The 112,194-nt window shown below is 69.4% G+C and carries 110 protein-coding genes, 2 tRNA genes and 1 pseudogene (1 of these 113 only partly in view); 63 read left to right on the plus strand and 50 right to left on the minus strand.

Features of this window, described 5'->3' with window-relative positions:
• Positions 1–87: 87 nt before the first annotated feature.
• Positions 88–660 carry a recombinase family protein gene (locus ACIGJI_RS00005; RefSeq protein ID WP_366243583.1) on the minus strand — a complete coding sequence of 191 codons (573 nt, stop codon included), beginning with the start codon at positions 658–660 and terminating at the stop codon, positions 88–90.
• A 493-nt stretch (positions 661–1,153) separates the two neighbouring features.
• Here ACIGJI_RS00005 and ACIGJI_RS00010 point away from each other — a divergent pair, with 493 nt between their 5' ends.
• The 4 genes and pseudogenes from ACIGJI_RS00010 to holA all read left to right on the plus strand — a co-directional run bounded on the left by ACIGJI_RS00010 (position 1,154) and on the right by holA (position 6,715).
• Positions 1,154–3,895, plus strand: coding sequence for a TrlF family AAA-like ATPase (locus ACIGJI_RS00010; protein ID WP_363447529.1), 2,742 nt, complete (start codon positions 1,154–1,156; stop codon positions 3,893–3,895).
• Between the two features lie 104 nt (positions 3,896–3,999).
• A pseudogene (locus ACIGJI_RS00015) lies at positions 4,000–4,680 on the plus strand (ComEC/Rec2 family competence protein); the annotation flags it as partial.
• 237 nt (positions 4,681–4,917) lie between these two features.
• Positions 4,918–5,643: an MBL fold metallo-hydrolase gene (locus ACIGJI_RS00020; RefSeq protein WP_366243930.1), complete on the plus strand. Its 726-nt coding sequence runs from the start codon at positions 4,918–4,920 to the stop codon at positions 5,641–5,643.
• Positions 5,644–5,677: 34 nt separating this feature from the next.
• Positions 5,678–6,715 (plus strand): DNA polymerase III subunit delta, encoded by a 1,038-nt coding sequence (gene holA / locus ACIGJI_RS00025; RefSeq protein WP_025103705.1) that lies wholly within the window; start codon positions 5,678–5,680, stop codon positions 6,713–6,715.
• 62 nt (positions 6,716–6,777) lie between these two features.
• On the opposite strand, the gene rpsT is transcribed toward holA, so the two are convergent.
• Positions 6,778–7,038, minus strand: a complete 261-nt coding sequence (gene rpsT / locus ACIGJI_RS00030) for a 30S ribosomal protein S20 (protein ID WP_187661676.1) — start codon at positions 7,036–7,038, stop codon at positions 6,778–6,780.
• Positions 7,039–7,258: 220 nt separating this feature from the next.
• Here rpsT and ACIGJI_RS00035 point away from each other — a divergent pair, with 220 nt between their 5' ends.
• The gene (locus ACIGJI_RS00035; protein WP_363447527.1) at positions 7,259–8,632 is read left to right on the plus strand and encodes a family 1 glycosylhydrolase; all 1,374 of its coding nucleotides are present in this window, start codon (positions 7,259–7,261) and stop codon (positions 8,630–8,632) included.
• A complete protein-coding gene (locus ACIGJI_RS00040; RefSeq protein ID WP_363447525.1) occupies positions 8,629–9,867 on the plus strand; it encodes an MFS transporter in 1,239 nt (412 codons plus the stop codon). The genes ACIGJI_RS00035 and ACIGJI_RS00040 overlap by 4 nt, the downstream gene beginning before the upstream one ends.
• Here ACIGJI_RS00040 and ACIGJI_RS00045 read toward each other — a convergent pair.
• The 5 genes from ACIGJI_RS00045 to ACIGJI_RS00065 all read right to left on the minus strand — a co-directional run bounded on the left by ACIGJI_RS00045 (position 9,859) and on the right by ACIGJI_RS00065 (position 16,357).
• Positions 9,859–10,590, minus strand: coding sequence for an alpha/beta hydrolase (locus tag ACIGJI_RS00045; protein ID WP_363447523.1), 732 nt, complete (start codon positions 10,588–10,590; stop codon positions 9,859–9,861). The genes ACIGJI_RS00040 and ACIGJI_RS00045 overlap by 9 nt on opposite strands.
• A gap of 74 nt (positions 10,591–10,664) precedes the next feature.
• Positions 10,665–12,377 (minus strand): ABC transporter family substrate-binding protein, encoded by a 1,713-nt coding sequence (locus ACIGJI_RS00050; protein WP_187661673.1) that lies wholly within the window; start codon positions 12,375–12,377, stop codon positions 10,665–10,667.
• Between the two features lie 131 nt (positions 12,378–12,508).
• Positions 12,509–14,437 (minus strand): ABC transporter ATP-binding protein, encoded by a 1,929-nt coding sequence (locus tag ACIGJI_RS00055; protein WP_187661672.1) that lies wholly within the window; start codon positions 14,435–14,437, stop codon positions 12,509–12,511.
• Positions 14,434–15,372, minus strand: a complete 939-nt coding sequence (locus ACIGJI_RS00060) for an ABC transporter permease (RefSeq protein ID WP_062766635.1) — start codon at positions 15,370–15,372, stop codon at positions 14,434–14,436. Before ACIGJI_RS00060 ends, ACIGJI_RS00055 begins: the two co-directional genes overlap by 4 nt.
• Before the next feature lies 1 nt (position 15,373).
• Positions 15,374–16,357: an ABC transporter permease gene (locus ACIGJI_RS00065; RefSeq protein ID WP_101845332.1), complete on the minus strand. Its 984-nt coding sequence runs from the start codon at positions 16,355–16,357 to the stop codon at positions 15,374–15,376.
• Positions 16,358–16,599: 242 nt separating this feature from the next.
• Between ACIGJI_RS00065 and lepA the strand changes: the two genes are divergently transcribed.
• A complete protein-coding gene (gene lepA / locus ACIGJI_RS00070) occupies positions 16,600–18,468 on the plus strand; it encodes a translation elongation factor 4 (protein ID WP_363447520.1) in 1,869 nt (622 codons plus the stop codon).
• Between the two features lie 107 nt (positions 18,469–18,575).
• Here lepA and ACIGJI_RS00075 read toward each other — a convergent pair whose 3' ends face one another.
• Entirely contained in the window at positions 18,576–18,902 is a 327-nt protein-coding gene (locus tag ACIGJI_RS00075; protein ID WP_363447518.1) for a GIY-YIG nuclease family protein, read from the minus strand.
• Between the two features lie 208 nt (positions 18,903–19,110).
• Between ACIGJI_RS00075 and ACIGJI_RS00080 the strand changes: the two genes are divergently transcribed.
• From ACIGJI_RS00080 to ACIGJI_RS00145, 14 genes are all read left to right on the plus strand, one after another.
• Positions 19,111–19,764 (plus strand): DUF1990 family protein, encoded by a 654-nt coding sequence (locus ACIGJI_RS00080; protein WP_187661669.1) that lies wholly within the window; start codon positions 19,111–19,113, stop codon positions 19,762–19,764.
• Positions 19,764–20,981: a radical SAM family heme chaperone HemW gene (gene hemW / locus ACIGJI_RS00085; RefSeq protein ID WP_187661668.1), complete on the plus strand. Its 1,218-nt coding sequence runs from the start codon at positions 19,764–19,766 to the stop codon at positions 20,979–20,981. The genes ACIGJI_RS00080 and hemW overlap by 1 nt, the downstream gene beginning before the upstream one ends.
• Positions 20,982–21,090: 109 nt before the next feature.
• Entirely contained in the window at positions 21,091–22,122 is a 1,032-nt protein-coding gene (hrcA, locus tag ACIGJI_RS00090) for a heat-inducible transcriptional repressor HrcA (protein ID WP_363447514.1), read from the plus strand.
• 36 nt (positions 22,123–22,158) lie between these two features.
• On the plus strand, positions 22,159–23,271 hold the full coding sequence (gene dnaJ, locus ACIGJI_RS00095; protein ID WP_363447512.1) for a molecular chaperone DnaJ: 1,113 nt from the start codon (positions 22,159–22,161) through the stop codon (positions 23,269–23,271).
• A gap of 2 nt (positions 23,272–23,273) precedes the next feature.
• Positions 23,274–24,002 (plus strand): 16S rRNA (uracil(1498)-N(3))-methyltransferase, encoded by a 729-nt coding sequence (locus ACIGJI_RS00100; RefSeq protein WP_363447510.1) that lies wholly within the window; start codon positions 23,274–23,276, stop codon positions 24,000–24,002.
• Between the two features lie 37 nt (positions 24,003–24,039).
• Entirely contained in the window at positions 24,040–24,387 is a 348-nt protein-coding gene (locus ACIGJI_RS00105) for an HIT domain-containing protein (protein ID WP_101845350.1), read from the plus strand.
• Between the two features lie 46 nt (positions 24,388–24,433).
• Positions 24,434–25,459, plus strand: coding sequence for a PhoH family protein (locus ACIGJI_RS00110; protein WP_232089241.1), 1,026 nt, complete (start codon positions 24,434–24,436; stop codon positions 25,457–25,459).
• Positions 25,456–25,917, plus strand: a complete 462-nt coding sequence (gene ybeY / locus ACIGJI_RS00115) for an rRNA maturation RNase YbeY (protein WP_025103688.1) — start codon at positions 25,456–25,458, stop codon at positions 25,915–25,917. The genes ACIGJI_RS00110 and ybeY overlap by 4 nt, the downstream gene beginning before the upstream one ends.
• Entirely contained in the window at positions 25,914–27,206 is a 1,293-nt protein-coding gene (locus tag ACIGJI_RS00120) for a hemolysin family protein (protein ID WP_259952213.1), read from the plus strand. The genes ybeY and ACIGJI_RS00120 overlap by 4 nt, the downstream gene beginning before the upstream one ends.
• Positions 27,199–28,095 (plus strand): GTPase Era, encoded by an 897-nt coding sequence (era, locus tag ACIGJI_RS00125; protein ID WP_363447508.1) that lies wholly within the window; start codon positions 27,199–27,201, stop codon positions 28,093–28,095. The genes ACIGJI_RS00120 and era overlap by 8 nt, the downstream gene beginning before the upstream one ends.
• A gap of 54 nt (positions 28,096–28,149) precedes the next feature.
• Positions 28,150–28,671: a sigma-70 family RNA polymerase sigma factor gene (locus ACIGJI_RS00130; protein ID WP_363447506.1), complete on the plus strand. Its 522-nt coding sequence runs from the start codon at positions 28,150–28,152 to the stop codon at positions 28,669–28,671.
• The gene (locus ACIGJI_RS00135; protein ID WP_268776202.1) at positions 28,671–29,651 is read left to right on the plus strand and encodes a hypothetical protein; all 981 of its coding nucleotides are present in this window, start codon (positions 28,671–28,673) and stop codon (positions 29,649–29,651) included. The genes ACIGJI_RS00130 and ACIGJI_RS00135 overlap by 1 nt, the downstream gene beginning before the upstream one ends.
• A complete protein-coding gene (locus ACIGJI_RS00140; protein ID WP_363447503.1) occupies positions 29,648–30,124 on the plus strand; it encodes a hypothetical protein in 477 nt (158 codons plus the stop codon). Before ACIGJI_RS00135 ends, ACIGJI_RS00140 begins: the two co-directional genes overlap by 4 nt.
• A gap of 17 nt (positions 30,125–30,141) precedes the next feature.
• Complete coding sequence (locus tag ACIGJI_RS00145) at positions 30,142–31,083, plus strand: NADP-dependent oxidoreductase (RefSeq protein ID WP_363447501.1); 942 nt, start codon at positions 30,142–30,144, stop codon at positions 31,081–31,083.
• On the opposite strand, the gene ACIGJI_RS00150 is transcribed toward ACIGJI_RS00145, so the two are convergent.
• The gene (locus tag ACIGJI_RS00150) at positions 31,080–31,724 is read right to left on the minus strand and encodes a hypothetical protein (protein WP_366243593.1); all 645 of its coding nucleotides are present in this window, start codon (positions 31,722–31,724) and stop codon (positions 31,080–31,082) included. The two genes, ACIGJI_RS00145 and ACIGJI_RS00150, sit on opposite strands and share 4 nt — an antisense overlap.
• A gap of 192 nt (positions 31,725–31,916) precedes the next feature.
• Here ACIGJI_RS00150 and leuA point away from each other — a divergent pair, with 192 nt between their 5' ends.
• Entirely contained in the window at positions 31,917–33,671 is a 1,755-nt protein-coding gene (gene leuA, locus ACIGJI_RS00155; protein ID WP_187661657.1) for a 2-isopropylmalate synthase, read from the plus strand.
• Between the two features lie 73 nt (positions 33,672–33,744).
• Here leuA and ACIGJI_RS00160 read toward each other — a convergent pair whose 3' ends face one another.
• Positions 33,745–34,125 (minus strand): VOC family protein, encoded by a 381-nt coding sequence (locus tag ACIGJI_RS00160; protein ID WP_366243595.1) that lies wholly within the window; start codon positions 34,123–34,125, stop codon positions 33,745–33,747.
• 66 nt (positions 34,126–34,191) lie between these two features.
• On the opposite strand from ACIGJI_RS00160, the gene ACIGJI_RS00165 reads away from it, so the two are divergent.
• Positions 34,192–34,905, plus strand: a complete 714-nt coding sequence (locus ACIGJI_RS00165) for a TetR/AcrR family transcriptional regulator C-terminal domain-containing protein (protein ID WP_363447496.1) — start codon at positions 34,192–34,194, stop codon at positions 34,903–34,905.
• 66 nt (positions 34,906–34,971) lie between these two features.
• Here ACIGJI_RS00165 and ACIGJI_RS00170 read toward each other — a convergent pair whose 3' ends face one another.
• Positions 34,972–35,664 (minus strand): trimeric intracellular cation channel family protein, encoded by a 693-nt coding sequence (locus tag ACIGJI_RS00170; RefSeq protein ID WP_101845374.1) that lies wholly within the window; start codon positions 35,662–35,664, stop codon positions 34,972–34,974.
• A gap of 34 nt (positions 35,665–35,698) precedes the next feature.
• Between ACIGJI_RS00170 and recO the strand changes: the two genes are divergently transcribed.
• Together recO and ACIGJI_RS00180 are read left to right on the plus strand one after the other, a co-directional pair.
• Positions 35,699–36,442, plus strand: a complete 744-nt coding sequence (gene recO / locus ACIGJI_RS00175; RefSeq protein ID WP_187661653.1) for a DNA repair protein RecO — start codon at positions 35,699–35,701, stop codon at positions 36,440–36,442.
• A complete protein-coding gene (locus ACIGJI_RS00180; RefSeq protein WP_259952224.1) occupies positions 36,439–37,239 on the plus strand; it encodes an isoprenyl transferase in 801 nt (266 codons plus the stop codon). Before recO ends, ACIGJI_RS00180 begins: the two co-directional genes overlap by 4 nt.
• On the opposite strand, the gene ACIGJI_RS00185 is transcribed toward ACIGJI_RS00180, so the two are convergent.
• Positions 37,182–37,790 (minus strand): AAA family ATPase, encoded by a 609-nt coding sequence (locus ACIGJI_RS00185; RefSeq protein ID WP_363447494.1) that lies wholly within the window; start codon positions 37,788–37,790, stop codon positions 37,182–37,184. The two genes, ACIGJI_RS00180 and ACIGJI_RS00185, sit on opposite strands and share 58 nt — an antisense overlap.
• Before the next feature lie 52 nt (positions 37,791–37,842).
• On the opposite strand from ACIGJI_RS00185, the gene ACIGJI_RS00190 reads away from it, so the two are divergent.
• Complete coding sequence (locus tag ACIGJI_RS00190; protein ID WP_259952229.1) at positions 37,843–38,517, plus strand: DsbA family protein; 675 nt, start codon at positions 37,843–37,845, stop codon at positions 38,515–38,517.
• Positions 38,518–38,581: 64 nt separating this feature from the next.
• Here the strand turns inward: ACIGJI_RS00190 and ACIGJI_RS00195 are convergent, their stop codons facing one another.
• Both ACIGJI_RS00195 and ACIGJI_RS00200 read right to left on the minus strand, forming a co-directional pair.
• Entirely contained in the window at positions 38,582–39,778 is a 1,197-nt protein-coding gene (locus tag ACIGJI_RS00195) for a metallophosphoesterase family protein (RefSeq protein ID WP_363447492.1), read from the minus strand.
• Positions 39,779–39,925: 147 nt separating this feature from the next.
• Positions 39,926–40,420 (minus strand): glutathione peroxidase, encoded by a 495-nt coding sequence (locus ACIGJI_RS00200; protein WP_187661649.1) that lies wholly within the window; start codon positions 40,418–40,420, stop codon positions 39,926–39,928.
• 59 nt (positions 40,421–40,479) lie between these two features.
• On the opposite strand from ACIGJI_RS00200, the gene dusB reads away from it, so the two are divergent.
• The 5 genes from dusB to ACIGJI_RS00225 all read left to right on the plus strand — a co-directional run bounded on the left by dusB (position 40,480) and on the right by ACIGJI_RS00225 (position 45,860).
• Positions 40,480–41,634 (plus strand): tRNA dihydrouridine synthase DusB, encoded by a 1,155-nt coding sequence (dusB, locus tag ACIGJI_RS00205; protein ID WP_187661648.1) that lies wholly within the window; start codon positions 40,480–40,482, stop codon positions 41,632–41,634.
• The gene (locus ACIGJI_RS00210; RefSeq protein ID WP_187661647.1) at positions 41,624–43,009 is read left to right on the plus strand and encodes a deoxyguanosinetriphosphate triphosphohydrolase; all 1,386 of its coding nucleotides are present in this window, start codon (positions 41,624–41,626) and stop codon (positions 43,007–43,009) included. Before dusB ends, ACIGJI_RS00210 begins: the two co-directional genes overlap by 11 nt.
• The gene (gene dnaG, locus ACIGJI_RS00215; protein WP_187661646.1) at positions 43,009–44,877 is read left to right on the plus strand and encodes a DNA primase; all 1,869 of its coding nucleotides are present in this window, start codon (positions 43,009–43,011) and stop codon (positions 44,875–44,877) included. The genes ACIGJI_RS00210 and dnaG overlap by 1 nt, the downstream gene beginning before the upstream one ends.
• A gap of 36 nt (positions 44,878–44,913) precedes the next feature.
• On the plus strand, positions 44,914–45,687 hold the full coding sequence (locus ACIGJI_RS00220) for an ATP-binding cassette domain-containing protein (protein WP_187661645.1): 774 nt from the start codon (positions 44,914–44,916) through the stop codon (positions 45,685–45,687).
• Positions 45,688–45,784: 97 nt separating this feature from the next.
• A tRNA-Asn gene (locus ACIGJI_RS00225) sits at positions 45,785–45,860 on the plus strand.
• A gap of 117 nt (positions 45,861–45,977) precedes the next feature.
• Here ACIGJI_RS00225 and ACIGJI_RS00230 read toward each other — a convergent pair.
• Both ACIGJI_RS00230 and ACIGJI_RS00235 read right to left on the minus strand, forming a co-directional pair.
• The gene (locus ACIGJI_RS00230) at positions 45,978–47,414 is read right to left on the minus strand and encodes an APC family permease (protein WP_315637671.1); all 1,437 of its coding nucleotides are present in this window, start codon (positions 47,412–47,414) and stop codon (positions 45,978–45,980) included.
• Between the two features lie 44 nt (positions 47,415–47,458).
• On the minus strand, positions 47,459–48,556 hold the full coding sequence (locus tag ACIGJI_RS00235; protein ID WP_363443642.1) for a Zn-dependent alcohol dehydrogenase: 1,098 nt from the start codon (positions 48,554–48,556) through the stop codon (positions 47,459–47,461).
• A gap of 114 nt (positions 48,557–48,670) precedes the next feature.
• Here ACIGJI_RS00235 and ACIGJI_RS00240 point away from each other — a divergent pair, with 114 nt between their 5' ends.
• Positions 48,671–50,083, plus strand: coding sequence for a helix-turn-helix domain-containing protein (locus ACIGJI_RS00240; RefSeq protein WP_363443645.1), 1,413 nt, complete (start codon positions 48,671–48,673; stop codon positions 50,081–50,083).
• 64 nt (positions 50,084–50,147) lie between these two features.
• On the opposite strand, the gene ACIGJI_RS00245 is transcribed toward ACIGJI_RS00240, so the two are convergent.
• Together ACIGJI_RS00245 and def are read right to left on the minus strand one after the other, a co-directional pair.
• A complete protein-coding gene (locus ACIGJI_RS00245) occupies positions 50,148–50,663 on the minus strand; it encodes a hypothetical protein (RefSeq protein ID WP_071329492.1) in 516 nt (171 codons plus the stop codon).
• A gap of 116 nt (positions 50,664–50,779) precedes the next feature.
• A complete protein-coding gene (def, locus tag ACIGJI_RS00250; protein ID WP_025103662.1) occupies positions 50,780–51,346 on the minus strand; it encodes a peptide deformylase in 567 nt (188 codons plus the stop codon).
• 61 nt (positions 51,347–51,407) lie between these two features.
• Between def and ACIGJI_RS00255 the strand changes: the two genes are divergently transcribed.
• The gene (locus tag ACIGJI_RS00255; RefSeq protein ID WP_363444563.1) at positions 51,408–52,448 is read left to right on the plus strand and encodes a DMT family transporter; all 1,041 of its coding nucleotides are present in this window, start codon (positions 51,408–51,410) and stop codon (positions 52,446–52,448) included.
• On the opposite strand, the gene pgl is transcribed toward ACIGJI_RS00255, so the two are convergent.
• From pgl to tkt, 6 genes are read right to left on the minus strand one after another with little or no spacing between them, the layout of a single operon-like run.
• Positions 52,442–53,221 (minus strand): 6-phosphogluconolactonase, encoded by a 780-nt coding sequence (gene pgl / locus ACIGJI_RS00260; RefSeq protein WP_187661640.1) that lies wholly within the window; start codon positions 53,219–53,221, stop codon positions 52,442–52,444. The two genes, ACIGJI_RS00255 and pgl, sit on opposite strands and share 7 nt — an antisense overlap.
• 5 nt (positions 53,222–53,226) lie before the next feature.
• On the minus strand, positions 53,227–54,162 hold the full coding sequence (locus tag ACIGJI_RS00265) for a glucose-6-phosphate dehydrogenase assembly protein OpcA (RefSeq protein ID WP_187661639.1): 936 nt from the start codon (positions 54,160–54,162) through the stop codon (positions 53,227–53,229).
• Positions 54,159–55,709: a glucose-6-phosphate dehydrogenase gene (gene zwf, locus ACIGJI_RS00270; protein WP_187661638.1), complete on the minus strand. Its 1,551-nt coding sequence runs from the start codon at positions 55,707–55,709 to the stop codon at positions 54,159–54,161. The genes ACIGJI_RS00265 and zwf overlap by 4 nt, the downstream gene beginning before the upstream one ends.
• 20 nt (positions 55,710–55,729) lie before the next feature.
• The gene (locus ACIGJI_RS00275; RefSeq protein WP_363443648.1) at positions 55,730–57,337 is read right to left on the minus strand and encodes a glucose-6-phosphate isomerase; all 1,608 of its coding nucleotides are present in this window, start codon (positions 57,335–57,337) and stop codon (positions 55,730–55,732) included.
• Complete coding sequence (gene tal, locus ACIGJI_RS00280) at positions 57,334–58,446, minus strand: transaldolase (RefSeq protein ID WP_187661636.1); 1,113 nt, start codon at positions 58,444–58,446, stop codon at positions 57,334–57,336. The genes ACIGJI_RS00275 and tal overlap by 4 nt, the downstream gene beginning before the upstream one ends.
• On the minus strand, positions 58,443–60,539 hold the full coding sequence (tkt, locus tag ACIGJI_RS00285) for a transketolase (RefSeq protein WP_363444566.1): 2,097 nt from the start codon (positions 60,537–60,539) through the stop codon (positions 58,443–58,445). The genes tal and tkt overlap by 4 nt, the downstream gene beginning before the upstream one ends.
• Before the next feature lie 248 nt (positions 60,540–60,787).
• Here tkt and ACIGJI_RS00290 point away from each other — a divergent pair, with 248 nt between their 5' ends.
• Positions 60,788–61,693, plus strand: coding sequence for a heme o synthase (locus tag ACIGJI_RS00290; RefSeq protein WP_187661634.1), 906 nt, complete (start codon positions 60,788–60,790; stop codon positions 61,691–61,693).
• Here the strand turns inward: ACIGJI_RS00290 and ACIGJI_RS00295 are convergent.
• Together ACIGJI_RS00295 and ACIGJI_RS00300 are read right to left on the minus strand one after the other, a co-directional pair.
• Positions 61,639–62,124 (minus strand): hypothetical protein, encoded by a 486-nt coding sequence (locus ACIGJI_RS00295; protein WP_363443651.1) that lies wholly within the window; start codon positions 62,122–62,124, stop codon positions 61,639–61,641. The two genes, ACIGJI_RS00290 and ACIGJI_RS00295, sit on opposite strands and share 55 nt — an antisense overlap.
• Positions 62,125–62,192: 68 nt before the next feature.
• Positions 62,193–63,314, minus strand: coding sequence for a COX15/CtaA family protein (locus ACIGJI_RS00300; RefSeq protein WP_363443654.1), 1,122 nt, complete (start codon positions 63,312–63,314; stop codon positions 62,193–62,195).
• 231 nt (positions 63,315–63,545) lie between these two features.
• Between ACIGJI_RS00300 and sufB the strand changes: the two genes are divergently transcribed.
• The 7 genes from sufB (at position 63,546) to ACIGJI_RS00335 (ending at position 70,222) form a co-directional block, all read left to right on the plus strand.
• Complete coding sequence (gene sufB, locus ACIGJI_RS00305) at positions 63,546–64,964, plus strand: Fe-S cluster assembly protein SufB (RefSeq protein ID WP_136052486.1); 1,419 nt, start codon at positions 63,546–63,548, stop codon at positions 64,962–64,964.
• Positions 64,965–66,170, plus strand: a complete 1,206-nt coding sequence (gene sufD / locus ACIGJI_RS00310; protein WP_363443657.1) for a Fe-S cluster assembly protein SufD — start codon at positions 64,965–64,967, stop codon at positions 66,168–66,170.
• On the plus strand, positions 66,167–66,493 hold the full coding sequence (locus tag ACIGJI_RS00315; protein ID WP_025103649.1) for a non-heme iron oxygenase ferredoxin subunit: 327 nt from the start codon (positions 66,167–66,169) through the stop codon (positions 66,491–66,493). The genes sufD and ACIGJI_RS00315 overlap by 4 nt, the downstream gene beginning before the upstream one ends.
• Positions 66,494–66,496: 3 nt before the next feature.
• Positions 66,497–67,267: a Fe-S cluster assembly ATPase SufC gene (sufC, locus tag ACIGJI_RS00320; RefSeq protein WP_025103648.1), complete on the plus strand. Its 771-nt coding sequence runs from the start codon at positions 66,497–66,499 to the stop codon at positions 67,265–67,267.
• Positions 67,268–67,276: 9 nt separating this feature from the next.
• Positions 67,277–67,606, plus strand: a complete 330-nt coding sequence (locus ACIGJI_RS00325; RefSeq protein ID WP_017202280.1) for a metal-sulfur cluster assembly factor — start codon at positions 67,277–67,279, stop codon at positions 67,604–67,606.
• 94 nt (positions 67,607–67,700) lie between these two features.
• The gene (locus ACIGJI_RS00330) at positions 67,701–68,855 is read left to right on the plus strand and encodes a MalY/PatB family protein (RefSeq protein ID WP_268776214.1); all 1,155 of its coding nucleotides are present in this window, start codon (positions 67,701–67,703) and stop codon (positions 68,853–68,855) included.
• Positions 68,852–70,222 carry an MFS transporter gene (locus ACIGJI_RS00335; RefSeq protein ID WP_363443660.1) on the plus strand — a complete coding sequence of 457 codons (1,371 nt, stop codon included), beginning with the start codon at positions 68,852–68,854 and terminating at the stop codon, positions 70,220–70,222. Before ACIGJI_RS00330 ends, ACIGJI_RS00335 begins: the two co-directional genes overlap by 4 nt.
• Here the strand turns inward: ACIGJI_RS00335 and ACIGJI_RS00340 are convergent.
• Positions 70,185–70,769, minus strand: coding sequence for a TetR family transcriptional regulator (locus ACIGJI_RS00340; RefSeq protein ID WP_363443663.1), 585 nt, complete (start codon positions 70,767–70,769; stop codon positions 70,185–70,187). The genes ACIGJI_RS00335 and ACIGJI_RS00340 overlap by 38 nt on opposite strands.
• Positions 70,770–70,819: 50 nt before the next feature.
• On the opposite strand from ACIGJI_RS00340, the gene ACIGJI_RS00345 reads away from it, so the two are divergent.
• Positions 70,820–71,536: an ABC transporter ATP-binding protein gene (locus tag ACIGJI_RS00345; protein ID WP_363443666.1), complete on the plus strand. Its 717-nt coding sequence runs from the start codon at positions 70,820–70,822 to the stop codon at positions 71,534–71,536.
• Between the two features lie 38 nt (positions 71,537–71,574).
• Positions 71,575–72,126, plus strand: a complete 552-nt coding sequence (locus ACIGJI_RS00350) for a CbiQ family ECF transporter T component (RefSeq protein ID WP_363443669.1) — start codon at positions 71,575–71,577, stop codon at positions 72,124–72,126.
• Between the two features lie 3 nt (positions 72,127–72,129).
• Here the strand turns inward: ACIGJI_RS00350 and ACIGJI_RS00355 are convergent, their stop codons facing one another.
• The 4 genes from ACIGJI_RS00355 to ACIGJI_RS00370 form a co-directional block, all read right to left on the minus strand.
• Positions 72,130–73,440, minus strand: a complete 1,311-nt coding sequence (locus ACIGJI_RS00355) for an acyltransferase (protein ID WP_363443672.1) — start codon at positions 73,438–73,440, stop codon at positions 72,130–72,132.
• A 96-nt stretch (positions 73,441–73,536) separates the two neighbouring features.
• Positions 73,537–74,208: a response regulator transcription factor gene (locus ACIGJI_RS00360; RefSeq protein WP_062634324.1), complete on the minus strand. Its 672-nt coding sequence runs from the start codon at positions 74,206–74,208 to the stop codon at positions 73,537–73,539.
• Positions 74,205–75,473: a sensor histidine kinase gene (locus ACIGJI_RS00365; RefSeq protein WP_363443675.1), complete on the minus strand. Its 1,269-nt coding sequence runs from the start codon at positions 75,471–75,473 to the stop codon at positions 74,205–74,207. The genes ACIGJI_RS00360 and ACIGJI_RS00365 overlap by 4 nt, the downstream gene beginning before the upstream one ends.
• Before the next feature lie 5 nt (positions 75,474–75,478).
• On the minus strand, positions 75,479–76,096 hold the full coding sequence (locus ACIGJI_RS00370; RefSeq protein ID WP_187664168.1) for a DedA family protein: 618 nt from the start codon (positions 76,094–76,096) through the stop codon (positions 75,479–75,481).
• Between the two features lie 164 nt (positions 76,097–76,260).
• Here ACIGJI_RS00370 and ACIGJI_RS00375 point away from each other — a divergent pair, with 164 nt between their 5' ends.
• The 4 genes from ACIGJI_RS00375 (at position 76,261) to ACIGJI_RS00390 (ending at position 81,920) form a co-directional block, all read left to right on the plus strand.
• The gene (locus ACIGJI_RS00375) at positions 76,261–77,859 is read left to right on the plus strand and encodes an ABC-F family ATP-binding cassette domain-containing protein (protein WP_210677646.1); all 1,599 of its coding nucleotides are present in this window, start codon (positions 76,261–76,263) and stop codon (positions 77,857–77,859) included.
• 22 nt (positions 77,860–77,881) lie between these two features.
• Complete coding sequence (locus tag ACIGJI_RS00380) at positions 77,882–78,484, plus strand: pyridoxamine 5'-phosphate oxidase family protein (protein WP_363443681.1); 603 nt, start codon at positions 77,882–77,884, stop codon at positions 78,482–78,484.
• Between the two features lie 284 nt (positions 78,485–78,768).
• Positions 78,769–79,869, plus strand: a complete 1,101-nt coding sequence (locus ACIGJI_RS00385) for an InlB B-repeat-containing protein (protein WP_363443684.1) — start codon at positions 78,769–78,771, stop codon at positions 79,867–79,869.
• Positions 79,824–81,920 (plus strand): InlB B-repeat-containing protein, encoded by a 2,097-nt coding sequence (locus ACIGJI_RS00390; protein ID WP_363443687.1) that lies wholly within the window; start codon positions 79,824–79,826, stop codon positions 81,918–81,920. The genes ACIGJI_RS00385 and ACIGJI_RS00390 overlap by 46 nt, the downstream gene beginning before the upstream one ends.
• 14 nt (positions 81,921–81,934) lie before the next feature.
• Here ACIGJI_RS00390 and ACIGJI_RS00395 read toward each other — a convergent pair whose 3' ends face one another.
• The 4 genes from ACIGJI_RS00395 to ACIGJI_RS00410 are packed head-to-tail and all read right to left on the minus strand — an operon-like array spanning position 81,935 to position 83,850.
• Positions 81,935–82,744, minus strand: a complete 810-nt coding sequence (locus ACIGJI_RS00395; protein ID WP_187661620.1) for an SURF1 family protein — start codon at positions 82,742–82,744, stop codon at positions 81,935–81,937.
• Positions 82,741–82,935 (minus strand): hypothetical protein, encoded by a 195-nt coding sequence (locus ACIGJI_RS00400; RefSeq protein WP_363443690.1) that lies wholly within the window; start codon positions 82,933–82,935, stop codon positions 82,741–82,743. Before ACIGJI_RS00400 ends, ACIGJI_RS00395 begins: the two co-directional genes overlap by 4 nt.
• Positions 82,932–83,279, minus strand: a complete 348-nt coding sequence (locus ACIGJI_RS00405; protein WP_187661618.1) for a DUF3099 domain-containing protein — start codon at positions 83,277–83,279, stop codon at positions 82,932–82,934. Before ACIGJI_RS00405 ends, ACIGJI_RS00400 begins: the two co-directional genes overlap by 4 nt.
• A gap of 52 nt (positions 83,280–83,331) precedes the next feature.
• Positions 83,332–83,850, minus strand: a complete 519-nt coding sequence (locus ACIGJI_RS00410) for a DUF4190 domain-containing protein (RefSeq protein ID WP_363443693.1) — start codon at positions 83,848–83,850, stop codon at positions 83,332–83,334.
• Between the two features lie 139 nt (positions 83,851–83,989).
• Here ACIGJI_RS00410 and ACIGJI_RS00415 point away from each other — a divergent pair, with 139 nt between their 5' ends.
• Positions 83,990–84,700, plus strand: coding sequence for a beta-ketoacyl-ACP reductase (locus tag ACIGJI_RS00415; RefSeq protein WP_187661617.1), 711 nt, complete (start codon positions 83,990–83,992; stop codon positions 84,698–84,700).
• A gap of 15 nt (positions 84,701–84,715) precedes the next feature.
• Here ACIGJI_RS00415 and ACIGJI_RS00420 read toward each other — a convergent pair whose 3' ends face one another.
• Genes ACIGJI_RS00420 through ACIGJI_RS00430 form a run of 3 tightly spaced genes read right to left on the minus strand, consistent with a single transcriptional unit; the run spans position 84,716 to position 87,376 of the window.
• Entirely contained in the window at positions 84,716–85,411 is a 696-nt protein-coding gene (locus ACIGJI_RS00420; RefSeq protein ID WP_187661616.1) for an alpha/beta fold hydrolase, read from the minus strand.
• A gap of 38 nt (positions 85,412–85,449) precedes the next feature.
• Positions 85,450–86,085: a phosphoserine phosphatase SerB gene (gene serB, locus ACIGJI_RS00425; protein WP_187661615.1), complete on the minus strand. Its 636-nt coding sequence runs from the start codon at positions 86,083–86,085 to the stop codon at positions 85,450–85,452.
• Positions 86,086–86,134: 49 nt separating this feature from the next.
• Entirely contained in the window at positions 86,135–87,376 is a 1,242-nt protein-coding gene (locus ACIGJI_RS00430) for a glucose-1-phosphate adenylyltransferase (protein ID WP_062634342.1), read from the minus strand.
• A 69-nt stretch (positions 87,377–87,445) separates the two neighbouring features.
• Here ACIGJI_RS00430 and glgA point away from each other — a divergent pair, with 69 nt between their 5' ends.
• The 3 genes from glgA to ACIGJI_RS00445 all read left to right on the plus strand — a co-directional run bounded on the left by glgA (position 87,446) and on the right by ACIGJI_RS00445 (position 89,831).
• On the plus strand, positions 87,446–88,630 hold the full coding sequence (gene glgA / locus ACIGJI_RS00435; protein WP_363443697.1) for a glycogen synthase: 1,185 nt from the start codon (positions 87,446–87,448) through the stop codon (positions 88,628–88,630).
• A 17-nt stretch (positions 88,631–88,647) separates the two neighbouring features.
• Positions 88,648–89,433, plus strand: a complete 786-nt coding sequence (locus tag ACIGJI_RS00440; RefSeq protein ID WP_187661612.1) for an ABC transporter ATP-binding protein — start codon at positions 88,648–88,650, stop codon at positions 89,431–89,433.
• A 143-nt stretch (positions 89,434–89,576) separates the two neighbouring features.
• Positions 89,577–89,831, plus strand: coding sequence for a type B 50S ribosomal protein L31 (locus tag ACIGJI_RS00445; RefSeq protein ID WP_187661611.1), 255 nt, complete (start codon positions 89,577–89,579; stop codon positions 89,829–89,831).
• 65 nt (positions 89,832–89,896) lie between these two features.
• On the opposite strand, the gene ACIGJI_RS00450 is transcribed toward ACIGJI_RS00445, so the two are convergent.
• From ACIGJI_RS00450 to ACIGJI_RS00460, 3 genes are read right to left on the minus strand one after another with little or no spacing between them, the layout of a single operon-like run.
• Positions 89,897–90,181 (minus strand): hypothetical protein, encoded by a 285-nt coding sequence (locus tag ACIGJI_RS00450; RefSeq protein ID WP_268776228.1) that lies wholly within the window; start codon positions 90,179–90,181, stop codon positions 89,897–89,899.
• Positions 90,182–90,234: 53 nt separating this feature from the next.
• Positions 90,235–91,491: an alpha/beta fold hydrolase gene (locus ACIGJI_RS00455; RefSeq protein ID WP_363443700.1), complete on the minus strand. Its 1,257-nt coding sequence runs from the start codon at positions 91,489–91,491 to the stop codon at positions 90,235–90,237.
• Positions 91,488–93,491 (minus strand): DUF262 domain-containing protein, encoded by a 2,004-nt coding sequence (locus ACIGJI_RS00460; protein WP_363443704.1) that lies wholly within the window; start codon positions 93,489–93,491, stop codon positions 91,488–91,490. The genes ACIGJI_RS00455 and ACIGJI_RS00460 overlap by 4 nt, the downstream gene beginning before the upstream one ends.
• A gap of 176 nt (positions 93,492–93,667) precedes the next feature.
• Between ACIGJI_RS00460 and ACIGJI_RS00465 the strand changes: the two genes are divergently transcribed.
• Entirely contained in the window at positions 93,668–94,441 is a 774-nt protein-coding gene (locus tag ACIGJI_RS00465) for a hypothetical protein (protein WP_025103622.1), read from the plus strand.
• A 238-nt stretch (positions 94,442–94,679) separates the two neighbouring features.
• A complete protein-coding gene (locus tag ACIGJI_RS00470) occupies positions 94,680–95,183 on the plus strand; it encodes a DUF3145 domain-containing protein (protein WP_187661607.1) in 504 nt (167 codons plus the stop codon).
• A gap of 139 nt (positions 95,184–95,322) precedes the next feature.
• Here ACIGJI_RS00470 and ACIGJI_RS00475 read toward each other — a convergent pair whose 3' ends face one another.
• Positions 95,323–96,726: a PLP-dependent aminotransferase family protein gene (locus tag ACIGJI_RS00475; protein ID WP_363443707.1), complete on the minus strand. Its 1,404-nt coding sequence runs from the start codon at positions 96,724–96,726 to the stop codon at positions 95,323–95,325.
• 94 nt (positions 96,727–96,820) lie between these two features.
• On the opposite strand from ACIGJI_RS00475, the gene ACIGJI_RS00480 reads away from it, so the two are divergent.
• Positions 96,821–97,498 carry a hypothetical protein gene (locus ACIGJI_RS00480; RefSeq protein WP_363443710.1) on the plus strand — a complete coding sequence of 226 codons (678 nt, stop codon included), beginning with the start codon at positions 96,821–96,823 and terminating at the stop codon, positions 97,496–97,498.
• Positions 97,499–97,584: 86 nt separating this feature from the next.
• On the opposite strand, the gene ACIGJI_RS00485 is transcribed toward ACIGJI_RS00480, so the two are convergent.
• The 6 genes from ACIGJI_RS00485 to aceE form a co-directional block, all read right to left on the minus strand.
• Complete coding sequence (locus tag ACIGJI_RS00485; protein ID WP_363443713.1) at positions 97,585–98,823, minus strand: beta-ketoacyl-[acyl-carrier-protein] synthase II; 1,239 nt, start codon at positions 98,821–98,823, stop codon at positions 97,585–97,587.
• A gap of 97 nt (positions 98,824–98,920) precedes the next feature.
• Positions 98,921–99,169 (minus strand): acyl carrier protein, encoded by a 249-nt coding sequence (locus tag ACIGJI_RS00490; RefSeq protein ID WP_017202249.1) that lies wholly within the window; start codon positions 99,167–99,169, stop codon positions 98,921–98,923.
• A 69-nt stretch (positions 99,170–99,238) separates the two neighbouring features.
• Positions 99,239–100,240, minus strand: a complete 1,002-nt coding sequence (locus ACIGJI_RS00495) for a beta-ketoacyl-ACP synthase III (RefSeq protein ID WP_363443716.1) — start codon at positions 100,238–100,240, stop codon at positions 99,239–99,241.
• Positions 100,237–101,157: an ACP S-malonyltransferase gene (locus ACIGJI_RS00500; protein WP_363443719.1), complete on the minus strand. Its 921-nt coding sequence runs from the start codon at positions 101,155–101,157 to the stop codon at positions 100,237–100,239. Before ACIGJI_RS00500 ends, ACIGJI_RS00495 begins: the two co-directional genes overlap by 4 nt.
• A 96-nt stretch (positions 101,158–101,253) precedes the next feature.
• Positions 101,254–102,450, minus strand: a complete 1,197-nt coding sequence (locus tag ACIGJI_RS00505; RefSeq protein WP_187664166.1) for a CdaR family transcriptional regulator — start codon at positions 102,448–102,450, stop codon at positions 101,254–101,256.
• Positions 102,451–102,481: 31 nt separating this feature from the next.
• Complete coding sequence (aceE, locus tag ACIGJI_RS00510) at positions 102,482–105,208, minus strand: pyruvate dehydrogenase (acetyl-transferring), homodimeric type (protein ID WP_363443722.1); 2,727 nt, start codon at positions 105,206–105,208, stop codon at positions 102,482–102,484.
• Between the two features lie 153 nt (positions 105,209–105,361).
• Between aceE and ACIGJI_RS00515 the strand changes: the two genes are divergently transcribed.
• From ACIGJI_RS00515 to ACIGJI_RS00525, 3 genes are all read left to right on the plus strand, one after another.
• Positions 105,362–105,434 (plus strand) — tRNA-Val (locus ACIGJI_RS00515).
• Between the two features lie 28 nt (positions 105,435–105,462).
• Entirely contained in the window at positions 105,463–106,350 is an 888-nt protein-coding gene (locus ACIGJI_RS00520; RefSeq protein WP_315637698.1) for a TIGR01777 family oxidoreductase, read from the plus strand.
• A 64-nt stretch (positions 106,351–106,414) separates the two neighbouring features.
• Positions 106,415–107,368 (plus strand): L-lactate dehydrogenase, encoded by a 954-nt coding sequence (locus tag ACIGJI_RS00525; RefSeq protein WP_363443728.1) that lies wholly within the window; start codon positions 106,415–106,417, stop codon positions 107,366–107,368.
• 31 nt (positions 107,369–107,399) lie between these two features.
• Here ACIGJI_RS00525 and ACIGJI_RS00530 read toward each other — a convergent pair whose 3' ends face one another.
• Positions 107,400–108,164, minus strand: coding sequence for an SDR family NAD(P)-dependent oxidoreductase (locus ACIGJI_RS00530; RefSeq protein ID WP_363443731.1), 765 nt, complete (start codon positions 108,162–108,164; stop codon positions 107,400–107,402).
• A 100-nt stretch (positions 108,165–108,264) separates the two neighbouring features.
• On the opposite strand from ACIGJI_RS00530, the gene ACIGJI_RS00535 reads away from it, so the two are divergent.
• A complete protein-coding gene (locus ACIGJI_RS00535; protein ID WP_187661597.1) occupies positions 108,265–109,101 on the plus strand; it encodes a helix-turn-helix transcriptional regulator in 837 nt (278 codons plus the stop codon).
• Between the two features lie 11 nt (positions 109,102–109,112).
• Here ACIGJI_RS00535 and ACIGJI_RS00540 read toward each other — a convergent pair whose 3' ends face one another.
• Positions 109,113–109,952, minus strand: coding sequence for an aldo/keto reductase (locus tag ACIGJI_RS00540; protein WP_363443734.1), 840 nt, complete (start codon positions 109,950–109,952; stop codon positions 109,113–109,115).
• Between the two features lie 72 nt (positions 109,953–110,024).
• Here ACIGJI_RS00540 and ACIGJI_RS00545 point away from each other — a divergent pair, with 72 nt between their 5' ends.
• The 5 genes in view from ACIGJI_RS00545 to ACIGJI_RS00565 are tightly spaced (at most 37 nt apart) and all read left to right on the plus strand, a layout consistent with a single transcriptional unit that may run on beyond the window.
• Positions 110,025–110,549 (plus strand): helix-turn-helix transcriptional regulator, encoded by a 525-nt coding sequence (locus ACIGJI_RS00545; protein WP_363443737.1) that lies wholly within the window; start codon positions 110,025–110,027, stop codon positions 110,547–110,549.
• A gap of 25 nt (positions 110,550–110,574) precedes the next feature.
• On the plus strand, positions 110,575–110,952 hold the full coding sequence (locus tag ACIGJI_RS00550) for a hypothetical protein (protein ID WP_363443740.1): 378 nt from the start codon (positions 110,575–110,577) through the stop codon (positions 110,950–110,952).
• Entirely contained in the window at positions 110,949–111,332 is a 384-nt protein-coding gene (locus ACIGJI_RS00555) for a YchJ family metal-binding protein (protein ID WP_363443743.1), read from the plus strand. Before ACIGJI_RS00550 ends, ACIGJI_RS00555 begins: the two co-directional genes overlap by 4 nt.
• A gap of 37 nt (positions 111,333–111,369) precedes the next feature.
• Positions 111,370–112,107, plus strand: coding sequence for a zinc ribbon domain-containing protein (locus ACIGJI_RS00560; protein WP_259952445.1), 738 nt, complete (start codon positions 111,370–111,372; stop codon positions 112,105–112,107).
• 22 nt (positions 112,108–112,129) lie between these two features.
• Positions 112,130–112,194: the start of a bifunctional 3'-5' exonuclease/DNA polymerase gene (locus ACIGJI_RS00565; RefSeq protein ID WP_363443746.1), read on the plus strand. 1,636 nt of this gene lie beyond the right edge of the window; only the first 65 of its 1,701 coding nucleotides appear in the window; the start codon lies at positions 112,130–112,132; its stop codon lies beyond the right edge, outside the window.

The following is a 112,194-nucleotide window of genomic DNA, read 5'->3' on the forward strand; positions in this document are numbered from 1 at the left end:
AACTCTCTGGGATAGGGACCAGGCATGATGACATCCTCCCCGCCAGCGCCTCCCGACACTAACGATCAGTTGTCACCGATTCGTTCCTCACGCCCTCTTGTCCAACACCTTGGTGCCGTTTGAGGTCACAGAGTAGACCCGTTGATAGCCGTAAACGTTCTTACCGTGAGGGCGACCGCGCTTCGCCGCCGCACGCATATCACGTCTCAGCCTTTCGCTGGTCTTATCGGACTCGTACTCGGCGTCAGAGGCGTCTTCACGGAGGCTGCGGCGATCCCGAGCGTTCGCTGGGTCGTAGACGCGGTTATGGGTCAGGACCCAGATGCTGACGCCGCGTTCACGGCAGAGGTCCACGAGGTCAATCCACTCACCAGTGCGGCGGGAACCGCGGCTCGACTCCCATATCGCGAGGAGATCAGCGTCGAAGGTGTCGTCCTCAAGATCTGAAATCAGCTGGGCGAATCCCTCACGCTGCCGTCGCGCGTAACGGCTGGCACTTCGGTTGTCATCACGGTAGGGGGAGGAGTGGACCTGCCATCCGCGTCCCTGGGCCTCAGCGACTATTTCATCGTGCTGCTGATCAGGACTCTTGCCGGTCCCTGAACGATCGAGCGAGACGCGAAGATACTCACGCACACGTTTGGCTGAGTCGAGAGGCATCGCGTCGAGCTTACCGCTGGGCACTCGCACGACATGCGCTCGCAGCTCGCGGTCGGCGATCAGATCGATCGGGTTCTCCGGCGCTGATCGGCTTCGTTTATCGTCGCTACGTTTGCATCATGATTCACCGTCCCTCTCCACTGGTCGTGTGTCGCGAACGCCTCGCCGGGAAGAGCGAGGCGATCTTGCGGACGTGCCCCGTTGCGAAGGTGTTGTCGTCGCCGGTGGCTGCCCGGATATCGAGCAATAGTTCGCGACCGTAGATTTGTTGGGCCAGGCGGGGGAGAGCGAGGTCTGAGCTTCTCCATCAAACCGGGCGTGCATGCCAGAGTTCTCGGCTGACTTGTGCCCTCGTGAAGAGCCAACCTTTGTCGAATCCATGTCCATGCGGGGTTATAGCGCGAGCGCCGCACGCTCGAACTGGTTTTGTGGATCATCGTCCACTCGTGCCCGTCGGGCGGTTCCGGGGCCGATCCTCATGCCACGATGAAGCATGGAAAACTCAGAGGGTGAACCCCCCGCAGAGGGCGCAGCGCCTCAAACAGGCTATGTTGGCGCGAGATGGTGGAGTTTGGATATCCATGCTCACTCGCCGGCATCGTTCGATTACGGTGGGTTGGAGGGGGAGGCAGCGACCAATCCGCGGCCTTCGTTTGAGACTTGGGTCCGTGCATACATCGATGCTGGCGTCGACGGGATCGTAGTAACTGACCATAACTCGCATGAAGGGATTGACGCGGCGCGAGCCGCGCTCAGAAAACTTCAGGACGCAGATCCCGATTTGCCGCCACTTGTAATTTTTCCAGGAGTCGAGCTGACTCTCGCTGGAGGGTTTCATGCGCTTGCCGTGTTCGAGCACACGTGTGATGCCTCCATCGTCATCCGGGTGCTCGCGCGGTGCAAGTTCGACGGAACGCCAGGACGAAGCGATGAAGTCGCCGACATGACTGTGAACGCGGCCGCTGAAGTGGTTCGCGACTTGGGTGGCATGCTAATCCCGGCCCACATCGACCAGCGCGCTGGCATCCTCGGTCTGGATCCCCGCGAACTAGAGACCCTTGCCGCCAGCGGTCATGTCATCGCGGCTGAAGTTGCTGATGACGGCAAGGTGGGCGAGGCAAGCAAACGTGGGTGGGTGCCTCTTCTCGGGTCCGACGCGCATCACCTAACCACGGATGGTGCTCCGGATCCGGCTGCAGCAAAAGCTCCGGGCACTCACCTGACGATGGTCAAAGCTGAGACACTCACTATGGAGGGCCTTCGATTGGCGCTGGCCGAGCCGTCAGAGTCGATCCGTCGTTTTCGACGAGGTGATCACGACCTGAATGATGTGAAGCACGACCATATCAAAGCGATCATGGTGAGGCACAGGGGCGGGCATCGTGAGTTTACGTTCGGCCCATGGATGAACTGCCTGATCGGCGGTCGTGGCGTCGGGAAGTCAACGCTCGTTGAGCTCCTTCGCCTGGCGCATGGGCGGGTAGATGAGCTGCCTGCCAATCTCGCGGCTGATCTGGCTCGATTTGCGCCAACGACAGATGCGAGCGAGCGATGGTGGAATGACGAGACTGAGATTGAGGTGATTTACGCACGAGGCGGACAGCTGCTGAGGATCAGGTGGGTCGGTGCTTCACCTTCACATTCGAGCCTCGCGCTTTGGGATGGTTCGGCGTGGGAGCAGCAATCGGGACGAGTAGTCGATCGTGCGCCTGTGCGAGTCTTCAGCCAGAAACAGATCTATGAAATGGCGACCAAGCCGCAAAGCTTCCTCCAGCTTGTCGACGACATGCCGGAGATTCGAAAAGCCGAGTGGGAGGAGCAATACGAGGAACTCCGGCTCAGATTCAAGACCGAGCGAAACAAGCTCCGACAGCTCCTTGCAGAGTCGGAGAAGGCTGACCGCCTGAAAGGACAGCTCCAAGAGGTGCAAGCGCGACTACGCCACCTCGAAGATCTTCGTGTTAGCCCCGAGTACGCGAGGCTGTCTCAGCTCGAGACGAAGACCCGGACTGTCGACTCGGCGAACTTGATGAGCAGCGAGATCGAAGCGATCATCGCTCAGCAGGCCGCCTCGCTTCGCACCCTGCCCATGGACGCCGATGAAAGCACCGAGTATTTGGACTACGTGGCTTCTTACGAGAGCGCGGCCATACTCCTCGATCAAGCCGCCGCAGTTGTCCGCTCCGCTCGTCAGGCTTGGATAGCTACAGGCACAGCGAAGTACTGGACCGAAGAGGCTGCGCGGCTGGGTGCGTGGATGAACGAACAGGGTGGTGTATCCGCTACGTCTGCCGATCAGACCAGTCACGACCGAAAACTCGAAGCAGAGCTGACGGCCGAACTCAAACAGCTTGAGAACGCGGAGGCTAGACGCAGCGCGCAAGAAGGGGTGATAGACGAGGTAATGCGGAGTATCCGTGCGAAGCGGGCTGAGCTTTTCACCCGCAGGCGGGACTATACGAAGAGTCTCAACGCTACGCAGGGAACTCGCACGAAGCTGGAGGTCTTCGAACAGGGAAGCGTTGCAGGCCTCGGTGACGAGTTGCGCACGCTGTTGCGGACACCTGATTCGTTCGAAGGAGCCTTCGCTCAGGACGGGATTCCGTTGTTAGTGAGCGATAAGGTGCCGCAAGACTCGCGATTCGCGCAGGACGTTTCGGGCTTCAAGGGCAAGTTGATTCAGCTCGTTGAGGCCGGAATTGAATCGGAGATTGCCAGCGCGGTGAAGATCGATGGTCGGTTTTACTCCAGGCTGGCTACCTCTGACAGCTTCGATCTGGTCACCGACATCATGCTTTGGTTCCCTGACGACCTCATTCGTGTGATGTACCAGGCGAACGGGCAGGCAGACTTCGTGGCCGTCGATCGAGGATCGCCTGGTCAAAAAACTGCAGCCCTTCTCGCTGTGATCCTCCAGATGGGGGACGAGCCCCTCTTGCTCGACCAGCCTGAGGACGACCTTGAGAACAAGCTGATCAGGTACCTCGCTGTGGAAACCCTCAAGAAGATCAAGCAGAACCGGCAACTGATCGTGTCCACACATAACGCCAATGTGGTTGTGACCTCCGGGGCCGAGAACATCCTGGTGCTCGAACACGACGCGGCGTTGCCTGCTATCGAAGCTTCTGGAACACTGCAGCACCCCGACGTCAAGGACAGCGTTCGCGAGATCCTCGAAGGCGGAGAGGACGCAATCCGCACGCGCTTCATGCGATTGGTCGGCGTGCCTAGCTAGGTAGCTGATCGCGCTGCTCCTGTGTCGCCCATCATCCCTGTGCGGCCCAGGGGTAGCGTCATTCGGTTAGCTACCCACCTCTTAATCAAACTGTATCTGGGGCGAACTGCGCGATCGTCGTCGCTGCGGTCTTCGGGATCGTCGCGTTGTGCGGAGGGGCGCGGGCGCTGCGGGTCGTGCTCGCAGCCCTCGCGCTGGCGGCGTTCGTCGTGCTCGTGACGCCGGAGCCGAGCGTCATCCGGGCCGCCACGATGGCCGCGGCGGGCATGCTGTCGATCCTCGTCGGGCGTCCGAGCGCTGGGGCCGGCATCCTGGCCCTGTGCGTGGCCGCTCTCCTCGTGGCCGACCCCTGGCTCGCATCGACGCCGGGATTCGCGCTGTCCGCCGTGGCCTCCGGGGCCCTCATCCTCCTCGCCCCGGCGCTGGCGGACGGGATCGCGCGCTGGCTGCCCCGTCCGCTCGCCCTCGCGATCGCGGTGCCTCTGGCGGCGCAGCTCGCGTGCGCGCCCGTGATCGCGCTGTTCGCGGAGCAGCAGTCGCTCGTCTCGGTCGTCGCGAACCTCCTTGCCGAGCCGGCCGCGCCGCTCGCGACGGTGATCGGGCTCCTCGCCTGTCTCGCTGCCCCTGTCCCCGTCGTCGCGGATCTGCTCGCCGCGTCCGCCTGGTTGCCGTCGGCGTGGATCGCGACGGTCGCGCGGGTCACCGCCGGGCTCCCGGGTGCTCAGGTGCTCCTCCCTGCCGGCCTCGGCAGCGCTGCGGTGGTCACGCTGGTGAGCGTCGCGATCGCCGTCGTGTGCTTCCGCGGAGGGCCGCGCGTCCGGGAAGTCGCGCGAACCGACGTCGTGACGGCGTCGGTTCGCGCGGGACGGGCCTGGACGCCCGGCGCTGTGCTCCCCGCCGCTCGACGCGTGGCGGCCGGCGTTCTCATCGTCGTCGCGTCCGTCGGCGCCTCCCGTGCGTTGATCGACGGTCCGCTCGCCTCGCTCGTGACGCCCCACGGGTGGGCGATCGCTGCGTGCGACGTGGGCCAGGGCGATGCGGTCCTGGTGCGTTCGCAGGACGCCGTGGCCCTCATCGACACGGGACCGGACCCGACGGCGCTCGACGCCTGTCTGCGCTCGCTGAGCATCGACCACATCGACCTCCTCGTGCTCACACACTTCGACGCGGACCACATCGGAGGCGCGACGGCACTCGAAGGCAAAGTGGGCACGGTGCTGCATGGACCACCTGCCGATGCCGCCGATGCGCGTGCGCTCGACGGCCTGGCCCGAGCGGGCGGAGCCCTCCGGCCGGTCGACGCCGGGGACCGGGGCGCGCTGGGCGGAGCGGCATGGCGGGTGCTCTGGCCGTTGCCGCACAGTGCCGCCTTCCCGCCAGGGAACGACGCGAGCGTCGTCACCGAATTCGTCGGGGGAGGAGTGCCCCGAGTGCTCTTCCTGGGTGACCTCTCCGCTGCCCCGCAGCGCGCGCTGCTCCGGAGCACGCCGCTGACGGGATACGACGTGGTGAAGGTCGCCCACCACGGCAGCGCCGACCAGGAACCCGCCCTCTACGACGCTGTGCAGCCGAGGGTCGCGCTCATCACGGTCGGCGCCGACAATGACTACGGGCACCCGCGTCGGGAGACCCTGGATCTCCTGTCGGCTCTCGGGACGCAGGTCTACCGCACCGATCGCGACGGCCGCACCCTGCTCGGCATCGAGGACGACGCCCTCCGCGTCTGGACCGACGTCGCGCCGCCCTGAGTCGGGTGTCCGACACCGCCGGTAGGCTGGTCCCATGGCAGCCTCCCGTCCTCCCTCCCGTGGCGGCGCGAAGGCCACGAAGATCCCGCAGGTGTCCTGGCGGGAGCCGCATCCCGCGCCGCTGGTGCTCGTCTCGGGCCCGGAGGAGGTCTGCGCCGAGCGCGCGATCGCCGGGGTGCGCGACTACCTCCGTGCCGAGGACCCGGCACTCGAGGTCAGCGACGTCCGTGCCGACGACTACGCTCCCGGCACACTGCTCTCCCTCACCTCACCGTCCCTGTTCGGTGAGCCGCGACTGGTCCGCGTATCCGGCGTGGAGAAGTGCTCCGACGCCTTCCTTCAGGAGGCCATCGGGTACCTGGAGAACCCGCAGGAGGGTGCGACGGTCGTGCTCCGGCACACGGGCGCCAGTGTCCGCGGGAAGAAGCTCCTCGACGCCCTCCGCGCGGGGACCGGCGGTGGGATCGAGATCGCCTGCCCCGCCATCAAGCGCGACGGCGACCGGGTCGACTTCGCGGCGGGGGAGTTCAAGGCGGCGAAGAAGCGCATCGCTCCACCTGCGCTCCGGGCGCTCGTCTCGGCCTTCGCCGACGACCTCACCGAGCTCGCGGCCGCCTGCCAGCAGCTGATCGGCGACGTCGAGGGCGACATCACGGAAGAGGTCGTCACCAAGTACTACGGCGGCCGGGTCGAGGTGTCGGCGTTCGTCGTCGCCGACACCGCCATCGCCGGTCGCTACGGCGAGGCTCTCGTGGCGCTCCGCCATGCGCTGTCCTCCGGTGCCGACCCCGTGCCGATGGTCGCCGCGTTCGCGATGAAGCTGCGCACGATGGCACGCGTCGCCGGCAACCGTGAACCCAGCAGGCAGCTCGCCCAGCGCCTCGGGATGAAGGACTGGCAGGTCGACCGCGCGCGTCGCGACCTGGCGGGCTGGAACGAGCGCTCCCTCGGGATGGCGATCCAGGCCACCGCGCGTGCCGACGCCGAGGTCAAGGGTGCGGCGCGTGACCCCATCTTCGCGCTCGAGCGGATGGTGACGGTCATCGCCACCCGCGAGCCGTTCGGGGGATAAGCCCCTGCGCGAAAGCAGAAAGCCCGCCTCACGAGGAGACGGGCTTTCCGGAAGTCAGAAGCTCAGAGAGCGGAGACCTGCTTGGCGATCGCCGACTTGCGGTTCGACGCCTGGTTCTTGTGCAGGACGCCCTTGCTGACGGCCTTGTCGAGCTTGACCGAGGCCTTCTTCAGGTTCTTCTCGGCGGCGGCCTTGTCGCCGGCGGCGACGGCCGCGCGGGTCTGGCGGACGAGAGTCTTCAGCTCGCTCTTCACGGCCTTGTTGCGCTCGTGAGCCTTCTCGTTGGTCTTGTTGCGCTTGATCTGCGACTTGATGTTTGCCACGTGTGGACGCTTTCTGTACAGGAGTTATTCGGAGTGCCGGCAGCAGAAGAGGGCTGCTGCACGGCGGTCGTGAGGGAAGAACCCACACGCAAGCCAAGAGTCGAGTCTACCAGTACCGGGTGGGATCGTGCGAAACGACATCGCCCAGGCGAGACGCCGTCGCGCGGAAGGCGGGACCGGGTGCAGAATCATCCACAACGACGACGACGTCAGGAGCCCGATGACCCCCCTCAGCACCGACCCGACCGCGCGTGCGCGGCTGCGCTGGTCCGCCGCCACCTCGTCCGTCCAGATCGAGGGTTCCCGTCGTGCCGACGGTGCGGGACGGTCGATCTGGGACGACGAGATCGCCAAGCCCGGACGCATCCGGGACGGCTCGACCGCGGAACCGGCGTGCGACAGCTATCGCCGTGTGGAGGATGACGTCGCCCTGGCAGCCGGACTCGGGCTCGATCGCTACCGGTTCTCGATCCCGTGGGCGCGCGTGCAGCCGGACGGTCACGGACCCGGGAACGTCGCGGCGCTGGACCACTACGCCCGCGTCGTCGATGGTCTGCTAGCGGCCGATGTCACCCCGTCCCCGACCCTCTATCACTGGGAGCTGCCGAGCGCGGTCGAGGCCGACGGTGGCTGGCTCGCCCGCGACACCGCCGAGCGCTTCGGCGAGTACGCCGCCCTCGTCGCCGCCCGTCTCGGTGACCGGGTGTCCTCGTGGTACACGCTGAACGAGCCCGCCATGACGACGCTGCAGGGCTACGCGGTCGGGGCACTCGCGCCGGGGAGACAGCTCCTCTTCGGTGCGCTTCCGACCGTGCACCACCAGCTGCTCGCCCATTCCCGAGCCGCCGAGGCGCTGCATGCCCGAGGCGCGGCGAGCGTCGGTCTCGTCAACAACCACACCTGGGTCCTGCCGCTGCGGGACACCGAGGAGGATCGCACCGCTGCCGCGGTGTACGACCTCCTGCACAACCGGTTGTTCAGCGAGCCTCTGCTGTCCGGGACGACACCGCACCTGGAGGCACTCGGACTCCCGCCGCTGCCCATCCTCGGCGACGACCTCGCCCGCATCGCGGGATCGATCGACTTCTACGGGGTGAACTTCTACAACCCGACGACCGTCACCGCCGGTGCTCCGGATGCCGACATCCCGTTCGAGATCGTGCCCACGCCCGGAGTCCCCGTCACCGGGTTCGGACCGCAGTGGCCGATCATGCCGTCCGCCCTGCGCGACCTCCTCATCGATCTGCACCGACGACACCCGGACATGCCACCGATCATCATCGGGGAGAACGGAGCGTCCTTCCCCGAACCCGACGTCGCCGGTGCCGTCGAGGATGCCGACCGGATCGCCTACCTCTCCGCGCACATCGACGCGGTGGGCGAGGCCCTCGATGCCGGCGTCCCGGTCGAGGAGTACACGGTCTGGTCCCTGCTCGACAACTGGGAATGGACGGACGGCTACACTCAGCGGTTCGGTCTCGTGCACGTGGACTTCTCGTCGGGGGAGCGCACTCCGAAGGCTTCCTACGGGTGGTACCGCGACCTCGTCGCCGGCGCTCGTGAGGCCAGGGACGCCGCGGCGGCACGGGCATGACCGGTACTCCGGGCCTCATCGCCCGCCGCGCCGGTCTTCGCTGGATGTCGCTGTTCACGCTCGCCTGGCTCGCCATCTGGACCGTCCAGCTCACCCCGGTCCAGCTCCTTCTCCCGCTGCAGCTCGACACTCCGGAGGACGACTGGATCCGCGGCGTCGTCTCCTCCGGGATCGTGCTCGGAGTGGGGGGTCTCGCCGGCGTCGTCGCCGGGCCGCTCGCCGGGGCGCTCTCGGATCGAGCCCGCGCCGGCGCGCACCGGCGGCGGCCATGGGCTCTGGGAGGGGTCGCGCTCACGGCCGTCTGTCTCGTCCTCACCGGGTTCGCCGAGGGCCCATGGCCAGTCGGCGTCGGCTGGGTCGGCGTCTCGATTGGCGTCGCCGTCTCCTCCGCCGCGTTCACCGCGCTCATCGCCGACCAGCTCCCGACGACGCAGCGCGGTGCCGCGTCCGCCGCGGTCGGGTCGAGCCAGGCGGTCGGGATCGTGCTGGGGGTCGGGCTCGTCGTGCTGCTGGGCCTCGACATCGTCGCCGGGTATCTGCTCCTCGCCGGCATCATCGCGGTGGTCGGGGTCGCGGCGGCGCTGCTGCTGCCGGACCCGCCGAGCACGGAGGCGCTGCGTCCTCAGCGCATCGGGCGGCCCCGCCTGGCGTCGCTCCGCGACCGCGACTTCGCCTGGATGCTCTCCGGACGACTCGTCACCAACATCGGCAACGCCCTCGGCACGGCGCTGTTCCTCTTCTTCCTCCTCCACGGCCTCGGACAGGAGAGCACGACCGCACAGGACAACCTCCTCCTGCTGATCGTCGTCTACACGGTCTTCGTGGTGCTCGCCTCCGTGATCACCGGAATCGTCTCCGACCGCACCGGGGAGCGGCGCCGGCTCGCCGTGGGGGCCACGGTCGTGCAGGCGGCGTCGGGTGTGGTGATCGTGGCCGCACCGACCTTCGAGATGACGATGGTGGCCGCCGCGCTCATGGGCGTCGGCTACGGCGCCTTCTCTACGGTGGGCCTCGCGTTCGCCGCCGATCTGCTCCCGGATGAGCAGGATCACGCGCGCGATCTCGGAATCGTGAACGTGACCGCCGCCCTCGGACAGCTCATCGGGCCCGTGCTCGGCGCAGGACTCGTCGCCCTGGCCGGCGGGTTCTGGCTCGTCTTCCTGGGGGCGGCCATCCTGTCGCTCGTCGGGGGAGCGCTCACCGCTGCCGCGCGGCCGCGGGTGTCCTCAGCGTGACGCCGCGCGCTCCTGGATCGTCGCGATCGCGAGGGCGAGGACGGCGTTGAACACCCGCGGACGCATGGCGGTGAGCAGGTGCGTGGTCCGCGGCACGACGATGAGTTCCGCCTGCGGGGCCAGGCGCCGGAACAGGGGCTCGTTCAGCCGGAGCTGATCGTACTGGCCGTTCACGAACCAGAGCGGCATCTGGATGCGGGGGACGGCGGCGGCGACATCCAGGGCGGCGAGGCTGCGGAGCGTTTCGTCCTGGATGTCCAGCGCGTATCCTCCGGCGGAGAAGTCGCCGCGGTTGTCCTCGGGGATCGTCGCGGCGAGCATCCGCTGCGTCAGCCACATGCCGCGGTCCGGCAGGGAGTCGACGGCCCGGGCGAACAGCCGATAGGCACGTAGCCCGGGGCCGCGGGGGAGCGACGTGCACGCGGCGGCGACGAGTCCGTCGACAGGGGGAGGCTCGGCCCCGCCGGTGTACGCGAGGGAGAGCAGCCCGCCCATCGAGTGGCCGACCAGCAGGACGGGGCCCTTCTCCGCGGCGGCGCGGGCGGCCGCGTCGATCGTGTGCAGCGCCTCGTGAAGGGTGAAGTCCTCGTCCATCCGGCTGCCGTGGCCGGGGAGGTCGACGGCGGTGACGGGGTGCCCGTGCGCCTCCAGGTACTCGACCTGCGACCGCCACATGGTGGCGGACGTGCGGATGCCGTGCACGAGGACGGTCTGGACGGTCACGCCTTCAGCATAAGGAAGCGGGGCCGGTGGATGGACCACCGACCCCGCTTCGACACGAGATGTGTCAGAGAGTGTTACTTCTCCCAGCCGACGTTCTCGACCGGCGTGACACCGAACAGGTCGAGACCGACGTAGGGCTCCGGCGTGAGGTTCGCCAGGCCGTTCTTGACCACGTAGATCGAGGGGCCGCTGTACAGCGGGATGAGGCCCCACGTCTGCTCGATGATCTTCGGCTCGAGGTCCATCGCCGCGGTGGTCCAGGACTCCGCGTCCTTCTGGCTCTCGACCTCGTCGGCGATCTGCTTGTCGATCTCCTCCGTGCCGGTCGCCGACAGGTTCAGACCGCTGTCCGAGCAGTAGAGCTGGCAGAACCAGGCCGGGCCGAACGGGTCGGAGTCGGTGAAGCGGAGCGAGACGACGTCCCAGTTCTTCGTGGTGAAGTCGCTGGAGAAGTCGGCGGAGGCGCGGACATCGATCTTGAGGTCGATGCCGATCTCCTTCTGCTGCGCCTGCAGCGACTTCGCGAGGGCCTCGATGGTCGGGTCCTCACCGAAGATCGGGAACGTGACGGAGAGCTTCTCGCCATCCTTCTCGCGGATGCCGTCCTCGCCCTCGGTCCAGCCGGCGTCGTCGAGGAGCTTCTTGGCGCCCTCGACGTCGTGCTTCAGACCGGCTTCGGCGAACGAGTCCTTGTAGCCGTCCTGGAACGAGTACAGGTTGAGCGAACCGGCGACCGGCTCCTCGTAGCCGAGGCCGTTCCACGCGATCTGCTTCTGCTGGTCGACGTTCACGCCGAGGAAGAACGCCTTGCGCACGTCGATGTCCTCGAACTGCGGCTTGTCGGCGTCGACGAGCAGGACCGTCTTGGCGGTCTGCTGCGCACGGCGGACGACGGTGTCGTCCACTTCCTGGACCTGCTTCAGGCGGTCGTTGGTGTTGGCGCCCACCATGTCGATCTCGCCGTTCTTGAAGGCGTTGATCGAGGCGTCGGGCTCCATGGCCGTGAAGGTGACCGTGTCGAGCAGCGGCGCGTTGCCCCACCACTCGGGGTTCGGCTTGAACGAGACGAAGCCGCCGTTCGCGTCGAACGTGTCGACGGTGTACGGGCCGGCGCCCCACTCGGGGTGCATGTTGCCGATGAAGGCCTCGTTGAACACGGCCGGGTCGGCGATGTCCGGGTGCAGGACGCCACCCGTGAGGAACGCCATGGACGGCCAGGCGTAGATGCCGTCGAACGTCACGACGGCGGTCTTCGCGGTGTCACCCTGCTCGACGGTCTTGATCTGCTTGTAGCCGTCGGTCGCGTTCGGGTTGAAGCCCTCGTCGTAGGACCGGTTGGCCTTCCACGTGGCGTCGATGGACGTCCAGTCCATGTCGGTGCCGTCGTTGAAGTGCGCCTCGTCCTTGAACGTGAAGGTGATGGTCGTGTTGCCATCCTCCTCGCCGATCTCGTACGCATCGAGGTAGGCGTCGTTCTTCGTGACCTCGCCCTCCGGCGAGACCAGGAGGATCTGCGGCATGTACCACGACCACAGGCGAGCGGTGTCAGCACTGGCATCGCTGTTGAAGCCGTTCAGCTGCTCCGGGATCTCGTTGATGGGGAAGTTGACCTCGCCACCTTCCTGGAGGTTGCTGCGGTCCTGCGGGTTGTAGTCGGCGGTCTTGGTCTCGACCTTCTCGCCGTTGTCCCCGCCACCGGTGTTCCCGGAACCGCTCGCGCAGCCCGCGAGGGCGAGTGCGAGGGCGCCGCCGATCGCGACCGCCCCCAGCAACTTCTTGTTCTTCATGGTGCTCCTTTCGCCTTTCGGCGTTTCATAAAGGGAAGACTAGTTCGAGCTTTATCCCGGTACACCGCACTGCGGTGAATGCCGCCTAACCGTTATCGGACGGTGACCAGGAACGGGCGCATGGTTTCGGGTCAGACCGTCGCGGGCTTCGTCGACATCGTCTCGGCGTCGAAGACCACCCGCTCGCGGGTGCGCTCGATGTCGGGATCCGGCACGGGGATCGCCGACAGCAGCGCCTTCGTGTACGGGTGCTGCGGGTCGTCGAAGACCTGGTCGACGTCGCCGTGCTCCACGAACTCGCCGAGGTACATCACGGCCACGCGGTCGGCGATGTGACGCACCACCGAGAGGTCGTGCGCGACGAAGAGGTACGAGAGCCCGAGCTTGGTCTTGAGTTCGTCGAGCAGGTTGATGACGCCGGCTTGGATCGAGACGTCGAGCGCGGACACCGGCTCGTCGAGCACGACGATCTTGGGGTTCGTCGACAGGGCCCGGGCGATGCCGATGCGCTGCCGCTGACCGCCCGAGAACGCCTGCGGGAAGCGGTCGCTGTGCGCGGGGTTGAGCCCGACGAGGTCCATGAGCTCGTCCACCCGCCGGTGCGCCTCCTCCTTGGGAGTGCCGATCGCGAAGAGCGGCTCCGAGATGATGTCGGCCACCGTCATGCGCGGGTCGAGGGCTCCCATCGGGTCCTGGAAGACGATCTGGATGTCGCGGCGCAGGGCGCGCTCGACCTTGCGGCTGTGGATGTCGTTGACACTGGTGCCGGCGATGACGATGTCGCCCTCGGTCTGCTTGACCATGTCCATGATCTGCAGCAGCGTCGTCGTCTTGCCCGAGCCCGACTCGCCGACGATGGCCATCGTCTCGCCCTCGCGCACGTCGAAGCTGATGCCCTTGATCGCCTGGACCTCGCCGACCTTGCGCTTCAGGAACGCGCCCTTGACCAACGGGAACGTCTTGCGGAGGTTCTTCACCTCGAGCGTGATCGGCCGCTCCTCGCGCGGCGTCCGTGTGAGGTCGCTCTCAGGGACGGGGCGGACGGGGTAGACGGGCAGGCCACCGAGGAGGCCGCCGTCCTCGATCTCGTGCGCGCGGATGCAAGCGGCCTGGTGCAGGTCGCCCGAGCCCGTCGGCACGGGGAGCAGTTCCGGCTCCTTGGCGCGGCAGGCGTCCATGACGATCGGGCAGCGGTCGGCGAACGGGCAGGCGTCCGGGAGGTTGATGAGCAGCGGCGGGTTCCCCTTGATGGGGGTCAGCGGCTCCTTCTCGGCCTTGTCCACGCGCGGGATGGCGCCGAGCAGACCGATCGAGTACGGCATGCGGGTCTTGTGGAACAGCTCGCGCACGGGCGCGTGCTCCACGGGCTTGCCGGCGTACATCACGAGCACGTCGTCGGCGGTGCGGGCGACCACGCCCATGTCGTGCGTGATCATGATCACCGCGGCGCCGGTCTCGTCCTGCGCCTTCTCGATGAGGTCGAGGATCTGCGCCTGGATGGTGACGTCGAGGGCCGTGGTGGGCTCGTCGCAGATGATGAGCTTCGGATCGTTGGCCATCGCGATGGCGATGACGACACGCTGCCGCATGCCTCCGGAGAACTCGTGCGGGAAGGACTTCATCCGCCGCTCGGGCTCGGTGATGCCGACGAGCTTGAGCAGCTCGACGGAGCGGTCCCAGGCGTCCTTCTTGGACAGGCCGCGGTGGACCGTGAGGGCCTCGATGAGCTGATCGCCGACCGTGTAGACCGGCGTGAGCGAGGTCAGCGGGTCCTGGAAGACCATCGACATGCCGTTGCCGCGGATGACCGACAGCTGCTTGTCGCTCATGCCGACGAGTTCCTTCCCGTCATACATGATCGAGCCGGTGACCTTGGCGTTCTCGTCGAGGAGACCCATGATCGCGAGCGAGGTCACGGACTTGCCGGAGCCGGATTCGCCGACGATGCCGAGGGTCTTGCCGGCTTCGAGGTCGAAGGAGACGCCGCGGACGGCGTCGACGCGGCCGGCCTCGGACGCGAAGCTGACCTTGAGGTCGCGGACGGAGAGGACGTTGGTCATGCGCGGCCTCCAGCAGCCGAGGTGGGATCGAGGGCGTCGCGCAGGCCGTCGGCGATGAGCGCCATCGACACGGTGAGCAGGGTCAGCGCCGCCGCCGGGAAGTAGAACAGCCAGGGCGCCGTGGTCAACGAGCTCGAGCCGGCGCCGATGAGGGCACCGAGCGACACGTCGGGGATCTTGACGCCGAAGCCCAGGAAGGACAGGCCCGTCTCCGTCACCACGGCGTTGACGACGCCGAGGGTGAAGTTGATGACGAGGAGAGAGCCGATGTTGGGCAGGAGGTGGCGGAGCACGATGCGCATGCCGCCGACGCCCATGTACCGGGAGGCACTGACGTACTCGCGCTCGCGGAGCGACAGGGCCATCGTCCAGATGACGCGGGCGGGGAAGTACCACCCGATCACGAAGATCATGATGAGGGCGATGACGCGCCAGTCGCCGCCGGCCTTGTTCGAGATCATCGCGAGGATGAGGAAGCTCGGGATCACCATCATGAAGTGGATGACCAGGAGCGAGATGCGCTCCGTCCAGCCGCCGAAGTAGGCCGCGGCCGTGCCGACGAGCGCGGACACGATCGTGACGCCGACGGAGACGGTGATGGCGATCATGAGCGACCGCTGCAGGCCGACGGCGACCTGGGCGAAGAGGTCGTTTCCGGCGTTGTTCGTGCCGAACCAGTGTTCCGCGGACGGGGGAGTGCTGAGGTTCAGGAAGTCGAGTTCGATGTGGTCGTACCGGGCGATGAAGGGCCCGAGGATGGCGAACAGCACGAGGACGACGAAGATCACGAGGCCGATGAGGGCTCCGCGGTTCCGGGAGAACCGTCGCCAGTACAGCGTCCACTTCGACAGCCGCTTGGTGGCGACGCGGGTGGTCTCGGGGCCGGCGGTCTCCGGCTCCGGGTGGATGGTCGGGTCGAGCATGTCGGTGCTCATGTCAGCTCACTCTCACGCGCGGGTCGAGGACGACGACGGCGATGTCGGCGAGGATGGCGCCGATCGCCGTGAGGACCGCACCGAAGGCGGCGATCGCGACGGTTCCGTGGATGTCGTTCTTGGTGATGGTCTCGATGAAGTACCGGCCCATGCCGTTCCACGCGAAGATCGTCTCGGTCAGCACCGCTCCGGTGAAGATCGCGGGGATCGTGAAGGCGACCTGCGTGGCGACGGGGATGAGCGACGTCCGAAGTGCGTGCTTCCGGATGGCCTGCTGCTTGGTCAGGCCCTTCGCGCGGGCCGTGCGGACGTAGTCGGCGTTGATGTTGTCCAGGAGGAGCGATCGCTGCAGGAAGTGGATGCTGGCGTAGCCGGTGAGCACCAGCGCGATCGTCGGCAGCGTCAGGTGTTGCAACACGTCTATGAGCGTGGGGAAGAAACCCTCGACGCCTTGGCTCGCGTTGCCGGTCACGTAGAAGATGCGGGTGCCGGTGGCGTTGTTCAGGCCGATCGCGAGGAGGACGATCGCGAAGGCCGCGACGACGATCGGGATGTTGAGCGTGATGATGCTCGTGGCCTGGCCGATGCGGTCGGCGAGCTTGTACTGCCGAGACGCGGTGTAGACGCCGAGCGCGATGCCGAGGACCGTCGTGAGGATCGTCGCCCCGAGGACGAGCTCTGCGCTGACCCACATGCGGTAGGCGACCTGCTCGTTGACGGAACCCCCGGTCGGGCTCACGCCCCAGTCCCAGCGGAGGAGGATGCCGGTGAACCAGGTCCACCACCGCTCGATGAGCGGGACGGTGTCGCTCAGGTTGCGGGGAGCGAGGGTGTTCACGATCTGCTCTTCGGTGAGCGGAGGGCGACGACCCACATAGTTGCTGCGCGGATCGAGGAAGCCCCACGCGAGGAAGTAGGTGAGGTTCGTCGCGACCACGATCATGAGCAGCCAGCCGAGGGCACGGCGCGCGAGGTACTTGATCAAGGGGGATTTGTCTTTCTCTTCTCCAGACGCGCTCGGGGTCTGCCGACGCAACGCTGAGCCGGGCGGATGATCGGGTGTCATCCGCCGTTCCGCGCGACGCGACAGCCCTCACGGAGTCTGTGACGGAGTCGTATCGCTTACGGGATCCGGTGTCACGGATTGATCCCGGGCAACTTCGGGAGACTATCACCGATACGCCCGAATGGGGATTATGAGAGCCCTCACCGTACAATCGACGGGACATGTCCCCACGCGCTCTCACCCCTCTTCAGCCTGCCGCGACGCCGGCTGCGCAGATCCGCAATTTCTGCATCATCGCCCACATCGACCACGGCAAGTCGACCCTGGCCGACCGCATGCTCCAGATCACCGGCGTGGTCGCGGAGCGGGACATGCGTGCCCAGTACCTCGACCGCATGGACATCGAGCGTGAGCGCGGCATCACGATCAAGAGCCAGGCGGTGCGGATGCCCTGGGCGCTCGCCCAGGCGCAGGGGGTCGACGAGGTCTTCGCGCTCAACATGATCGACACACCGGGTCACGTGGACTTCACGTATGAGGTGTCCCGGTCGCTGGCGGCATGCGAGGGCGCCATCCTCCTCGTCGACGCCGCGCAGGGCATCGAGGCCCAGACGCTGGCCAACCTCTACCTCGCGCTGGAGAACGACCTCCACATCATCCCCGTCCTCAACAAGATCGACCTCCCGGCCGCCGATCCCGAGAAGTACGCGAAGGAGCTCGCCTCGCTCATCGGCGGCAAGCCCGAGGACGTGCTGCGGGTCTCGGGGAAGACCGGCATGGGGGTCGAGGATCTGCTCGACCGGATCGTTGAGGAGATCCCGGCTCCGGTCGGGGACGCGGACGCACCGGCGCGCGCCATGATCTTCGATTCCGTGTACGACGCCTACCGCGGTGTCGTCACCTACGTGCGGATGGTCGACGGCAGCCTCTCGCCCCGCGAGCGCATCCAGATGATGTCCACGGGCGCGAACCACGAGGCTCTCGAGGTCGGCGTGTCGAGCCCGGAGCCCACTCCCACCAAGGGTCTCGGCGTCGGCGAGGTGGGCTACCTCATCACCGGCGTGAAGGACGTGCGTCAGTCGAAGGTCGGCGACACGATCACGAACGCCCGCAAACCCGCGGCGGAAGCTCTTCCCGGCTACACGGACCCCAAGCCGATGGTCTTCTCGGGTATCTACCCGATCGACGGCAGCGACTACGCGGAACTGCGCGAGGCGCTCGACAAGCTGAAGCTCTCCGATGCCTCGCTGCAGTACGAGCCGGAGACCTCTGTGGCTCTCGGGTTCGGATTCCGCTGCGGCTTCCTCGGCCTGCTGCACCTGGAGATCGTGACCGAGCGCCTCGCGCGGGAGTTCGGCCTCGACCTCATCACCACCGCGCCGAGCGTGATCTACGAGGTGCTCACGAGCGACACCGGCGAGACCGTCACCGTCACGAACCCGAGCGAGTACCCCGACGGGCGCATCGGCTCGGTGTCGGAGCCCATGGTCAAGGCAGCCATCCTGTTGCCCAAGGACTACGTCGGCACCGTCATGGAGCTGTGCCAGTCGCGTCGTGGCACGTTGCTCGGCATGGAGTACTTCTCCGAGGAGCGCGTCGAGCTGCGCTACAACATGCCGCTCGGCGAGATCGTGTTCGACTTCTTCGACCAGCTCAAGTCCAAGACGCAGGGCTACGCCTCCCTGGATTACGAGCCCTCGGGGCAGCAGGAGGCCGACCTCGTCAAGGTCGACATCCTGCTCCAGGGCGAGAAGGTCGACGCGTTCAGCTCGATCGTGCACCGTGACAAGGCGTACGCCTACGGCACGATGATGGCGGAGCGGCTGCGCAAGCTCATCCCTCGCCAGCAGTTCGAGGTGCCGATCCAGGCCGCGATCGGTGCCCGCATCATCGCTCGCGAGACGATCCGCGCGATCCGCAAGGACGTGCTCGCGAAGTGCTACGGCGGTGACATCACCCGTAAGCGCAAACTCCTCGAGAAGCAGAAGGAGGGGAAGAAGCGTATGAAGATGGTGGGCCGCGTCGAGGTCCCCCAGGAGGCGTTCATCGCCGCTCTCTCCGGCGACGTCGAGACCAAGGACAAGAAATAGCCTCGGTTCTTCCGGGCTGCCCCCGCTGGGTCGCTGAGCCTGTCGAAGCGCGCGGTTCTCAGGGGCGGTCCACGCTGGGTCGCTGAGCTTGTCGAAGCGTGCCGTCCTCAGGGGCTGCCCGCGCTGGGTCGCTGAGCTTGTCGAAGCGCACTGTACGAGGTCGACAACGACGGAAGGTCCTCCCACCCGCCCTCGATCAGCGCCATCTTCTTCCGACGGCTCCACCCCTGGATCTGCTTCTCCCGGAAGAAGGCAGCGTCGACGGTGTCGAAGTGCTCCGCGTACACCAGCGCCGCGGGTCTCCGGTTACGAGTGAAGTTGGCGGAGAAGGCGTCGTCGTGGTTGTGCTCCCAGACGCGGGCTTCGAGGTCGCCGTTCGTGCTGCCCGTGTGGAAACTGCCGTCTGCGCATTCGAGGATGTAGGTCCATGGCATCGGGCCATCATGGCGGAGGTGCGTGCGGCTTGGCCGGGGCGTGCGGAGATCCCTTCGACAAGCTCAGGGACCCAGCATTGTGGAGGACGTCTTCGGCCGAGTGTTGTGGGCCCTTCGACAGGCTCAGGGACCCAGCATCATCCGGGGGATGTGATGGCGTGCGGCGCGGGGGGTGTTCGCTCAGGGAACCCGAAGTAGGCTGGAACTCATGCGGCGCGGGACTTTCCGAGACGACACGGTGGACTATGCGGCCGTGGGTGCGACCCACGCCCCGGATCTGATGCAGTACCCGCCGGAGCGCAGCATCCCGGCGGAGGAATCCTGGCGCATCGGCAGCGGTGAGGAGCGTTTCCAGACGGCCGGTGAGGCCCTGCTGTCGTGGACGGCGCAGCGCGCCGCCGGGCTCTCCGTGGAAGATGTCCGTCCTGCTCCCGGTCCGGCGTACGCGGGCGTGAGCTTCGACGCCGAAGGGAACCCGATCGCGCCGAGCAAGCGCGACGTGGAGCCGCGGTACGACGCGGAGGGGATGCCCTTCGTGGGCGCGGGAATGACGCTCCACCTGCGCGGCCGTGTCGGTGGCATGCGCGCCGATTCGGAGCTGCGCGTGATCTCCGTCACCGAGGAGACCCGCCGGATCGGCTTCGTGCTGGGCACGGTGGGCGGATCCGTGGTCCGCGGCGAGGAGTCGTTCGATGTGGACTGGCGTGAGGACAACGACGAGGTGTGGTTCACCGTCCGCGCCTTCGACGCCCCGAACACGCTGCTCTATCGCCTCGTCCCCGCCCTCATGAAGCGCCGCCGTCGCGAGCTCTTCGCGCGCTACCTCCGCGCGATCTCCCCGCTCTACGCGACCCCGGTGTGATGGCGGGACCGCTTCCGCTCGGGGATCCCGCGCCGCCGGACGGGCGACTCCCTGCCGACCTCCCGATCTCCGCGGAGACGCCGTTCTCCGCCTACCTCCACATCCCGTTCTGCCGGGTGCGCTGCGGCTACTGCGACTTCAACACCTACACGTCCAGCGAGCTCCGCGGGGCGAAGCAGGAGGACTACGCGTCCACCCTCATCGGCGAGATCGCCCTCGCCCGCACCGTGCTGGAGGACGCCGGAGCGCTGCGGCCGATGGACACGGTGTTCTTCGGTGGCGGCACACCCACGCTGCTGCCGGCAGGCGATCTGGCGCGGATGCTGGGAGCGGCCACCGCCGCGTTCGGGCTCGCTCCGGGTGCCGAGGTGACGGTCGAGGCCAATCCCGACACGGTGACGCCGGAGGTCGCGCGCATCCTCGCAGAGGCGGGGGTCACGAGACTCTCCGTCGGCATGCAGTCGGCCGTCCCGCACGTGCTCGCCGCCCTCGATCGGACGCATCGGCCCGAGAACGTGCGCACCGCGGTCGCCGCCGCGAAGGACGCGGGCCTCGCCGTCAGCGTCGACCTCATCTACGGCGCGCCGGGGGAATCGCTCGCGGATTGGGAAGCATCCCTCGACGCCGCGCTCGCCCTGGAGTCCGACCACATCTCCGCGTACGCGCTCATCATCGAAGACGGCACGAAGCTCGCGCGGCAGATCCGTCGTGGCGAGGTGCCGACGCCGGACGACGACCTGCAGGCGGACATGTACGAGATGGCGGACGAGCGCCTCGCCGCGGCCGGGTTCGAGTGGTACGAGGTCAGCAACTGGGCCCGCAGCGAAGGGCAGCGGTCGCGGCACAACCTCGCATACTGGCGGGGGAGCGACTGGTGGGGCTTCGGCCCCGGGGCGCACAGCCACGTGGCCGGGCTCCGGTGGTGGAACGTCAAGCACCCGGCGGCCTACGCACAGCGGCTGGCCGCCTCATCCTCGCCGGCGGCAGGTCGCGAACGTCCCGACCAGGAGGCGCAGACGCTCGAGCGCATCCTCCTCCTCAGCCGCATCCGCGAAGGGATCGCGGTGACGGACGTCCCGGAGCGGAACAGGGACCGCGTCGCCGGGCTCATCGCCGACGGCCTGATCGATGCGCCGGCGGCGATCCGCGGTCGCGTGCAGCTCACGCTGCGCGGTCGCCTCCTCGCCGACGCGGTGGTGCGTGAGCTGACGGACTGAGCGACGCCGCCCGGGCCGTCCTACCTTCGGAGAACTCCCGATCGCAGGAGGTAGGATTGGCACTCAGGGCGGCAGAGTGCCAGCATCCGGTCGGCGGGAAGGGGAACCCATGGTCACAGAGCGAGGGCTGCAGGTTCTCCGCGCGATCGTGCAGGACTACGTCGAGACGCACGAGCCCGTGGGCAGCCGTTCCATCGTCGACCGCCATTCCTTCGGCGTCTCGGCCGCGACGATCCGCAACGACATGGCGCAGCTGGAGGACGAAGAGCTGATCACGGCTCCGCACACGTCGTCCGGGCGCGTCCCCACGGACAAGGGCTACCGGGTGTTCGTGAATCACCTCGCCCAGCTCCGACCGCTCTCCCCCGCGCAGCGCTCGGCCATCGAGTCGTTCCTCGCCGATCCGGCCGACCTCGACGATCTGATGGTTCGTACGGTCCGCGTGCTCACGCAACTCACCGGACAGGTCGCGCTGGCCCAGTACCCGTCGTTCGCGCGGGCCCACGTGACGCACGTCGAACTCGTGACGCTCGCTCCCAACCGGCTCCTCACGGTCCTGGTCACGGATGCCGGCGGGGTATCACAGCGGATCACCGCGCTGCCGGACACGATCGACGAAGCGGACCTCGCGGTGCTGCGCGCTCGACTGTCCGCCCTCATCACCGGGCAGGCGATCGCGGCGGCTTCCGACCGCCTGCAGGCACTCCTCGCCACGGAGGAGACCCCCCAGGACCGCGTTCTCCGCGCCGTCGCCGGAGTCGTGATCGACGAGCTCGGCGGCTTCCGGCAGGAGCGGCTCGTGATGGCGGGCGCGGCGACCCTGGCGCGACGGGAACAGGACTTCCGCGGCAGCATCCACCCCCTGCTCGAGGCCATCGAGGAGCAGGTCACGCTGCTGCGGCTGATGAGCGAGATGGTGCCGGACGAGCACGGCCTCGCGGCGAGCATCGGCACCGAGAACGCCTCCTTCGGGCTCGGCGAGGCGTCGATCGTGGCCAGCAACTACGCGGCACCCTCGGGGACCGCGCGGGTCGGTGTCATGGGACCGACCCGGATGGACTATCCGAGCAACCTCGCAGCGGCACGGGCGGTCGCCCGCTACCTGTCGCGGATGCTCGACGACGACGAGGCCGGCCGCTGAGGCGGCCCCACGGAAAACACGCGCAGAAAGGCGATTGTGGCGGACCACTACGAGGTTCTCGGGGTGTCCCGGGACGCTTCCACCGACGAGATCAAGAAGGCGTATCGGCGCCTGGCACGGCAGCTCCACCCGGACGTGAACCCGGGCGAGGAGGCCGCAGAGAAGTTCAAGCTGGTCACGCACGCCTACGACGTGCTCAGCGACGAGGAGTCGCGCCGCCGCTACGATATGGGCGGCGGTGACGGCGCGAACAACTTCGGCGGCTTCGGCGGCTTCGGCGACATCTTCGAGACGTTCTTCGGCGCGTCCCAGGGCGGCGGGCGCGGCGCTCGTCCCCGGTCACGACGGGAGCGCGGGCAGGATGCCCTCGTCCGGGTCACACTCGACCTGGGAGACGTGGTCTTCGGTGCGCACCGCGACATCGAGGTGGACACGGCTGTGCTCTGCGAGACCTGTCAGGGCTCGTGCTGCCAGGAGGGCACGTCACCCGTCACCTGCGACATCTGCGGTGGCACCGGCCACGTGCAGCGTCAGGTGCGCAGCCTGCTCGGCAACGTCGTCACCTCTCAGCCCTGCGGCACCTGCGAGGGCTACGGCACGACCATCCCGTACCCCTGTGGCACCTGCGGCGGTCAGGGACGCGTCCGGTCGCGCCGCACGGTGTCCCTCGACATCCCGGCGGGCGTCGAGACCGGCCTGCGGCTGCAGCTCCCGGGTTCCGGCGAGGTCGGACGCGCCGGTGGCCCGAACGGCGACCTGTACGTCGAGGTGACGGTCAACCCGCACCCCGCGTTCAGCCGGGACGGCGACGACCTGCTCGCCACGCTCGAGGTGTCCATGACCGACGCCATCCTTGGCACCGAGACCTCGATCGAGGGGCTCGACGGGGAGGTCGACCTGGAGATCCGTCCCGGCGTGCAGTCCGGCGACGTGCTGACCATCAAGGGGCGGGGCATCACGCCGCTGCGCGGCACGCAGCGTGGCGATCTCCGCGTCGGTGTGCAGGTGGTCACCCCCACCAAGCTCGATTCCGCGCAGCGCAAGCTGATCGAGGACTTCGCGAAGAAGAACAAGGCGCCGGGCCCGCAGCTCGCGCAGTTCCAGCAGGGCCTGTTCTCCAAGCTGCGCGACCGGTTCCGTACCCACTGATCGTGGCGCTGCACTTCCTCGTCGAGTCCGCAGGCGACGCCGCGGTGGGCGGTCTCGTGTCGCTGACGGGCGCCGAGGCCAAGCATGCGGCCGTCGTCCGGCGGCTGCGCGTCGGCGAGACGGTCACCATCGGTGACGGTCGAGGGGTCTGGCTGACCGGCGTCGCCGAGGAGGTGTCACCGTCGCGCGTCGATGTGCGGATCGCCGAGCGCGTCGAGCACGAGCCGGCGACTCCGCGTCTCGTGCTCGTGCAGGCGCTGGCGAAGGGCGACCGCGACGAGCTCGCGGTGCAGGCGGCATGTGAACTGGGCGTCGACGAGATCGTGCCGTGGCAGGCGAGCCGGAGTGTGTCGCGCTGGGAGGGTCCGAAGGCGGTGAAGGGACGCGAGCGCTGGGCGACGATCGTCCGCGAGGCGGCCAAGCAGGCGCACCGGACCTGGGTGCCCGAGGTGGCCGCCCCCGAGTCGACCGCACAGCTCGCGGCGCGCGCGGCGACGCAGCGGGTGCTGCTGCTCGACCCGACCGCTCCCGCCCGGCTCTCCACACTCGTTCCCGACGACCGTGACCTCGTGCTCGTGGTGGGTCCGGAGGGCGGGATCGCTCCGGAGGAGCTCGAGAAGCTCGCGGCGGCCGGCGCTGAGCGCGTCCTGCTCGGCGACACCGTGTTGCGCACCTCCACTGCGGGACCTGCCGCCATCGCCGTGCTCTCGGTGGCCCTCGGCCGCTGGTGACCGGCCGCGGCCCGCGTCCCCCCAGTAAGCTGAGAGCATGAGCGAACCCTCGATCTTCACGCGCATCCTCACCGGGGACATCCCGGGGGAGATCCTGCTCGACACCGGTCGCGTCTTCGCGATCCGCGACATCGATCCGCAGGCGCCGCTCCATGTACTCGTCATCCCGAAGACCGAGGAGTACCGCGACGTGACCGCACTCGCAGCCGGGGACCCCGAGCTGCTGGCGGAGATGGTCGCCGCCGCCAAGCGCATCGCCGAGGAGCATGCCAACGGCGAGTACCGCCTCATCTTCAACAACGGCGCGAGTGTCGCGCAGTCCGTCTTCCACGTGCACGCCCATGTGCTCGGCAACCTCGAGGAGAACAAGCTCGTTGGCTTCTGACGATCAGGAAACCGTCACCGAAAGGCTCTACGCCGACGGTGTCGCGATGGTGCAGCTGCTCGGTCCCCAGGACCGGCTGCTGCGGATGCTGGAGCGGGAGCACCGCGACGTGCAGGTGCTCGTCCGCGGCAACGAGATCACGCTCACGGGTGAGCGCGAGGCCGTCGCCAAGGCCAAGAACCTCGTCGACGAGCTGCTCGCGATGACCAAGGCCGGGCACGACCTCGCCCCGAGCGACGTGTCCAGCTCTGCGCGCATGCTCCGCCAGGAGGGTGGCCCGCGTCCCAGCGAGGTGCTGGGCGAGGCGATCCTGTCCACGCGCGGCAAGGTCATCCGGCCGAAGACGCTCGGCCAGAAGGAGTACGTCGACGCGATCGAGGAGAACACGATCGTGTTCGGCATCGGTCCGGCGGGAACGGGCAAGACCTACCTGGCGATGGCGAAGGCCGTCCAGGCGCTGCAGCGCAAGGAGGTCACGCGCATCATCCTCACGCGTCCGGCGGTCGAAGCGGGGGAGCGCCTCGGGTTCCTCCCCGGCACACTCACCGACAAGATCGATCCGTACCTGCGGCCGCTCTACGACGCGCTCAACGAGATGATGGACCCGGAGATCGTGCCGCGCCTGATGGCGACCGGGACCATCGAGGTCGCGCCGCTGGCGTACATGCGGGGGCGCACGCTCAACGACTCCTTCGTCGTGCTGGACGAGGCGCAGAACACCACGCCCGAGCAGATGAAGATGTTCCTCACCCGTCTCGGGTTCGGGACGAAGATGGTCGTCACCGGCGACATCACCCAGGTCGACCTCCCGCAGGGAGCCTCCGGTCTCCGCCTGGTCACCCGCGTGCTCGACGGCATCGACGACATCCACTTCTCCCGCCTGACCAGCGACGACGTGGTGCGGCACTCGCTGGTCGGTCGCATCGTCGACGCGTACAGCGAGTACGACGAGCGGCGCGTGGCGCAGCGCACCGAGCGCGAACAGGCGCACGAGTTCGCCAACCGTGCCGAGCGACGCGGTGCCCAGCGACCAGGACCGCGCGATCGCATGCCGAAACGAGGGCTCTCATGATCGAGATCAACAACGAGTCGGCGATCGATGTCGACGAGACCGTGCTGCAGCGGCTGACCGACTTCAACCTCGCGCAGCTCCACGTCAGCGCGGACGCCGAGGTCGCCATCGTGCTCGTCGACGAGGGGGCGATGGAAGCGCTGCACGTGCAGTGGATGGACGAACCGGGCCCGACCGACGTCCTCAGCTTCCCGATGGACGAGCTCCGCCCCGGTACCGAGGACCGGCCGACGCCCCCCGGGCTGCTCGGCGACATCGTCCTCTGCCCGCAGGTCGCGGAGACGCAGGCGCAGGCCGCCGGCCACACGCTGATGGACGAGCTCATCCTGCTCACCACGCACGGACTGCTGCACCTTCTCGGCTTCGATCACGCGGAGCCGGATGAGGAGCGGGAGATGTTCGGTCTGCAGAAGCAGCTCATCCAGGGCTTCGCCGCGTCCGAGCGTCGCCGGCGATGACGGAGCTGCTGCTGCTCGTCGCCGCCGTGCTGCTGGTGGCGTTCGGCGGCCTCATGGCCGCGATCGACGCGGCATACGGCGTGACCTCCCGTGCCGGCCTGGCCGACATGGCGACCGAGGGCCGCCGCGCGAAGGCGCTGGAGCGGATCGCCGGCGACCTCGACGCGCACGTCAACGCGGTCGCCTTCATCCGCGTCCTCGCGGAGGTGACGGCTGCCGTGCTCGTCACCGTGGCGTTCACGATCGTCTTCGAGAACATCTGGTGGGCGATGCTCGCCGCCGCCATCCTGATGACCGGCATCACCTTCGTCCTCGTCGGGGCGAGTCCGCGGACCTTCGGGCATCAGCACGCCGAGAGCATGATCCGGGGGAGTGCGAACGTCGTCCGGGGATTGCGCATCATTCTCGGGCCGATCGCCCAGGGCCTCGTCGTCTTGGGCAACCGCGTCACCCCGGGGACCGGACGCAGCTCGTTCTCGAGCGAGGACCAGCTGCTGAGCATGGTCGACGAGGCCGCCTCGAACGACCTCATCGAGGAGGACGACCGCGACCTCATCCACTCGGTGTTCGACTTCACCGACCAGTTCGTCCGCGCGGTGATGGTGCCGCGGACCGAGATGGTCACCGTGGGCGCGGAGGCGACGACCGACGAGGCCATGTCGCTCTTCCTGCACCGCGGCGTGTCCCGGATGCCGGTCGTCGACGATGAGGCCGACGATGTCGTCGGGGTGCTCTACCTCAAGGACCTCGTGCAGTTCGCCTACCGCGACGACAGCGCCTGGCGCGCCGCCTCGATCCGTCCGATCGCTCGGCCTGCCACGTTCGTTCCCGAGTCGATGCGTGCGGAGACGCTGCTGCAGCAGATGAAGCGCGACGCGGTGCACGTGTGTCTCGTGATCGACGAGCACGGCGGCATCTCCGGCCTGGTGACGCTGGAGGACCTCATCGAGGAGCTCGTGGGGGAGATCTCGGACGAGTACGATCAGGTATCCGCCGAGTTCGTCGACCTGGGCGACGGCCGCTATCGCGTGAGCTCCCGGCTCTCGCTGGAGGACGTGGGCGATCTGTTCGGCCTGGAGCTCGAGGACGAGGACGTCGACTCCATCGGCGGTCTGCTCGGCAAGACGCTCGGCCAGGTGCCGCAGCCCGGTGCGACGGCCACCGTCCACGGCCTCGTGCTCACCGGCGGGGCTTCCCGCGGGCGGGGCCGAGGGATCGCGACGGTGTTCGTGGAGCGGGCAGCAGAGCCCGAAGATGTGCAGGATGAAGGAGAACGGCGCGATGACTGAAGACACCCGGAGCGGCTTCGTGACCTTCGTCGGACGGCCGAACGTGGGCAAGTCGACGCTCACCAACGCCCTCGTCGGCGAGAAGATCGCCATCACGAGCGAGAAGCCGCAGACCACGCGTCGAGCGATCCGCGGCATCCTCAACCGCCCGGACGGACAGCTCGTCATCGTCGACACCCCCGGCATCCACAAGCCGCGCACGCTCCTGGGCGAGCGGCTGAACGACCTCGTCGAGCAGGTGCTGGGCGACGTCGACGTGATCGGCTTCTGCGTGCCCGCGACCGAGAAGGTCGGTCCCGGCGATCGCCGCATCGCCGCTTCGCTGGACGGCTACCCGCGCGCGCAGAAGATCGCCATCGTCACGAAGACCGACGCGGCCGGGCGCGATGAGATCACCGAGCGGCTGATGGAGGTGGACTCCCTCCGCGAGGACTGGGCCGCCGTGATCCCGCTGTCGGCGCTGACGCGCGATCAGCTCGAGGTGCTGGCGGACGAGATCCTGCAGCTCATGCCCGAGGGGCCCGCGCTCTACCCCGAGGGGGTCACCACGGACGAGTCGACGGAGGATCGCATCGCCGAGATCATCCGCGAGGCCACCCTCGACGGCGTGCGCGATGAGCTCCCGCATTCGATCGCCGTCGTGGTCGACGACATCGCCCCGCGCGAGGACAGCGACCTCACCGACGTGCACGCCTCCATCGTGGTCGAGCGGGACAGCCAGAAGGCCATCATCATCGGCCACAAGGGCAAGCGCCTCCGCGACGTGGGTGCCCGCTCCCGCGCGGGGATCGAGGAGCTGCTCGGGACCCGCGTGTTCCTCGGGCTCCACGTCAAGGTCGCGAAGGAGTGGCAGCGCGATCCCAAGCAGCTCGGCCGGCTCGGGTTCTGACATGCAGGCCCGCAGGACGTCGGAGGCGGCGGGCAGACCGCCGACCCCACCGACATGATCGGCCGCGGCGGAGACCCGAGCTCGCTGCGGGACCAGATCTTCACACGAGTGTTCGACGAGCACTGGGCGACGGTGCGCCACCATATCGAGGGCGTCGTCCCCGACGACGACGAGGTGAGCGAGATCGTGTCGGAGGTCTTCCTCGCGGCGTGGTCGCGACTCCGACCGACGCGGCCCCCGGGGAGGGTCTGGCTGCTCCGTGAGACCGACCGTCGGTTGCGCGCGCGGTCCCGGCGCTCATCCACCGCCCACGGGGCGATCGACGCCGTGCACTCAGGGCTCTCCGGCGACCCCGAGACCCTCGGCGGATTCGGACGCAGCGAAGTGCTCAGGGCTTTGGGTGTCCTCACTCCGCTGCAACGGCGTATCATCATGCTCACGTACTGGGATGGACTCGCGGTGGGGGAGATCGCGGAGCTGCTGCGCACTTCTGAGTCCCGGGTACGGAAGACGTTGGCTCGTGCCGAGGATCGGCTGCGAGAGACGCTGGGACTGGAGGGGACGGGGAATGCGTGATGAGTGACAATGCTCTGCTCGAGCGCGTGCTCGTCGAGGCCGATCCCGCGCGCACCCCGCGGGACGCCCCTCCGGACGCGCGCGCCATCGCCGCGCGTGATCGCATCATCCGATCTGCTCGTGCGCCGCGACGACGGCGTGCCAGGACGATCGGCTGGGCAGCGGGCCTCACGGCCGTCGCGGCGTCCGCCGCGGTGGCTTTCGGCGTCCTCCTCCCGCAAGGAGCCGCCGTCGCGGGAGCGCCGTCTCCGCTCGTGTTCGAGGCGGCCGGCTCGCTGAGCGATACGGTGGCCGCGGCGGAGGCGGACCTCGAGGTCTTCAGTCCACCGGCGGAACCCGAGCGCTCGACGCGCACGGCGTTCTGGTCGTACAACGTCGAGGTCGACACCGAACGGGCCGAGGTCGTTCCGCAGTTCGCGACCTTCACCTGGGAGGAAGACCTCTCGGGAGAGGCCGTCGCCATCAACGGTGAGCCGTATGCGCCGACGGATGCGGTGGCGAACGGACAGGCCGAGGTGAAGAGCACGGGCGAGGTGGCATCCCGCGTCGTCCTCGCTCCGGGCGAGTTCGTCACTCCTGTCGTCGACGTCCCGGGCGATTCCGCCGCGGACGTGCGGGCGCTGCTGGTCGCCTTCGACATGCCCGAGCAGCCGACCGCGTTCGAGGCGGTCACGGCGATCACCTCCGTCTTCGGGCAGTGGACGCTGACGAACGCGCAGCACGCCGAGTTGCTGACCCTGATCGAGGAGTCCGGGGGCGCGGAGGCTCTGGGGACGACGAACGATCGCCTCGGCCGCCCGGTCGCCGGGATCCGTGTCATCTCCGCGGACGGCGTCGTCCGTGACGACGTGCTCGTATCGCTCGACACCGGCCGCATCGTGGGTCTCGAACGGACGGTGCTCAAGGACGACGGGGTGTTCCCCGCAGGGGCGATCGTCGACTACCGGATGTGGGACATCGACGAGGAGATGCTGCGATGACACGGCTGCGCATCGCCGTCGTGGTCGGACTGGCGCTGGTGCTGACCGGAGCAGGCGGTCCCGTCGCCGCGGCCACCGCTGAGGAGCCGACGCTCGACCCGTTGATGGTGCGCATCCTCGACGAGGTGCCCGGTGGCGTGGTGATCGACGCCGGCAGCGCCGTCTGGCCGAAGCTCGACATGGCGTACACCTCGAACACCGGGACCGTCCGCACGATGGCGCGTGCGGTCGGGAACTGTGCGACCGGTCGCATCTGCGCGTACCGGGAGCTCAATCGCGTCGGCGCCATGCTGAGCTGGGGAAGCTGCACGACCATCGCGATCCCGTCGTCCTTCGCAACGAAGTCGGCGGCGAACGCCCGCACCTCCGGTTACATGCAGGTCCGGAACGGGAGCACGGTCCTGGCGACGGTCTCCGCCAATGCGTGGAGCAACGTCTCCGGCTCCGCGACCAACATCCGCTGCTTCCTCTGACGGCAGGACGGCTGACCATGGCGACGCACTGGGTGGCGACGGCGGCGGGGTCTCCCGAGTCGTGGGAGTTCGGGGAGTATGAGCCCGCGGCGCCGGGAAAGGGCGAGGTCACGATCCGCATCCGGGCCGCCGGTGTGAATCCGGCCGACGCGAAGCATGTCGCGGCCCCCCGACCGGGGCTCGAGTTCCCCGTGCCCGTCGGATACGAGGTCTCGGGTGAGCTCGCGGCGATCGGCCCTGCGACCCGCATCGGCTCCGGTGAGGCCGAGGTCGGCGATGAGGTCGTGGCGTTCCGCGTGCGGGGTGGTTACGCGACCGAGGTCACGGTGCCCGCGGCGAAGGTGTTCGCGAAGCCGTCCACGCTCACCCACCCGGAAGCGGCCAACCTTCTGCTCGTCGGCACGACGGCCGCGGAGATGCTCGCCGTCACCGGGGCGTCGCCGGGGGAGACGGTTTTGCTGCACGGGGCGTCGGGCGCGGTCGGTGTCAGCGTGCTGCAGCAAGCGCGGCTCCGGGACGTCCGGGTCATCGGCACCGCCAGCCCCGAACCCTTCGACGAGGTGCGGCGTTTCGGCGGGGTCCCGGTGGCCTACGGGCGGGGCCTCGCTGATCGGGTACGAGCGCTGGCCGACGGACCGATCGCCGCGGCTCTGGATGCGGTGGGCACCGACGAGGCGATCGACGTGTCCCTCGCCCTGGTGTCCGATCGCCGCCGCATCGTCACGATCGCGAACTTCGCGCGGGCATCGGCCGACGGGTTCCTCGCGATCGCGGGGTCGATGCCGGACAGTGCACGATTCCGCGACGAGGTGCGCAGCGAACTTGTCGCCCTGGCGCAGAACGGCGACCTGGTGGTTCCGCTCGCGCGCACGTTCCCGCTCGCCGAGGCGCCGGCCGCGCACCGGCTCCTCGCCACAGGGCACCCGGGCGGCAAGCTCGCGCTGGTCACCGACGCCTAGTCGATCTCGCGGAGCGCGGACGTGACGATGACCACGTCCTCGCCGTACTCGGCGTCGACCGCGTCCTGCAGCGTCCCGTCATCCCAGACGACCTGGAGCCACACGTAGCCGCGGTCCGTCGACACGGCGAGCGCGTCCGCGCCGAGGCGTCCGGCGATGTCGTTCTGCACGCGGTCGAGCTCATCCGCCGTGCTCGCGCCGTCCGCGCCGTCGGTCGGATCCTCCGGAGCCATCGGATCGTAGAGCGCGAGGAGGGCGGGCGGTGCGGTCACCGTGAATCGCTCGCCGTCCCAGGTGCCGGTGACCGCGTACGCCCCCCAGCGCGTCTCCCCGGACGCCTCGCTGCCGTCCACACCGTCCCAGCTCCACTCGTCGAGCGCGACTCCGTCGCACTGCGGCGGATACGACTCGCGGATCGCACCGAGACACAGCCGGACCTCCCCGGATTCGTCGAGGACCGTTCCCGTGGCGACCACGGTCCCCTCCGGCGGCGCGGGCTCCGCCTCTTCCAGGCGGGAGTCCGGGACCGTCGTGCTGGTCGGCGGCGACGATGCTCCTGGGCTCGCGGTGCAGCCGGCCAGCAGCAACAGCGCCGACACGACGCCGACGGCGAGGAGGGGACGGTCGCGGAAGGTGCTCATACCGACCAGTGTCGCGCGCACTCGCATCGTCTCGGGGCGTCGAAACACCTGCGGCTTCCCTGCTAGCATGACCACATGCCTTTCGGCGGTCTGCTTCTTCTTAGCTGCCGCGACGAGTCCTAAAGCTAGGGCCTTCCTCGTCGCGGCGCTTGTGTTGGCCCGTTCATCTTGACGAAGAGAAGAAGCCCCATCATGCAGAACACTCAGCGCCCGTCCGCGATGCCAATCCACAAGTACCGGCCGTTCCACGAGCAGATCACCGTCCACTTGCCTGATCGCACGTGGCCCGACGCCCGCATCACCGAGGCCCCCCGCTGGTGCGCGGTCGACCTCCGCGACGGCAACCAGGCCCTCATCGATCCGATGTCGCCCGAGCGCAAGCGCGTCATGTTCGAGCTGCTCGTGAGCATGGGCTACAAGGAGATCGAGGTCGGCTTCCCGTCGGCGAGCCAGACCGACTTCGACTTCGTGCGCCAGCTCATCGAGGAGAACGTCATCCCGGACGACGTCACGATCCAGGTCCTGACGCAAGCGCGCGAGCACCTGATCGCTCGCACCTACGAGGCGATCGCGGGAGCCAAGCAGGCCATCGTGCACCTCTACAACTCCACGAGCGTGTTGCAGCGCGAGGTGGTCTTCCGCACAGACAAGCAGGGCATCATCGACATCGCGCTCGAGGGCGCTCGGCTGTGCCGCCGGTTCGAGAAGACCATCCCCGACACGCAGGTGTACTACGAGTACTCCCCGGAGAGCTACACCGGCACCGAGCTGGAGTTCGCGGTCGACGTCTGCAACCAGGTCATCGAGATCTTCGAGCCCACGCCGGACCGCAAGGTGATCATCAACCTCCCCGCGACGGTGGAGATGGCGACGCCGAACATCTACGCCGACTCGATCGAGTGGATGAGCCGTCACCTCGCCCACCGCGAGAACGTCATCCTGTCGCTGCACCCGCACAACGACCGCGGCACCGCGATCGCTGCGGCAGAGCTGGGCTACATGGCCGGCGCCGACCGTATCGAGGGCTGCCTGTTCGGCAACGGCGAGCGCACCGGCAACGTCGACCTCGTCGCGCTGGGCATCAACATGTTCACTCAGGGCATCGACCCGCAGATCGACTTCAGCGATATCGATCAGGTCAAGCGGACGGTCGAGTACTGCAACCAGCTGCCGGTGCCGGAGCGCAGCCCGTGGGCCGGCGACCTCGTCTTCACCGCGTTCAGCGGTTCGCACCAGGACGCCATCAAGAAGGGCTTCGAGGCCATGGCCGCCAAGGCCGAGGCGCAGGGCGTGACGGTCGACGAGATCGAGTGGGCCGTGCCGTACCTGCCCGTCGACCCGAAGGACCTCGGCCGCTCGTACGAGGCCGTCATCCGCGTGAACTCCCAGTCGGGCAAGGGCGGGGTCGCGTACCTGCTCAAGTCCGATCACGCGATCGACCTGCCGCGCAAGCTCCAGATCGAGTTCTCCGGGGTCGTGCAGGCCAAGACGGATGCCGAGGGCGGAGAGGTCACCAGCGAGCAGATCTGGTCGATCTTCACGGACGAATACCTGCCCGCCGCCGACACCGAGGCCAAGTGGGGGCGGTTCGAGCTGCTCGCCACGCAGACCAGGAGCGACATGTCCGGTGACGTGGTGCTCGATGTCGTGCTGCGGGACGACGACCAGGAGGTCTCGGTGTCTGGCAACGGCAACGGTCCGGTAGCGGCGTTCGTCGAGGTGCTCCGGGGCCAGGGCTTCGACATCACGGTCTACGACTACGTCGAGCACGCTCTCAGCGCCGGCGGCGACGCGCAGGCCGCGGCCTACGTCGAGCTGCAGGTCGGCGACCAGCGCCTGTGGGGAGTCGGCATCGACGGCGACATCTCGACCGCGTCGCTCAAGGCGATCGTGTCCGGCGTGAACCGCTCGATCCGCAGCCGTCAGCAGGAGCTGGCTGCCGTCTGATCTTCCTTCGAATCGCGCGATTGGTCGTATCCGGCCGCCGGATGGGACCAATCGCGCGATTCGAAGTAGGGGGTCAGTCCACCCACTGCACCAGCTGCCAGATGAGGCCGTTGGGATCGGCGAACTGGCAGTAGCGTTCGCCCCATGGCTCGGTCTCGGGAGCGGTGACCACCCGCGCACCCGCGGCGGCGATGCGGGCGAACTCCCGGACGATCTCGTCGACGACGAAGACGATCAGGGTGCCTTGACCGGCGGATCCGGCGATCTCCTCCGGACGGAACGTCGTGAGCCCGGTCTCGAGGAAGATGACGTTCGGGACGGGTCCCGGGTGCTGCAACGAGACGAAGCCCTCCGCGGACATCGCCTCCTCGAAGCCGAAATGCGTCATGGCGAAGGCGGCGGAGGCCGCCACGTCGGGGACGTTGAGCGAGAGGGCGGTCTGAGTGATGTTCACGATGCTCCATTCCAAAAGCCTGTACAGCGTACAGGCTTAAGTCCGGAGCGGTCTAGGCTATTCCCGATGACCAGGAATCTCGTCGATCTGCTCTGGCGGCACAGCCCCGCGGCTCCCGTGACTCGGCAGCGCGGTCCGAAGGCGCGCCACTCGACGGATGACGTCGTGGATCGTGCCGTGGCGCTGGCTGACGCAGAGGGCCTCGGCGCGGTGACGATCCGGTCTCTCGCGCAGTGTCTCGAGCTGACTCCGATGTCGATCTACACGCACGTCAACAGCCGCGCCGACCTGCTCGTCCTGATGGCGGATGCGATGCACGCCAGGATGCCCACCGAGCCTGCGCAGGCGTCCGGGTGGCGCGCGGAGGTCCGGGCGGTCGCCGAGGACAACCTGCGCCTCCTCCGGGCTCACCCCTGGCTCATCGACATCCACGACCCGCGGGTCGCGCTCGGCCCTGGAACCATCGCCAAGTACGACCGGGAACTCCACGCCTTCGACGGCCGCGGCTTCACCGCCGTGGATCGTGATGCGGCGCTGAGCTTCGTGCTCGACTTCACTCTCTCCGCGGCAGCACGCATGCGGGAGGAGGAGAGCGCGGATTCGTTCGCGGCCTCGTGGGCAGAGGCCGCACCGCGTCTGGCGGCCTATCTCGGTGACGGGATGCCGCTCGCCCGGTCAGTGGGTCAGGCTGCCGGGGAGTCGATGGGCGCCCCCTACGACGCTCGAGCAGCCTGGGACTTCGGTCTCGCGCGCGTGATCGAAGGGCTCGCCGGCACCTGACCCTCCTTCGAATCGCGCGATTGGTCGTATCCGGCTGCGGGATGGAGCCAATCGCGCGACTCGAAGTCAGTCCTGGGGCTTCACGATCGCGATGGCGCCGGTCTCCGCGGCGACCTTGCGGCGGTACAGACGGCGCTGCTCCGGAAGCGAGACGTCGAACGTCACGGCGAGGATGCGGATCACAGCCGTCACGACGATGCCGATGACCGCCGCGAGCGGGATCGGCATGCCGACCGCGTTCGCGACGACGATGAACGTGCAGCCGGCCGCGGCGGCCACCGCGTACAGGGAGCCGACGTGCATGATGGCGGTCGGCAGCCCCATGAGCATGTCGCGGAGGACGCTCCCGCCGACCGCGGCGCACACGCCGATGAAGACCGCGGGTACTTCGGGGATGCCGAAGGCGAGGGCCTTGCTCGTTCCGAAGGCGCCGAACATGCCGATCACCACGGCGTCGAGCACGACGATCGCGGTGTTGAGTCGCGTGAAGAGTCCGGCCAGCAGCATGCCGAGCAGCGCGGCACCCGCGGCCGTGACCAGATACCACTGGTTCTGCAGCGTCGCGGGAGTCTGTCCGAGCAGGATGTCGCGGATGAGACCGCCACCCATGCCGATCATGATCCCGATGATCGCGACGCCCAGCCAGTCGAGCCGACGCTGCCCTTGGAACCCGGCGGCGAACATCGCGCCCTGCACTCCGCCGAGGCCGACGCCGAGGAGGTCCGCCCACAGCGGAATGGTGAAGAGCGGTTCGGTCACGCGTCCATCGTCGCGCACGGAGGATAATCGAAGGGTGCCCACCTACCGAGACGAAGCGGTGATCCTGCGCACCCACAAACTGGGGGAGGCGGATCGCATCGTCACGATGCTGTCCCGGCGGCACGGAAAGGTGCGCGCGGTCGCGAAGGGTGTGCGTCGCACCTCGTCGAAGTTCGGCTCCCGCCTCGAGCCGTTCATGGTCGCGGACGTGCAGCTCTACGAAGGCCGCTCGCTCGACATCGTGCAGCAGGCCGAGTCGCTCGGGGCTTATGGCACGGACATCGCCGCCCATTACGACCGGTTCACCGCCGCGAACGCCATGGTCGAGACGGCGGATCGGCTCAGCGACGCCGAGGCCACCCCGGAGCAGTACCTCCTGCTCGTCGGCGGGCTGCGGGCGCTGTCCCGCGGCGAGCACGCCCCGCGCAGCATCCTCGACTCGTACCTGCTGCGGGTCATGTCCCTCTCCGGGTGGGCGCCGTCCCTCGAGGACTGCGCGCGCTGTGGAGCCCCGGGGCCGCACTCCGTCTTCGTCGCGCAGCTCGGCGGCCTGGTCTGCCGTGCCGACGCGCCCGCCGGGAGCCCCCGGATCGCCGAGAAGACCCTGACGCTGCTGCGCGCGCTGATCCGCGGGGACTGGGACCTCATCGACGCCGCCCCGCACGCCGACACGGCGGCTGCATCCGGCCTCGTCGCGGCGTATGCCCAGTGGCACCTGGAGCGCGGCATCCGCTCGCTCGCGCACGTCTCGTCCACCCCCGGAGAAGGAGCACGGTGAGCCCGAAGCCCTACACGCACAAGGACGCGGTGCCCTACCGGCCGATCGACTGGACGGGCGTGTATCCGCCCGCGTTCCCCGCCGTCCCGGAGCACGTCGCCATCGTCATGGATGGCAACGGCCGCTGGGCGAACCGCCGGGGGCTCAACCGCATCGAGGGGCACAAGGCAGGGGAGGAGGTGCTGCTGGACGTCGTCGCCGGCGCGATCCAGGCCGGCGTGAAGCACCTCTCCGTCTATGCGTTCTCCACCGAGAACTGGGCTCGTTCGCCGGAGGAGGTCCGCTTCCTCATGGGCTACAACCGCGATGTGCTGCACCGCCGTCGCGATCAGCTCAACGAGTGGGGCGTGCGGGTCCGGTGGGCCGGGCGCAAGCCGCGCCTGTGGGGCAGCGTCATCAAGGAGCTGCAGTATGCCGAGCAGCTCACCCGCGACAACGACGTGCTCACCCTCACCATGTGCGTCAACTACGGCGGACGGATCGAGCTCGTCGACGCGATGCGGGCGATCGCGGCCGATGTCGCGGCCGGGCGGGTGAAGCCGAACGCGATCAGCGAGAAGATGATCCGCCGGCACCTGTACGTGCCGGACATGCCGGACGTGGACCTGTTCCTGCGCAGCTCGGGGGAGCAGCGCACCTCGAACTTCCTGCTGTGGCAGTCGGCCTACGCCGAGATGGTGTTCCTCGACACGCTGTGGCCGGACTTCTCCCGCGAGGAGCTCTGGCGTGCGATCGGGGTCTACCTCTCCCGCGACCGTCGCTTCGGCGGCGCGGTGGACACCCCGACGTCGGCCTGAGCCCGCAGCCAGCGCTCCGTCTCGCGCGGATGCGTCAGCCGCACGATCGTGAGATGCGGGAAGCGCTCCTCCACCAGGGGGAAGCGCTCGGTCCATTTGTGGAGCGTCGCGGTCTGCCACGCCAGGATGCTCTCCTCCGGCGTGCTCCCCACCATCCGCCAGATCGGCTTTTCGACGTTCCCGTTCCACATCCGGGTGCGGAGGATGCTGCGGCTGAGGGTGCGTCGGAGCAGACGCGACCGCACCACGCGGTACGGGTAGTCGAGCCAGACCGCGAGCTGCGCCCTCGGAGTCAGGATCTCGTCGGTGCCCTTGCTCGTGTACTGCCACTCGGTCACCCAGCGCTCGTCCGCCGCGAAGGCGCGCACGTCGTCGAGGAACTCCGCCCGCGGGGTCCACTCCGGACCGTGGAACAGGCCGTCGATCTCCACGTGCCGCAGCTCCCAGAGCGCGGCGAGTCGCCGGGAGAGTGTCGTCTTCCCCGAGCCGGTGACACCGGCGACGAGCACGCGCTCGGGCCGGAAGGGAAGCGGATCATCGGCGGAGAGCATCCGAGGATTCTACTGACGGAATACGTCGGACGCGCGGGCGGTTGATGATCGTGTGACTGAACCCATCTCCATCGACATCTGGTCCGACATCGCCTGCCCCTGGTGCTACATCGGCAAGCGCAACCTCGAGAAGGGTCTCGAAGCCGTCGCGGCCGATGACGATGCTCCGCAGGTCACCGTCACCTTCCACTCGTTCGAGCTCTCGCCCGACACCCCCGTCGACTTCGACGGCGACGAGATCGACTTCCTCTCCGGTCACAAGGGCATGCCGCGCACGCAGGTCGAGCAGATGCTGGCCAACGTCACGAACGTCGCCGCGAACGCGGGCCTGCAGTACCGGTTCGACCTGCTGCAGCACACGAACACCGTGAAGGCGCACGAGCTGCTGCACTTCGCGAAGGCCGAGGGGCGCCAGCACGAGATGGAGGAGCGGCTCATGTCCGCGTACTTCACCGAGGGCAAGCATGTGGGGCGCATCGACGACCTCGTGGCCCTCGCGGCCGAGGTCGGCCTCGATGCCGATCGCGCCCGCGCCGCGCTCGAGAGCGAGCAGTACCTCGCCGATGTCCGCCAGGACCAGGCGCAGGCTCGCGCGTACGGGATCCAGGGCGTGCCGTTCTTCGTGGTCGACGGTCAGTACGGCATCAGCGGCGCGCAGCCGCCTGCGGCGTTCGAGAACGTCATCCGCGACCTCTGGGCGCAGCGGAGCGCTGCCGTCGAGGCCTGACCCGCTCCGGCAGGCGACGGCGGGGACCCCGGGTCGGGGGTCCCCGCCGTTTCGCTGCCTGGCCTCAGATGCGCTGCTGGCGGGGGCCGAGGGGCAGCGGCTTCATCGGCTGATCGTTCGCGGTCAGGTCGATGCCCAGGTCCCTGGCGTAGACGACCCTTGTGGTGATCGCGACGTCCTCGCCGGTCTCCTTCAGCTCGAAGACCCGGCCCCCACGCATGCGGTTGCGCTCGGCGCCGGAGAGGCCGTACGCGCCGAAGCCGGTTCCCGGGGCGTATCCGAGCATCACGCCGTAGTAGTCGCCGACGTAGTCGTTGATGTGATCGTGTCCGACGAACACGCCCTTCACGTCGCCGCGCTCGAGGATCGCGTTGAACATCCCCGAGTTGAACGGACCGGGGCATTCGTCCTCGTTGCGCTCCCCGACGATGCCGTGACGGGCCTTGCCGCGCGCGGCGTCGGCCGCCGTGCGGGTGTCGACGCCACCCCACCACATGAAGCGGTGCTCCCACAGCGCGATGTGCAGGAACATGAGCCCGGGGACCTTGCGGCCGCGGCGCTGCTCCAGACGCTGTGACTGCTCGCGGTACCACGCCACCTGGTCCATGCGCAGCCAATCCCACGCGGGGTAGCCGGCGAAGTCCTGGCCGTCGATGGCATCCGGCGCGTACCGGCCCGAGTCCATCAGCCAGAGCGCGAACGCCTCCCGGTTCTTCTTCGCAGCGGAGCCGATCGTGACGATCGTGTTGCTCGTGCCCGTCACGCCGCGGGTGTTCTCGGCGTTCACGTTGTACTCGTACGAGCGGTAGACCTTCAGCATCCCCGCTTCATCGACACCGGACTGCGGCAGCGAGTCCTCGTCGTGGTTGCCATAGGTCACCGCCCATGGGATGCGGCGGGACTCCATCGGCATGACGACGTTGTTGATCGCCTGCTTCACGGCCAGCCGCGTCTCGCACCCGCCGGTGATCACGTCGCCGTTGATGACCACGAAGTCCGGCTTCTCCTGGTCGAGCACCTTCTCCATCAGCTCGACGGTGCGGCGGTCGGTGAGCTCGTCGTCCTGCGTGTCGTTGAACTGCACGACCTTGAAGGTGCCGTCGGCGCGGAACCGCAGGTTCCGCCGCTGTCCGGTGCCGGGCGAGGCGGGAACCGTCGCCGCTGCGGCGTGCGCGGTGCCGAGGGGGAGGGTGGTGCCGAGTGCACCGAGTGCTCCCGCGGTGAGGACGGTTCGCCGGCTGATCGGCAGTCGGTCGGGCATGCGTGGTCTCCTTCGTCTTCGGGCGGATATCGCCGCGGCGAGACTAGGGACATCAGATGTCGACGGGGAGGCCGGAAGGTGAACGCGGCCCGTCTCCGTGGCGCCGCGGGAGCGGTGCCCACGTGACGTGGAGGTGAACGACCGGACTCAGCGGGGGAGAGCGGCCTCGATCGCCTCGACGATCTCCGGCGCATCGGGCTTCTGCTTGGGACGGAAGCGCAGCACGTCGCCGTCCGGCAGCACGAGGAACTTCTCGAAGTTCCACTCGACGCGGCCGGCCTTGCCACCCGCGTCCGGCGTCTCCTTGAGTGCCTTGTAGAGCTCCGCGGCGTTCTTGCCGTTGACCTTGACCTTGTCGTTCACCGGGAAGGAGACGCCGTAGGTCGTGGAGCAGAACTCGAGGATCTCGTCGACCGAACCGGGCTCCTGACCGAAGAACTGGTTGCAGGGGAACCCCACCACCGTGAAGCCGCGGTCGCCGAATCGGCGCTGCAGCTCCTCCAGCTGCTCGTACTGCGGGGTGAGGCCGCACTTGGAGGCCACGTTCACCACGAGCACCACATCGGCACCCAGATCGTCCAGAGTCTTCTCCTGCCCCTGGGCGTCGGTGAAGGGGATGGAACGGAGCGCGGAATCGGTCATATGCACAGCTTAGGTCGCCGCATCCCCACCGGCTCCGGGTCTGGGAGAATGGACACGCCATGACTGTCGCCACCGCCCCCGCCCGCCCGCTCCGCATCGGCCCGATCGACCTCGACGTGCCGGTCGTCCTCGCGCCGATGGCCGGGATCACGAACACGGCGTTCCGGCGCCTGTGCCGGGAGTACGGGGCCGGCCTGTACGTCAGCGAGATGATCACGTCGCGCGCCCTCGTCGAGCGCAACGAGACCACCATGCGGCTGATCCGGCACCACGAGTCGGAGACGCCGCGCTCGATCCAGCTCTACGGCGTCGACCCGAAGACCATCGCCGAGGCCGTCCGAATCATCGTCGCGGAAGACCACGCCGACCACATCGACCTCAACTTCGGCTGCCCGGTCCCCAAGGTGACCAGGAAGGGCGGCGGGGCGGCCCTGCCGTGGAAGTCGAAGCTCTTCGCGGACATCGTCGATCAGGCGGTGAAGGCCGCCGGCGACATCCCGCTCACGGTGAAGATGCGCAAGGGCATCGACCGCGACCACCTCACCTTCCTCGACGCCGGCCGCGCCGCAGAGGATGCGGGAGCCGCAGCCGTCGCCCTGCACGCGCGCACCGCGAGCGAGTTCTACTCCGGACACGCCGACTGGAGTGCGATCGGCGAGCTCAAGCAGGCGGTGACCAGCATCCCCGTGCTCGGCAACGGCGACATCTGGTCGGCCGAGGACGCCGTGCGGATGATGGCGGAGACCGACTGCGACGGCGTGGTCGTCGGCCGCGGATGCCTCGGACGGCCGTGGCTGTTCGGGCAGCTCGCCCTCGCCTTCGGCGGAGAGGGCAAGACGGTCGATGCGACCCTCGGCTTCGTCGCCGACGCCTTCCGCCGGCACGCGGAGCTGCTCGTCGAGTTCTTCGAGGACGAGGACCGCGGCTGCCGCGACATCCGCAAGCACGTCTCCTGGTACTTCAAGGGCTACCCGGTCGGCGGCGACATCCGGACGGGGCTGGCGACTGCGTCGAGCCTGCAGGAGATCGACGACCTCCTCGGACGGCTCGACCGTGCGGCACCGTACCCTGGTGCGGACGCCGAAGGGCAGCGCGGACGCGCGGGGCACCCGAAGAGGACCGCTCTTCCGGAGAAGTGGCTGGAGTCGCGCGAGCTCGCCTCGTCGGCCTCGGAGATGATGCGTGGAGCGGAGATCGAGAACAGTGGCGGATGACCCCCGGGTCGGCGCACGCGCCGACGGCTATGACGCGCGCGACGCGGAGCGCTTCTTCGCGGAGACCCATCGCTCGGAGCGGGACGATTTCGCCCGCGACCGTGCCAGGGTGCTGCACTCGGCCGCGCTGCGACGGCTCGCCGCGAAGACCCAGGTGCTCAGCCCCGCCAGCACGGCCGACTTCGCCCGCAACCGCCTGACGCACTCGCTCGAGGTCGCCCAGGTCGGCCGGGAGCTCGCCGCCGCCCTCGGGGTCTCGGCGGATGTGGTCGACACCGCGTGCCTGAGCCACGACCTCGGTCACCCGCCGTTCGGTCACAACGGCGAGCGGGCGCTGAACGAATGGGCTGAGGCCATCGGCGGCTTCGAGGGCAACGCCCAATCGCTGCGCATCCTCACGCGTCTGGAGGCGAAGGTGCTCGACGGGGGCGGCTCCTCCGTCGGTCTGAACCTCACGCGGGCGACGCTCGACGCGACCTGCAAGTACCCGTGGACGGTCGACAGTCCCGTCCCCGACCCGGGGGGCCGGCTCAAGTTCGGCGTGTACCCGGAGGACGAGGCCGTGTTCCGCTGGATGCGGGACGGAGCGCCGGGGCGGCTGCGCTGCATCGAGGCCGAGATCATGGACCTCTCCGACGACATCGCCTATTCGGTGCACGACTTCGAGGACGCGATCGTCAACGGCTACGTCGACGTCGCGCAGCTCGCCGATCCCGCTGCCCACGAGGCCCTGCTCAGCCGGATCCAGCAGTGGGTCGGTTACGACTTCACGCGTGATGAGCTCGCCGATGCGCTCTACCGGCTCGCCTCGCAGCCGATGTGGCTGGCGTCCTTCGACCGCTCCCGACAGGATCTCGCGCGGCTCAAGAACCTCACCAGCGACCTCATCGGCCGGTTCGCACGGGCGGCGGTCTCCGCCACGCGCGAGGCGTTCGGAGGCACGCGGCTGGTCCGCTACAACGCGCATGTCATCGTGCCGCGCGTGGTCGAGGTCGAGATCGCGGTGCTCAAGGGGATCATGGGTCAGGCGATCGTCACGATCGACGCCAGGAAGGGTGTCTACAAGGAGCAGCGGCGGGTCCTCAAGCGGCTGGCCGACGCCCTGTGGTCCACCGACACCCTGTGGTCTGCCGGCGCCGACGTGCTGGAGCCGGCGTTCGCTGCCGACTTCGTCGCGGCGGAGAGCGATGCGGAGCGGGCGCGGGTGGTCGTCGATCAGATCGCGAGCCTGACCGATCAGAGCGCGATCGACTGGCACAACCGGCTGGTCGGGGAGATCGACCCGGCGGAGGTCGGCATCTGGACGCCGCGTCATGCACGCCCCGGCGCGCGCACGCCCGTCGAGAGGCGGCCCGTCGCAGAAGGCGCGCGCTGATGCCCCGCATCCGCCAGGCCGACGTCGACGAGGTCAAGGCCCGCACCAACATCGCCGACATCGTGGGGGAGCGGGTCGCGCTCAAGTCCGCGGGCGTCGGCTCCCTCAAGGGCCTGTGCCCGTTCCACGACGAGAAGAGCCCCAGCTTCCACGTCCGGCAGCAGGTCGGCTACTACCACTGCTTCGGGTGCGGGGAGTCGGGCGACGTCTACTCCTTCCTTCGAGCGATGGATCACGTCAGCTTCACGGAGGCGGTCGAGCGGCTCGCGGGCCGCATCGGCTACACACTGCACTATGAGGACGGGGGTGCGGCGCCGGAGACGAGCGGCCGCAGCCGGCTCTACGCGGCGAACACGGCCGCCGCGGAGTTCTTCCGCTCCCAGCTGCTGTCGCCCGATGCCGAGGCCGCCCGCCGATTCCTCGGGGAGCGCGGTTTCGACGCGGGCGCGGCGGCGCACTTCGGCGTCGGCTTCGCCCCGCGGGGCTGGGACGGCATGCTCAAGGCGCTGACCTCCCAGGGATTCACGCGGGAGGAGCTGAGCACCGCGGGCCTCGTCTCGACGGGACAGCGCGGCGTCTACGACCGGTTCCGGGGGCGCCTGGTGTGGCCGATCCGGGATGTGTCGGGGCAGACGATCGGCTTCGGCGCCCGCAAGCTCTTCGACGACGATCAGGGCCCCAAGTACCTCAACACCCCCGAGACACCGATCTACAAGAAGGCCCAGGTCCTCTACGGGCTCGACCTCGCCAAGCGCGACATCGCGCGCGGCGACCCCCGTCGGGTCGTCGTCGTCGAGGGGTACACCGACGTGATGGCCTGTCACCTCGCGGGCCTGACGACCGCGGTCGCGACCTGTGGGACGGCGTTCGGCGCCGAGCACATCAAGGTGCTCCGGCGGGTGATGGGCGATGACAACGCGTCCGGTGAGGTCGTGTTCACGTTCGACGGCGACGAGGCGGGACAGAAGGCCGCACTGCGGGCGTTCACGGAAGACGACAAGTTCAACGCCCAGACCTTCGTCGCGGTCGCGCCCGACGGCCTCGATCCGTGCGACCTCCGGCTGCAGCGCGGCGACGCGGCGGTGCGCGGCCTCATGGACGCGAAGCAGCCCATGTTCGAGTTCGCGATCGACCGCAAGCTCGCCGGCTTCGATCTCGCCACCGTCGAGGGCAGGGTCGGTGCTCTCCGTGCCGCGGCCCCCATCGTCGCGGAGATCCGCGACCGGCTGCTGCGCCCCGGGTACGAGCGGGTGCTGGCGCGCCGGCTCGGCATGGATCCGACCGAGGTGCACGGGGAGGTGGAGCGTGCCGCCCGTGGGGCGCAGTCCGCCGCGCCCCAGACGCGCCGAGAGAGCACGCCGCGGGTCGACCCGTCCACGGGCGCTCCCGTGGTCGCTGCGGTCACACTGGCCAGCCTGCCCCGCTCACCCGACGTCGCCGTGGAGCGCGACGCGCTCATGGGGGCTCTGCAGTACGGACACCAGGTCGATGCGGCGCTGCTGACCCGGGCTCTCGCCGAGCCGTTCCGCACACCCGGCCTCGACGCGGTGCGCGAGGCGGTCGCGGCCGCGCCCGACCGCAGCCGCCCCGGATGGGTGACGGACGCGGTGAACAGTGTGCGCGAGCCCTACCGCTCCCTCGCCGGGGAGCTGCTGATGACGCCGTTCCCGGCACGGGATGAGGCCGGAGCGGTGGCCTCCGCGACCGATCTCGCGCGACGCCTGGTGCTGCGGCAGCTCGAGCACGAGAAGCAGGAGCTGCTGGGCGCGGTCCAGCGCGTCCCTGCGGACTCCGACGGCGGGCGCGCGCTGCGGGTGCGGCTGCGGGACATCGACGTGGAGCGCCAACGCTTCTTCGCCGAGTCGTAACCGGAACGGTCCCGGACGAGACGGCAGGATGGACATATGCCCCGCACGCCCGAATCCTCGAACGCGATCGAGTGCTCCGATCTGGTCATCGACCGGATCGGTCACGGCGCGCCCAATCGCGCGGTCGACGGCGTGACGTTCTCGCTCGCTCCCGGGGGGCTGATCTGCGTCGCGGGACCGACCGGCTCGGGCAAGTCGACCCTCGTCGCCGCGCTCGCGGGCTCGACCGATCCCTCGGTGCGCGTCGTCGGCGGCCGGGCACAGGTCTGCGGCATCGACATCCGCCGCCCAGGCCGCAAGCACCGCATCCTCACCTACCGCACGGGCTTCGTGCCCCAGGGCGCCGGGGCGGACCTGCCGCCGCAGCTGACGGTCAACGAGGTCATCGCCGAGCCGATCCTCATCCGGGAGAAGCGCGTCAACACCCGCGCGCTCTCGATCCGCGTGGCGACGCTCCTCGATGAGCTCCACCTGCCGCTCGGGACCGCGGCGAAGTTCCCGTACGAGCTCAGCGCGGGGATGCGGCAGCGCGTCGCGATCGCCCGCTCGTTCGTGCTGGAGCCGCGCGTGCTCATCGCCGACGAGATCCTCGCGAACCTCGATCTGGAGGTGCGACCGGTCGTCTTCGACGCCATCACCCGGCGTCGCAAGGAGGAGGGGATGGCTGCGCTCCTGGTCACCAACGACGCGGACTTCATCCGGGAACTCAACGCCGAGACGCTCATGCTGCGTGGGGGCCATGTCGTCGCGCGCGGCGTCGGGAAGGATCTGCTGTGGGTGCCCAATGCGGAGTCGGATTCACGCCGCTGAGCGCGACACGCCCGACGGCCGCGGAAGGTGCCCCAGTGTCACGAACCGCGTCCGGAGTTTGCTAAGCTTGACGAGTTGCCCGCACAGCGGCGCACATTCCTCGGTAGCTCAATTGGCAGAGCAGCCGGCTGTTAACCGGCAGGTTCTTGGTTCGAGTCCAAGCCGGGGAGCCAACGAGAGAAGCCCCCTCCACGGAGGGGGCTTCTCTCGTATCCGGACCGCACGATCGCGCCGGACGGAGAGGAAGAGCCCCTCCACGCGGAGGGGCTCTTCTCGGCGGGGAGCGTCGTTCAGCCGACGCCCTCCATGGCGCTCGTCTCGGTGTTGCCGATCCGGGCGATCACATCAGGCCGGCGACGGGCGAGGTAGGCGTACCGGGTCAGCGCAAGGGCGACCGTCACGAGGAATACGTACGGGATCACGTTGTACGGGAAGGCCGGGACGGGCCACACGTTCGCGAAGAACACGTACGCCATCGTCACGACGGCGACCGTCGCGCAGACCTTCACGAGACCGTTCCGCATCTTCGCCCGCTGGGTGTAGACCACGCACGCGATGGCGACGAGGGCGTAGGCGACCATGTAGCCGTAGGTGCCCCAGGTGTTGACCCAGACGAGGATGTCGCCCGTCGCGGCTCCCGCGACCAGCAGCACGATGTCGACCGTGATCGCCGCAGCACCGGCGAGGATGAGCACGCGGTGCGGCGTGAGGTGCTGCTCGTGCGTGCGGCCGAAGCGCTCGGCGACGACGCCTTCCTTGCCCATCACGTAGACGATGCGGCCGATCACGTTGAGCGGGGCGACGACCACGGCGAAGAACGACGCGGACACGCCGAAGGTGAGCACGGCCGCGAACCAGCCCGGCATGCCGATGAGGGCGGACATGCTCTCCAGCGGGCTCGCGGCGGTGGCGAGGTCGTCGCCGAGCACCGCGATCTGCGTGTAGGCGGCGAAGACGTAGAGCACGCCGACACCGAGGGCGCTCCACATGATCGCGCGGGGGATCGCCTTGTACGGCTCCTTGGCCTCGCGCCCCAGGGCGTCCGCGGAGGAGAAGCCCACGAAGCCCAGGATGCCGAGCACCATGCCGGACGCGATGCCCTGGAACGAGGAGCCGGTCGCGAGCACCTGCGCGGGGTCCCAGGCGGAGGGCCCCGCCCACGCGAGCGCCGCGATCAGCAGCACGAGGATGATGCCCACCGACAGGAGCTCGAGGACGAGCGAGACCCGGGCGGAGAGCCGGATGCCGCGGATCGTGAAGAGGGTCGCCAGGCCACCGAGCAGGATCGCCAGGCCGACATCCCACCCCAGGCCCTGCGCGGGCAGGCCCAGCATGCTCAGGAACTGGCCCATGTAGCTGACCGAGCCGCTGAGGGAGGCGGCCGCGATGCCGAAGCAGCCGATCAGCAGCGTCACGCCGGCGAGGAAGGCGCCGAACGGCCCGAGACCCTTGGAGACGTAGGTGTAGAGCGAGCCGGCGGAGGCGTGCTTGCGGGCGAACACCACCACGCAATAGCCGACGCACAGGATCACGACCGTGGCCAGGGCGAAGGCGTAGATGGTGCCGTTCCCGGCGCCGAGGAAGATGGCGGCGGCCGTGAAGGCGATGACGGCGCTGGGGGCGATGTTGGCGATGGCCTGGGCGGCGAGCTCGGGTCCGCTCATGACGCCGGTGCGGAGCCCGGCATCCTGCGGGGCGCCGGGCGGGGCGACGACGGTGTCTGACATGGTTCTCCTGGATTCGGGTTTCAGGGATGGGCCGCGCGCGGCGGTCAGGGGATGAGGAGGGTGCGGAGGGCCGAGCCGCCGTCGAGGTCGTCCAGCGCGGCGGCGGCCTCGGACAGCGGTCGGCGGCCCGAGATCAGAGGGTCGATCTTCAGCTGCCCGTCCATGTAGCGGTCCACGAGTGCGGGGACGTCGATCGACGGTCGCACCGAGCCGTAGTTCGAGCCGAGGATGCGCTGGTCGGCCTCGGCGAGGACGAGCGGCTCGAACGAGGCACGCGCCCCTGTGGGCGGCAGGCCGACGATCACGGCGGCGCCGCCGAGTCCGAGCATCTGGATGGACTGCTCGGTCGTGGAGGTGCGCCCGATCGCGTCGAAGGCGTAGTCGACGCCGTCCGGGATGAGCTCGCGCAACTGGGCCACCGCGTCGCCCTGGGAGGCGTCGATGCGATCCGTGGCGCCGAACTGCAGCGCCATCTGCGTCTTCTCCGGGCGCACGTCGATCGCGACGATACGCTCGGCGCCGGCGAGACGGGCTCCCTGGACGACGTTGAGGCCGACGCCGCCGCAGCCGATGACGGCGACGGTCGACCCCGGCTCGACGGCGGCGGTGTTGAGAACGGCGCCGACACCGGTCGCGACGGCGCAGCCGACGACGGCGATGACGTCGAGGGGCGCGTCGTCGCGGACCTTCACGGCTCCGGACGCGGGGACGACGACCTCTTCCGCGAACGACGAGACACCGAGGTAGTGGTGCAGCAGCTCGCCGTCGAGGCTCAGCCGGGAGGTGCCGTCGAAGAGGACGCCCAGCGGCGCGACCACGGTCGCGACCTTCTGGCACCGCGCCTCGTGGCCGGCGCGGCAGTACCGGCACTCGCCGCACGGCGGCACCCAGCTCAGCACGACGTGGTCGCCGACAGCGAGGGTGGTGACGCCTTCGCCGAGCTCGGTGACGACGCCGGAGCCCTCATGGCCCATGACCAGGGGAGCGGCCGCATCCCACTCGCCGCGCTTGACGTGCAGGTCGGAGTGGCAGACGCCGGCAGCGGCGATGCGCACGCGCACCTCACCGGCGCGGGGCGGGGCGAGGTCGACGTCGACGAACTCGATGGGCGACTGGGGGTCGCGGAAGACAACAGCTTTCATGACATCCTTCGGGAAGTGGGGATGCGCACGATGCTAGGAGAGAGCGGAAGGCCTCGGCATCCGACAGAAGCGTGAAGAGAACGGCTGCTCTTCGACAATCTGTATGATCGGAGGGTGGCTCGTGACGTCGCCTCGGTGGCCCGATATCTCCGCGCGGAGCTGCTGCCCGGCGCCGTTCCCGGTGCGCGGCCCGTCAACGCGGTCGTGCCCCTCGACGACTTCGGTCCACCGGTGGATCCGCTCCATGCGACGCTCGTCGTGGCCGAAGAGACCGCGCTCTTCGGCGTCGCCGGCGACCGGCGCGCCGCGCTGGGGGAGGCCGTGGCGGTCACGAGCGACGACAGCCCCCGTCTTCGCGAAGCCGTGCGGGACGCGGGGATCACGGCGATCGTCGGGGTGCCGATGCCGCCGTCGCTGCTGGTCCCGACGCTGACCTCGCTCCTCGCGGTCGATCAGGCGGCGGAGGCCCGAGCGATCACATCGGCGATGCGGGTGCTCACACTGGCGGCGCGACGCAGCGGCATCACCGGCGTCATCGCCGAGCTCGCGCACCGCATCGACGGGTGGGCGGTGCTGCTGGACCGGCACGGTGAGGTCATCACGACGGCGGGTGCCGGAAGCCTGCACATCGACGACGCGATCGCGGTCGCCGTCGGCAGGCCGGTGCGGGTGCGGCATCGCGCCCTCCAGGTGCACCCGGTCGGTCCCGGTCAGGACATCAGCGCGCAGCTCGTGACCGCTCCGCGTAACGACAGCTCCGGCCGCGGTCGGGAACTGAGCTCGCAGGCCGCGGCGCTGCTCGATCTGCTCATGCGCACGAGGGACAGCAGTCAGCTGGAGCGCCTCGGCCGCTCGATGATGTTCGAGACCGTGCGCGAGGGAGGGGAGGAGGCCACTCGTCTGCTCCGCCGCTGGGGCGTGCACGAGCGCGTGCTGGTGGGGTTCGCCCTCGCCTCCCGTACCAGCGGTGTCGACGTCGAGCATCTGCTCGGCCTCTGGCTCGACGAGCTGGGCGCGGAGCACGTCTTCACGTCGCAGCGGGGAATCGTCCAGGGCGTCGTGCGCGAGGACCATGCCGACCAGATCGCGCATCGCGCCAGGGCGTTCGCCTCGACCCTCTATCTCGGTCTCGGCCGACCGGCGGGCACCGATGCTCTCGCGCGCAGCATCGACGAGGCGCGGCACGCCTGCGAAGCCGCGCGCACCGGGGGCGAACGCGTGGTCCGCTACGAGGCCATCCCGACGGTGTCGTTCGTGCTCGGGGCGCTGGACAGCGATCAGACCGGCCGCCTCGCCCGACTGCTCGATCCGCTGCGCGCCGCCGAGAGGTCGGCGGAGCTGCTGGACACCCTCCGAGTGTTCCTCGCGACGAACGGAGCCTGGAGCGAGAGTGCGGCGCGACTCCGCATCCACCGGCAGACGCTGACGACCCGCATCAGACGGATCGAGGATCTGATCGGACTCTCCCTGAGCGATCCGGATGACCGCGTCGCGGCGTGGCTCGCGCTGCGCGCCTCCGACGACTGACCCACGACCCGGACGACGAAGGGCCCCGCCTGATGGCGGAGCCCTTCGTGGAGATGCCGTCGGATCAGCGTGCGGCGCCCTTGAGCGATCCCTCGACCTGGCCGGCCGGGTCGATGATGATGCACTGGATCACGCGGTCGTTGGCCTGCTCCCACGAGTCCTTGCTGGGGGTGAGCGTGGTCACGTCCAGGGCGGACTCCTGGTAGGAGACGCCGACGAAGGAGGTGTACGCGTCGCCGATGCAGCCCTCGGAGGCGGCGCTGATGGCGTCCTCCGAGTAGTCGCCGTCGTCCATCTTGATCTCGTAGAAGACCTCTTCGTCGTGGGGCTCGGAGCACGGCACGACGTTCGCGTCGGTGAGCATTCCGGAGCCGGTCTCGAGCATGCAGTCGCCGAGCTTCACCGAGAAGACGTCGATGTTCGCGCTCTCGGTGACCTGGCCGGTCTCCTCGTCGCGGTCGGCGTCGGCGCGACCGCCGCCGAGGATGCTGTTGATCGCGCTGCAACCGGTGAGGGCGAGCGAGACGGCGACGGCCGAACCGGTGAGCACGAGTGCGCGACGGGTGCGCGACTTCATCATGGATTTCCCCTTCAGAGCGTGACGCGGGGCATGCTGAATATCCCCGCCGCGAACACGCTATAGTGCCCGGAGTCTATGACGCAACTTGAAGGATGCTGTGCGTGGGCTGAATGCGATCAGCCCTCGAGGTCGTCGACGCCGGGGAGCCAGCTGGCACCCGGTCGCCCCCAGCCGCGCTTGCGGGCGATCTTCTGCGTGGTCTTCCAGTCGGAGTCCGAGAGGCGGTCGATGTAGAGCACGCCGTCGAGGTGGTCGAACTCGTGCTGCATGATGCGGGCGCGCCAGCCGTCCACCTCGAGCGTGACGGGGCCACCGTCCAGGTCCGTCGCCGTCACGCGCACGCGGTCGGACCGGCGCAACGGGAACCGCTCACCGGGGAAGGACAGGCAGCCCTCGGACTCCAGCTCGGGGTCGGGAGCGCCCGGCTCCGGAGGCGTCATCCACAGTTCCGGATTGATGAGGACACCGCGCCAGGGCTGGTCGTCGTCGTCGACGTACGAGTACGTGTAGATCCGCAGAGGCACCCCGACCTGCGGAGCGGCGAGGCCGACGCCGGGCGCGGCGTCCATGGTCTCGAACATGTCCGCGACGAGGGTGCGGATCTCGTCGGTGATGGCCTCGACGGGGGAGGCGGGGGAGTGCAGGACGGGATCGCCCATGATGCGAATCGGAAGGACAGCCACGTCACAACCCTAGTCGGCGGCACTCTCCGGGTAGGGTCGTACTGTGAGCGCAGGGGTGTGGATGGGGACGGTCGAGGACGTCGGCGACCAGCTGGTCGGAGCGTTCCAGAACCCCGGCCTGCTCCTGGGCATCCCGCTGGCCCTCGCCGGCGCGGTGTTCATGTCGCTCGGGGCGCAGTACCAGCACCGGGGCGTGGAGAAGGTCGAGCGGCTCAGTGGCTCCGACGGCGCCGCCGGCCTCAGCTTCGATCAGCTCAAGCGGCTCTTCACGCGACCATCGTGGGTGGTCGGGACGCTCATGCTGGGTCTCGCGATCGTCTGCCAGCTCGCCGCCCTCGTCAAGGCGCCGCTGATCGTGGTGCAGCCGCTCGGTGCCATCGCGCTGGTCATCACGACGCTGCTGAACGCCCGCATCACCGGTCACGCTCCCACGCGGCAATCCCTCACGGCGATCATCGCCTGTGTCGGCGGCATCTTCCTGTTCGTGTTCTTCGCCGCGATCTACGCCACGGAGAAGGAGGTCACGGACCGCGAGCTCTTCGTCATCCTCGCGATCCTGCTCGTCGTGATCATCGTGCTCGGGGCATGCTGGCTGATCCTCCGGTACCGGATGCGGGCGCTGTTCTACATCATCGGCGCCGGCATCCTCTACGGTTTCGTCGCCACCCTCGCGAAGGTCATCATCAAGCGGATCGAGGCGGGCCAGTTCGAGTGGATCACCGCGGTCTGCCTGCTCGCGCTGCTCTCGGCGGGCGCGGTGGGTGCGTACTTCGTGCAGACCGCCTACAGCTCCGGTCCCCCTGACCTCGTCATCGCGGGCCTGACGGTCGTCGACCCCATGGTCGCCGTGCTCATCGGCATGCTCGTGCTCGGCGAGGCCGCGGCGGCGCCGTGGTGGGTCTTTATCATCTTCGGAGTCGCCGGCGGCATCGCCGTCTGGGGTGTCGTCGGGCTCGCCCGGTTCCATCCGCAGGTCCTCAGCGAGAGCCAGGACCTCGGCATCACCCGGGGGAGTGATCCCGTGGCCCCGCCTGCGGCGCCGTCATCGGGCGCGCCGGAGCAGCCGGACCCGCGCGAGACGCGCGACCCCGACGCTCAGTAGGCCTGGTCGATGAGGTCGGGCGAGACCTCGGATGCCGCCGCCTCGTCGACGAAGAACACCGTCCGCTTGCGCCCCTTCGCCCCGGCTGCCGGAACGCTCGTGTAACTGGCGCCGGCGAGAGCGAGGCCCAGCGCGGAGGCCTTGTCGGCACCGGTCAGGACCAGCCACACGCGCTTGGAGGCATTCAGCACAGGGCGGGTGAGGGTCACCCGCTCGGGCGGAGGCTTGGGGGAGTCCCGCACCGGGAGCGCAGCGGCGTCGGTCACGGTGACCTCCTCGCGGTCCGGGAAGAGCGAGGCGATGTGACCGTCGGGACCGACTCCGAGGAAGCACACCGCGAACGACGGCCACGGGTGCTCCTCGGTGCCGAAACGGGCGAGCTCGGCGGCATACGCGGCGGCGGCTTGATCGAGGTCGAGTCCGCTGTCGGAGCCGGCGACCTCGTGCACGTTCTCCGCCGGGACGTCGATGTGGTCGAGCAGCGCCTCTCGGGACTGGAGCGCGTTCCGGTCCGCGTCATCCCGAGGGACGTACCGCTCGTCGCCCCACCAGAAGTGGACGAGGGACCAGTCGATCTCGGCGGCTCGCGGATTTTCCCGTACAGCGCGCAGCACGGCGCCGCCCATCGACCCGCCCGTCAGGGCGATGTGAGCCAGCCGGCCGTTCCGCGTGCGCGCGCGGACGCGGGTGAGGAAGCGATCGGCGACCCGGAGGGCGAGGGTGGTCGGGGTGGATTCGACCACGACCCGCTTCTCTGCGGACGATCCCGGCATCGAGGTCACTCTCCTGTCTCGGGCGGACCGAGTTTCTCCCAGCCCTCCGTGATCACTCGACCGTACAGGACGTCGGGGTCGAGCCGGCGCAGCTCCTCGGCAAGGCACTCGCGCAGCGTGCGCCGCGGCAGGTGGAGGTCGTGATCGGGCTGGTCGGGCTGGGTGAGCACGGCCACACCCGGCGACGGCCGCTCGAGCAGGATGTCGCCGGACTCGCGCGTGAGGCGCACCGACTTGATACCCTCCTGCCAGTGCTCCGGGTCCTCGTACGACCACCGGACCGGGACGTCGAGTGCCATCTGCAGCCAGGCGGCGAGCAGCGCCGTGGACGGCGAGGCGCTCGCCCCGCGGACCTCGACGGCGGTGATGGTCTCGTACGGCGGCTGGTCCAGCACCGCGGCCAGCTGCTCGCGCCAGTGCGTCAGGCGCGTCCAGGCCAGGTCGGTGTCGCCCGGGGCATGCGTGCGCCCGAGGAGCGCGAGCCGGTCGCGGACGTCGGGGGACGTCGCGGCGTCGGTGATCCGGCGCTGGGCGATCCGGCCGAGAGGCGACGTCGCCGGAGCGGTGGGAGCCTCATCCGGCCACCATGCCACCACCGGCGCGTCGGGGAGGAGCAGACCGGTGAGGAGGCTCTCCTCGTTGCTCGCGGCGTCGCCGTGCGCATGCAGCACGACGACCTCGCTCGCACCGGCGTCGCCGCCCACGCGGATCTGCGCGTCCAGTCGGGACTCGCCGTCGCCGGTGGTCAGCACGATCACGCGCATCGGGTGCTCGCGCGACGCATCGTTCGCGGCATCGATGGCGGCCTCAGCGACCCCCTTGCGGGCCGAGATGACGAGGGTGAGGACGCGGCCGAGGGCGACGGCGCCGCCCTCCTCGCGCACCTTGACGAGCTGCTTCGCGACCTGGCTGACGGTCGTGTCGGGAAGGTCGATGATCACGGGCGTCTCCAGACTCGTCCGTCGCGGGCCAGCAGGTCGTCGGCCGAGGCCGGTCCCCACGAGCCGGGCGCGTACTGCTCCACCGGGCCGCCCTGGGCGGCCCAGTACTTCTCCACCGGGTCGAGGATCTTCCAGGAGAGCTCGACCTCCTCGTGCCGCGGGAAGAGCGGCGGGTCGCCCAGGAGGACGTCGAGGATCAGACGCTCGTACGCCTCCGGGCTCGCCTCCGTGAACGCGTGGCCGTAGCCGAAGTCCATCGTCACGTCGCGGACGTTCGTCCCGTTGCCCGGCACCTTCGAGCCGAAGCGGATCGTGACGCCTTCGTCGGGCTGCACGCGGATCACGAGCGCGTTCTGACCGAGCTCCGAGGCGTTGCCGCGGCCGAACAGGTGCTGCGGCGCGCGGTTGAACACCACCGCGATCTCGGTCACGCGTCGGCCCAGGCGCTTGCCCGTCCGCAGGTAGAACGGCACGCCGGCCCAGCGCCGGGTGTCGATCTCCAGCTTGATCGCCGCGTAGGTCTCGGTCGTCGACTCGGGGTCCATCCCGTCCTCGTCGAGGAAGCCGGTGACCTTCTCGCCGCCCTGCCAGCCGCCGGCGTACTGTCCGCGCGCGGTGGCGAGGGAGAGATCCTCCGGCACGTGCACCGCGGCGAGGACCTTCTCCTTCTCTGCTCGCAGATGCTCGGCGGAGAGGCTGATGGGCTCCTCCATCGCCGTGAGCGCGAGGAGCTGGAGCAGGTGGTTCTGGATGACGTCGCGTGCGGCGCCGATCCCGTCGTAGTACCCCGCGCGACCGCCGACGCCGATGTCCTCGGCCATCGTGATCTGCACGTGGTCGACGTAGTTGCGGTTCCAGATCGGCTCGTACAGCTCGTTGGCGAAGCGCAGCGCGAGGATGTTCTGCACCGTCTCCTTGCCGAGGTAGTGGTCGATGCGGAAGATCGAGTCCGCAGGGAACGCGACCTCGAGGGCGGCGTTGAGAGCGCGGGCCGACTCGAGGTCGTGCCCGAACGGCTTCTCGATGACGACGCGCCGCCAGCGCTCGTCGTCGTCCGCGTCCTCGCCCACGAGGCCCGAGTCCTTGAGCTGCTTCGCGACGAGCGGGAAGTCCTTCGGCGGGATCGAGAGGTAGTAGGCGTGGTTGCCCATGGTCCCGCGCTCCACGTCGAGCTTCTCGACGGTCTCCCGCAGCTTGCGGAAGGAGTCGGGGTTGTCGAACTCGCCGGAGACGAACCGGATGCCCTGGAGCAGCTGCGTCCAGGTCTCCTCGCGGAACGGCGTGCGGGCATGCTGCTTCACCGCGTCGTAGACGACCTGGGCGAAGTCCTGGTCCTCCCAGTCGCGGCGGGCGAAGCCCACGAGCGCGAAGCCGGGCGGCAGCAGCCCTCGGTTCGCGAGATCGTAGACCGCCGGCATGAGCTTCTTGCGGGACAGATCACCCGTCACGCCGAAGATCACGAGGGCGCTGGGCCCCGCGATCCTGTTGAGACGACGATCGTCGGGGTCGCGCAGCGGGTTGTGCCCGCGCGAGATGGGTACAGACATCGGTGGGGGCTCTCCTGCGATTACTTCTGTGCGGCTTCGAAGAGGGCGAGCACGTCGTCCGAGGACTCGGTGATCGTCAGCGAGACGACGGGCCGTCCGTGCTCCGCGAGCACACCCGCGTCGCCGGCTGCCTGCGCCTGGATGAGCTGCCCGAACGTGAACGGGCGGTCGGGGATCTCGAGATCCACGTCCGTGCGCTCCAGGATCTGCAGGAACACGCCCTGGGCGGGGCCGCCCTTGTGGTACTGCCCCGTGGAGTGCAGGAAGCGCGGTCCCCAGCCGAACGTCGTCGGGCGCCCGGAATCGGCGGCGACGAGCTCGCGCAGGCCCTGGAGCTGCGGCACCTCGAGGCGGTTGACGTACGCCTGGATGGACACGTAGCCGTCGGCGGGGAGCTGCGCCCAGAGAGCGTCCAGCACGCCTTCGACCGTTCCCGACGCGGCGAGGGCGGGGTCGGAGACCCGGACCTCGACACCGTTCTCGACGAAAGCGGGAGCCGTCGGCTCCGGGCGCGCGTCGAGCAGACCTCGGGCGGCGACCTTGGCCGACTCGACGTCGGGCTGGTCGAACGGATTGATCCCGAGGAGGTGCCCGGCGATCGCCGTGGCGTACTCCCAGACGATGAACTGCGCGCCGAGCGTGCCGCTGACGAGGATCTCGCCCTCGTGCCGCTCGTGCAGGTGGAACTCGTTGGCGTCGTCGACGAGACGCACGATCTGGAGGTCGGCGGGGACCGGGTCGAGCTCCGGCGAGACCGGGAGCAGGACGACCGGGAGGATGCCCGTGCCCTCCTTGCCCGTGGACTCGGCGATCAGCTGCTCGATCCAGTCCGGCAGCCCCTTGATGTGCGTGCCGTCGGTGATCAGACCCAGCTTGTCGCGGCGGGGGCTCGTGGCGGCGATCGCGGCTCCGAGACGGAGTGCGGGGTTGTCGGCGGAGTCCACGGCCACCTCCAGCATCGAGGCCTCGGCCTCGTCCAGGAGCTCGTCGATGTCGACGCCGGCGAGTCCCGAGGGGACGAGGCCGAAGGCGGTCAGCGCCGAGTAGCGGCCGCCCACGTTCGGGTCGGCGTTGAAGACCCGGTAGCCGGCCTCGCGTGCCGAGGCGTCGAGCGGGGAGCCGGGGTCCGTGACCACGACGATCCGCTCGGTGGGATCGATACCGAGGTCGCGGAAGGCGGCCTCGAAGGTCCGGCGCTGCGAGTCGGTCTCGACCGTGGAGCCCGACTTCGACGACACGACGAGGACCGTCTCGGCGAGACCCTCGTCGAGGGCGGCGAGCACCTGACCCGGGGCGGTGGAGTCGAGGATGGTGAGCGGGACGCCGGAGGTCTGCGCGATGACCTCGGGGGCGAGCGAGGAGCCGCCCATCCCGGCGAGGACCACGCGGGTGACGCCCTTCGACGCGAGCTCCTCGCGCAGCGCGACGATCTCGGCGACGAGCGGGCGGGAGACCGAGACGGCCTCGACCCAGCCGAGGCGGACCGACGCCTCGGCCTCGGCGGCCGGGCCCCAGAGCGTGGCGTCGCCACCGGTGATGCGGGAGGCGACGAGGTCGTGGACCAGGGCCGGCACGGTCTCCTCGATGGCGACGCGCGCCGCGCCCGATGCGTGGATGGCGAAGGTCATCGCTGTGCCTCCAGAGCCTCGGTGACCTGTGCGAGCAGATCGTGCCAGGAGTCGATGAACTTCGCGACCCCCTCCTCCTCGAGCACCTCGGTCACGGCGTCGAAGTCGACGCCCACCTCGGCGAGCCCGGCGAAGACCTCGCGGGCCTCCTCGTAGCCGCCGGTGATGGTGTCTCCCGTGACGACGGCGTGGTCGAACGTCGCCTCGAGGGTCTTCTCCGGCATCGTGTTGACGACGCCGTCAGCGACCAGTTCGGTCACGTACAGCGTGTCGGGGAGATTCGGGTCCTTGACGCCGGTCGAGGCCCACAGCGGACGCTGGAGGTTCGCGCCGAGCGCGAGGAGGTCCTGTGCGCGCTTCTCGGCGAACTTCTGCTCGAACAGCTCGTAGGCGAGGCGCGCGTTCGCGAGACCGGCCTTGCTCTTGAGCGCCTCCGCCTCGGGGGAGCCGATCGCCGACAGACGCTTGTCCGTCTCGGTGTCGACGCGCGAGACGAAGAACGAGGCGACCGAATGGATGCTGGACAGGTCGAAGTCGCCGCTGTGCGCGCGCTCCAGTCCCGTCAGGTAGGCGTCGATGACCTCGGCGTAGCGCTCCAGGCTGAAGATGAGCGTGACATTGACGCTGATGCCGTTCGCGATCGCCTCGGTGATCGCGGGGAGCCCCGCCTTCGTGGCCGGGATCTTGACCAGGAGGTTGGGGCGGTCGACGGTCTTCCACAGCTCCTTGGCCTGCGCCACGGTGCCGTCGGTGTCGTGGGCGAGGTCGGGGGAGACCTCGATCGAGACGCGACCGTCGACGTGGCCGGACTCCTCCCACACCGGGCGGAAGACGTCGAGCGCGGCACGGACGTCCTGGGTCGTCGCGGCGAACACGGCGTCCTCGGCGGAAGCTCCGGACGCGGCGAGCTCGGTGACCTGCGCGTCGTAGGACGTGTCGTTCTTGTCCGTGATCGCGTTCGCGAAGATGGTCGGGTTCGTGGTGACGCCCACGACGTTGCGCGACGCGATCAGCTCGGCGAGGTTGCCGGAGGAGATGCGGGTGCGCGAGAGGTCGTCGAGCCAGATGCTGACGCCGGCAGCGGCGAGCTGGGCGGTGGGGGTGCTCATGCGTTCTCCTTGATGGTCTCGCGGGCGGCCGCGACGACGGCCTCGGTGGTGATGCCGAACTTCTCGAAGAGGGTCTTGTAGTCGGCGGAGGCGCCGAAGTGGTCGATGCCGACCGAGCGACCGCGGTCGCCGACGATGCCGCGCCACGTGAGCACGGAACCGGCCTCGACCGACACGCGTGCGGTGACGGACGACGGCAGCACGCGCTCGCGGTAGGCGTCATCCTGCTCCGCGAACCACTCCAGCGACGGGGCGGAGACGACGCGGACGTTCACGCCTTCGCCGGCCAGCACCTCGCGGGCGTTCACCGCGAGCTGCACCTCGGAGCCGGTCGCGACGATGATGACGTCCGGCGTACCGCCGGGCGCCTCGGCGAGCACATAGGCACCCTTGACGGCCTGGGCGGCGGAGGCGAACGTGTCGCCAGAGGCCTCGCCCTCGCCGCGCGGGAACACCGGGATGTTCTGGCGGGTCAGCGCGATGCCGGCCGGTCCCTCGTGGCGCCGGAGGATCTCGAGCCACACGGCGGCGGTCTCGTTGGCGTCCGCCGGACGGACGACGGCCAGGTTCGGGATGGCGCGCAGCGTCGCGAGCTGCTCGATCGGCTGGTGCGTCGGACCGTCCTCGCCGAGGGCGACCGAGTCGTGCGTCCAGACGAAGATGCTCGGCACGTTCATCAGCGCCGCCAGGCGCACGGACGGGCGCATGTAGTCGCTGAAGATGAGGAACGTGCCGCCGAAGGCGCGCGTCGGGCCGTGCAGCACGATGCCGTTGACGATCGCGCCCATCGCGTGCTCGCGGATGCCGAAGTGCAGCACCCGGCCGTAGGGCGTGCCCGACCACTCGTGCGTCGACCACTCGGCGGGGATGAACGACGGCGCGTCCTTGATCGTGGTGAGGTTCGACTCGGCGAGGTCGGCAGAGCCGCCCCAGAGCTCGGGGAGCTGCGCGGCCAGCGCGTTGATGACCTGGCCGGACGCGGCGCGGGTGGAGACGTCCTTGCCGGCCTCGAAGACCGGGAGGGCCTCCGCGATGTCGACGGGGAGCTCGTGCGCCTCGACGCGGTCCAGCAGGGCCTTGCGCTCGGGGTTGGCGGCGGCCCAGGCGTCGAACGACTCCTGCCAGGCGGCGCGAGCCTCGGCGGCGCGCTCCGCGAGGCCGCGGGTGCGCTCCAGCACGTCGTCCGCGACGACGAAGGTCTGCTCCGGGTCGAACCCGAGGACCTTCTTGGTGGCGGCGAGCTCGTCGGCGCCGAGCGCCGAGCCGTGGATCTTGCCGCTGTTCTGCTTGCCGGGTGCCGGCCAGCCGATGATGGTCTTGAGGATGATGAGCGACGGCTTGTCGGTCTCGCCCTTGGCGGCCTCGATCGCGGCGTGGAGCTCGGCGACGTCCTCGACGTATTCGCCGGTCTTCTTCCAGTCCACGGTCTGCACGTGCCAGCCGTAGGCCTCGTAGCGGGCGGCCACGTCCTCGGTGAAGGCGACGTTGGTGTCGTCCTCGATCGAGATCTGGTTGGAGTCGTAGATCGCGATGAGGTTGCCGAGCTGCTGGTGACCGGCGAGCGAGGAGGCCTCGCTGGTGACGCCCTCCTGCAGGTCGCCGTCGCCTGCGATCACGTAGACGAAGTGGTCGAACGGGCTCGTGCCCGCCGCGGCCTCCGGGTCGAAGAGGCCGCGCTCGTAGCGGGCGGCGTAGGCGAAGCCCACCGCGGAGGCGAGGCCCTGGCCCAGCGGACCCGTCGTGATCTCGACGCCCTTGGTGTGGCCGTACTCGGGATGGCCGGGCGTCTTCGAACCCCACGTGCGGAGCGCCTTGAGGTCGTCGAGCTCGAGGCCGAACCCACCGAGGTAGAGCTGCACGTACTGCGTCAGCGACGAGTGGCCGACCGAGAGGATGAAGCGGTCGCGGCCGAGCCAGTCGGTGTCGGTCGGGTCATGCCGCAGCACACGCTGGTACAGCAGATAGGCGGCGGGGGCCAGACTCATCGCCGTGCCGGGATGACCGTTGCCGACCTTTTCGACCGCATCGGCCGCCAGGATCCGGGCGGTGTCCACCGCGCGTCGATCGATCTCGTCCCACTGCAATTCCGACACGTTCATGCCCTTTCCGACAGTTTCGAGGGCGCCGGTATTCCCTGGCGCATCCGCAACTTCCCTGGCGCATCCCGCATCGTCCGGGGACGGGCGGGTTTGTGCGCAGCACCGGGCGCGCGAGTGCTCTCAGCATAGCGGTGACGGTCCCGGCGGCCGGGGGCCGGAAGGCGCGGAAGGCGTCACGGCGTGTCATACACTGGAGAGGTTGTCCGGTAACGCGCGCGGAGGAGGCGATCGAGATCTCGACGATGTCTGATCAGACCGTACGGAAGTCGTCCATCGGTCGCACGGTGAGCGCCTACGTCACTCTGACGAAGCCCCGAGTCCTCGAACTCCTCCTCGTCTCGACCGTTCCGGTCATGTTCCTCGCGCAGGGTGGGCTGCCCGATCTCTGGCTGGTCCTCGCGACCGTCATCGGCGGGTCCATGAGCGCCGGTTCCGCCGGCGCGTTCAACATGTACCTCGATCGCGACATCGACGCGCACATGCACCGTACGGAGAACCGCCCGCTCGTGACCGGCGAGGTCAGCCCGCGCGGTGCCCTGATCTTCTCGTGGACGCTCGCGATCGTGTCGACCGTGTGGCTCTGGTTCACCACGAACTGGCTCACGGCGGTCCTGTCGGCCTCCGCGATCTTCTTCTACGTCGTGATCTACACGATGATCCTCAAGCGCCGTACCGAGCAGAACATCATCTGGGGCGGCATCGCGGGCTGCTTCCCGGTCCTCATCGGCTGGTCCGCCGTCACCGGATCGCTCGACTGGCCCGCCTTCATCCTGTTCCTGCTCGTCTTCCTCTGGACGCCGCCGCACTACTGGCCGCTGTCGATGAAGTACAAGGACGACTACGACGACGTCGACGTGCCCATGCTCGGCGTCACCCGTAACGCGTCGCAGGTCGGCCTGCAGGTCATCCTGTACGCGTGGGCCACGGTCGCCTGCTCGCTGCTGCTCGTGCCGATCGCCGGCATGGGCCTCGTCTACACCGTCTCCGCCCTGGTGTTCGGCGGCTGGTTCATCTACGAGTCGCACCGCCTGTACAACCAGGCGGTGCGGGGGACCGAGGCGCGGCCGATGCGAGTCTTCCACGCCTCGATCACCTACCTGACGCTGCTGTTCGTCGCCGTGGCGATCGACCCGCTGCTGCCCTTCTGATCCTCGTCGGCCTGGGGCTCCGCGGACGCCGGCTCCGCATCGACCTGCGGCTCTGCGAACTCTGCGGCGGCGGCCCGGAGAGCGGGCTCCTCGCGAGGGACTGAGACCGTTTCGGCCGTCTCGTCCTGGATGATCGGCGCCTCCTGCTCGACGATCGGCGCGGCGGCGACGGGGGTGGCGACCAGCGTGCGCGCGGCGACGAGGCCGAGCGACAGGAGCAGGCCCACCAGGCCCGCGCCGAGGACGACGGCGCCGACGACGACGAGCGACTGACCGACGTACACCTCGACACCGGTGGCGGTGCCGTCCATCAGGGTCGTGGTCATCGTGCCGACCTGTCCGGCGATCATCCAGCCGCCGACCCCGACCGCGGCGAGGGAGACGACGATGAGGAGCCAGAACCCGGCGCTGCGGGTGAGTGTCTTGTTCATGTCGACCACGATGGTCGATGCGGTGATGAGCGCCCGGTGCGCGCGCTATGGATCGTCTGTGCGGCAGGTCAGTCGGCAGGGGCGGGTACGACGGACGCGGTGCGCTTGAGGTGCAGCACGACGACGGTGTAAGTCGCGGCGGAGAGCGATGCCAGGACCATGTGGATGCCCACGAGCACGGGCGGAAGCCCTTCTCGCGCCTGCCAGACGCCGACGGCGACCTGCACGAGGATCGCGATGACGAGCACGAGCAGCCACCGGCGGGGCTCGAGACGAAGGACCCAGGCCGCCACCGTCAGGAAGAGCACGAGCGCGGCGAGGATGTAACCCGGCCAGGAGTGGACATGGGCGAGGACCGTGGCGTCGAAGCCGCGGCGCAGCACGTCGGCGTCGCCGGAGTGCGGGCCCGATCCGGTCGTCAGCACGCCGAACAGGATGGTCACGGCCAGGGCGAGGCCGGTGATGTGCGTCACGATCGCGAACCAGGTGGGGACGGCCCGTTCGCGCGGTCCTTCCGGAGTCGCCAGCCGCACGAGGAACGCGGCGGTGATGCAGACGAGCAGGAGCGAGGACGTGTAGTGGAACCCGACGATGAAGGGGTTCAGGCCCGTGAGCACGGTGATGCCGCCTACCAAGGCCTGCGCGACGACGCCGATCAGCACGAGCCAGGCGAGGAGGACGAGGTCCCGCCGGGCGGGCGTCGTGCGGACCGAGTGGACCGCGGCCGCGATCACCGCGAGCAGGAGCACGGCGGAGGCGACGGGGAACGCCGGGAAGTCGGTGAGCGAGACCAGGGCGAAGGCGACCGCCGCCCCGGCGAGACCGCCGACAGCGAACCACAGGGCGTTGATGAGCGCCCGGCGGCCGCTGATGGTGTGCAGGACGAGCAGGACGACGGCGATCGCGATGATCCCGACGACGCCGGTCATCAGCCGGTTGCCGAACTCGATCATCCCGTGGATGCCCTGCACCTCGACGATCGGGACGAGCGACTCGGGTGTGCACAGCGGCCACTCGGTGCAGCCGAGGCCGGAGCCCGTCAGACGCACCGCGCCGCCGGTGCCGATGATGATCGTCTCGCTGAGGAACGACAGCCAGGCGAAGACGGTGAGCGCGCGACCCCAGACGGCGGAGCGGGGGGAGGGGGTCGCCCGCGTCGTCGAAGCGGTGGGGATGGTCGTCTCGGGCATAAGTCCTCCGGCCCGTCGAAGACGTGGCGCACGGCCCGTCCGTCAGGCGGAACCTGTAGAATCGGATTGTTGCGATGAGCGCTGACAGCGCTGAAGCATCGTCAACAGTTTAGGCGCGATGGAAGCGCCCGTGATGAGGGCCCACCAACGGCACCCGCTCCCGCAGACTCGACGGGGATCAGGTGTGTCGGGGCGGATGACACCGTTTGGGACCTGTGAGGAGAGTGTTGCATGTCGGATGTGCTGATCGACCGCCCGGAGCTCGATGGTCTGGGGGTGTACGAATTCGGCTGGCACGATGAGGATGCCGCGGGTGCCGTCGCCAAACGCGGGATCTCCGAAGAGGTCGTCCGCGGGATCTCGGCCCTCAAGAACGAGCCGGAGTGGATGCTGAAGACCCGCCTCAAGGGCTATCAGCTCTTCGGCCGCAAGCCGATGCCGACGTGGGGCGCCGACCTCAGCGACATCGACTTCGACAACATCAAGTACTTCGTCCGCTCCACCGAGAAGCAGGCGCAGAGCTGGGAAGACCTCCCCGAGGAGATCCGCGAGACGTACGAGCGCCTGGGCATCCCCGAGGCCGAGCGTCAGCGTCTCGTCGCCGGCGTCGCCGCGCAGTACGAGTCCGAGGTCGTGTACCACCAGATCCGCGAGGACCTGGAGCAGCAGGGCGTCATCTTCATGGACACCGACACGGCGCTCCGCGAGCACCCCGAGTTCTTCGAGGAGTACTTCGGCACCGTCATCCCGGCGGGCGACAACAAGTTCGCCGCGCTGAACACCGCCGTCTGGTCGGGCGGATCGTTCGTCTACGTCCCCAAGGGCGTGCACGTCGAGATCCCGCTGCAGGCCTACTTCCGCATCAACACCGAGAACATGGGCCAGTTCGAGCGGACCCTGATCATCGCCGACGAGGACAGCTACGTCCACTACATCGAGGGCTGCACGGCCCCGATCTACAAGTCGGACTCCCTGCACTCGGCCGTCGTCGAGATCATCGTGAAGAAGAACGCCCGCGTGCGCTACACGACGATCCAGAACTGGTCGAACAACGTCTACAACCTGGTCACCAAGCGCGCCGTGGCGCACGAGGGCGCGACCATGGAGTGGGTCGACGGAAACATCGGCTCCAAGGTGACGATGAAGTACCCGTCGATCTACCTGATGGGCGAGCACGCCAAGGGTGAGACCCTCTCCGTCGCGTTCGCCGGTCCCGGTCAGCACCAGGACGCCGGCGCGAAGATGATCCACATGGCGCCGTACACGCAGTCGTCGATCGTCTCGAAGTCGATCGCGCGTGGCGGTGGCCGTGCCGGCTACCGCGGCGAGGTCCGTGTCGACGCCGCCGCCCACCACTCCGCGAACACCGTCCGGTGCGACGCGCTGCTCGTGGACACGAAGTCGCGCTCCGACACCTACCCGGCGATCGACATCCGTGTCGACGACGTGCAGCTCGGCCATGAGGCCACGGTCTCGAAGGTCAGCGAAGAGCAGCTCTTCTACCTGCAGTCCCGCGGCATGCCCGAGGACGAGGCGATGGCGATGATCGTGCGCGGCTTCATCGAGCCGATCGCGCGCGAGCTGCCCATGGAGTACGCGATGGAACTGAACAAGCTCATCGAGATGGGCATGGAAGGATCGGTCGGCTAAATGGCGGCCTCGACGACAGCGCCCAGCGAGGCGCAGCACACGAACGCGCACATCGACCCGGCCGCCCAGGTGGCGGACGCGGGATTCGTCCCGGTGCAGACCCGCTCCGAGCGCCCGCACTCGTTCGACCCGGACGACTTCGGCACGCCGACCGGTCGCGAGGTGAACTGGAAGCACACGCCGGTGGCCGCACTCACGCCGCTGTTCCGCACCGCGGAGGGCGAGGAGAGCGTGCAGTACTCCTTCACGTCCGGCGAGCAGTACGTCGCCGCACCGCTCACGGCGGGAACCGCTCCGCGTGGCGAGGTCTTCCTCGCCGAGGACATCACCGCCGCCGTCGCGTGGCAGGGCGCCTCCGAGGCGCTGCACATCCGCATCCCGCGCGAGGAGGAGGTCGCGGCGCCGATCTTCGTGTCGCTCACGGGCACCGGAGCCGACCGCCGGGCGGATGCCCACATCGTGATCGAGGCCCTCGAGCACAGCTCCGCCACGGTGGTGCTGCAGCACAAGGGCTCGGCGCAGTACGCCCAGAACGTCGAGATCATCGTCCGTGACGGGGCGAAGCTCACGGTCGTCTCCGTGCAGCAGTGGGACGATGACGCCGTGCACGCGGCCGCCCACCAGGCGCGAGTCGCGGCCGACGCCACGCTCAAGCACTTCGTCGTGAGCTTCGGCGGCGGCGTGGTGCGTGTGAACCCGAGCGTCGAGCTCGCCGGCGCCGGCTCCGAGGGCTACCTGTACGGGCTGTCCTACGCCGACTCCGGCCAGCACCTGGAGAGCCAGGTGTACCTGCACCACAAGGGCCCGCACACGACCGGCGACGTGCTCTACAAGGGCGCGCTGCAGGGCGAGAGCGCCCACAGCGTGTGGATCGGCGACGTGCTCATCGGTGCGGATGCCACCGGCACCGACTCGTACGAGGCCAACCGCAACCTGGTGCTCACGGAGGGCGCGCGCGCCGACTCCATCCCGAACCTCGAGATCGAGACGGGCGACATCGTCGGCGCCGGGCACGCGAGTGCCACCGGCCGCTTCGACGACGAGCAGCTCTTCTATCTCCAGGCTCGCGGCATCCCGGAGGACGAGGCCCGCCGCCTGGTGGTTCTCGGCTTCCTCACCGACATCGTGCTGCGCCTCGGCATCCCCGACCTGGAGTCGGAGCTGCTGGCCGCCATCGAGGCCGAGCTCGCCGAGGTGAACGCGTGACCGCGCAGCGCGTCTGCGGCGTCTCCGAGCTGGAGCAGGACACGCCGCTGCGCGTCGAGCCGGACGGTGTGCCGATCACGGTCATCAAGGACGGCGAGGGTGTCATCCACGCCATCGGCGACACCTGCACCCACGGCGACATCTCGCTGTCCGAGGGCTTCGTGGAAGGCGACACGGTGGAGTGCTGGGCTCATGGCTCGGCGTTCTCCCTGATCACCGGCAAGCCCCAGAATCTCCCCGCATATGAGCCCGTTCCGGTCTACGTCGTCGAGATCGACGGCGACGACGTGCTCATCGATCCCGCTGTGACGAAGGAAGTCTGAAGAATGTCTGTTCTCGAGATCCGCGACCTGCATGTGACGGTCGAGACCGAGGCGGGGACCACCCCGATCCTCAACGGAATCACCCTCACCATGAACACTGGTGAGACCCACGCCATCATGGGCCCCAACGGCTCCGGCAAGTCCACCCTGGCCTACACGATCGCGGGCCACCCGAAGTACACGGTCACGTCCGGCTCCATCACCTTCGACGGTGAGGACGTCCTGGCGATGAGCGTCGACGAGCGCGCCCGCGCCGGCCTGTTCCTCGCCATGCAGTACCCGGTCGAGATCCCCGGCGTGACCGTGACGAACTTCCTGCGCACCGCGAAGACCGCGCTCGACGGCGAGGCGCCCTCGATCCGGCAGTGGACCAAGGACGTCAAGGAGTCCATGGCCAACCTCCGCATGGACCCGAAGTTCGCGCAGCGCAACGTCAACGAGGGTTTCTCGGGTGGCGAGAAGAAGCGCCACGAGATCCTCCAGCTCGAGGTGCTCAAGCCGAAGTTCGCCGTGCTCGACGAGACCGACTCCGGCCTCGACGTGGACGCGCTGAAGATCGTCTCCGAGGGTGTCAACCGCGCGAAGGAGTCCACCGGTCTCGGTGTGCTGCTCATCACGCACTACACCCGGATCCTCCGCTACATCCGCCCGGACTACGTCCACGTGGTCGTCGCGGGCAAGATCGTCGAGGAGGGCGGACCCGAGCTCGCCGACCGTCTGGAGAACGAGGGCTACGACCGGTTCCTCGACCCCTCCGCTCCCATCGAGGCGTAGGCTGATCGCATGACAGCGACCCTGACGGACGAGAAGTACGACGCGGTCACCGAGGCCCTGAAGGACGTGATGGATCCTGAGCTCGGGATCAACGTCGTCGACCTCGGGCTCATCTACGACCTCGCCTGGGATGACGAGAACGACGCTCTCGTCATCCACATGACGCTGACCAGTGCGGGCTGCCCGCTCACGGATGTCCTCGAAGACCAGACGGCGCAGGCCCTGGACAACGTCGTGGACCGCTTCCGCATCAACTGGGTGTGGATGCCGCCGTGGGGACCCGAGCGGATCACGGACGACGGACGCGACATGATGCGTGCGCTCGGCTTCGCGATCTGAGCGTTCCGGTCACCTGACCACCAGACGAAGCGGGCGTGCCGGGCACGCCCGCTTCGACGTCTCCGCATCGGCGCGGAGAGAAATCGGAGGACGAATGCTGTCGGTCAAGGCCCTGCCGCTGTCGGAGCTGCGCGAGCGCACCAGCGAGAAGTGGCGGGAGTATCCCGAGGACGTGCTGCCCCTCTTCGTCGCGGAGATGGACTTCCCGCTCGCTCCGCCCATCACCGCCGCTCTGCAGCGGGCGCTGGACCTCGGGGACACCGGGTACATCGCCTCGCGGACACCGCTCGCGGAGGCCTACGCGGGTTTCGCGGAGCGCCGCTTCGGCTGGCGTCCCGACCCCGCACGGATGCGCAGCACGGCGGACGTGAGCATGGGCATCGTCGAGATCCTCCGCCGCGTCACGCAGCCGGGGGAGCGCGTCGTCGTGACGCCTCCGGTCTACCCGCCCTTCTACGACCTCGTCGCCGAGGCGGGAGCCGAGGTGCAGCGGGTGCCGCTGCGCGACACGGGGACGCGGTGGGAGCTCGACCTCGACGGGATCCGCGCCGCGTTCGAGGACGGCGCGACGGCCATCCTCCTCTGCAACCCGCACAACCCCACGGGCACCGTGCACGATCGGGAGACGCTGGCCGCGCTGGCTGACCTGGCCGAGGAGTTCGGCGCGACGGTCGTATCGGACGAGATCCATGCACCGCTCGCGCAGCCCGGCGCGGGCTTCACGCCCTTCCTCGCCACGAGCGACGCGGCAGCCCGGGTCGGCTATGCCGTCGTCAGCGCGAGCAAGGCGTTCAATCTCGCGGGACTGAAGTGCGCGCTCATGGTGACCGCCGCGGAAGAGACGTCCGCGGTCGTTCGCGACCTGCCGGTCGAGGTGGAGTGGCGGACGGGACAGTTCGGTCTGCTCGCGGCCGTCGCCGCATTCTCGGAGGAGAGCGACGCCTGGCTCGACGGCCTCCTGCGCACCCTCGACGAGAACCGCGTGCTGCTGGAAGATCTCCTCGCCCGCCACCTGCCCGCCGCCCGCTACCGCATTCCGGACGCGGGGTACCTCGCGTGGATCGACCTCTCGGCACTCGGCTGGGGCGACAATCCCGCCCGGCAGATCCTCCGCGAGGCGAAGGTCGCGCTGCACTTCGGCCCGGCCTTCGGGGAGGAAGGGGCCGGACACGTGCGGCTCAACTTCGGCACCAGCCCCGAGATCCTCACCGAGGCGATCGAACGCATCGCCGCGCTCGTCGAGCGATGACGGCTGCGGAGCCGACCGCTACGATCTGGGACCGCAGCCGGGTCTGGGTGACTCTGGGCGCTGTCGCTCTGATCTTCCTCGCCGCGATCGAGGCCCTCGCGGTGACGACGGTCATGCCGATCGTCAGCGATGCCCTGGACGGCCAGTCGCTGTACGCCGTCGCCTTCGCGGGCACGCTCGCGACCAGCGTGATCGGGATGGTCGCGGCGGGGTCCTGGTCGGACGCGCGCGGTCCGCGCGGCGCGCTGTACGCCGCCGTCACCCTCTTCATCCTCGGCCTGCTGATCTCCGGGTTCGCGGCGACGATGCCCCAGTTCCTGATCGGACGACTGGTGCAGGGGCTCGGTGCCGGTGGCCAGACCGTCGCTCTGTACGTCGTCGTCGCGCGGCTGTATCCGCCGTACCTGCACGGGCGGGTGTTCGCGGCATTCGCGGCCGCCTGGGTGGTGCCGTCGATGATCGGGCCCTTCCTCGCGGGAGCGGTGGCGGAGTACCTCGATTGGCGATGGGCGTTCCTGGGCGTGGCGGTGCTGACCGCGATCGCGTTCTCCATGGTCGCGATCCGCTTGCGCGGTGTCGACCTCGGCCGCGGGGAGCCGCAGGACCGGCGGGCGCTGCTCACGCGCCTCTCGCTCGCCGTCGTCGTCGCGGTGCTCGCGGTGGTGATCGGACTGTCCGCCGAGCTCGATCCGGTGATCGGCTGGCCGGTCGCGCTGGGAGCCGTGCTCGCGATCGGTGTCGCCGTGCTGCCCCTTCTGCCGCGACGCACGCTGCGCGCCGGCGCCGGCCTTCCCAGTGTCGTGCTCATGCGCGGCGTGGCGGCCGGCGCGTTCTTCGCCGCGGAGGCCTACATCCCGTACCTGCTCATGCGGAAGTTCGACTTCTCCGCCACCTGGGCCGGGGTCGCCCTCATGCTGGCCGCCTTCGCGTGGGCCGGTGCGTCCGCCGCGCAGGGTCGCTACGGTGAGCGGCTGGGCAACCACCGCATCACGGCTCTCAGCCTGGGAGCGTTGCTCGTGGCGATGCTCTGCGTGCTGGCCGCCGCGGCGTTCGACGCCTCGCCGATCTTCGTGATCGTCGGGTGGGCGTTCGCCGGGGGCGGCATGGGGCTGCTGTACCCGCGGCTCACCGTGCTGACCCTCGCCTACTCGGATGAGACGAACCAGGGATTCAACTCCTCGGCGCTCTCGATCTCGGACGCGACGGGTTCGGCGGTCGCGATCGCGCTGGCGGGGCTCGCCGTCGCCACTCTGGGGGGCCGGGCGGATGCGTTCGCGGTCGTGTTCATCCTCGGTGTCGGGCTGGTGCTGCTCGCGGTGATCCCCGGGCTCAGGCTCGGGCACGCCGCGGAGTCTTCGGTGCGCTGAGCTCACCGGCGAGGGCGATCACACCGAGGTCGAACACCCGGTCCAGACCCGCCGTCACGTCGACCTCGCTGGAGGACGGGAGGGCGCCGTGACTGTCGGCGTGCATCCGCTGCTGGACGAGGGTCGCATGACCGAGCACGAAATGCAGGATCGCGGCGCCGCGGTCCTCGGCGTCCTGAGCTCCCTCCGCGCGGAGGGCCGCGACCAGAGCCTCGCGGGCGTGGGCCGAGCCCAGCTGGAGCGCGTACGTGCTGAGCACGAGCTCCGCGCCGTCCCGGTAGGCGAAGAGGGCGTCGCGGAGCGCGCGGGCAGTCGCGAGGACCCCGCCGTCTCCGGCGGGAACCCCGGCGGTGATCCGGTCGGCGAGGTCGGCGAGGAGCTCCTGCTTGTTCGCCACGTGCCAGTAGAGAGCGCTGGGCTGCACGTCGAGCCGAGCCGCGATGCGGCGCATGGAGAGGTCGGCCAGCCCCACCTCGTCGAGGAGGGCCAGGGCCGTCCGCGAGACGCTGTCCCGGTCATGACGGGCGGGATTCGTCTCGGGACTCATGCTCCCACTATAGTGAACGGCGTTCAGGTGAACGGTGTTCAGGAGGATGAATGCGCAGGCGGAAGCCGGGGACGACCGCGACGCTCGCGGAGCCGGGAACGGTGCGTCTCGACGGCGTGGGCGTGACGGTCGACGGCCGTGTTCTGCTCGACGACGTGACGCTGGAACTCACCGCGCCGCGCATCGCCGTGATCGGTGCGAACGGCTCCGGGAAGTCGACGTTCGCCCGATTGCTGAACGGCCTCATGACGCCGACCACGGGAACGGTCACCGTCCACGGCCTCGACGCGCTCCGAGAGCGGACCGCCGTCCGCCGCCGGGTGGGCTTCGTCTTCACCGATCCGGACGCCCAGATCCTGATGCCGACCCCGGCCGAGGATCTCGCGCTGTCCCTCCGAGGGCGGCCCCGTGGGGACATCGCCGCCCGCGTGCAGGAGACGCTGGATCGGCACGGTCTCGGCGCCCACGCCGACATCCCGGCGTCGTCGCTCTCGGGAGGCCAGAAGCAGATGCTGGCCCTCGCTGCGGTGCTCCTCTCCGAGCCGGCACTGATCGTGGCGGACGAACCGACCACGCTCCTCGACCTGCGCAACGCGCGGCGGATCGGAGACCTCCTCCTGGCGCAGGACGCGCAGGTGCTCATCGTCACCCACGATCTCGAGCTCGCCGCGCGCTGCGACACGGCCGTCCTCTTCGACGGCGGGCGCGTCGTCGATCAGGGAGATCCCGAAGCGGTCATCGCGCGCTATCGCCGGTTGTGCGCGTGATCCCGTCCCGGCCGCTCGTGCCGGGGCTCCTGTCGAGGGTGCCAGCCGGACCGAAGCTGGCGGGCCTCGCCCTCGCGGCGCTCGCGATGACCCTGTGCCCGCACGGGCCGGTCAGCATCGCCGTCTGCCTCGCGGCCGTGCTCGCGCTCTACCCGATCGGAGGTGTGCCGCTCTCCGCCGCCGTGATCGAGCTGTGGCGGCTGCGTGCGGTCCTGCTCGTTCTCGCGATCGCCCTCGCCGTCTTCGTGTCTCCCGTGGCCGCCTGGATGAGCACCGGGCGGGTCGCCGCATTGCTGCTGCTCGCCGCGCTCCTCACACTGACCACGCGCATGTCCGACCTCCTGGAGGTGCTGCAGCGCCTCCTGCAGCCGCTGCGCCGTGTCGGGGTGGACCCCGAGGCGGTGTCGATGGCGGTGTCGCTCACCCTGACGATGGTGCCCGTCGTCGCGGGCTTCGCACAGCGGGTGCGCGATGCGGAGCGCGCCCGCGGAGTGCGACTGGGTGTGCGTGGCGTGGTGCCCCTGCTCGTCATGACGCTCCGCCACGCGGACCAGGTCGGTGATGCCCTCGCCGCCCGCGGGGTCGGCTGACGGTCACGCCACGACGGCGGGGGCGGGGACGGCGCTGCCGGAGCGGCCAGCGAGCCGCAGCGCAGCCACGAGCAGCAGCACGGCGAGCGCCGCAGTGGAGACCGTCGTACCGAGGACGAGGAGCAGCACCACCCCCGTGAGTCCCACGGCGGTCCCCAGCACCAGGCGGCGGCGCGAGTCCGTCGCCGTCGGCGAGGGGTGGTTCTCGAAGCGATCGACGCGCACGGCGACCAGGGCGGTGAGGACGAGTGCCGTCACCAGCCACAGCGGGCGGGCTGCCCACCACTCCACGCTGTCGAGTGCGGGCAGGCTGAGCCCCCCGACGATCGCTGCCAGCGCTGTCGCTCCGGCCATCACCAACAGCACCGGCATGTGCCAGAGGTAGATGGTCATCGTGCGCCGGGTCACGAACGCGGTGAACGCGGCCACCGGGGTGTGCCGGCTGAAGCGTCCGATCCGGTCGCGGTACAGGGAGAACAGGGTCGTGTGGATGAGCCCGACCAGCAGGAGGGCGGCTGTCGGCGGGTTGATGTTGGCGATGAGGTCGGGGGAGTACACGCCCCCGAGGAAGAGTGCGACGAGGAGCCCGAGGGAGCCGGTGCCGATCGCCACGCGGACTCCGGGCCGCAGTGCATCCACGCGTCCGTCGGCGAGGAAGAACCCGAGCTGCTGCATCGTCAGCCAGACGAAGGCGAGGTTGAGGAAACCCAGGGCGTCGTTCCCGGTCGTGGCGCGCAGCACGTCGACCGCGACGGCCGCAGCGGCGAGGAGAGCGATGGTCCGCAGCGGCGCGCGGTCGTGCAGCGCGACGAAGGCGGGGAGGAGGGCCTGGCACAGCAGGAAGACCCCGAGGAACCACAGGGGCTGCCCGTACCGGAAACCCGCGACCGCGATGAGATCCGGGGAGACCCCGACGACGGTGAGCACGGCGAGAGCGATGCCGACCGCGGCGATGGTGAACAGGGCCGGACGCAGGAGCCGGTGCACCCGACCGGCCACGAAGGCGGTGGCGCTCCCGCCGCGGTCGCGGAGGCGGCGGTAGGCGAGGAGTCCGGAGAACCCTCCGATCACGAAGAAGAGCGGCATCACCTGCAGCAGCCAGCTCAGCGGCGCGATCCAGCCCGTGCCGTCGCTCGCGTTCTCGAACACCGGCCCGGACTCGGACACCGTGACCCCCACCATGACGGCGTGCAGCAGGACGACGCCGAGCACGCACAGTGCCCGGACGACGTCGATGCCGGTGTCGCGGTGGCCGGTGGGGGCGGATACGGCGGGGGCGGGGGTGCTGAGGCGTGGAGCCGCGGCGATGACCATGAGTCCTCCTGGGAACGGTGTCCTCGGAGGCTATGGACGCGGTGGTCGGCACGACATCACCCCGTGGTGCCGTCCTGACCCCTACGCAGGGGTGACTCAGGCGGAGGGCTCGACCAGACCGGTGTCGTAGGCGAGGATGACGGCGTGCACCCGGTCGCGGAGACCGAGCTTCGCGAGCACTTTGCCGACGTGGGTCTTCACGGTCTGCTCGGCGATGAACAGGTCGCCCGCGATCTCCGTGTTGGAGCGGCCCTTGCCGATGAGGACGAGCACCTCGCGCTCCCGGTCGGTGAGATCGGCGAGGGCGGTCGCTGACCTGCGTGATGCCGGCCGCCGTCCGGCGAACTGTTCGATCATCCGCCGCGTCACGCTCGGGGCGAGGAGCGCATCGCCCCCCGCCACCACGCGGACGGCATGCACGAGCTCCTCCGGGAGAGCGTCCTTGAGGAGGAAGCCGCTGGCGCCGGCGGCGAGGGCGTCGTAGACGTAGTCGTCGATGTCGAACGTGGTGAGCATGAGGATCCGTGGCACGTGCGCGGCCGGGTACGACGGGCCCAGGATGCGCCGGGTGGCCTCGATGCCGTCGAGTTCCGGCATGCGGACGTCCATGAGGATGACGTCGGGGTCGAGCCGCGCGGCGAGCGTGACGGCTTCGGCGCCGTCCGCGGCCTGGCCCACCACGCGGATGCCTTCATGGGCGTCCAGCAGGGCGGCGAAGCCGGCGCGGACCATCGCCTGATCGTCGGCGATGAGCACGCTGATCGTCACGAGTTCTCCTTGTCTTCCGCCGAGGCGGTCGGCACGGCGGCTGATGCCGCGGGGGACAGGGGCAGGGTGGCGTCGACCGTCCAGCCCCCGTCGTCGGACGGGCCGGCCGCGAGGCTCCCGCCCAGCAGCTCTGCGCGCTCGCGCATTCCCCGGAGGCCGTAGCCCCCGGTGGGGTTCTCGACCGGCTGCGGGGGTGCCGCGTTGCGCACCCGGATGTGCAGTCTGCCGGCATCGGCGTGAAGGCGGACGGTGACCCGTGCTCCGGGGGCATGGCGGACGGCGTTGCTCAATGCCTCCTGCACGATGCGGAAGGCGGCGATCTGCACACCGGGTCCGGCGGCCGAGGCCGCCTCGATCCCCTCCAGCACGAGACCGACCTCCACGCCGGCGCGTCGGATGGTGTCGACGAGGGCCGGCACGTCGTCCAGTCCCTGCTGCGGTGCGAGCTCGGCATGCTGGTCCTCCGTGCGGAGCACCCCCAGCATGCGCCGCATCTCGGTGAGCGAGGAGCGAGCGGTGGCGGCGATGTCGTCGAACTCGGCCGCCGCGTCGGCATCGAGGTCCGCGATCCGGTAGCGCGCGGTCGACGCCTGCACCTGGATCACCGACATGCTGTGCGCCACGACGTCGTGCAGCTCCCTGGCGATCCGGGTGCGCTCCTCCACGAGGGCGCGCCGCGACTCCTCCAGGGCGCTGTGCTCCTTCTCCCTGGTCAGCTCGGCCGCCACCCGCACGCGGCCGGCGACGAGGATGGCGATGAGGAACATCGCGGCGGCGACCGAGGTCGTCACGATCAGGTTGGCGGTGACGCTCCCGGAGCTCGCCGGTGTCGCGACCATGTCCGGCCGCAGCAGGGGCGCCGTCAGGGATGTGAGTGCGCCGATCACGAGGGTGAGGGCGCCGAGTCGGGCTCCCTGCACGAAGGACATCACGCCCACGAAGAGGACGAACGCGAGCAGTGCCGGTACCGACCACGGCCACGGGGACTGGATCGCCCGCGCCGGCTCGACGAGGAGAGGGAGCAGGAAGGCGCCGGCGGCGAACACGACGATCGCGGTCCGCGGACGGGAGGGGACGAGCAGGGGAGGCCCGCACACGGCGGCACCGAGCAGGAAAGACAGCGGCAGCGGCGTGCCCGAGAGCACCGTCTGGAGCGGGACGAGGAGCGCGTACAGCACGACGACCGCCGTGGTCAGCGCCACGAGGGCGCCGGTGCGACGGCTGATCCGTGACGGGCGCGGGGTGCGCTCTCGGCGGCGTGCCATGCGTCTCATCCTGCCAGGTGCGGGACCGCCGTACGGCGGCGGCGGAGCGCGGCGATCCGGTCGATGACGATGCCGACGATCAGGGCGATGACGACGCCGATGGCGGCGCTGAGCACGGGCTGGTCGTGCAGCCAGGCACCGGCGAGCAACCCGATCGCGAGGCTGAACACGCTCCAGCTGACACCGGCGATGAGGCTCAGCGGGAGGAACCGCCGCCAGGGGAACCCGAGCGCTCCGGCGGACATGTTCACGGCCACGCGGCCGATCGGGATGTATCGCGCGCCGAGGATCAGCGTCGCGCTGCGGCGGTCGAGAGCATGCTGCGCGTAGGCGAACGCGGCGGCGACGCGAGGGCGACGCATCCACGCGAACCTCGTGGTGCCGAGTCGGCGACCGATGAGGAATGCGATGTTGTCGCCGATCGCAGCGCCCAGGGCGGCGACCGCCCCGAGCAGCAGGATGTTGCCGTCGCCGGTGGACGCGGCGACGGCCGCCGCGGCGACGAGGACCGTCTCGCTCGGGACCGGAGGGAAGAACCCGTCGATCACGGTCACCGCGAAGAGCACCGCGTACAGCCACGGGGAGGCGATCGCCTGCAGGATGAGGTCGTTGAGGATGTCCACTCCAGCACCGTAGGCAACGGGTGCGGGGCGGGTCATCACTCCCCGGTATCGCCTCGGTCACCCTGCGGAGGGATCTTGTCGGCGATCAGCGCCGTCGCAGCGGCATATACTGGGAGGCTGGCCGCTCGGCCATCACCCTCCTCCCGAACGAACGGACGTCCGCTGTGCTTGCCGTGCACGACCTCGAGATCCGCGTTGGCGCGCGCCTGCTGATGGAGAACGTCTCGTTCCGTGTGTCCGACGGCGACAAGATCGGCCTCGTCGGACGCAACGGTGCGGGCAAGACGACACTCACCAAGGTGCTCGCCGGCGACGTGCTGCCCTCCGGTGGTACCGTCACCCGCTCCGGCGAACTCGGCTACCTGCCGCAGGACCCGCGTTCGGGCAACCCGGAGGACCTCGCCCGTACCCGCATCCTCGACGCCCGCGGCCTCGGCCAGCTCAACCTCGGCATGACCGAGGCCTCGCTCGCGATGGGCTCGGACGACCCCGCGGTCGCGGCGAAGGCGATGAAGCGCTACGGGGCGCTCACCGAGAAGTTCGAGGCGCAGGGCGGCTACGCGGCCGAGGCCGAGGCGGCGTCGATCGCGCACAACCTCTCGCTGCCGGACCGCATCCTCGACCAGCCGCTGTCGACCCTCTCCGGTGGACAGCGCCGTCGAATCGAGCTCGCGCGCATCCTCTTCTCCGACGCCCAGACGATGATCCTCGACGAGCCGACCAACCACCTCGACGCGGACAGCGTCGTGTGGCTGCGGGAGTTCCTCAAGAACTACAAGGGCGGGTTGATCGTCATCAGCCACGACGTCGAGCTCGTCGGCGAGACCGTCAACCGCGTCTTCTACCTCGACGCCAACCGCCAGGTCATCGACATCTACAACATGAACTGGAAGAACTACCTGCGTCAGCGCGCCGCGGATGAGGAGCGCCGCAAGAAGGAGCGGGCCAACGCGGAGAAGAAGGCGACCACTCTCCAGCAGCAGGCGGCGCGCTTCGGAGCCAAGGCGTCCAAGGCGGCGGCCGCGCACCAGATGCTCGCCCGCGCGGAGAAGCTCCTGTCGGGGCTGGAAGACGTGCGTCAGGAGGACCGCGTCGCGAAGCTGCGGTTCCCGAAGCCGGCGCCCTGTGGCAAGACCCCGCTGATGGCGTCCGGACTGTCGAAGTCGTACGGCTCGCTGGAGATCTTCACCGACGTCGACCTCGCGATCGACCGTGGCTCCAAGGTCGTCGTGCTCGGACTCAACGGTGCGGGAAAGACGACGTTGCTGCGCATGCTCGCGGGCGTCGACCAGCCGGACACCGGCCAGCTCGAGCCCGGCCACGGCCTCAAGGTCGGGTACTACGCGCAGGAGCACGAGAACCTCGACGTCAGCCGCTCGGTGCTGGAGAACATGGTGTCGGCGGCCCCGCACATCACCGAGACCGAGGCGCGCAAGGTCCTCGGCTCGTTCCTGTTCACCGGCGACGACGTCCTCAAGCCGGCCGGCGTGCTCTCCGGCGGTGAGAAGACGCGACTGTCGTTGGCGACCCTCGTCGTGTCGTCCGCGAACCTGTTGCTGCTCGACGAGCCCACGAACAACCTCGACCCGGCCTCGCGCGAGGAGATCCTCGGGGCTCTGGCCCACTACGAGGGTGCCGTCGTGCTCGTGTCGCACGACCCCGGCGCGGTGCAGTCGCTGAACCCGGAGCGGGTCCTCATCCTGCCCGACGGCGTCGAGGACATCTGGAGCCAGGAGTACCAGGACCTCATCGAGCTCGCGTAGCCGGTCGTGGCATAGTCGGAGCATGGCCGAGCAGTCGATCCTTCCTCCCTCGGAGCTCGCGGTATGGTTGCGCGCGCAGCCGGCCCTCACCGGCACGGCTCCACCGCTGCGCCTCGCTGACCTCCCCGACGATCCGGTGCCGCTCTTCCGCGACTGGCTCCGCACGGCGGCCGCAGACGGCGTTCCGGAACCGCACGCCGCGACCCTCGCGACCGTCGACGCGGACGGCCTGCCGGACGCGCGCACGCTGATCCTCAAGGACGTAGACGCGCGTGGCTGGGCGTTCGCCGGAGCACGGTCCTCACGGAAGGCCACGCAGCTCGAGGCGCGTCCGGCCGCGGCCCTGAATCTGTGGTGGCAGCCACAGCGACGCGCGGTGCGGGTGCGGGGAACCGTGGAAGAGGCGTCCCCGGCGGAGAGCGACGCCGACCTCGCTGCCCGCTCCGAGGACGTACGCGCCGGTCTCCATCCGGGGGACTGGGTGCTGTGGCGTGTCGTGCCGACGCGAGTCGAGTTCTGGCAGGGCTCTCCGGATCGAAACCACACCCGGATCGTCTACCGCCGCGTCGAGGGCCGATGGCAGCACACCGCCACCGGCGCCGATCCCAGCTCCAGCGATCGATAACGCTCCGCCCCATCACTCGGACGGCACGTTTTCGATCCCGCACCGTCGTCTCGCGCGGGACCGAAAACGCGCCTCCGGTTGCTTACGAACGCCCGTTTTCGATCCCGTAGCCGCGGGGGACACCCGTGCGGGATCGGAAAGGTGCCTGGAAGCGTGCGGGGAGGAGCGTTTTCGAGCTTCGCCGGGGGAGAGGGGGCGGGGTGAGGGCGGGGGTGAGAGGGGCTGGAACCGGGGGGAACGGAGTGGCACACTGTAGCGATCTGCTCGTCGGAGGGGGACGACACATGCGCATGGCACGACGACGGGCTCTCGCGGCCACGCTGGCAGTCCTCCTCGGAGTCGGGGGCGCCGTCGTCACCGCGGCTCCGGCTCTCGCGGCCGCCCCGGTCGGCGGGCCGACGACCCCGGGCATCTGGGGGTATCACACCGTCACGTTCGAGTCCCTCGGCAGCACCGTGGCTGAGGTCGCCGTCGTCTCCGGAGGGCTGGCTCCTCGGCAGCCGGCGCCCACCTCCGCGGAGGGACCGTTCGACGGCTGGGTCACGGGACCTCCCGGCGCCGAGGAGCCGTTCCGGTTCGAGAGCACCGTCATCACGACGGACCTCGTCGTCCGGGCGACGTTCGCCGACACGCGGATCGTGCAGTTCCTCGCCGGTCCCGCGGGAGAGGACGCCGACCGCATCATCGATGCCGACGAGGTGCGAGACGGCGAGCCGTTGGGGGAGATCGCACCGGATGTCGCCGAGGTCCCGGACGGGCAGGTGTTCACGGGGGAGTGGTACCGGGAGGACGACCCGACCCGGACGCCCTACGATTTCGCTGCTCCTGTCACGGAGAACTTCCGGCTGGTGCCGATCCTCGTCTCCGGCTTCGCGGTGTCGTTCGTGACCGACGGCACTGCCGTGTCCCCCGAGTTCGTCGTCGAGCCCGACACCGCCTTCACGGCTGCGGATCTCGCGGCCATCACGCCGCCGACGAGGACGGGCTACACCTTCACCCAGTGGTGGGCGGATGCGGCGCGCACGCAACCCGTCGATCTCCCGCTGACGGATACCGCGACGCTCTATGCCGGCTGGCAGGGGCAGGACGTCGAATACCACGTCAGCTACTGGCTCGAGAAGCCGAACGTGGTCCCGGAGTCCTACCCGGCGCCGGTGTTCACGGCCGCGGGAGCGACGCCGCCCGCGTGGACCGACGCGGACGGGAGGCTCAGCGACGCGCAGTTGGCGGACCCGGCGAACTTCCTCTTCCTCGACGACATCGCGTCGACAGCGACCGCGGGTTCCACCGTCGGGGGCCCGACCGTGAAGGACGACCTCCCGACGCCATCAAGGAGCTCGTGCGCGCGCAGCTCGACCCCGCCGTCGTGCAGTCGGATCCGCTGACATTCGCCGACCTGGCGGTGAGCCAACAGGATGTCACTGTGCAGGGAGACGGATCGACGGTGGTGAACGTCTACCTGACGCGGTCGCTGTGGCGGACGGACTTCCGACTCATCGCCCCGGGAAGCTCGGCGAACGTGCCCGCGGCGTGCGCCGCGGCAGGCACCTACGACATCACCATGGACGTCGGCGGCGCCACGTACTTCGCCTCGACGGTGTCCGGTGGCGCGCAGCTCCTCGGCACGCTCTCGGTCCGCGAGAAGATCGGTTTCGACATGCAGGCCGCGGGCGTGGCGCCGGTGCCGTTGTCGCAGACGGACGGCTCCGGCCTGATCACCGCCTACGACGCCGGGACCGAGAACCAGAGCTGCGTCCTCCGCGGCTGGGGGCCGCAGCAGTTCACCCCTCTGATCTTCACCGCGGTCTACACCGGTGCCGGGGCGGACACCGGTTCCGTCGATCTCGCGAACCGCACGACGACGATGACCGGGAAGATGGCTGCCGCGCGCACCCAGAACCTCACGCAACGATTCGAGTACGCGGAAGAGCTGGACCAGGGGCAGCCCGCTCCGGACGCCGTGCTCGGGCCGGACGGCGTACCGAACGATCCGTTGCGGGTGGAGACGCTGTACGCCAACAACAAGACCGCTGTCCGTGCCTCCGTGCCCTCCGGCCATCAGGTCTTCGGTCAGTACCGCAGCGCGTGGTACTGGGCCTCGAACGGCGATCGGCAGGTCGCCAGCGTCATCGACGGCTTCACGTCGTACGTGGGCTATGGCGCGGGGACGAACACGCAGGGCAACTACTTCCAGCTCGACCAGGCGTCGGGTCATCTGTATCAGCTCAACAACAGCGGGAACGTCAACGACCGGTACCGCTACCAGTTCTACAGCCGCAACACCTACACGCTCAGCTTCGTGACCGGAGGGGGCACAGCCATCCCCGCCGTCACAGGCATCCCCTTCGAGACCGCGCTCGAGCCCTCGGCACCCGCCGACCCGACCCGTGGTCGCGATGTCTTCCTCGGCTGGTACACCGACTCCCAGTTCAACGTGCCGTTCACGTTCGACGGAGCGACGATGCCCGCCAGCAACCTCGTGCTCTACGCGCGGTGGCTGACGGATCCGCACACCGTCCGGTTCTACGACCACCCGTCCAGCCCGGAGCCCATCGACGATCTGACGCAGACGGTGGAGGACCAGGGGATGGCGACCACTCCGGATCCGTTGCCCCCGCTACCGGACGGCCAGACATTCCTCGGCTGGTACCAGCGGACGACAGCAGGCTTCTTCGTACCGTATGACTTCGACACGCCGGTCGGCGCCGACCTCGATCTCTACGCCCGGTGGCAGCAGCCGGAGGCCGCTCCCTTCACCCTCCGCTATGACGGGGACGGCAACACCGGCGGCACCGTACCGACGGATCCTCTCGGCTACGACGCCGGATCGAGCGCGATCGTCGTGGACGGAGCGGGACTGACCCGGGACGACGAGGTCTTCGTCGGCTGGCGTATCGCGACGATCGCGGTGGCGCGCATCATCACGAGCCCCGTAGCGGCCGACGGACTCTTCCAGGCTGGACGCACGGTGCGCTTCGCCGGACGGGACATCACGCTCACCGCCGTGTACGCCGATCCGTCTCCCTCGTTCGCCGTGACCTTCCGTGAGAACGGCGGGGCCGACGGCACCGTCACCTGGGAAGGGCCTCCGGAGGCATCGATCACCTATCCCGGAGCATTCGACCTGCTCTTCAGAGGACCCGGGACCACGTTCCTCGGATGGTCGACGTCCGCGGACGCGACGGTCGCCGATCCGGCGTTCGACCGGCTCAGCATCTCTGCGCTCACCGGCGACCTCGTCCTTTACGCCGTCTGGGAGGATGCCCCCGCGCCGCCGTCGCCGACGCCGCCCTCGAGCGGCTCCGGAACGGAGCCCGGTGGCGGTCATCTTCCCCGCACCGGAGGGGACCCATGGGGCACGTTGCTCCTCGGAGCCCTCCTGTTCGCCACGGGGATCGTGGCGATGACGGCCCGGCGCCGGAGGCATCGGGGCTGACAACGCAGGCGAGGTCAGCGGGCGTCGAGAAGTTCGTCCTCGACGTCCGCGTCGCGGTCGCGCCGCTTCGTGACCTTCACCGGTGCCGGTTTCCCCTCGACGTCTTCGCGGTGCTTCACGATCTCGGTCCGGATGATGTACCCGATGAAGATGAAGCCCATGATGGCGAACAGGATCCACTGGATCGCATAGGACAGGTGCGGCCCCGGGTCGTCGGTCGGGGACTCGAAACCGCCCAGCGCCGCATCCGCGGCGGGCTGCTCCTCGACCAGGCGCCCGTAGGCGCCGGTGATGACGTCGTCTCCGACGAGGTCCCCGATGGAGGGGAGGTGGATGGTGGGCACCTGGCCCTCCGGAGCCCCTCGCCCGGATGCGGGAAGCGGCTCGCCCGGGCGGAGCCGGACGGTCACCGTGACCTCACCAGAAGGCGGAGAGGGAACCGTGTCCGGGAGCTCGCCCTCGCCCGGGGGCACCCAGCCGCGGTCGACGATGAGCACACGGCCGTCCGCGTCCCGGAAGGGGACAAGAACCTCGAACGCACTCGTGCCTCCGTGCGGACGGTTGCGAACCAGGAGCTGCTCGTCGGCGAGGTACTCGCCCTGCAGGGTGACCGGCCGCCATTCGTCTGCGGGGTCGAGGTCGTCCTCGGCGACGACGTCCGCGAGCGGGACGGCGGGCGCATCGTAGTTCTGCTCCACGAGCGCGATCTGCTCGGCCCGGGACTCGTTCCGCTCGAACTGCCAGTTCGACAGGAAGACGCACGCGATCGCGAAGCCGATGGCGATGAGGACGTACACACCCCAGCGGGTCAGGCGGTTGCTCATGAGGGCACCCCGTCTCGCACCGTCACCGGGAAGTCCCGCGCGGCCAGGTAGTCATGGAGGAAGTCGACGTGCTCATCGCACGCCAGCCAGATCTTCTCGCGGTCGGCGGCATGGATGCGCGGATTGCGCCAGACGACCTGCCTCGTGGCCGCGCTCCGGCATCCGGCGCGCGAGCAGATGAGTTCGCTCATCGGTCCGTGCGGCCTTCGCGGATGGTGATGACGTCAGGGGCGATCTCCGGAGCGGGCGCCGGAGCGGGCGCCGGTGCGTCGATCTCGCGCATCGGCGACTCGGCTGCCGTCTCCGTGCTGTCGCTGCCGGCGTTGGCGAAGACCACGGCGATGTAAGGCAGGACCGCGGCGGCGAGCGCGAACACCCATGTCCACCAGCCGAACGGCTGCACGAAGAACATCAACCCGAAGCACACGATGCGGATCGTCATCGTCAGGGCGTATCGACGCACACGGTGGTCACCCTCATCCCGCGGGGACTGCGGCAGTGAGGTGACGGCCGGTACTCGACGTGCGTTCTTCACGATGGTTCCAGCCTACGCCGCCGCAGCGACATCGGCATGCCCGCGAGGAGCCTCAGTTCGCGAAGACGAAGGGCAGCGTGAAGGCGCCGAACACCACGAGGCTGATGAGCGTCGAGACGATCGTGAAGACGAGCACGCCGATCATCAGGTAGCCGAGGATGAGTCCGGCGATCGCCATGCCGCGTCCGCCGAGACCGGGAGTGCGCCGGATCTGCCCCAGTGCCATGTGGCCGGTGATCACGGCCGCGATTGAGGCGAGCATCGGCACGATCGCCCAGAACAGCACGACACCGGCGATGCCGCAGACGAGCGAGGTGATCGCGAGCCCGCTGGACGGCCGTGCGGGCGGCGCCCCGTACGGCTGCGGGGTGGTGAACTGCTGCGGGGCCGAGTACTGCTGCGGGGCCGAGTACTGCTGAGGTGGCGAGTACTGCTGAGGCGGCGAGTACTGCTGCGGTGCGACGTTGGTCGGCGGTGCCGGCGGGAATCCCGGATACGCAGGGGAGGAGCCGGGGGCCGGCGGGATGGCCGGCGGCTCACCCGACGGACCGGGGACACGGGGATCGCTCACGCTGCTGCCTTTCGTCGCCCTCAGGCTTCCAGGACGGTCTGCGTCTGTCAAACGGCCGTCGTGAACCCGGCACGGCAACGTCGCTAGGATCGATGACGGCTCGGAATCCCGAGCCTCGACCTCAGACCCAGGAGTGCCCATGAGCGCGGAGCGCGTCGTCCTCGTCACCGGAGGAAACCGCGGCATCGGCCGCGCCATCGCCGAGCGCTTCGTGAGGGAGGGATACCGGGTGGCGGTCACCGCTCGGAGCGGAGAGGGGCCGGAGGGCACCCTCACGGTGCGCGCGGATGTCACGGACGCCGCCGCACTCGACGCGGCTTTCACCGAGGTGGAGCAGCAGCTCGGCCCGGTGGAGATCGTCGTCGCCAACGCCGGCATCACCAAGGACACCCTGCTCATGCGCATGAGCGAGGATGACTTCGACAGCGTCATTGCGACCAACCTCGGCGGCACGTTCCGGGTCGTCAAGCGTGCCTCGAAGGGCATGCTGCGCGCGCGGTTCGGACGGGTGATCCTCATCTCCAGCGTCGTGGGCCTCTATGGCTCCGCGGGGCAGACGAACTATGCCGCTTCGAAGAGCGCGCTCGTCGGCTTCGCCCGATCCCTCACGCGCGAGCTCGGCGGACGCGGAATCACGGCCAACGTCGTGGCGCCCGGGTTCATCGAGACCGACATGACCGCAGAGCTCCCCGAGGAGACGCAGAAGCAGTACAAGGCGAACATCCCTGCCGGCCGGTTCGCGACGCCGGACGAGGTCGCGGGCGTCGTGACCTGGCTGGCGAGCGACGACGCCGGCTACATCTCCGGCGCTGTCATCCCGGTCGACGGCGGTCTCGGCATGGGGCACTGACCCCGGCCCTCGCGGTCAGCGGTCGATCGCACGCACGAGGAGCTCGCCGAGACGTTCCGGCGCGGAGAACTGCGGCCAGTGTCCGGACCCGATCCGGACGACCTCGGCATCGTCGATCGCCCGGTACTCCGTCGCGTACGGGCCCCACTGGCTGATCACCTCGTCGAACGACGTCTGGTCCAGTCCTCCCATCAGCAGGGAGACCGGGATCCCATGCCGAGCGGGGTTGCGCAGCGCGAGTTCGTCAGTCGGGACCCGAGCGGGGATGCTGTGTGTGAGGAGGCTCGTCCGCGCCCTGGTCTCGTCGTCCAGGTCATGCACGTCCTCGTCGGGGAAGAAGCCCCAGCCGGGGAAGGCGACGACGCCGTCCTGCACCGGGAACTCGCTGATGCCGGAGCCCGGGGGCGGCGGGACGGTGTCGACGAAGACGACCCGTGCCACGCGGTCCGGGCGTGCGTCGGCGACGCCCCAGGCGACATTGCCTCCGCCACTGTGTCCGACGACCACGACGTCGCCCTCCGTGGCGTCCACGGCGGCGACCGCGAACGCCACCCAGTCATCGATCCCGATGCCTGCTGCCGCCTCCGCGGTGGCGTCGAGTCCGGGCAAGGTCAGTGGGTGCGCGCGGTGTCCCGCCTTCTCGAGAGCGGGCACGACGTCGTCCCAGCTCGATGCGTCGAGCCAGAGACCGGGGATGAGGATGATGTCCATGACCCGACGGTAGACCCGGCCACGGACATCGTCGAGGGTCAGGGGAGCAGAGGGATGACCGTTCCGAGGTCGACAGGGCCGATGACCAGGCTCGCCGATTCCCGGACGGCGGGCTTGGCGTTGAACGCGAGCCCCAGGCCGGCGACCGCCATCATCGGGAGGTCGTTGGCGCCATCGCCGATCGCGATGGTCGCGTGCCGTGCCACGCCGAGCTCCTCCGCCCAGGTGCGCAGCCAGAAGGCCTTGGCCGCCCCGTCGACGATGTCGCCGTCCACCTCGCCCGTCAGTGCACCGTCGGCCACGGACAGACGGTTGGCACGCCAGCGGTCGACACCGAGCCCCGGCGCGACGTCGTCGAGGATCTCGTGGAACCCGCCCGAGACCACGCCGACCACCCCGCCTCGGGCGTGGACGGCGGCGGTGAGCTCGCGGACACCGGGGGTGGGCTCGACGCGGGCGCGGACCCGGGCGAACGCCTCGACGGGTACGCCCGCGAGAGCCGCCACTCGGGAGCGGAGACTGGTCGCGAAGTCGATCTCACCGCGCATCGCGGCTTCGGTGGCCGCCTGCACCTCGGCGCGGCGACCCGCTTCCTCCGCGAGGAGCTCGATCACCTCGTTCCGGATGAGCGTGGAATCGGCATCGAGGACGACGAGGAATCGCGCGGTGGTCACGCCATCGAGCCTAGCGACCGGAGTCCGGGGCTCGGCACCGCTCGACGCCTCAGCGCTCGATGAACACGCCCTTGCCGACGACCGTGATCCCCGATTCCGTGACCGTGAACCCGCGGGCGAGGTCCCGTTCGCGGTCGACCCCGACCGTCGCCCCGTCGGCGAGGACGACGTTCTTGTCGAGGATCGCCCGATGCACGCGTGCGCCCTGGCCGACGTGGACGTGATCGAACACCACGGAGTCCGTGATGGTCGACCCGCCGCCGGCGAGCGTCCACGGGCCCACGACGCTGCGCTCGAGGTGCGTGCCGGAGAGCACCGACCCCAGCGACACGATCGAGTCGATCGCGTTCCCGATCCGTCCCACGGAGTCGCGGACGAACTTCGCCGGCGGGGAGTTGACCGCCTGCGAGTGGATCGGCCACTCCATGTTGTAGAGGTTGAAGATCGGGAGGGTCGAGATCAGGTCCCGGTGCGCGTCGAAGAACGAGTCGATCGTTCCCACGTCGCGCCAGTAGGAGCGGTCGCGTGGCGACGAGCCAGGGACCTCGTTCTGCTTCATGTCGTAGTAGCCGGCCTCGCCGCGGTCGACGAAGTAGGGGACGATGTCGCCACCCATGTCGTGGCTCGACGTCGGCAGCTCTCCATCCGCCTCGACCGCCGCGATGAGGGCGTCCGTGTCGAAGATGTAGTTGCCCATGGAGGCCAGGACTTCGTGCGGGGAGTCCGCAAGACCCGTGGCGTCGGTCGGCTTCTCCAGGAACTGCCGGATGCGCCCGGACTCCGGGTCGGCGTCGATGACCCCGAACTGCGACGCCAGGGCGAGGGGCTGGCGGATGCCCGCCACCGTCGCCTTCGCGCCGGACTCGATGTGCGCCTCGAGCATCTGACGGAAGTCCATCCGATAGACGTGGTCGGCGCCGATGACGACGACGATGTCCGGCTTCTCGTCGTTGATGAGGTTCATGCTCTGCAGGATCGCGTCGGCGGAGCCGGAGAACCACCGCTTGCCGAGGCGCTGCTGGGCGGGGACGGACGCGACGTAGGAGTCGAGGAGGGCCGACATCCGCCACGTCTGCGAGATGTGCCGGTCGAGACTGTGCGACTTGTATTGGGTCAGCACGACGATCTGTCTCAGCCCGGAGTTGATGAGGTTCGAGATGGCGAAGTCGATCAGGCGGTACTGCCCGCCGAACGGGACGGCAGGTTTCGCGCGGTCGGCCGTCAGCGGCATGAGTCGCTTGCCCTCGCCGCCGGCGAGGATGATCCCGAAGACCTTCTTTGGAGCGGACATGGCTCCACCATAGATGCGGTTCGGCGCGGGGAACTAGCATCTGGACAACCCGCTCGATAGCGTCTAGGCATGCGAGTCGAGATGATCACCAAGGAGTATCCGCCGGAGATCTACGGAGGCGCGGGTGTACACGTCGCCGAGCTCGTCTCCGCGCTGCGTCGTGACATCGACGTGACGGTGCGCGCGTTCGGTGCGCCGCGCGATGAGGACGGCACCTTCGCCTACCGCGCCCCGGAGAGCCTCGCCGCCGCCAACCCGGCTCTGCAGACCCTCGGCACGGACCTGGAGATCGTGTCGGCCATCGCGGGCGCCGACGTCGTGCACAGCCACACCTGGTACGCGAACTTCGCCGGCCATCTCGCCTCCCAGCTCCACGGCATCCCGCACGTGCTCACGGCGCACAGCCTCGAGCCGCTCCGGCCGTGGAAGGCCGAACAGCTCGGTGGCGGCTATGCCGTGTCGAGCGGGATCGAGAAGCTCGCCTACGAGAACGCCGCCGCGGTGATCGCGGTGAGCGCCGGCATGCGCGCCGACATCCTGCGCAGCTACCCGCAGGTCGACCCCGCACGGGTCCGCGTGATCCACAACGGCATCGACGTGGAGCGGTGGCGTCCTGTGCACGACCTCGCCTTCCTCTCCTCGATCGGCATGGACCCTGACCGTCCCTCGGTGGTCTTCGTCGGCCGCATCACGCGCCAGAAGGGGCTGCCGTACCTCCTGCAGGCGGCCCGGCTGCTGCCTCCGGAGGTCCAGCTGATCCTGTGCGCCGGAGCGCCGGACACCCCGGAGATCATGGCCGAGGTGCAGGAGGGGGTGCGGCTGCTGCAGCAGACCCGCGAGGGTGTGGTGTGGATCGAGCGGATGCTGCCGCGCGATGAGCTGTCGGCGATCCTGGCCGCGGCGACCACGTTCGTCTGCCCGTCCGTCTACGAGCCCCTCGGGATCGTGAACCTCGAGGCGATGGCCTGTGGAGCGGCCGTCGTCGGGACCGCGACCGGCGGAATCCCGGAGGTCGTCGACGACGGCGTGACGGGCCGGCTGGTCCCGATCGAGCAGGTACAGGACGGCACGGGCACGCCCACCGATCCCGACCGCTACGTCGCCGATCTCGCGGCGGTCCTGACCGAGGTCACCTCGGATCCGGCGCGGGCTCGGGAGTACGGGGAGGCCGGTCGGGAGCGTGCCCGCGCGCAGTTCAGCTGGGGTGCGATCGCCGACGAGACCCGCGCGCTCTACGCAGAGCTGTCCGCCTGAGCCGATAGGCTTTCGGTATGCCGATCGCTCTGGAGTTCACCGACGTCGTCGTGCGCCGAGAGGGGCGCAACATCATCGATCACGTGACCTGGCAGGTCTCGGACGATCAGCGATGGGTGATCCTCGGGCCGAACGGGGCGGGCAAGACGACCCTGCTGCAGCTCGCCGACACCTTGATGCATCCCACCTCTGGCACCGTCACCGTCCTCGGCGAGACGCTCGGACGCGCGGACGTCTTCGAGATCCGACCCCGGATCGGGTTCGCCTCGACGGCCATGGCCAAGCGCATCCCGCGCGACGAGACGGTTCTCAACACGGTCCTCACGGCGGCGTACTCCGTGCTCGGCCGCTGGAACGAGAGCTACGAGGACATCGATGAGCGGCGCGCACTGCGGGTGCTGGGGGACTGGCGTCTCGCGCACCTCGCCGACCGCACGTTCGGCACGCTGAGCGACGGCGAGCAGAAGCGCGTGCAGATCGCCCGCGCGGTCATGACCGACCCCGAGCTGCTGCTGCTCGACGAGCCGACGGCCTCGCTCGATCTCGGGTCGCGTGAGGAGCTGCTGGCGCTGCTGGGCGGCTACGCCTCCGCTCCGACGACGCCCGCGATGCTCATGGTGACCCATCACGTCGAGGAGATCCCGGTCGGGTTCACGCACGTGCTGCTGATCCGCGACGGGGCCGTGGTGGCGGCGGGCCCGATCGCCGAGACGCTCACCGCTGATGCCCTCGGCGAGACCTTCGGCATGCCGATCGCGCTCAGCAGCGAGGACGGACGCTACTCCGCCCGCGCCGCCTCCTGAGCTCGGTTCCGATGGGTTACTGAGCTCGGCCCCGATGGGTTACTGAGCTCGTCGAAGTACTGGTAGAATCGATCCTTGGTGCGTTCGGCACCACAGACTTCCCTCGTCCCTGGCACAATCCAGGGCAGCAACAAAGGAATCCCATGAAGACTGACATTCACCCCGAGTACAAGGCTGTCGTGTTCCGCGACCTGGGTTCGGGCGAGACCTTCCTCACCCGCTCCACCGTCACGAGCGACAAGACGATCGAGCTGGACGGCGTGGAGTACCCGGTGATCGACGTCGAGATCTCCTCGGCCTCGCACCCCTTCTACACGGGCAAGCAGCGCATCATGGACTCGGCCGGTCGCGTCGAGAAGTTCAACCAGCGCTTCAAGGGCTTCGGCGGCTCCAAGTAAGGACCGCTTCACGAAGGCCCCGCGCTCCTCGGAGCACGGGGCCTTCGTCATGCCCGGTGAGGCGCTCACACGTCGATGATGATGCGTCCGTGCTGGATGCGGCCTGGCGGGTCGCCGGGGCTCGGCGCCGGGGCGGTGCGTCTGGTCTGCCGGTCGCGCTCCTGCCCCGCCTCGTGCGCGGTGGGGGACCACACAGCATCGAAGACGCCGACGAGCCCTCCGGATCCGGCCTGCTCGTACTTCTCCTCCACCGGGCGACGGGAGAGGGAGTGCCGGATGCCGACGAAGAAGAGCACCGGCCCCGCACCGAGTACGAGGGCGATCGTGGTCCATCCGAGCAGATGCTCCATGCGCCCAGGATAGATCGCCGACCATGTCGACGGTATCCGTCGCGCGGCGGATGTCAGCGGACGCGGCGTCCGTGGGCCAGGTCGATCAGGCGCGCCAGCACAGGGCCGCTCCGCAGGCCGTTGTGCTCGTGCTCACTCGTCACCCACGGCGTCACACCGGGGAGCAGGCGGGCGGTCTCCAGCGAGAACTCCAGCGGCACGTACACGTCGTTCACGTACACCGCGGCCGCTCCCGTGGCTCCGGAGTCGGCGAGAGCGACGGTGTCGTAGATCCGCGGCCAGGGGTGCTCCGCCAGGATCGACGTGACCTCGCGCCACGGCTGCAGCCCGGGGACGGTGTCCGCCCATTCGCGACGGATGTGCTCGCCCGTGAACAGCGTGGGGTCGTCGCGGAAGTCGTCAGGCTCGACGCGCTCCGCCGACCACCGCGTCGTGTGTCCGCTCGCGTAGCTCGACTCGTGGAACGCGTAGTACAGCGGATTGCGTGCGCCGAAGGGCATGGCGTGCTGGAGGTCGTAGCGGAAGGCGTTGGAAGAGGGATCGCGCTCGAGGAGGGACCAGAGCGTCTGCCAACCGTCGTCGGTGCCGAGATCGGAGCCCACCGAGCGGAGGCGGGAACGCGATACGACCTCGCCGTCGGGGAGGACGAGTTCACCGGCGTCCGCGAGATCGATCAGGCGTCGCATGACGTCGCGGTGCTCCGGGAAGCGCCGGTAGTACCGCTCGGACGCCGTGCGCATCTTGTCGTAGCAGAGGGCGTAGACCTCGTCCGGGTCGCGCTCGACCGTGCTGAGGCCTCCGGTAATGAAGACGTCGTCGAGCGAATCCGCGTGGGTCGACAGGTAGGCCAGCGTCGTGAACCCGCCGAAGGACTGCCCGAGGACGCTCCACGTCGGCACCCCCAGGTGCTCCCGCAGCGCCTCGCAGTCGCGCACGATGGCATCGGCGCGCAGGTGGGTCAGATGCTCGGCGACGGCTTCGGCGCCCCGCACGAGGTCGCCGTCGCCGACCGGGGAGGAGAGGCCGGTGCCGCGCTGGTCCAGGAGGACGAGTCGGTAGTGCGCGAGGGCCTGGTCCAGCCACGCGGGCGCTGTGGAGGAGTGGAAGGGACGCGGGGCTTCGTAGCCGGGCCCGCCCTGCAGGAACACCAGATAGGGGAGCGTCTCGCCCCCGTCGCGTGTCACCACGCGGGCGAACACGTCGATCGTACGGGTGTCTGCCGGGTCGCCCCAGACGAGGGGAACCGTGAGCGTGTGCTCCTCGACGGCGAGGTCGAGCAGGCGGCGGCGGATGACAGTGGTCATGGTCACATCACATTCCCGATGTAGGAGTACTTCACGAAGACCTCGGCGGCGATGCCGGACTCATCGAGGACCCCCTGGACGGCCGTCATCATGTAGTTCGAGTCCCAGCCCATGTAGAGGTAGTGCGTGTCGTCGAGGTCATCCCAGTGCCCCTTCCACGCCTTGTCGCGGTAGATCGGGCCGCCGTGGGTCGCGCAGTAGGCGAGAGCGGCCTCGGTGGTGTCCGTCCAGGCGCGGCGGAACACGCGGTTGAACAGATGCTTGACGTCGTAGACCTCCCATCGCTCGCCGCGGTACTCGACGTAGTCGAACTCGCGCTCCCACCCCGCCGGCCAGCCGCGGCGTCGGACCGCGTCGAGGATCGGGGTGAGTCCGTCGTCGTCAATCTCGGGCAGCGCGGGTCGTGCCCACACGCGGACGAGGTCGGCTGTCAGGCCCACCGTGCGTGCGGTGATGGCCGCCGTGCCCCAGGACTCCTGCGCGGCCAGAGCGCGAGTGGCCGGCACCGCGCTGCGTGCATAGGCCTCATCGCGCTTGACCGGGAACGAGGCGCCGAACACCCGCTCCGTGAGCCCCTGCTCCAGCAGTGTGAGGTTGCCGAGGGTCGGCGAGAGGGCGCGGTGGCTGTTCTGCTCGTCTTCCGAATACTCGCTCCACGGGCGCACGCCGTCGCCGGACCAGGCGTCGCCGGGCACGGCGGGCACGATGTGCTCGACGTCGTAGCCGTCCACGTCATCGACGCCTTCGAGCCGGCCGAGCACGTAGGCCGGATACGGCAGCTCGCTGTACTTGAGCACCGCACTGACCCGTTCGTCCGACGGGGTGATGCGCGCGATGGCGCGGGCGAGGGCGTCGTGTCCGTCGCGACGCGCACGGCAGAGACGGGCGATGAGCCGCTCGGCGGGAAGGTTCACGAGCGCGCGACGAAGGAACATCGCCTGCAGCCACTCGAGCGTCTCGAGGAGCTGGGCCCGGTCGATGAGCCCGCGTGCGTGATCGCTGTACGCGCTCATGACGAGCGGGTACGAGGAACGTCCGAACGTGTTCACGTGCCGCAGCTGACGCGCGATCTCGGGGTCCGGTTCCTTCGTCGGATCGAGGAGGAGGCCGTAGATCTCCGCGTAGTGCCGCCAGGTCTCGGCGTCGGCCTGGAGGTGCGCGACGTCGACGCGCGGGAACGACTGGCGGAACGCGCTGTACACCCCGTGCTCCCCGTTCGCCGCCACCTCTCGCCCCGTCACGAGCACGAGGTAGTGGCGCCAGAACGCTCCGATCGCCTCGCCCGTGTGCTGCTCGATCGGTAGCCAGAACCGCGCCTCCACGTCCATCTGCTCGGCGTGGTTCAGGCCCATGAGGATGTAGTTGTGGATCAGCTCATGGTCCCGCAGCGGTTCGCCGGTGGAGTTCAGGCTCTCGAAGATCTGCTGCGCGTTGGCCTGCGCACCGAGCGTGATCGAGACGTGCTCCAGTCGCTGCAGCCCCTGCCAGATGAGCGGCACCTCGTCGGCATGGATCTGGCTGCGGAAGAAGGCGTAGTTGTCGTCGAAGCGCGACTCGCGATCGAGGTCGTCACGGCGGTCGAGCACGACCGACTCGTAGAGATCGGCCCAGGCGTCGTGCGGCCGAAGCTTCGTGCGCTCCGGGTCGTCGGTGCGCACCAGCACGCGGGCGAGGTCGGCGGCGAGCTCCGGGTCCCGGTCGCGCACCGAGTGATGCAGCGCGGCGACGAGGAGCATGAGAGTGGTGAGGCGCTGCTGCCCGTCGATGAGGATGAGGTCGGCGTCCGGGCCGGAGCCGTCCTCGGCGGAGAGGATCGAGCCGATGAAGTGGCGATGCGCGTCGTCTTCCGCGGCCACCGCCCTGACGTCGGAGAGGAGCCGCTCGCAGCCGCCGATGTCCCAGCGGTACTGCCGCTGGTAGACGGGGACGACGATGGTCGTGCGTCCCGCCGCGAGCCATTCGATCGTGTTGACTGCCGTCGCCTCGACGTTGGTCGCGGTGCTCATGCTGGTGTCTCGTCCTCCCGTAGCGACAGGCGCCACGGACGCGCCGGGTGCCCCGCCCAGTCTATTCGCTTATCCACGGTGACCCTCCGGGGGAGGGCCAGGTCCCGCTGTTAGCCTTGCCTTATCAGGGCCTGTTAAAACGTGCTGGCCCCCGATGAAAGGAACATGACTCGATCATGGGATACATCAAGTCCGCAGCGCTGGAGGAGAAGGGCTTCGTCGTCCTCGACAGCTATGACCAGGAGGCCGACCCCAAGGAGTGGCTCGACATCGAGTACGTCGACTGGAAGTCCTCGGGCGACACCCGGTTCGCGCCCCTCGCCAGCGCCTTCGGTGACATCGAGTGCAACGGCTTCTGGAACCACAAGCCGCCGCGCACCGACAAGGACGGCGTCTGGATCGACGAGCAGACCGCCAAGGCCCCGAACCTCACGCGTCGCGCGCAGGAGCCGGGCGCGAACGTCGGTCGCTGCCGCGTCATCGAGCTGCAGCCGACCCCGTACGGCGACTGCCTCTACAACCTGCACCAGGACGACAACAACCGTCTGAACCCGGACGGCACCGGCTGGGTCGTGCGCGGGTTCTTCAACCTCACCGACGACAAGGACAGCTACTTCGTCCTGCGCGAGAACCGCACGGACCCCAGCATCGAGTACCGCATCGCCCTGCCGGCCGGTGCGCAGCTCATCGTCGACACCCAGCGCCTGTGGCACGCGGCCACGCACAACGGCACCGACCCGCGCTACTGCCTCATCACCTCGTGGACGTCCGGTCCCGAGCTCGACGCGTACATCGAGAAGTACCACGGCACCGACGACGTCCCGAACGTCGAGGTCCCGCAGGACGTGCTCGAGTTCGGCTATGCCGAGCAGGCCCGCAAGGACGCCGCCCGCGCGGCCTACTACGCCGCCAAGGGCCAGCAGGTCAAGCAGGCCATGAGCGAGGCCTGAGCGTCCCCACGGTGGGTCGCTGAGCGTCCCCACGGTGGGTCGCTGAGCGTCCCCACGGTGGGTCGCTGAGCTCGTCGAAGCGCCCGAAGGCCCCGGTCCGCGGACCGGGGCCTTCGTCGTCGAATCACACGCTTGTGATTTCGCGGGAACTCGGCGAGAATGGGCGCACAACCGCATACTCTCGCCACTTCGTGGTTCAGGTCGTAGGGGAAGACGCACCTGATGAAACGGAGAGATCATGGCGACGGCTTACGCACGCGGAGTGGTGTTCATCCACTCGGCGCCTCGCGCGCTCTGCCCGCACCTGGAATGGGCGGTGGGTCGCGCTATCGGGCGTGCGGTGAACTTCGATTGGACCGAGCAGCCCGTGCTGACCGGCGCCCGCCGCGCCGAGTTCTACTGGGACGGCCCCGTCGGAACCGGCGCTGCCCTCGCGACCGCGATCCGCGGCTGGGAGCACCTGCGGTTCGAAGTGACCGAGGATCCCACTCCGCGCAGTGACGGCGGTCGGTGGCTGCACACCCCCGACCTCGGGATCCACTACGCCCAGACCGACGCCGCCGGCAACATCGTCATCGGCGAGGACCGCATCCGCTACGCGATGGAGATCGCCGCGGGAAACGCCGTCGAGCTGCAGCGTGAGCTCGACGTCGCCCTGGGCTCCGCCTGGGACGAGGAGCTGGAACCCTTCCGTCACGCCAGCGACGACGCGCGCGTCGTCTGGCTCCACAAGGTCGGCTGACCGGCCGCTGAGACCAGGAGCGCGGAGGCGTGAGTATCGGATGCCGGTGAGTGATCCCGGACGCTGAGAAGACGAATCCCCGCTCCGCTCGACGAGGACCCCGCCCCGGGTGACCGGGCGGGGTCCTCGTCTGTGCCGGTCAGATCACTGCGGCGTGAGCAAGGTCGGCGGTGGCGTCCACTCCACCGCCGCGCACGTCCGCCCAGGCCTGCGCCAGGCGCGTCATCGCCTCCGCCGTCCGCTCGGGGGGAAGCGTGATCGGGACCCGGAGGCGGCGCTCCAGCACGCCGCCGGTCGTGAAGCGCGGCCCGGGTGGGAGGATGAGATCCCGTTCCCGTGCGGCGAGGGAGAGCGTGGTCGACAAGGGGGCACCGAGGTCGATCCAGGCGGAGAGGCCGCCGGGCGTCTCCGGCATGCGCATCCCCGGGATATCCGCGATCCCCGCAGCCACCGCGTCCCGCCCCGCCGTGAGGCGGCGTCGGACATGATGGGTGAGCGCCGGGACGTCGTCGAGAAGCTCCACGGCGATGCACTGCTCCAGGAGCGCTGTGCCGAGTTCGAACGAGGGACGGACGGCCAGCAGTCGAGCGATGACCGAGCGCTCGGCGCGCACCCAGCCGATGCGCATGCCTCCCCAGGCGATCTTCGACATCGACCCGACCGTGATGACGTTCGGTCCCTCGGCCGCCATGGGCACCGGAGCCCATCCGCGGTCGATGTCGAGTTCCGCCGTCGTCTCGTCCACGATCAGATGGGTGCCGGTGTTCCGGGCCGTCGTGGCGATCCGGGACCGCTCCTCCTGCGGCAGCGTCGCGCCGGTGGGGTTGTGGAAGTCCGGGATGAGGTAGGCGACGTGCGGCCGAGCGGTCAGCAGCGTGTCGGTGAGGTGCCGGGTGTCCCAGCCGTCGGTGTCGACCGGCGTGGGGACCAGACGGTAGCCGTGACGGTGCAACGCCTCGAGCGCGTGCGGAAAGGTCGGCTGCTCCACGAGGGCGCGTTCGCCCCGGCGGCCGATCGCCGTGAGGATGAGGTTGACGGCGTTCAGGGCGCCGGAGGTGATCATGATCTCGTCCGGCGTGGTGACCGCGCCGCGTTCGGTGAACCGGCGGGCCACGGCCTCACGCAGCTCGGGAAGACCCTGCAGCGAGTAGCCGCTCGTACCGCGCAGAGCAGCGAGTCGGGGGAGGGAGCGCACGGTGGCGTCGTACAGACCGGGGGTCGAGTCCATGGAGGCGATCGAGAGGTCGATCGCCTCGTCGTCCCGGCCCGGGGTGGCTGTCGACGGGCCGTGCGGGAGCGCGACGCGGGTGCTGCCGCCGTGATGCCGGGACACGTAGCCGGCGGCCTCCAGCACGCCGTAAGCGCGGGTGATGGTCGACCGGGACCGTCGCAGCTCGAGGGCGAGGGCGCGCTCGCTCGGCAGTCGCTCGCCGACAGTGAGGCGACCGTCGAGGATGAGCGCTCTGATGCGGTCGGCGAGACCGGACGCCGAGGCGTCGTCGAGGTCCTGGATGCCGAGCTGCGTGACGAGACGGGATGCCATGCCTCCAGACTGCCGCAAAGTGGCCTTCCATGTGCAGGCCACTTTTCGCTCAGTGGTCGTCCTCGGAGGTCTTCGCACGGGCCACGATGGAGAGATGCTCTTCCGTGCCGTCTTCCTGCCTTTCACCGCGACCAGCCGTCGGGACCTGGTCGAGCGGCTCGCGCAGCTCGTGGGCGGGCTCTTCCTCTACGGCGTCGCCCTCGGCTTCATGGTGCGGGGCGGCATCGGCGTCGCGCCCTGGGACGTCCTGTCGCTGGGCGTCGCGGGCTGGACGGGACTCGGGTACGGGGTCGTCACGGTGCTCATCTCGATCGTCGTCCTGCTGCTGTGGATCCCGCTCCGTCAACGGGTGGGCCTCGGCACTCTGCTGAACGCCCTGCTCATCGGACCGTTCGCCGACCTCACGCTCCTCGTGCTGCCCGCGCCGCCGTGCGTATGGGTGGGGGCGCCCATGTTCGTTTTCGGACTCGTGCTGCTGGCGTTCGCCACCGGTCTCTACATCGCGGCGGACTTCGGTCCCGGACCGCGCGACGGACTCATGACGGGGCTCGTCCGAGTGACCAGGTGGCCGGTCTGGCTGGCGCGGACGGTCATCGAGGGTTCCGTCCTGCTGGTCGGCTTCCTGCTCGGCGGCCCCGTCGGCGTCGGCACCGTGCTGTTCGCCTTCGGCGTCGGTCCGCTGATCGGCTGGTTCCTCCCGCGGATCGAGCGCCGCCGTCGGGAGCGTTCGCAGCGCCTTGCCGTCCGGGCGAGCGCGCCCCTGGGTCCCTGAGCCTGTCGAAGGGCCAGAGCGGACCCGCGCACGACGAAGGCCCCCGGTTCACATCCCGGGGGCCTTCGTCGTGCATGCGGAAGCGGTCAGTCGACGCCGCCGAGCACGAGCACGGCGTTGTGTCCGCCGAAGCCGAACGAGTTGCTGATGGCGATCTGCGGGCCGTCACCGAGCGGAGCCGCCTCTCCGGACAGACGGAAGGGGACCTCCGGGTCCGGCTCGGTCATGTTGATCGTCGGCGGGGCCACGCGGTCCCGCAGCGCGAGGAGGGAGAAGATCGCCTCCAGCGCTCCTGTGCCGCCCAGCAGGTGTCCGGTCGACGCCTTGGTCGCCGACACCGGGATCTCGTCGATCCGGTCGCCGAAGACGTTCTTCAGCGCGACGTACTCGTTGGGGTCCCCGACCGGGGTCGAGGTCGCGTGGGCGTTGATGTGCGTCACCTGGTCGGGGGTGATGCCGGCCCCCTCGAGTGCCTGGACGACGGCACGCGCCGCACCCTTGCCCTCGGGGTCGTTGCCGGTGATGTGGTAGGCGTCGGCGGTCACACCGCCTCCGAGGATGTAGCCGTAGATCTTCGCGCCGCGGGCCTTGGCGTGCTCCTCGGTCTCGAGGATGAGGGCGGCGGCACCCTCGCCCATCACGAAGCCGTCGCGGTCGATCGCGCCGGGTCGCGAGGCGTGGGCCGGGTCGTCGTTACGACGCGACAGCGCCTGCGCGGAGGCGAAGGCGGCCATCGTGATCGGGTGGATCGCCGACTCGGTGCCACCGGCGATGACGACGTCGGCCAGGCCCTCCTGAAGGTGGTGGAACGCGTGGATGATCGACTCGGTGCTGGAGGCGCAGGCACTGACCACGGTCTGCGCGTAGGCCCGGGCTTCGAACTGCAGCGACAGGTTGCCGGCGGCCGCGTTCGGCATCAGCATCGGCACGGTCAGCGGCATGACCCGGCGCGGGCCCTTCTCACGCAACGTGTCCCAGGCGTCCAGCAGCGTCCACAGGCCGCCGATGCCCGTCGCGAAGTCGACGCCGAGGCGCTCGGGAGCGACCTCTGGCGAGCCCGCGTCCGCCCAGGCCTCGCGGGCCGCGATGAGGGCGAACTGCGAAGACGGGTCGAGACGCTTCGCCTCGTGGCGGGGCAGCACCTCTTCCGGACGGACGCTCGCAGAGGCGGCGAACGTGACGGGGAGGTCGTACTCCTGCACCCAGTCGTGCTCGATCGTGCGGGCGCCGGAGGCACCGGCGAGGAGGTTGTCCCAGTTCTCCGGGGCCGTCCCGCCGATGGCGGAGGTGGCGCCGATGCCGGTGACGACGATGCGCTTGGTCATGAGGTGTGGTTCCTTGTCGAAACGAGTTCGTGCGGGGGATGGGCAGGGCCGGAGGATGCCACGCCCCGCGCGGGGCGAGGGTGGCATCCTGCCGGGATTACTCCTGGCCCGCGACGATGAAGTTGACGGCGTCGCCGACGGTCTTCAGGTTCTTGACCTCGTCGTCGGGGATGGTGACGCCGAACTTCTCCTCGGCGTTGACGACGATCGTCATCATCGAGATCGAGTCGATGTCGAGGTCGTCCGTGAACGACTTCTCCAGGGCGACCTCGCTGGCGTTGATGCCGGTCTCGTCGGTGATCAGCTCTGCGAGGCCGGCGAGGACCTCATCGTTGGTGAAAGCCATGGTGGTCTTCCTCTTTCTTACGGGTTGTATTCGGAACCGTGGAACAGTCTAGGGAAGGTCGGCGCGTCTTCAGGGGAGGACGACGACCTGGGCCGCGAAGACGAGGCCGGCGCCGAAGCCGATCTGCAGGGCGAGGCCGCCGGAGAGCTCCGGGTGCTCGGCCATGAGGCGGTGGCTGGCGAGGGGGATCGAGGCGGCCGACGTGTTGCCGGTGGTCTCGATGTCACGGGCGATGACGGTGGTCTCCGGAACGCCGAGCTGCTTGGCGAACTCGTCGATGATGCGCATGTTCGCCTGGTGCGGGATGAAGGCGGCGAGGTCGGAGGCCTCGATCCCGGCCTTCTCCAGCGCCTCGCGGGCGACCTTCGCCATCTCCCAGACCGCCCAGCGGAAGACCGTCGGACCTTCCTGGCGGAGCGTCGGCCACGGCACCACGCCGTCGCGGAAGTCGGTGAGGGTGCCGTTCATGCCGACGGCGTCGGCCTTGGAGCCGTCGCTGCCCCAGACGGCAGGGGCGATGCCCGGCGTGTCGCTGGGGCCGATGAGAGCCGCGCCGGCGCCGTCGCCGAGGAGGAACGAGATGCTGCGGTCCGTGGGGTCGACGACGTCGGACAGCTTCTCCGTGCCGATCACGAGGGCGTGGCGGGCGGCACCGGCCTTGATGAGCGCGTCGGCCTGCGCCACCGCGTACGCGTAGCCGGCGCAGGCCGCGTTGATGTCGTACGCCGCAGCCGGGTTGGCGCCGACGCGGTCCGCCACGATCGCGGAGACCGACGGCGTCTGCTTCGGGTTGCTGATGGTCGCGACGATGACGAGGTCTACCTGGTCGGCCGGCACACCCGACTTCTCGATGGCCTCGGCCGCCGCCTCGGTCGCGAGGTCGATGGCGTCCGTCCCCTTGTCGGCCCGGACGCGCGTGATGATGCCGGTGCGCTGCCGGATCCACTCGTCACTCGAGTCGATGGGCCCGATGAGGTCTTCGTTGGGCACCGCGTTCTCGCCGCGAGCCGCGCCGAAGGCGTAGATGCGGGTGTAGGCGGGCCCGGCGATCTGGGCGAGGGAGGCGGTCATGCGGCTTCTCCGTTCAGCAGCGCGACGGCGGCTTCGAGGTCTTCGGGGGTCTTCACGGCGACCGTCGGCACGCCGCGCAGGCCGCGCTTGGCGAGACCGACCAGGGCGCCGGCGGGGGCGAGCTCGATGACGCCGGTCACGCCGGCGTCGGCGAAGGAGGTCATGCAGAGGTCCCACCGCACGGGGGAGGAGACCTGATCGACGAGGTAGTCCAGCGCCGTCGCTCCGTCGGTCACGACGGAGCCGTCGCGGTTGGTCCAGAGCGTGATCTCGGGATCGGCCGGCTGGACATCGGCCACAGCGTCGCGGAGAACCGAGACGGCGGAGGACATGTAATCGGTGTGGAACGCGCCGGCGACCTGGAGCGGCACCACGCGCGTGCCCTTGACCGGCTCCTCGGCGAGGGCCGCCAGGGCCGGAAGAGGGCCGGCGACGACGATCTGCCCGCCGCCGTTGAAGTTCGCCAGCGCGAGGCCGAGCTCGGCGAGTCGGGCGAGGAGCGTCTCCTCGTCACCGCCGAGGACCGCGCTCATCCCGGTCGGGGTCTGGGCCGCGGCATCCGCCATCGCCCGCCCACGGATGCCGACGAGGCGCATGCCGGTCGTGGCGTCCAGGACACCGCTGCCGACGAGAGCGGCGATCTCCCCGACGGAGTGCCCGGCGATGCCGTCGGCGCGGCGACCGGCGGCGGCCACGAGAGCGTCACCGGCGACGAGGGAGGCGGCCACGATCAGCGGCTGGGCGACGCGGGTGTCGCGGATGGTGTCCGCGTCCGACTCGGTGCCGTGCGCGCGGAGATCGACCTGCGCGGCCTCGGAGTAGGCGGCGAGACGCTCCTCCACTCCGTCGAGCTCGAGCCAGGGGGCGAGGAATCCGGGGGTCTGCGAGCCCTGTCCAGGGCAGACGACGACAATCACCCACCCAGTCTGCCAACGATCGCGGCAGAACGGTGGATGATCCATCACAAGATTGCGCGGAACCCTTGTGTGTGGCGCACAGGTTCGCCGTCTCGGTCAGCGCGGAGGGCGACGCAGAGGCGAACGGCGCCGGACCTGCTCCGCGGCTCCGATGGAGCCGAGGATGAGTGCGGTCTGCAGGATGAGCGCCTCGCGGGGCCCGGTCGCGTCCCACCCGATGACCTCGCTCACCCGCTTCAGGCGGTAGCGCACGGTGTTGGGATGCACGAAGAGCTCGCGGGCCGTCGCCTCGAGGGACCGGCCGTTGTCCAGGTAGCTCCAGAGCGTCGTGACGAGGTCGGTCGAGTGCGCCTGCAACGGGCGGTAGATGCGCTCGATGAGGGTCTGCTTCGCGAGCGGATCGCCGGCGAGGGCGCGCTCGGGGAGCAGGTCGTCGGCCTCGACGGGCCGCGGTGCGCCGCGCCAGGCCCGGGCGACGGCGAATCCGGCCAGGGCCGCACGAGCACTCTGGCTGGCGTCGACGAGGGCGGCGACCGCCGGGCCCAGCACGACGAAGCCCGGGCCGAACGAGGGCTCCAGACGCGTGGCGATCTCCTGGAACCCGAGCTCCTCGTCCTCGCCCTCCTGACCCTCGACGCGCGCGCGTCCGAGCACGAGGACGAGTCGCGAGCCCTGGACCCCGATGAGCACGTCGACCGCGAGCTTCCGCGCGGTGCGGCGAACCAGATCGACGTCGAACTGCGGGGGCGTGGTCCCGACGAGGACAGCGACCTCCCCATGACCGTGCCACCCGAGCGCGGCGATCCGGCTGGGCAGCTCCTCGTCGGCCTCGCCGGTGAGGATCGAGTCGACGACGAGCGCTTCGAGCCGTGCGTCCCAGAGGCCGCGGGCCTCGGCGGCGCGGGCGTAGACGTCGGCCGCCGCGAACGCCACGTCCCGCGAGTAGAGCAGGATGGCCTCTCGGAGATCCGCGCCCTTGCCCGCGACCCGCTCCTCGGTCACCTCGACGGTGACGCGGATGAGCTGGAGCGTCTGCTGCAGACTCACACTCCGCAGCAGCTCACGGGGAGCGGCGGCGAAGATGTCCGCGGCGATCCATGGGGTGGACGTGGGGTCGTCGTACCACTGGATGAATGACGTGATGCCCGCCTGCGCCACCAGCCCGACCGCGGAGCGGCGGGCCGGTGGCATGTCGGCGTACCAGGGGAGGGTGTCCTCCAGCCGCTTGATCGTCACCGTGGCGATGTCACCGGAGATCCGGCGGAGCCAGGTGAGCGTGGCGGCCTTGTCCATGCCGGCGGCGGAGGCAGCTGTCACCGAGGGCTCAGCTTTCGCCGCCTGCGTTGCCGCTCGTGCCGGCGTTCACGTCGTGCAGGCGGTACTTCTCGATGGCCTGAGCGGAGAGGCCGCGGTCGACCTTGCCCTCCTCGGCCAGTGCCTGCAGCGTGCGCACGACGATCGACGGTCCGTCGATCTTGAAGAAGCGGCGTGCCGCGGCACGGGTGTCCGAGAACCCGAAGCCGTCGGCGCCGAGCGTGGCGAAGCGGTTCGGAACCCACGGGCGGATCTGGTCCTGCACGGCGTGCATGAAGTCGCTGACCGCGACGACGGGACCCTCGGCGCCCTGGAGCTTCTGCGTGAGGTACGCGGTGCGCGGCTCCTGCTCCGGGTGGAGGAAGTTGTGCTCGTCGGCGGCGAGGCCGTCGCGGCGCAGCTCGGTCCACGAGGTGACCGACCACACGTCGGCGACGACGCCCCAGTCCTTCTTCAGCAGCTCCTGCGCCTCGAGCGCCCACGGCAGACCGACGCCGGAGGCGAAGAGCTGCGCACGGGGGCCGTCGCCCTCGCCGACGGAGACGCGGTGGATCCCGCGGACGATGCCGTCCACGTCCACGTCGGCCGGCTCGGCGGGCTGCACCATCGGCTCGTTGTACACCGTGAGGTAGTACATGACGTTCGGGTCCTCGTGCTGCCCGCCGTACATCCGCTCGAGACCGGAACGCATGATGTGTGCGATCTCGTAGCCGTACGCGGGGTCGTAGGAGACCGTCGCCGGGTTGGTGGAGGAGAGCAGGTGCGAGTGGCCGTCGGCGTGCTGGAGGCCCTCACCCGTCAGGGTCGTGCGTCCGGCGGTGGCGCCGATGATGAAACCGCGGGCCATCTGGTCGCCGGCCGCCCACTGGGCGTCGCCGGTGCGCTGGAAACCGAACATCGAGTAGAAGATGTAGATCGGGATCAGCGGCTCGCCGTGCGTGGCGTACGAGGTGCCCGCTGCGGTGAACGCCGCGACGGCGCCGGCCTCGTTGATGCCGACGTGGACGATCTGGCCCTGCGGGCTCTCCTTGTAGGCGAGCAGCAGCTCCCGGTCGACCGAGGTGTAGTGCTGGCCGTTGGGGTTGTAGATCTTCGCGGTCGGGAAGTACGCGTCCATGCCGAACGTGCGCGCCTCGTCGGGGATGATCGGCACGATCCGGTGGCCGAACTCCTTCGAGCGCAGCAGGTCCTTCAGCAGGCGGACGAACGCCATGGTCGTGGCGATCTCCTGCGTGCCGGAGCCCTTCTTCGGCAGCGCGTAGGCGTTGTCCTCGGGCAGGGAGAGGCCCACGTGGGTCGAACGGCGCTCCGGGAGGAAGCCGCCGAGGGCCTTGCGGCGCTCGAGCATGTACTGGATCGTCTCGTCCTGCGGTCCCGGGTTGTAGTACGGGGGCAGGTACGGGTTCTCCTCGAGCTGCGCGTCCGTGATCGGGATGTGCATCGCGTCGCGGAACGTCTTGAGGTTGTCCAGCGTCATCTTCTTCATCTGGTGGGTCGCGTTGCGGCCCTCGAACTGCGGGCCGAGCCCGTAGCCCTTGACGGTCTTCGCGAGGATGACGGTCGGCTTGCCCTTGTGCTCGGTCGCGGCCTTGAAGGCGGCGTAGACCTTGCGGTAGTCGTGGCCACCGCGCTTCAGGTTCCAGATGTCGTCGTCGGAGTAGTCCTTGACCAGGGCGGCGGTGCGCTCGTCGCGGCCGAAGAAGTGCTCACGGATGTAGGCGCCGGACTCGGCCTTGTACGTCTGGTAGTCCCCGTCGGGGGTGACGTTCATGAGGTTGAGCAGCGCGCCCTCGGTGTCGCGGGCGAGCAGGTCGTCCCACTCCCGGCCCCAGACGACCTTGATGACGTTCCAGCCCGCGCCGCGGAAGAACGACTCGAGCTCCTGGACGATCTTGCCGTTTCCGCGCACCGGGCCGTCAAGGCGCTGCAGGTTGCAGTTGACGACGAAGGTGAGGTTGTCGAGACCCTCGTTCGCGGCGACCTGGAGCTGACCGCGGCTCTCGACCTCGTCCATCTCGCCGTCGCCGAGGAAGGCCCAGACGTGCGACTGCGAGGTGTCCTTGATGCCGCGGTTCTCGAGGTACTTGTTCGACATCGCCTGGTAGATGGCGTTGATCGGGCCGAGGCCCATCGACACCGTCGGGAACTGCCAGTACTCCGGCATGAGGCGCGGGTGCGGGTACGACGGGATGCCGTTCGGCGCGTGCGACTTCTCCTGGCGGAAGCCGTCGAGCTGGTCCTCGGTCAGGCGACCCTCGAGGAACGAGCGGGCATAGGTGCCGGGGGAGGCGTGGCCCTGGATGAAGATCTGGTCGGCACCACCGGGGTGGTCCGCGCCCTTGAAGAAGTGGTTGAAGCCCACCTCGTACAGCGCCGCGGAGGACGCGTAGGTCGAGATGTGACCGCCGACGCCGATGCCGGGGCGCTGGGCGCGGTGCACCGTGATGGCGGCGTTCCAGCGGATCCAGGCGCGGTAGCGGCGCTCGACCTCTTCGTCGCCGGGGAACTCGGGCTCGTTCTCCGGGGCGATGGTGTTGATGTAGTCGGTGGTCGGAACCATCGGCACGTTAAGGTGCAGTTCCTTGGAGCGCTTGAGCAGGCTGAGCATGATCTCGCGCCCGCGGCCGTGGCCCTTGGCGTCCACCAGCTCGTCGAGCGACTGCTGCCACTCACCGGTCTCTTCCGGATCGCTGTCGAGGGGGCCCTGAGAGTACGGATCCTGGTCGTGGACGGTCACGGGGGAACCTTTCGTCAAGCTGGCAGGTCATGCCAAGGAAACGGGAAGCGACACGGGCAGCCTTGTCGGCCGTGCACAACGCGCGCCGACCTCAGCCTAGCCCTCTTCCACGACACGGGTGCGCATCCGCGCCCGGATAGACTGAGCGCACCAGGGCCTTTAGCTCAGCTGGTAGAGCGCCACGTTTACACCGTGGATGTCGTCGGTTCGATCCCGGCAGGGCCCACCCGTATCGTTTGCAGCGGGGAGCGGCAATGGAGCGACGCATCGTCATCAGTGGGGCATCGGGCCTCATCGGATCCGCGCTCACCGCCGCGCTCCGCGCCGACGGGATCGACGTGAGCACCTTGGTGCGACGGGCCCCGCAGGCGGAGGGCGAGGTCGAGTGGGCGCCGGGCGACGCAGCCCTCGACCCGGATGTTCTCGCCGGCGCCGAGGCCGTCGTGGCCCTCGGCGGTGCGAGCGTCGGACGCCTGCCGTGGACGCGCGGGTATCGCCGCCAGCTCGTCGAATCGCGGCTCGACGCGACGAACACGCTCACCACCGCGCTGCGCGCCCTGCGCACCGACGCGCCTGCCTTCGTCTCCGCCTCGGCCGTGGGCTACTACGGATCGGCGCCGGGCGAGGTGCTCACCGAGCACTCCGGACCCGGCAGCACCTTCCTCGCCGACCTCACCGTGCGGTGGGAGACCGCGGCGCGGCGCGCCGAGGACCACACGCGGGTCGCCCTGCTGCGGACGGCACCGGTGATCCATCGCCGGGGTGTGCTCCGTCCGATGATCACGCTCACGAAGCTCGGCGTCGCCGGCCCTCTGGGGACGGGCACGCAGATCTGGCCGTGGATCTCCTTGGAGGACGAGGTGCGCGGCATCCGCCATGTCCTCGATGAGAAGCTCGCGGGGCCCGTCAATCTCGCCGGACCCACGAGGGCATCAGCCAATGAGATCGGCCGCGCGCTCGCGCAGCGGATGCACCGGCCGTTCTGGCTGCCCGCTCCCCGGTGGGCGTTGCGCCTCGCCCTCGGCGATGCCGCCGAGTCGTTGCTGCTCCCCGACGCCGATGTGCGGCCGGAAGTGCTGGAGCAGTCCGGCTTCCGGTTCACCCATCGGACCGCAGCAGAGGCGGTCGCCGCGGCGGTGTGATGACGCTGCGATTCTCCCGGCGAGACCCCTGCCGTCACAGCGCCCGCGCTGTCAGGATGGGCGCATGGAGATCATCGAGAACTCGAAGCTCACCGTCGTCGGCGCGGGAAGCGTGGGGTCCAGCGTCGCCTACGCCGCGCTCATCCGTGGCTCGGCACGCCACGTCGCCCTGTACGACATCGCGACCGAGAAGGTCGAGGCCGAGGTGCTGGACCTCGCGCACGGCACGCAGTTCACGGGCAGCAGCGACATCATCGGCGGAAGTGACATCTCCGTGGCCGCAGGTTCCCATGTCGTGGTCATCACCGCGGGAGCGAAACAGAACCCTGGACAGACGCGCACCGAGCTCGCCGGGGTGAACGCCGGCATCATCCGGCGCATGATGCCGGAGCTGCTCGCCGTCGCGCCGAACGCCGTCTACGTCATCGTCACGAACCCGTGCGACGTGCTCACGGTCATCGCGCAGCAGGAGACCGGACTGCCGCCGGAGCGCATCTTCGCGTCGGGCACCGTGCTCGACACGTCTCGGCTGCGCTGGAAGCTGGGGGAGCGGGCGGGAGTGTCCACGGCGAGCGTGCACGCCCACATCATCGGAGAGCACGGCGACACCGAGTTCCCGCTCTGGTCGCGGGCGACGATCGGCACGGTCCCGATCCTCGACTGGGAGACCCCGGACCACCCGCGCTTCACCCTGGAGGAGCTGGACGAGATCGCCGTCGACGTCCGCGACGCCGCCTACAAGGTGATCCAGGGGAAGGGCGCCACCAACTATGCGATCGGACTCTCCAGTGCGCGCATCGTGGAGGCGATCCTCCGGGACGAGCATGCGGTGATGCCGGTGAGCACGGTGCTCCACGACTTCCACGGGATCGACGGCGTCGCCCTGTCCGTTCCGTCGATCGTCAGCGCCGCCGGCGCGGTGCCGATCCGCACGACCGCGTTCTCGGATCGGGAGCTCGGACTGCTGCGGCAGTCCGCCGAGGCGCTCACCGCGGTCGCCGCGTCCCTGCAGGCGTGACGGCGGTGGGGCGGCCGGCCACCCACCGCGTTCACCGACCGTGCGGATCGGTGCGGTTGAGCACCGCGACGACCTCGTCGTAGTCGCCACGAGCCTCGCCGTAGCGGAGGAACTTCACCCGCTCGACCTGGATCTCGGTCGCGTCGGGCTGGGTCTCGATGAGGGACATGACCTCGTCGATGAACGCGTCGAGGGGCAGAGCAGCATCGTTCTCCGCGTGCCCGGGCATGAGATCCGTGCGCACCGCCGGCGGTTCGAGCTCCTGCACCGCGACGGTCGTCCCCGCGAGCTGGAGCCGGAGCGACTCGCTGAGCATGTGGATCGCCGCCTTGCTCGCGTTGTACGTGGGCGTGACCTTCAGGGGCGCGAAGGCGAGACCGGAGGAGACGGTCATGATGGTCGCCGCGGGCTGGGCTCGCAGGTGCTCGATGAAGGCGGCGATGAGACGGATCGGGCCGAGGATGTTCGTCGTGACGGTCGCCTCGGCGGTGGACAGGAATCCGGCCGGCGTGGTCCAGTCCTCCGCGCGCATGATGCCCGCCATCGTGATGAGCACGTTCAGTGTCGGGTGCGCGACGAGGACCGCGGCCGCGGCCTCGTCGATGCTTCCCGGGTCCGTGGTGTCGATGCGGACGGTGCGGAGTCCGGGATGCTCGGCGGCGATCGCGGCCAGCCGGTCCTCTCGTCGCCCTCCCACGATCACGGTGTTGCCGCGCTCCTGCAGTCGGAGTGCCAGCGCCAGACCGATCCCGCTCGTCGCGCCGGGGATGAAGATGGTGTTTCCGGTGATGTCCATGACCTCAGCCTCGGCGCTGCACCGGCGCCGTTCCAGAGACGGCTGATCGGGGGATCGGCGGTCCCTGGATCCCGTCCGGCGTCCGGGGGATACTGCACGGATGGATCGCGATGCCCTGGCCGACTTCCTCCTGCGCCGTCGGGAGGCGCTCCGTCCCGCCGATGTGGGGCTGCCTGAGGGGCCGCGTCGGCGGACGGCGGGACTGCGGCGGGAGGAGGTCGCGCAGCTGGCGACCATGTCGACGGACTACTACACACGTCTCGAGCAGCGTCGGGGCCCGCAGCCGAGCGCGCAGATCCTCGCCGCCCTCGCTCGTGCCCTGCGTCTGTCATCCGACGAGCGCGACTACCTGTACCGACTGAGCGGGCTCAGTGCACCCGATCGGACGGTGGTCACCGATTACGTCCGACCCGGCATCCTCCGCGTGCTCGATCGTCTGCACGACACCCCGGCGTTCGTGGTCTCGCCTCTCGACGAGGTGCTGGTGCAGAACGACGCCTCGCGGGCGTTGATCGGTGACGCGAGCGCCCTGACCGGCCTCGACCGGAGCGGCATCCATCGCTGGTTCGCGCGACCGGACGAGGAGCGACGCCGGTACCGGGAGGTCGATCACCCCCGGCAGTCCCGGGCACTGGTGGCGGCGCTGCGCGCGGCGTACGGAACGATGGGCGCGCGGTCGCGGGCCGGGGAGATCGTGGCCGACCTGTCGGAGCGCAGCCCCGAGTTCGTGCAGCTCTGGGCGGCCCACGAGGTCGCCCGTCGCTTCGAGCAGCACAAGGTGATCGTCCACCCGGAGCTGGGGGAGATCGAGGTGGACTGTCAGGCGCTGTTCACGGAGGACGAGTCACAGGCGCTCATCGTCCTGACGGCGCAGCCGGGCAGCGAGGCCGCCGGAAAGCTGGAGTTCCTGCGCGTCCTCGGCACGCAGAGCGTCTGAGCGGTCGTGACTCAGGATTCCTCGTGCACGGCGGGGTCACCGTCGAACAGGCGCCCGTCTGCGCGTCCGAGCGCCGTGATCGCAGCGACCTCCGCGTCATCGAGCACCACGGCGGCCGCGGCGAGGTTCGCGGCCTGATGCGCCGCGGAGGATGCCTTCGGGATCGCGACGGTCTCTCTGGCCACGTGCCAGGCGAGGACGGCCTGCGCCGGGGTGATGTCGTGAGCGGCGGCCACCTCGCGGACGACGTCCTCGTCGAGGAGAGCCTGCGCGCGACCCAGCGGGCTCCAGGCCTCGGTGAGGATGCCGCGTTCGCGGTGATACGCCAGCTGCTCCTCCTGCGGGAAGTACGGGTGCACCTCGATCTGATTCACGACCGGTCGGACCCCTGTCTCCCGCTCGATGCGCTCGAGATGCTCAGGGAGGAAGTTCGAGACGCCGATCTGGCGGACGACGCCGCGCGCCTGAGCGTCCACGAGAGCCGTCCATGCCTCGACGTACTCGTCCTGGCTCGGGTTCGGCCAGTGGATGAGGTGCAGGTCGGTCGCATCGAGGCCGAGGCGTGAGCGGCTCTCCTCGATGCTGGCTGTCGCCGTCGCGCGGGCGTGGTGCCGTCCGGGGAGCTTCGTCGTCACGATGACCTCGGAGCGGGGGATGCCTGCGGATGCGACGCCGCGCCCGACAGAGCCCTCGTTCTCGTAGTTGAAGGCCGAGTCAACGAGCCGGTATCCGGCACGGAGGGCCTGGGCGACGGCATCCGCTCCGGCGTCGCCGTTCAGGCGGTACGTCCCGAGGCCGAGAGCCGGCAGGGTGAAGCCGTTGTGGGCGCGGAAGGTGGGGACAGTGGTCATCGTTGCTCCTCCGTTGGCGTGCCTCCAGCGTAGAGCTTGTCAGAATATATATCTCAAGGGTATATATGAGACATGCAGTTCCTTCTTCTCGGGCTCCTCCTCGACGGTTCGGCGACGCTCTACGACCTGCACAAGCGCTTCCGCGCTGGCATCTCGCTGTTCTACGCCGCGAGCTTCGGCAGCATCCAGCGGGCTCTCCGACAGGTGGAAGAGCAGGGGTGGGCACGATCCGAGGAGTCGATGCACGGCGCTCGCCGCAAGCGGTTCTACGGGATCACCGACGAGGGCAGGACGGTATGGCGCTCTTGGATGCTCTCGGCTCTCACCGGGTCGGACCCCGAGCCGGTGATCCTCGCGCGCATCTACCTTCTCGGGCACCTCGCGGAGGCGGAGCGCGCGGCATGCATCGCGGTGATCCGGTCGCGCCTGGTGGAGGATGAGCAGCGGCTGCGCGCTCTCGCGAACGAACTCGACGCGGTGACGATTTCCGACGAGGTCGCGGACCACTACCGCTACCGCCGCGCGACCCTCGATTACGGGCTGCGCTCCCACGACCTGGCGCTCGCGTGGCTCGCGGATGTCGAGCTTGCTCCGTGAAGGACCGAACTCTCCGGAGGACCTTATGGTGCCCCTCGCTCTGACGACCGTCCTCGCGCTGCTGGGGGCGCTCACCCTCTTCCAGATCGCCCTGATCCTCGGAGCGCCGTGGGGCAGGCTCGCGTGGGGAGGCGCCCACCGTGTGCTGCCTCGGCGGCTGCGCGTCGGGAGCGGCGTCTCGATCCTGTTGTACGCGGCGTTCGCCGTGGTACTGCTGGCCCGGAGCGGAGCGCTGCTCGGGGCGAGTTCCGCTGTGGTCATCGTGCTGACATGGGTGCTCTTTGCATACTTCCTGGCCGGCATCGTCCTCAACGGCATCTCCCGGAGCCGGCCGGAGCGGTGGACGATGACTCCGGTGTGCGCGATGCTGGCAGGCATGACCCTGATCGTCGCGCTCTCATGACGGAGTCCGCCCGCTGCCCCTGTGCCTCCGGCGACACCTTCGCCGCCTGTTGCGGACCCCTCCTCGACGGTGCCCCGGCGCCGACCGCCGAGCGGCTGATGCGCTCGCGGTACACGGCGTTCGTACGGGAGGACGGGCCGTACCTGCTCCGCACCTGGCACCCGGATACGCGTCCGGAGGCGATCACCTTCGAGGCGGACCTGGAGTGGCGACGGCTGGTGATCGTGGATCGCGTGGCGGGCGGCCCTTTCGACACTGTGGGCGTGGTCGAGTTCGAGGCCTTCTGGCGTCAGGGCGGCACGCGCGGATCGCTGCACGAGCGCAGCCGCTTCGTCCGGGAGGACCGGACGTGGTTCTACGTGGACGGCGACATCCGGTGATGCGGCGCTCGGCCCGGCAGCGACTAGATTTGAGAGCGTGAACGCCACCCCGGAGAACCAGCGCACCCTGCTCGACATCGCGGACCTCGACCGGCGCATCGCGCAGGCGGAACGAGCCCGCACCCGGCCGAGCCAGGCGGGCCGGATCGCCGAACTCGTCGCCATCCGGCAGGAGCAGCTCCGTGAGCTCACGGTTCTGACCGGTGCCAGGGATGACGCCCGCACGGAGCTTTCGCGGCTGGAGTCCGATGTCGCGCTCGCCGAGCAGCGCCGCGACCGCGATGCCCAGCGCCTCGCGGCAGCCACCAATCCGAAGGAGGCGCAGGCCCTGGAGCACGAGCTCGCCAGCCTCGCCAAGCGCCTGAGCGACCTCGAGGATGCCGAGCTCGACATCATGGGCCGGGTCGAGGAGGCCGACGCCGCCGTGGCCGCGCAGCAGGCCCTGTTGGACGCGACGACCGCGGAGGGCAGCGCTCTCACCGCCCAGGGCAAGGCCGACGTCGCTGCGGCGACCGAGCTCGGCGCCCAGCTCGCGCGCGACCGGGAGGCCGTCGCCGCCACGGTTCCCGCGCCCCTGCTCGCGGAGTATGATCGCCGCGCCGTGAACAGCGCCGGAGCCGCGCTCCTCACCCGCGGTACTTGCGAGGGGTGCCGGATGATGCTCCCCGGCACCGATCTCAACGACATCCGTCGCGCGCCAGAGGACGAGGTGGTCTCGTGCCCCGAGTGCGGCTGCATCCTCGTGCGCACTGAGGAGTCGGGACTCTCGTCGTGAGCGCATCCGGCGCGCACCGCCCGTGACGGTGCCGGCGTCGGGCCCGGAGCGACGTCTCGCGCTGATCGGCCTCGGTGCGGGGGAGTA

This window comes from Microbacterium sp. NPDC064978 (assembly GCF_044543605.1).
In the GTDB taxonomy this organism is placed as follows: Bacteria; Actinomycetota; Actinomycetes; order Actinomycetales; family Microbacteriaceae; genus Microbacterium; species Microbacterium meiriae.

Bases quoted from the DNA above. Each gene is read 5' to 3' on its own strand.
- ACIGJI_RS00495 (WP_363443716.1), bottom strand. From the start codon at position 100,240: ATGACCGCCTCCCTCGCCCAGATCGCCGGGCCCGCCTACACCCGCATC.
- ACIGJI_RS00050 (WP_187661673.1), bottom strand. From the start codon at position 12,377: ATGAAGAACAAGAAGTTGCTGGGGGCGGTCGCGATCGGCGGCGCCCTC.
- ACIGJI_RS00480 (WP_363443710.1), top strand. From the start codon at position 96,821: ATGCTCTTCCGTGCCGTCTTCCTGCCTTTCACCGCGACCAGCCGTCGG.
- ACIGJI_RS00275 (WP_363443648.1), bottom strand. From the start codon at position 57,337: ATGACCTTCGCCATCCACGCATCGGGCGCGGCGCGCGTCGCCATCGAG.
- ACIGJI_RS00345 (WP_363443666.1), top strand. From the start codon at position 70,820: ATGCGCAGGCGGAAGCCGGGGACGACCGCGACGCTCGCGGAGCCGGGA.
- zwf (WP_187661638.1), bottom strand. From the start codon at position 55,709: ATGTCTGTACCCATCTCGCGCGGGCACAACCCGCTGCGCGACCCCGAC.
- ACIGJI_RS00420 (WP_187661616.1), bottom strand. From the start codon at position 85,411: ATGGACATCATCCTCATCCCCGGTCTCTGGCTCGACGCATCGAGCTGG.
- holA (WP_025103705.1), top strand. From the start codon at position 5,678: ATGGCAGCCTCCCGTCCTCCCTCCCGTGGCGGCGCGAAGGCCACGAAG.
- ACIGJI_RS00005 (WP_366243583.1), bottom strand. From the start codon at position 660: ATGCCTCTCGACTCAGCCAAACGTGTGCGTGAGTATCTTCGCGTCTCG.
- ACIGJI_RS00165 (WP_363447496.1), top strand. From the start codon at position 34,192: ATGACCAGGAATCTCGTCGATCTGCTCTGGCGGCACAGCCCCGCGGCT.
- ACIGJI_RS00110 (WP_232089241.1), top strand. From the start codon at position 24,434: ATGGTGCAGCTGCTCGGTCCCCAGGACCGGCTGCTGCGGATGCTGGAG.
- ACIGJI_RS00195 (WP_363447492.1), bottom strand. From the start codon at position 39,778: ATGCCCGACCGACTGCCGATCAGCCGGCGAACCGTCCTCACCGCGGGA.
- ACIGJI_RS00185 (WP_363447494.1), bottom strand. From the start codon at position 37,790: ATGCTCTCCGCCGATGATCCGCTTCCCTTCCGGCCCGAGCGCGTGCTC.
- lepA (WP_363447520.1), top strand. From the start codon at position 16,600: ATGTCCCCACGCGCTCTCACCCCTCTTCAGCCTGCCGCGACGCCGGCT.
- hemW (WP_187661668.1), top strand. From the start codon at position 19,764: ATGGCGGGACCGCTTCCGCTCGGGGATCCCGCGCCGCCGGACGGGCGA.
- ACIGJI_RS00550 (WP_363443740.1), top strand. From the start codon at position 110,575: ATGGTGCCCCTCGCTCTGACGACCGTCCTCGCGCTGCTGGGGGCGCTC.
- ACIGJI_RS00040 (WP_363447525.1), top strand. From the start codon at position 8,629: ATGACCGGTACTCCGGGCCTCATCGCCCGCCGCGCCGGTCTTCGCTGG.
- ACIGJI_RS00490 (WP_017202249.1), bottom strand. From the start codon at position 99,169: ATGGCTTTCACCAACGATGAGGTCCTCGCCGGCCTCGCAGAGCTGATC.
- ACIGJI_RS00470 (WP_187661607.1), top strand. From the start codon at position 94,680: ATGGCGACGGCTTACGCACGCGGAGTGGTGTTCATCCACTCGGCGCCT.
- ACIGJI_RS00520 (WP_315637698.1), top strand. From the start codon at position 105,463: ATGGAGCGACGCATCGTCATCAGTGGGGCATCGGGCCTCATCGGATCC.
- ACIGJI_RS00540 (WP_363443734.1), bottom strand. From the start codon at position 109,952: ATGACCACTGTCCCCACCTTCCGCGCCCACAACGGCTTCACCCTGCCG.
- ACIGJI_RS00340 (WP_363443663.1), bottom strand. From the start codon at position 70,769: ATGAGTCCCGAGACGAATCCCGCCCGTCATGACCGGGACAGCGTCTCG.
- leuA (WP_187661657.1), top strand. From the start codon at position 31,917: ATGCAGAACACTCAGCGCCCGTCCGCGATGCCAATCCACAAGTACCGG.
- ACIGJI_RS00335 (WP_363443660.1), top strand. From the start codon at position 68,852: ATGACGGCTGCGGAGCCGACCGCTACGATCTGGGACCGCAGCCGGGTC.
- ACIGJI_RS00445 (WP_187661611.1), top strand. From the start codon at position 89,577: ATGAAGACTGACATTCACCCCGAGTACAAGGCTGTCGTGTTCCGCGAC.
- ACIGJI_RS00145 (WP_363447501.1), top strand. From the start codon at position 30,142: ATGGCGACGCACTGGGTGGCGACGGCGGCGGGGTCTCCCGAGTCGTGG.
- ACIGJI_RS00060 (WP_062766635.1), bottom strand. From the start codon at position 15,372: ATGAGCACCGACATGCTCGACCCGACCATCCACCCGGAGCCGGAGACC.
- ACIGJI_RS00535 (WP_187661597.1), top strand. From the start codon at position 108,265: ATGGATCGCGATGCCCTGGCCGACTTCCTCCTGCGCCGTCGGGAGGCG.
- ACIGJI_RS00055 (WP_187661672.1), bottom strand. From the start codon at position 14,437: ATGACCAACGTCCTCTCCGTCCGCGACCTCAAGGTCAGCTTCGCGTCC.
- ACIGJI_RS00295 (WP_363443651.1), bottom strand. From the start codon at position 62,124: ATGAACAAGACACTCACCCGCAGCGCCGGGTTCTGGCTCCTCATCGTC.
- hrcA (WP_363447514.1), top strand. From the start codon at position 21,091: ATGGTCACAGAGCGAGGGCTGCAGGTTCTCCGCGCGATCGTGCAGGAC.
- dusB (WP_187661648.1), top strand. From the start codon at position 40,480: ATGACTGTCGCCACCGCCCCCGCCCGCCCGCTCCGCATCGGCCCGATC.
- ACIGJI_RS00385 (WP_363443684.1), top strand. From the start codon at position 78,769: ATGCGCATGGCACGACGACGGGCTCTCGCGGCCACGCTGGCAGTCCTC.
- ACIGJI_RS00330 (WP_268776214.1), top strand. From the start codon at position 67,701: ATGCTGTCGGTCAAGGCCCTGCCGCTGTCGGAGCTGCGCGAGCGCACC.
- ACIGJI_RS00130 (WP_363447506.1), top strand. From the start codon at position 28,150: ATGATCGGCCGCGGCGGAGACCCGAGCTCGCTGCGGGACCAGATCTTC.
- sufB (WP_136052486.1), top strand. From the start codon at position 63,546: ATGTCGGATGTGCTGATCGACCGCCCGGAGCTCGATGGTCTGGGGGTG.
- sufC (WP_025103648.1), top strand. From the start codon at position 66,497: ATGTCTGTTCTCGAGATCCGCGACCTGCATGTGACGGTCGAGACCGAG.
- ACIGJI_RS00355 (WP_363443672.1), bottom strand. From the start codon at position 73,440: ATGGTCATCGCCGCGGCTCCACGCCTCAGCACCCCCGCCCCCGCCGTA.
- ACIGJI_RS00135 (WP_268776202.1), top strand. From the start codon at position 28,671: ATGAGTGACAATGCTCTGCTCGAGCGCGTGCTCGTCGAGGCCGATCCC.
- ACIGJI_RS00245 (WP_071329492.1), bottom strand. From the start codon at position 50,663: ATGATGAAGTCGCGCACCCGTCGCGCACTCGTGCTCACCGGTTCGGCC.
- ACIGJI_RS00120 (WP_259952213.1), top strand. From the start codon at position 25,914: ATGACGGAGCTGCTGCTGCTCGTCGCCGCCGTGCTGCTGGTGGCGTTC.
- ACIGJI_RS00140 (WP_363447503.1), top strand. From the start codon at position 29,648: ATGACACGGCTGCGCATCGCCGTCGTGGTCGGACTGGCGCTGGTGCTG.
- ACIGJI_RS00440 (WP_187661612.1), top strand. From the start codon at position 88,648: ATGCCGATCGCTCTGGAGTTCACCGACGTCGTCGTGCGCCGAGAGGGG.
- era (WP_363447508.1), top strand. From the start codon at position 27,199: ATGACTGAAGACACCCGGAGCGGCTTCGTGACCTTCGTCGGACGGCCG.
- ACIGJI_RS00555 (WP_363443743.1), top strand. From the start codon at position 110,949: ATGACGGAGTCCGCCCGCTGCCCCTGTGCCTCCGGCGACACCTTCGCC.
- ACIGJI_RS00460 (WP_363443704.1), bottom strand. From the start codon at position 93,491: ATGAGCACCGCGACCAACGTCGAGGCGACGGCAGTCAACACGATCGAA.
- ACIGJI_RS00255 (WP_363444563.1), top strand. From the start codon at position 51,408: ATGGGGACGGTCGAGGACGTCGGCGACCAGCTGGTCGGAGCGTTCCAG.
- ACIGJI_RS00395 (WP_187661620.1), bottom strand. From the start codon at position 82,744: ATGAGCAACCGCCTGACCCGCTGGGGTGTGTACGTCCTCATCGCCATC.
- ACIGJI_RS00485 (WP_363443713.1), bottom strand. From the start codon at position 98,823: ATGACCAAGCGCATCGTCGTCACCGGCATCGGCGCCACCTCCGCCATC.
- ACIGJI_RS00105 (WP_101845350.1), top strand. From the start codon at position 24,040: ATGAGCGAACCCTCGATCTTCACGCGCATCCTCACCGGGGACATCCCG.
- sufD (WP_363443657.1), top strand. From the start codon at position 64,965: ATGGCGGCCTCGACGACAGCGCCCAGCGAGGCGCAGCACACGAACGCG.
- ACIGJI_RS00475 (WP_363443707.1), bottom strand. From the start codon at position 96,726: ATGGCATCCCGTCTCGTCACGCAGCTCGGCATCCAGGACCTCGACGAC.
- ACIGJI_RS00290 (WP_187661634.1), top strand. From the start codon at position 60,788: ATGTCTGATCAGACCGTACGGAAGTCGTCCATCGGTCGCACGGTGAGC.
- ACIGJI_RS00325 (WP_017202280.1), top strand. From the start codon at position 67,277: ATGACAGCGACCCTGACGGACGAGAAGTACGACGCGGTCACCGAGGCC.
- ACIGJI_RS00230 (WP_315637671.1), bottom strand. From the start codon at position 47,414: ATGTCAGACACCGTCGTCGCCCCGCCCGGCGCCCCGCAGGATGCCGGG.
- ACIGJI_RS00200 (WP_187661649.1), bottom strand. From the start codon at position 40,420: ATGACCGATTCCGCGCTCCGTTCCATCCCCTTCACCGACGCCCAGGGG.
- ACIGJI_RS00300 (WP_363443654.1), bottom strand. From the start codon at position 63,314: ATGCCCGAGACGACCATCCCCACCGCTTCGACGACGCGGGCGACCCCC.
- ACIGJI_RS00380 (WP_363443681.1), top strand. From the start codon at position 77,882: ATGGCCGAGCAGTCGATCCTTCCTCCCTCGGAGCTCGCGGTATGGTTG.
- ACIGJI_RS00430 (WP_062634342.1), bottom strand. From the start codon at position 87,376: ATGTCCGCTCCAAAGAAGGTCTTCGGGATCATCCTCGCCGGCGGCGAG.
- ACIGJI_RS00035 (WP_363447527.1), top strand. From the start codon at position 7,259: ATGACCCCCCTCAGCACCGACCCGACCGCGCGTGCGCGGCTGCGCTGG.
- ACIGJI_RS00505 (WP_187664166.1), bottom strand. From the start codon at position 102,450: ATGGACAAGGCCGCCACGCTCACCTGGCTCCGCCGGATCTCCGGTGAC.
- tal (WP_187661636.1), bottom strand. From the start codon at position 58,446: ATGAGCACCCCCACCGCCCAGCTCGCCGCTGCCGGCGTCAGCATCTGG.
- ybeY (WP_025103688.1), top strand. From the start codon at position 25,456: ATGATCGAGATCAACAACGAGTCGGCGATCGATGTCGACGAGACCGTG.
- ACIGJI_RS00525 (WP_363443728.1), top strand. From the start codon at position 106,415: ATGGAGATCATCGAGAACTCGAAGCTCACCGTCGTCGGCGCGGGAAGC.
- ACIGJI_RS00415 (WP_187661617.1), top strand. From the start codon at position 83,990: ATGAGCGCGGAGCGCGTCGTCCTCGTCACCGGAGGAAACCGCGGCATC.
- ACIGJI_RS00235 (WP_363443642.1), bottom strand. From the start codon at position 48,556: ATGAAAGCTGTTGTCTTCCGCGACCCCCAGTCGCCCATCGAGTTCGTC.
- ACIGJI_RS00530 (WP_363443731.1), bottom strand. From the start codon at position 108,164: ATGGACATCACCGGAAACACCATCTTCATCCCCGGCGCGACGAGCGGG.
- glgA (WP_363443697.1), top strand. From the start codon at position 87,446: ATGCGAGTCGAGATGATCACCAAGGAGTATCCGCCGGAGATCTACGGA.
- ACIGJI_RS00075 (WP_363447518.1), bottom strand. From the start codon at position 18,902: ATGCCATGGACCTACATCCTCGAATGCGCAGACGGCAGTTTCCACACG.
- ACIGJI_RS00465 (WP_025103622.1), top strand. From the start codon at position 93,668: ATGGGATACATCAAGTCCGCAGCGCTGGAGGAGAAGGGCTTCGTCGTC.
- ACIGJI_RS00150 (WP_366243593.1), bottom strand. From the start codon at position 31,724: ATGAGCACCTTCCGCGACCGTCCCCTCCTCGCCGTCGGCGTCGTGTCG.
- ACIGJI_RS00080 (WP_187661669.1), top strand. From the start codon at position 19,111: ATGCGGCGCGGGACTTTCCGAGACGACACGGTGGACTATGCGGCCGTG.
- ACIGJI_RS00450 (WP_268776228.1), bottom strand. From the start codon at position 90,181: ATGGAGCATCTGCTCGGATGGACCACGATCGCCCTCGTACTCGGTGCG.
- ACIGJI_RS00365 (WP_363443675.1), bottom strand. From the start codon at position 75,473: ATGGCACGCCGCCGAGAGCGCACCCCGCGCCCGTCACGGATCAGCCGT.
- ACIGJI_RS00010 (WP_363447529.1), top strand. From the start codon at position 1,154: ATGGAAAACTCAGAGGGTGAACCCCCCGCAGAGGGCGCAGCGCCTCAA.
- ACIGJI_RS00220 (WP_187661645.1), top strand. From the start codon at position 44,914: ATGCCCCGCACGCCCGAATCCTCGAACGCGATCGAGTGCTCCGATCTG.
- dnaG (WP_187661646.1), top strand. From the start codon at position 43,009: ATGCCCCGCATCCGCCAGGCCGACGTCGACGAGGTCAAGGCCCGCACC.
- ACIGJI_RS00400 (WP_363443690.1), bottom strand. From the start codon at position 82,935: ATGAGCGAACTCATCTGCTCGCGCGCCGGATGCCGGAGCGCGGCCACG.
- pgl (WP_187661640.1), bottom strand. From the start codon at position 53,221: ATGCCGGGATCGTCCGCAGAGAAGCGGGTCGTGGTCGAATCCACCCCG.
- ACIGJI_RS00545 (WP_363443737.1), top strand. From the start codon at position 110,025: ATGCAGTTCCTTCTTCTCGGGCTCCTCCTCGACGGTTCGGCGACGCTC.